The organism is Pseudonocardia humida, assembly GCF_023898865.1.
Taxonomy (GTDB): domain Bacteria; phylum Actinomycetota; class Actinomycetes; order Mycobacteriales; family Pseudonocardiaceae; genus Pseudonocardia; species Pseudonocardia humida.
Genome location: NZ_JAGSOV010000023.1, coordinates 56325 through 168969, shown reverse-complemented (window position 1 = coordinate 168969; position 112645 = coordinate 56325). Strand labels below are relative to the sequence as shown.

Here is a 112645-nt window from a genome sequence, read left to right as displayed (position 1 = left end):
GAGAAGGCGCCGTGGGGCGACTCCTTCGGCATGTGCACCGACCGGTTCGGGATCGACTGGATGGTGAACATCGCCGGCGGCGCCTCCTGACGGTGCCCGACCGGCAGCGGCGCCCGCCGCTACCGGCAGCTGTCCTCGTGGGCGGCGTGGTCGCGGTGCTCGACCTGCAGCGTGCTGTGCGCCAGGGCGAAGCGCCCGCGCAGGATCGCCGCGGCCCGGTCGAGCACCGACGCGTCCCCGCAGCCCGCTGCGGGCGGCCCGGCCACGACGAGGTGCGCCGAGGCGGCCGGGCTGCGGTCGTTGATGGTCCAGACGTGCAGGTCGTGCACGTCCACCACGTCCGGGACCGCGAGCAGCGCCCGCCGCACGTCGGAGACGTCGACGTCGCGCGGGGCGCCTTCGAGCAGCACGTGGCCGACCTCGCGGAGCAGCCCGACGGCGCGGGGCAGGACCAGCGCGACGATCAACAGCGACGCGACCGCGTCGGCGTGGGGCCAGCCGGTGGTCAGCAGCACCACCGCGGCGCCCAGCACGCCGACCGAGCCGAGGGCGTCGCCCGCGACGTGCAGGGCCGCGCCGCGCAGGTTCATGTTGCGCCGGTCGCCGCCGGCCAGCACCAGCAGGGCCGCGATGTTGCCCGCCAGGCCGAGCAGGCCGATCACCAGCAGCGGCAGACCCGGCACGGCGGCGGGCTCGGACAGCCGCCCCACGGCCTCGACGACGACCCACGCCACCACCGCGACCAGCGCGACGGCGTTCAGGCCCGCGACCAGCACCTCGACCCGGCCCAACCCGAAGGTGCGCCGCTCGGTCCGCGGCCGCGCCGCCAGCACCGACGCCACGAGCGCCGCGACCAGGGCACCGGCGTCGGTCAGCAGGTGAGCGAGGTCGGCCAGCAGCGCCAGCGAGCCGGTCAGCGCGGCACCCGCCGCGCCGAGCACGGCGGCCAGCAGTGTGATGCCCAGCGCGACGGCCAGCCGCGTCCGGTCGTCGCCGCCGGGGTGCCCGTGCCCGTGGCCCATCCGAGGTCCTCCCGGCGATCCCATCAACACATGCGCATTCTTGCATGAATCGGGGGGTCGGGCTAGGTACGGCGCCAGAAGCTCCTCCGTCGGTCCCGCCGCGGCGCGGATCCCGCCGCCGAGCCGGCCGCGACCGCGTCCAGGACCCGCAGGACGTCCGCCAACAGCTCGTCGAGCGGGCGGCCGCGGACCGCCTCGGGGCGCAGGGCTTCGGCGAGGTCGCGCAGGGGACCGTCGTCGGCGAGGGCGGCCAGCCGGCTGCCGAGGTCGTCGAGGGCCTCGCGCCGCTCGTGCGCGGGTCGTCCGGCGAGGTCGCGCAACCGCCGCGCCTCGCGTGCGGCCAGCGCGGCCGGCCCGTCGACCGCCCCCGCGGCGGCGGGCCCCGCCGCCGGTGGCGCGGGCGGGACGGGCGACGGGGCCGCGAGCGGCGTCGCGCCCCGCGCGGCGCGGACGGAGCCCTCGGACGCGCTCTGCCGCACGAACGCCGGGGCACCGGCCGCCGGGCTGAGCGGGGTCAACCGCCCCACGGCCAGGGGACCTGCGGGCGGCTCCCACCCCGAGACCGGCTCGACCGGTTGGACGATGCGGTGGTCCGGCCCGCCCTCGGCGACGACCCGGCTGTCCACGGCGAGGTGCGCGGTGAAGCGGCACAGCACGCCGAAACGCAGTGACGTCTCGACGATCGTGCGCTCCAGGGTCGCCGGGTCGTCCGTCGTCGACGAGGCGTAGCGGTCCTCCAGGTCGCGCAGGCGCGCCCGGGCCCAGATCGCGGTGAGCGCGGCGGTGCCACCGGGCCGCGCCCGGGCGGCCGCGGACCACGCGCGGTCGTCGCGGGTGGTCCCGCTCAGCGTGATACCGCCCGTGGGGGTGCCGCGGTAGCGCCCCGCCACCACGTACGGCACCCCGGGGAACAGGTCCGGCAGGCGCCCGGGCACCAGCGAACCCGCCACGACGTCCAGTCCCTCCGCGGCGGCCGCCAGCCCGGTGACGAGCGGCGCGCCGATTCGCCGGTGGATGGTGGCCATCGCCTCGTCCAGCCGGTCCTCGCTCTCCACCAGCTCGCAGCGTCCGGCACCGGCCGCGGCGAGCCGGCCCAGGAACCCGGCGTTGACCGCCCGGTCCACGCCGACGGTGTGCACCCGGACGTCGGTCAGGCCGGCGGCGGCCTCGCGCAGGATCTGGTCCTCGTTGCCGACCTGGCCGTCGGTGACCAGCACCAGCACCCGGTCGCGCCCGGGCTCGTCGGCGGCCAGCAGCCCCAGCCCGCGCTGCAGCGGCTCCAGCAGCTCCGTGCCCCCGCGCGCCCGCACCCCCGCCAGGTGCTCGACGGCCCGGAAGCGGTGCCGGTCGGTGGCCGCGACGAGGCCGGCGGGCAGGGTGTCGACGCCCTCGACGACGTGGTCGAACGCCAGCACCGCGAACCGGTCGGCGGCACCGAGGGTGTCGACGATGCGCGCCGCGGCCCGCCGCGCGGCGACCATCTTCCAGCCCTGCATGCTGCCCGAGCGGTCCAGCAGCAGGACGACGTCGCGGGGCCGGGGGCGGTCGGTCACGGCCGGTGGCAGCACCGTCAGCTGGAACGTGCCCTCGTCGCCCTCCGCGTCGGGGACCGTGACGAGCGACGCGGCCGGCGCGCCGTCCGGGTCGCCGTAGGCCAGGCGGAGCACGAAGTCGCGGTCGGCGCGCTCGCCGGGGCGCACGCGGAGCCTGCCGTCCTCCTCGACGACGGTGTGCAGGCTGGAGCGGACCGCGGCCAGCGGCAGGCCGGCGGGGTCGATGCCGACGTCGATGCTGAGCCGCAGCGGGTTCGGGAAGCCCGCCAGCAGCACCGGCGGGGAGATCCGGGAGGCGTCGGGCACCGCGTCCGTGTCGGGGGCGTGCCCGTCGCCGACGGCGGGCCCGGGCAGCGGCGCGCCCGGGACGTAGCGGGGCGCGACCACCAGCGGGAACCGGAACGTCGCCGCCCCGTCCTCCTGGGGCAGTGGGCCCGCCAGCGTGAGCGTCACGCTCACCCGCTCGCCCGCCACGATGTTGCCGACCCGCATGGTGAACACGTCCGGGCGCTCCTGCTCGGCGATCGAGGCGCGCCGCCCGGCCGCGATCGCCCGGTCGTACTCCTCCCGCGCGGCGCCGCGCTCGGCCAGCTTCGCCTCCACCACGCGGTCGGCCGCGACCATGCGCATGCCGGTGACGGCCGCCCGGTCCGGCAGCGGGAAGACGTAGGTCGCCTCGAGCGCCGCGTCGTGGACGTTCACGAAGTCCTGGGTCAGCTCGACCCGGCTGACCAGCCCGGTGATGTCGGCGCGCACGTGGAGGCGGTCCAGCGGCAGGTTGCCGCGATCGGTGCGCAGCGCGCCGAGCCCGCCGCTGTGGTCGGGCCCCCGGTCGGGGGCGATCGCGGGGTCGGTCGTCGGGCTGGTGGCGGTCATGGTGCGCTCCTCAGCAGGCCTCGGGCGGACAGCAGGTCGAGCAGCGGCCCGGCGGCCACCGCGATGGCGTCCAGGTCGTCGTGGTCCGGCGCGGCGGGCAGCAGCAGCACCGCGCCGCCTTCCAGCGGAACGCCGGTGAGCAGCGCGGGTGCGGGCGGGCCTGCCGCCGGAGGGGTGGCCGGGGGAGGGGCGGCCGGCGCCGGTCGCTCGGTCCAGAACCGGGCCGGCCGGGCCGGGGCGGCGACGGGCGCGGGCGGGGGCGGGGGCGGGAGCGCGTCCGGCGAGCCGGCGATCGCGCGCAGCGCGGCCTCGTCGGCGCCGGCCAGCTCCGCCTGGATCTGCACGAGGCTGCGGCCCTGCGCCTGCCGCCGCTTCACCGCGACGAGCTGCAGCAGGTGGCGGGGGCCGTAGAGGGCCGTCCGACCGCGCATCGCCGCCGGCCGGTCGACCAGCCCCTTCGTCGCGTACCACCGGATCGCCCTGGCGTTGGGGAGGTCGCGGACCCGGCCGTTGGGGGCTCCCGGGTACCCGTCGCCGAGCGCGGCGGCGACGCGCGCCGCCAACTCGTCGATCGTCCACCCGGATTCCGTCACGACCCAACCATGACACTGTCATATGACAGTGTCAAATAGCGGGACCGGATCGACGGGCCAGCACGCGATACTGGCCGCCGTGATCACCTGCGTCGTGCACTACGTCATCGACCCGGCGAAGATCGGCGACTTCGAGCGCTTCGCCGCCGCGTGGATGGACCTCGTGCAGCGCCACGGCGGCGTGCACCACGGCTACTTCCTGCCCGCCGAGGGCGCAAGCGACGCGGCCATGGCGCTGTTCAGCTTCCCGGGCCTGGCCGAGTACGAGGTGTACCGGTCGCGGTTCGGGTCCGACCCGGAGTTCGTCGAGGCCGACCGCATCCGCGACGAGAGCGGCTGCGTCCTGCGCTACGACCGGACCTTCATGCGCCCCCTGCTGCCGCCCGGCGGGTCCGGCCGATGATCGCCCGCCGTAACCGGCCGCCCGCGCCACGGGGTGACCGCGCCGGAGCCGGTGGGCGGATACCGCCCCGCGCCGCAGCGGAGGACGCCGTTCGGCTCAGCGGCCCCGCGCGCCGAGCGCGGGCAGCGCGGGTCGGTGCAGCCACGCGGTGAAGAACGCCGAGAGGTCCACGCCGGCGTGCCACCCGGCCAGCTCGACGAACCCCGCGGTGGTCACCGTCGCGTGCCGGTGGCGGGTCGTCCAGTCGCGCAGCAGCGCGAAGAAGCGCTCGTCGCCGATCCGGCCGCGCAGCGCGTGCAGCACGAGCGCGCCGCGCTTGTAGACCCGCTCGTCGAACATCCGCGCCGGGCCGGGGTCGGCGAGGACGAGGTCGGCGGGCTTCGCCGCCACCCGCGCGTGCCACTCCCGGGCGTGGGCGGTCGCGGTGCGCTCGCCGGAGGACTCGGACCACAGCCACTCGGCGTAGGTCGCGAAGCCCTCGTTGAGCCAGATGTGGCTCCAGTCGGCGATCGTGAGGCTGTTGCCGAACCACTGGTGGGCCAGCTCGTGCACGACGAGCCGCTCGTGGGTGCGACGCCCGTCGACGTGGTTCGCCCCGAAGATCGACATGCCCTGGGCCTCGATCGGGTCCTCCAGGTCGTCGTCGGTCACGACGAGCTGGTAGTTCGCGAACGGGTAGCGCCCGAAGAGGCCCTCCAGCGCGGTCATGATCGCGGGGTGCCGGGCGAGGTCGCGGGCGGCGGCGCGGCGCAGCCGGGCCGGCACGAACGCCACCTGCGGCACCGGGCCGGGGGCGAGCACGACCTCGTCGTAACGCCCGATCTGCACGCTGACCAGGTACGGCGCGGTGGGCTCCTGCCGCTCGTACACCCAGGTCCGCGTGCCGGCCGAGCGGCGACGCGAGGAGAGCACGCCGGTCGCGGCGACCGTGTAGGGCGCCGCGGTGGTCACGGCGATGCGGTAGGTCGCCTTGTCCGACGGGTGGTCGTTGCACGGGAACCAGGACGGCGCGCCGATCGGCTGGCTGGCCACGAGCGCGCCGTCGGTGAGCTCGTCCCAGCCGACGTCGCCCCAGCGGCTGGGGATCGGCGCGGGGTTGCCGGTGTAGCGCACCTCGACGGTGAACCGGCCCTCGACCGGTCGCGCCGGGGTGACGTGCAGCTTCGCCCCGCCCCGCGTCGACCGCGTTCGCGTGAACTTCGCCGCAGTGCCGTTCACGAGGACCCGCGGCACGCGGAACGACGAGAGGTCGAGGCTGAACCGGCTCAGCGGTGCGTCGGCGACGGCGGTGAGCACCGCCCGTCCGGTGAGCCGGTTGGCCGCCACCTTGTAGTCCAGGTCCAGCTCGTAGTGCTCGACCCGGTACCCGCCGTTGCCGTGCGCGGGCAGGTACGGGTCCTCCGACCGGGCCGCGCCTGCGGGTGGCGTGCGCCCTAGCGCCACGTCGTGATCGGGTTGCCCCGCCAGCGGGTCGCCGGCGGGACGGTGTCGCCGCGGGTGACCAGCGAACCCGGCCCGACCGTCGTCCCCGCGCCGATGCTCGCCCCCGGCAGGATGATCCCGTTCGGGCCCAGCGTGGCGCCCTCGTCGATGCGCACCCCGTCCATGCTCATGATCCGATCATGGAACAGGTGGGTCTGCACGACGCAGCCCCGGTTCACCGTGGCGCCGTCGCCGAGGTGCACGAGGTCGGACTCGGGCAGCCAGTAGGTCTCCAGCCACACGCCGCGCCCGATGCTCGCGCCCACCGTCTCCAGCCACGCCGTCAGCACCGGGGTGCCGCTGGCCGGGCCGATCAGCCAGGGCACCGCCAGCACCTCGACGAACGTGTCGGCCAGCTCGGTGCGCCACACGAACGAGCTCCACAGCGGGTGCTCCACCGGCCGGAACCGGCCCACGAGCAGCCACTTCGCCGCCGAGGTCAGGCCAGCGGCCAGGATGCCCGCGGCCAGCAGCAGCGGGCCGGCCAGGAGCGCGGCCACCGCGAGGCCGGCCGCGGAGTGCAGCGCCACCAGGGTGGCCAGCACGAGCACGCCGAGCGCCGCCGAGCACATCACCGGCACCACCCGGCACAGCTCGATCAGCCCGCGGGCCAGCTTGAGCCGGCGCGGCGGGTGGAACGTGCGGCTGGTGTCGCCCCGCTCGACGGCCCGGCGCAGCGGCATCGGCGGCAGGCCGAGCCACGACGAGCCCTTCTTCGCCTTGCGCGGGGCGGCCGAGAGCACGCCGACGAGCCCGCGGTTGGGCACCGAGCGCCCCGGCGCGGTCATCCCGGAGTTGCCCAGGAACGCCTGCTTGCCCACCCGCGAGGGCGCCACGTGCAGCCAGCCGCCGGACAGCTCGTAGGTGCCGACCATGGTGTCGTCGGCCAGGAACGCGCCGTCCGCGACCGTGGTCATCTTCGGCAGCGCGATCACCGTCGAGGCCTCGACGTCGCGGCCGACCCTCGCGCCCAGCAGCCGCAGCCACGCCGCCGTGAACAGGCTGGAGTACAGCGGGAACAGGCCGGTGCGGGCCATGCCCATCAGCCGCTCGGTGGTCCAGACCCGCCAGCCGGCCCGGCTGTGCACCGGGTGGAAGCCCTCCACCATGCCGATGCCGAGCAGCCGCACCACGGCCACGACGAGAGCCGCGTACGCCACCAGGTGGGCCAGCGTCGCGGGGGCGACCACGACCAGTGCCCCGACCAGCGCCTCGGTGGTGGACGCGGCCCCGGCGACCCCGAGCGCCAGTACCACCAGCGCCGGCAGCGCCGCCACCGCGGGCAGCAGCCCGAGCAGCGTCGAGGTGACGCCGTAGGCGAGCGCCCATGACCGGGAGTGCGCCGGGCGGGTCGCGGGCCACCGCACGCCGCCGCGGCCGGTGCGCGCGGCGGGTGAGCCCGCCCAGCGCTGGCCGGCCGGGACGGCACCGTGCACCGTCGAGCCGGCGGCGATCACGGCGCCCTTGCCGACGCGCGCGCCGGGCAGCAGCGTGCTGCGCGAGCCGACGGTGGCCCCGGCGCCGATCCGGATCCCGCCGATGTGCACGACGTCGCCGTCGACCCAGTAGCCCGCCAGGTCGACCTCCGGGGCCACGGCCGCGCCGCGGCCCACCTTGAGCAGGCCCGTCACCGGAGGGGCGGAGTGCAGGTCGACGTCCTTGCCGATCTTCGCGCCGAGCGCGCGGGCGTAGCGGGTGGTCCAGGACGCGGCGCCGACGCCGGTCGCGCCGGACATCTCGGCCAGCCGGGTGGCCGCCCACAGCCGCACGTGCACCGAGCCGCCGCGCGGGTAGGAGCCCGCGCGCACGCCGCGCAGCAGCAGCCGGGCGCCACCCGCGGCGATCCCGATCCGCCCGGCCGGGCTGAACAGCACCAGCCAGGCCACCGCGAGCCACCACCAGGGCACGGTCGGCGCCCAGGGCAGCGCGACGGCGGCGACGGTCGAGATCGCGGCGGCGACGCTCGCCCAGCGCAGGCCGACCAGCCCCAGCAGCGGCGCCATGAGCAGCGCCTGCCCGAGCGCCGCGCGCGGCGGGGTCGGGGCGATGTGGCGCCGCGTCGTCGTGGTCGCCTCCAGCGCGTCCAGCCGGGCCGCGAGCGCCCCGAGCTTCGGGTGCCGGTAGAGGTCGTTGACCGACACCTGCGGGTGCCGGGTCCTGATCCGCGCCACCAGCTGCGCTGCGGTGAGGCTGCCGCCGCCGTGGGTGAAGAAGTCGGCCTCGGGGTCGGTCACCGGCACGCCGAGGATCTCCGCCCAGCCCTCGGCCAGCCAGCCCTCGGTGGGGGTCAGCAGCCCCGCCGCCACCGGGTCGACACCGCCGGTCGCGGGCAGGGGCCAGGGCAGCGCGTCGCGGTCGACCTTGCCGGAGGTGCGCGTCGGGAGGTCGTCGACCGCCGCCAGCAGCGGCACCAGCGCGGCGGGCAGCCGCTCGCGCAGGGCGAGGGCCGCGGCGTCGGTGTCCAGCTCGCCGCCCGCCGCATCGGGGACCACGTACCCCACGAGCACCTGGTTGCCCGCCCGGGTGCGGCGCACGGCCGCGGCCGCTCCGCGGACGCCGGGCAGCGCGAGCAGCGCGGCGTCGACCTCGCCCAGCTCGATCCGCCGCCCGCCCAGCTTGACCTGCTCGTCGGCGCGCCCGAGGAACAGCAGCCCGGCCTCGTCGGCGCGGACGACGTCGCCGCTGCGGTAGGCGCGCTCCCAGCCCAGCGAGGGCAGCGGGGCGAACTTGGCGGCGTCCTTGCCGTGTCGAGGTAGCGGGCCAGCCCGATCCCGCCGATCACCAGCTCGCCGCTCTCGCCCATCGCGACCGGCTCGCCCGCGCCGTCGACGACGGCCAGCGCCCAGCCGTCCAGCGGCAGCCCGATCCGCACCGGGCCCTCGCCGGTGAGCTGCGCGGCGCAGGCGACCACGGTGGCCTCGGTCGGGCCGTAGGTGTTCCACACCTCGCGGCCCTCGACGGCGACGCGGGCGGCCAGCTCGGGCGGGCAGGCCTCCCCACCGAAGATCAGCAGGCGCACGTCCTCCAGCGCCTCGGCCGGCCACAGCGCGGCCAGCGTCGGGACGGTGGAGACGACGGTGATCCGCTGCGCCTGCAGCCACGGCCCGAGGTCGACCCCGGTGCGCACCAGCGCCCGGGGTGCCGGGACCAGGCAGGCGCCGTGCCGCCAGGCGAGCCACATCTCCTCGCAGGAGGCGTCGAACGCGACCGACAGCCCGGCCAGCACGCGGTCGCCGGGCCCGATCGGCTCGTCGGCGAGGAACAGCCGGGCCTCGGCGTCGACGAAGGCCGCCGCCGAGCCGTGGCTGACCGCGACGCCCTTGGGGGTGCCGGTCGAGCCGGAGGTGAAGATGATCCAGGCGTCGTCGCCGGGGCCGGGCACACCCGGTGCGCCGATCGGCGTCCCGACCACCGCCAGGGACCCGCCGTCGCCGAGCACCGCGCACACCCCGGCCTCGCCGAGCACGAGCGCGGCCCGATCCTCGGGGTCGTCGGCGTCGACGGGCACGTACGCGGCGCCCGCGGACAGCACGGCGAGGATCGCGACGTACAGCTCGGCGGTCCCGGAGGAGATCCGCACGCCGACCCGGTCGCCGACCCCGACACCGGCCCCGACGAGGCGCAGCCGGAGGGCGTCGACCTCCTCGGCCAGCCCGCGGTAGGTGAGCACCACGCCGCCGGCGTCGATCGCGGCCTCGCCGGGGTGCTCCGCGGCGGTCCGCGCGAGCACGTCGAGCAGCGTGCGGCGCGGCGGCGCGGGCGCGACGGGGTAGAGCGCGGGGGTGCGGGTGAGCGCGAGCGTCACCGGGCACCCGCCGTGGTCGGTGCGGTCGGGGTAGGACGACGGCAGCGTTCAGCGCGCGAGCGCATGTCTCACCTTCCGGGCGAACGTGCTGTGTCGTCAGCCGGATCGGGGCTGGGTGCGCGACGGAAGGCACCATCCGGGGCACAGCGATCTTGCCCATGAGGTTAACGGCAGGTGTCCGTGCGGTCCCGGGGACGTGCGGGAGTTCACCCCACCAGGAGCGTGGAGGGCTGCGCGCTGGGTCGGCCCGCTCCGGCGCCGATCAGGTGACGATGATCGGCGGTCCCTCAGCGGGGCCGTAGCCGGAATCGACCCCTGCGGTCACCTTTGAGGGGTGGCGCACACGTCGAGCACATCGCCCTCGTGCGCGACCCACCCGCCGTCGAACGGGATCGTGACGGTTTCGGTCGACGATGCGCGCCGCGGATCCATGGACCGCGATTCCCTGGCGTGCAGGAGGGTGCGGGACCGGCTGCGATTGCGCACGAAGACGAAGAGCTCGGAAACGTCCACGACCTCCATGACGTTCCCGCCGATCTCCACCACCACGACGGCGGTGAACGCCGCACCGCGGGGGAGCAGGCGCACCGGCGCGGTGGTGCCGACCTGCGCGGCGTGCACCAGGCGGATCTCGACGTCCCACGGGCCGGCGATTCCCGCCGCACCCCCCGCATCACGGCTGCGCCGCGCTCCGCGCGCGGCGGGCCGCGATCGTCGACCACAGCGCGGCGAGGGCGCAGGCGGCGGCGAACCCCGCCGCCGACCCCCACCGCGTCGCGGTCTCGGTGGCCGCCTCGGCCGCGGTCGCGGAGGTGATCACCCACGTGGTCGTCGCGCCGACCAGTCCCCAGCCGCCCCAGAGCAGCGCTCTGGCCCACCACCGGCGCCGGGCGATGATCCAGAGCATCAGCAGGGTGCTGAGCAGCGCGACCGCACCCAGCAGCGCCACCACGGCCGGTTGCACGAGTGGCGGCAGCGGGGGCTGGTAGCCGAAGGACTGGCTCGCGGCCAGCACCATCAGGACGGCGCCGATGGCGCCGGTGAAGGCCAGGTTGAACCGCTCGCGCTCGTCCTGGGCCCGGCGCTGCAGCAGCTGGTCGGTCAGCGCCGCCACCTGGCCCGCGCGCTCGCGCGCCGCGCCGACGTAGGCGGCGTCGTCGTCGAGCTGCTGGGCGAACCAGGTGCCGAGGTCGCGGTCGTCGGCGAAGGGGCCACCGGCGCCGGGGTCGCTCAGCGCGGCGAGGTTGGCCCCGGCGATCTGCACCGTGCGGCGCATCTCGACCAGCGAAGTGTGGGTGCGCACCAGGCCCGGCTCGCCGGCCTGCAGCGCGGTGATCCGCCGCGCGGCGTCGAGCAGCTGGGCCGAGGTCGGGCGGCCCGGGCGGGTCGCGAGCAGGTCGAGCAGCTCGTCGACCGCGGTGTCGGCGGCGCGTCGCGCGTCGCGGAGCGCGGCGTGCTCGTCGGACCACACGCGCAGCTGCGTGCGGAGGCGGGCCGCGTGCAGCAGGTAGCGGCCCAGCTCCGGCAGGTCGCGGCCCGCTCCGACGACCCAGGTCCAGCCGCTGAGCCGCTCGTCGGCGTCGTGCGGCGCCACGACGACGAGGCGGCGGGACGCTCGTTCGTCGGTGGCGCCGGACGCCTCCCAGACGGCGAAACCGTGCGACACGGTCACGCCGGGGGTCCACCGCACCACCGCAGCCGCGCTGCCCGACGGAGCGGGTGGGTCCGGGAGCCGGGGGCGGACCACCGGGGTCAGCGGTGCGGGATCGGGCCGGCCCCGGCGCACGACCGGGGAGAAGGGCCCGGTCCGGGGGAGGCGGGCCAGGAAGACGTGCGCGGAGCCGAGGAAGCCCGGCGGCGTGGTCAGCCCGCCGGTCACCGCGGCCCACTCCGCCTCCAGCCCGGCCCAGGTGGCGCCGGCCGGTTCGCGCATCACCGACAGGCAGTACGCGTCGTGCTCCCGGCGCAGCAGCGCCTCCTCGACGTGCGGCACCGTCGCGCCCGCTCGGCGCAGCCCGGCCAGGAGCCCGGCCGGGCCGTCGAGCGACGGCGTCGTCGGGAGCCCCGCGACCGGCTCGCCGAGTGCGCACCGGTCGCGCAGGCGCTGCCACACCTCGTGCAGGTAGGCGCGGTCCGCGCGCGGGTCCGCTCCCCTCGCGGCCACGAACAGGTGCACGACCAGCGCGCTGCCCCGCAGCTCCACGGTCATCCGCGGTCGTCGGCGGGTGGGTGCTCCGGGCGCGGCCCGACCAGCGACGTGATCAGCTCGTTGATCCGCTCCCGGACCCGCTCGCCCGCCGGTTCCCGCGGCGGGGACTCGGCGCTGGCCGCCCGCACCGGTCCGAGCAGCTCCAGGTCGGCCGTGGCGCGCCGGAAGGACCGCTCGTCGCCGTCGGCGAGGGCCCGCGCCATCGTCCGCACCAGCTGCTCGACCTCGATCCACCGGCCCGCCGACAGGTGCCAGTGCAGGGAGTCGGCGAGCACGTCGAGCGCGTCCCGCCGGTCGTCGTCGAGCACGGCGGAACTCTACGCGCGGCCCGGGACCAGCAGGCCCGCGCGCCGGTGGCCGATCACCACCGACGGCCCCGCGACGGGCGGGGCCCGGATCGGCCAGTATCACGGTGCGGTGAGCGGCCACGACCGCCGCCGAGGAAGGCGTCGATGAACCGGTCCCCGCTCGAGGCGGTGCGCGCGCGGCTGGAGCGGTTCGAGCTGTCCGGGGACGGCGACGTCGTCCTGCCCGATGAGGCCGTCGACGACGCCGTCGCGGTGCTGGTCGCGGTGCCCGACCCGGTCGCCGACCCCGGGACGCTGCTGGAGGCGCTGCACGTGGCGGGGCTGCTGCACTTCTGCCGCTTCCTCGCGCTCGGGTCGGGCGCGGGTCGCCCGGAGATCGTCGCCGCGGTCGAGTTGCTCGCTCCGGTGCACCGGGTGCGGCCCGACGCCGTGCCGGCCGTGGTCGGCGCCTTCCTCGACGACCACCCACCGGCCGCGAGCGACCTCCCGGCCGCCCTGGGCGCTCGGGCCCTGCACCTGTTCCGGCGCGCGTCGGCGGTCGCCGACCCCCACCTGCTCGACAGCGCGATCGGGGGCTGGTGGACCGCCCTGGACGTCACCGCCGCCGACCACCCCGAGCGGGTCCGATCGCTGGTGAACCTGGGCACCGCGCTGCGGACCCGGTACGAGTGGACGGGCCGTCCGGCCGACCTGGACGCGGCGGTGGAGGTGGGGGAGCGCGGCGTGGCCGACGCGGGCCCCGACCACCCGCTCCGGACGATGTGCGTCGCCAACCTCGGGCTCGCGCTCATGCGCCGCTACGAGTCCACCGGCCGGGAGGCCGACCTGCACCGGGCCGTCGAGCTGCTGCGCGCCGCCGCGGACGCGCTCGCCCCCGACCACCCGGAGCGCCCGAACTCCCTGTCCAACCTCGGGTTCGCCCTGCGGAGCCGGTACGCGCGCTTCGGGGTGCGGGCCGACCTGGACGAGGCGGTGCGCGTGGGGGAAGCGGCCGTGGCCGACGCGGGGGCCGAGCACCCGAACCGGGTGGTCCACGCGGTCAACCTCGGGCTGACGCTGCAGCTGCGGTCGGACCGGGCCGACGACCTGGACCGGGCGATCGAGTTGCTGCGGTCCGGCGTCGAGGCGACGCCGGAGGGGGACCCGCTCCGGGCGGGGTACCTGTCCAACCTGGGCGCGACGCTGCGGACCCGCTACGAGAGGTCCGGGGCGGCGGCGGACCTGGAGGGGGCGGTCCGGGCGGGGGAGGCGGCGGTGGCCGCCGACGTCGGCGTGGCGGACCGGCTGATGTTCGTCGGCAACCTCGGGCTGGCGCTGCACGCGCGGTACGGGAGCAGCGGGGACGCCGAGGACCTGCGCCGCGCCGTCGAGCTGCTGCGGGCCGCGGTGGACGCCACCCCCGAGGGGCATCCCGACCGCCCCCGGTACCTGGTCAACCTGGGTGACGCACTCCGCACGCGCGCGGCCGGCGACGGCACGCCCGCCGACCTGGACGCGGCGGTCGCGGTCGGGGAGGCGGCGGTGGCGGCCACCGCGCCGGGCCGGCCGATCCGGACCCGCGGCGCCGCCGGTCTGGTCCGGTCGCTGCGGCTGCGCCACGAGCTGACCGGAGCCGTCGACGACCTGGACCGGGCGCTGGTGCTGCAGCGGGAGGTGCTGGACGCGACCCCGGAGGACGACCCCCACCGCGCGACCCACGTGTCCGACCTCGCGGACGTGCTGCTGTCCCGGTTCGGGGTCACCGGCGAGCCCGCCGACCTCGACGACGCGGTGGCGGTCACCCGGGCCGCGCTCCGCGGCACACCGCACGACCACCCGGAGCGGGTCGAGCGGGTGTGCGGGCTCAGCAACGCGCTGAGGCTGCGCCACGAGTGGACCGGGTCGGCCGCGGACGCGGACGAGGCGCTGCACCTGCTGGGCACCGCGCTCGCCGCCACCCCGGCCGGGCACCCGGGCCGGCCCCACTACCTGTTCGCGACGGCCTCGGTCCTGCAGTCCCGGTTCAGCCGCGCGGCCCGACCGGCCGATCTGGACGCGGCCGTCGACGCCGGGCGCGCCGGCCTCGACGCGCTCCCCGCCGATCATCCCGACCGCGCCCGGTACTCGTCCGCGCTCAGCACGATCGTGCTGGCCCGTTACGAGGCGACCAGGGCGCCCGCGGACCTGGACGCGGCCGTGCAGCTCGCCGAGGCGGGGACGGCGGACGCCGGACCCGGGGGTCCGGATCCGCACCTGCGGGTGGGAGCGCTCGCGCAGGCCCTGCTGATCCGGTCCGAGCACACGGGGCGGGCCGACGACCTCGACCGGGCGATCGGGCTGCTGCGGGACCTGCTGGCCACGACCGCGACCCACCACCCCGACCGCCCCCAGGCCCTGTCCAACCTCGCCGTCGCCCTGCGCATCCGCGCCGAGCGCGGCGCCGGTCCCACCGACCTCGACGACGCGGTCGAGCTGGGGCGGGAGGCGGTGGCGACCACGCCGGCCGGCCACCCCGTCCGGCCGGACTTCCGGTCCCACCTCGGGCTCGCGCTGCACAAGCGGTTCGAGAGCAGCGGCGACCCGGCGGACCTGGACGCGGCGATCGAGCACGGACGGGCCGCCCTCGCCGCCGCCCCGAGCGGGACGGCCGAGAGTGCCCGATCCCTGTCCAACCTCGCGATGACGCTCCTGACCCGGTTCGACCGCGGCGGGGCCCCGGCGGACCTGGAGGAGTCGATCGCGTGCGGGCGGGCCGCGCTGGACGCCACGCCCGACGGGCACCCCGACCGGCGGGCCGTGCTGGGCAACCTCGCGAACGGCCTGCTGCGCCGCTTCGAGCACACCGGCGGGACCGCGGACCTCGACCGGGCGGTCGACCTGCAGCGCGACGCCCTGCGCGCGAGCCCCGACGGGCACCCCGACCGCGCCCTGCCGCTGTCCAACCTCGCGTTCGTGCTGCGCCGCCGCTACGAGCGCACGCGCGTGCCCGCCGACCTGGACGAGGCCGTCGAGCACGCGCGCGCCGCCGTGGACGCCCTGCCCGTCGGGCACGCCGCCCGGTCCGTCTGCCTCTCCAACCTCCTCAGTCCGCTGCTGCACCGGCACGCGCTCACCGGCGCCCGGGAGGACCTGGACGAGGCGGTCGAGCGCGGCCGGGCCGCGGTGGGCGCCACGCCGCCCGAGCACCCCAGGCGCGCCCTGCACCGGGGGAACTTCGCGCTCGCGCTGCGCACCCGGTTCGTGCACGCCGGCGCGCCCGCCGACCTGGACGAGTCCATCGAGATCGGTGCCTCGGCGGCGGCGGACCTGGCCGCCGACCACCCCGACCGCGCGACGGTCCTCTACCAGTTGGGGCTCGGGCTGGTAGTGCGGTTCCGCGGCGACGGACGGCGCCCGACCGACCGCGACCGGGCCCTCGACGCGTTCCGGACGGCGGCGACGGTGGAGAGCGCGCCCGTGAGCGTGCGCGTCGAGGCCGCCCGGGCCGGGGGCGAGTTCGCCGCGGAGCAGGGGGACTGGGCGGTCGCCGCGGACGGGTTCGCCGCCGCCATCGGGCTGCTGGCCCGGCTGGCCCCGCGCAGCCTGGGACGGTCGGACCAGGAGTACTGGCTCGGCGGGACGGCCGGGCTGGGCGCCCGGGCGGCGGCGTGCTGCCTGCAGGCGGGCGACCCGGAGCGGGCGGTCGAGCTGTGGGAGCAGGGCCGCGGGGTGCTGCTCGGCCAGGCCCTCGACACCCGCACCGACCTGACCGGGCTGGCCGAGCGGCATCCCGGCCTGGCCGCGGAGTTCGTGCGGCTGCGCGACGCCCTGGACACCGCTTCCGACCCGGGCCGCCCGGTGTCGGCCGACGAGCCAACGGCCGTCGTCGTCGGGCCGGACGGGGGAGCGGCCGCGACGGGCCGGGAGATCGACCGGCGGCGCGCGCTGGCCGGCGAGTTCGACCGGCTGCTCGTCCGGATCCGCGCCCGGCCGGGCTTCGAGCGGTTCCTGCTGCCGCTGCCGGCCGCCGAGCTGCGCGCCGCCGCGGCGGCCGGGCCGATCGTGCTGGTCACGATCACCGGCATCCGGTCCGACGCGCTCCTGCTGACCCCCGACGGGATCCGGGTGGTGCCGCTGCCCGCGGCGACGCCCGAGGCCGTGCTCCGGGCGACGATCGCGTTCCTGAGGGCGCTCGCGGTCGTGCACGACCCCGACGCCGACGCCCGGCGGCGGGAACGGGCCGATGCGCGCCTGGTCCGCGTCCTGAGCTGGCTGTGGGTGGCGATCACCGGTCCGGTGCTGCGGAGCCTGGGGCTCACCCGGGCGCCCGCCCCCGGCGAGCGCTGGCCGCGGTTGTGGTGGTGCCCGTCCGGGCAGCTGGCGTTCCTCCCGCTGCACGCCGCGGGCCACCACACCCGCCGCGCATCGAAGACCGTGCTGGACAGGGTGGTGTCCTCCTACACCCCGACCGTGCGGGCGCTGATCCACGCCCGCCGGCCGCTGCCTCCCGACCCGGCCCGCGGCGGGTCGATCCCGCCCGACCGCCTGCTCGTGGTGGCCGTGCCGGACGAGCCGGGCGCGGCGGCGCTGCCCGGCGCGGCGGCCGAGGCCCGCGCGCTCGGGACGCTGTTCCCCGGCCGGACGCGGACGCTGACCGGACCGGAGGCCACCCACGAGGGCGTGACGCGGGCCCTGCCCGCCGCCCGCTGGGTGCACTTCGCCTGCCACGCCACCACCGACCTCGCCGACCCCTCGGCCGGCCGCCTGCTGCTGACCGACCACCGGACCCGGCCGCTGACCGTGCTCGACCTGGCCCGGCTGCGCCTCGACGACGCCGAGCTGGCCTACCTCTCGGCCTGCGCCACCGCCCGCACCAGCCCCCGGCTGGCCGACGAGGCGATCCAGCTCGCCGCCGCCCTCCAGCTGGCCGGCTACCGCCACGTCGTCGCCACCCTCTGGCCCATCGTCGACCGCCCGGCCGCCCGCATCACCACGAGCGTCTACCGGGCCCTGGCCGCCGAGGGCGCCCCGGCCACCGCCCATGCCCTGCACCGGGCGACCCGGGCCCACCGCGACCGCCACCCGGCGCGGCCGTCCAGCTGGGCCGCGCACCTGCACAGCGGCGCCTGACGAGGTCACCGGCTCCGGGGCCGGGCCCCAACGCGCAACCGGGTGATGGACAACCCTTGGTGCGGTTCGTGATCTCCGCGGCGGGTGGCGCCGTCGCCGGAACGGGGTGCTGGACGTTCGACCCCGGGGGCCGCGGTGGCAGGATGCGGCCGTGGACGTGGCGACCAAGTACCGCGTGACCGTGCGCGGACCCGAGGACGGTCCGGTGCTCCTGCTCGCCCACGGGTTCGGCTGCGACCAGCACATGTGGCGCCTGGTCGAGCCGATCCTGTCGCGGACGTGCCGGGTGGTGCTGTTCGACTTCCCGGGGGCGGGGGGCGCGCAGGCGTTCGGGTGGAGCGAGGAGCGTTATTCCCGGCTCGACGGGTACGCCGAGGACGTGGCCGCGATCTGCCGGGAGCTGGACCTGCGCGACGTGGTCGTCGTGGGGCACTCGGTGAGCGCCATGATCGGGGTGCTGGCCGCGGAGCTGGAGCCCGACCGGGTCGCCGGCCTGGTGCTGGTGACGCCGTCGCCGCGCTACATCGACGACGGCGACTACCGCGGCGGCTTCAGCCGGGCCGACATCGACGAGCTGCTGGAGTCGTTGGACAGCAACTACCTCGGCTGGTCCGCGGCGATGGCCCCGGTCATCATGGGCAACCCGGACCGCCCCGAGCTGGGCCGGGAGCTGACCAACAGCTTCTGCCGGATGGACCCGCGCATCGCCCAGGTGTTCGCCCGGGCGACGTTCCTGTCCGACAGCCGCGCCGACCTGCCCGGGGTGGCGGTGCCGGCGCTGATCCTGCAGTGCGCCCAGGACGCCATCGCCCCGCCCGAGGTCGGCGCCTACGTCCACGAGCACATCGCCGGGAGCCGGCTGGTCACGCTGGACGCCACCGGGCACTGCCCACAGCTCAGCGCCCCGGACCAGACCGCGGCGGCCATCCTGTCCTTCGTGGGTGCCCAGCGGTGAGCGCCGGGCTGATCGGACCGTGACCCGGCCCGGTCCGACGTCGTCCCGGGCCGTGGACGGCCAGCGCGGCGCGGAGGTGGCCGCGGCCGTCCTCGACGAGGCCGCGGGGTCGGCCGAGCTGTACGACGCGGCGCCGTGCGGCCTGCTGTCCACGCTGCCCGACGGCACCATCCTGCGGGTCAACTCGACGCTGCTCGGCTGGGTCGGGCGGACCCGCGACGACCTCGTCGGGCGGGGACGGTTCAGCGACCTGCTCACGGTGGGCGGGCGCATCCACTACGAGACGCACATCGCGCCCCTGCTGACGATGCAGGGCTCGGTCGGCGGGTTCGCGCTGGAGCTGCGCACGGCCGACGGCGCCCGGCTGCCGGTCCTGGTGTCCGCCGTCGCGTCCCGGACGGAGGGCACCGGCTCGGCGCGGGTCCGGATCGCGGTCTTCGAGGCCCGCGACCGCCGCAGCTACGAGACCGAGCTGCTGCAGGCGCGCCGCGACGCCGACGGCGAGCGCGAGCGCATCCAGCGGCTGGCCACCGTCCTGCAGCGGACGCTGCTGCCGCCGCGGCTGCCCGAGGTGCCCGGCGTCGTGACCGCCGCCTACTACCACCCGGCCTCGGTCGACGAGGTCGGCGGCGACTTCTACGACCTGTTCCGGCTGCCCGGCGGCCAGTGGGGCTTCTTCCTGGGCGACGTCTGCGGCAAGGGCGCGACCGCGGCGGCGCTCACCTCGCTGACGCGCTACACGCTGCGGTCCGCGGCCGCGCACGACCCGGATCCGGTCAGCGTCCTGACCAACCTCGACGCGGTGCTGGCCCAGGAGCACGAGCAGGGGAACCCGAAGTTCTGCACCGTCGTCTACGGCGTCCTGCGGATGGCAGGCGACCAGCTCGCGGTGGCGCTGGCCGCGGGCGGGCACCCGCCGCCGCTGGTGCTGCGGGCCGAGGGCGCCGTCGACGTCGTGGACCTGGAGGGCGGCCAGCTCGTCGGCGCCGTCCCCGAGCCCCGCTTCACGCGGGCCGAGCTCCGGCTCGCCCGCGGCGACACGCTGCTGCTCTACACCGACGGGCTGATCGAGGCCCGGGTCGACGACCGGGGCACCCGCCACGACGAGGACGACCTCCTGCGGTTCACCCGCGCGCTCGCCCCGGCCGCGCCGGGCGCGATCGTCGCGGCGATCGCCGCGCTGATCGAGGGCTTCGGCGACGGCCTCGACGACGACGCGGCCCTGCTCGCCATCGGGCGCCAGGCAGCCCCCTAGGCTGCCGGGCGTGAGCGCGCCGACCCCGGGAGCCGTCCGGCGGCTGCGGTCGGCCGCGTTCGCCGTCTCCGCGGTCGGGCTGGCGGTGGGGGCGCACGTCACCGCGGGCGGGGCGCTGCCGGCGCTGCCGCTGGTGGTCGGGCTGGTCGCGCTCGTCGAGGCGTCGGCGACGGCCATGGCCCGCAGGCGCCGGGGCACTGCGGGCACCGCGGCCGGGCTCGTCGTCGCCCAGGCGCTGCTGCACTTCGCGTTCGCCGCCGACTCCCCGCACGCGGGCCACGGGCACATGGCGCACGGCGGGCAGTTCGGCGGCGCGAACGCGCCGACGATGCTGGCCGCGCACGCGCTCGCGGCGGTGGTGCTGGGGTTCCTGCTCAGCCACGGCGACCGGATGGCCGAATGGGCCGTCGGCCTGCTGGTGCCGATCGCGGTGGTCGCGCCGTTCCGGCCGCGGGCGAGCGTGCGGGTGCTGCTGGTCGCTCCGGTGACCGCGGCGCTGGGGCGCTGGGTGGTCGGCCTGCACGACGTGGGTCGGCGCGGCCCGCCGCGGGCGCCCGCCGCGGTGCGCGCCTGACCGATCCACGGTGGTGGGTGGGGCGCTGCCGCACGCCCCGACATCCCGACCGACCCCCGCTCGACGGGCGGTCCGACCGGGTCCCACCTGACACCCGAGGATCTGACATGTCCCCCTCTGTTCCTGCCGCGTCCGTCCGCGCACGCGGCGCGCTGCTCGTCGCGGCCCTGGGCGCGCTCGCGCTCGCCGGCTGCGGCGCCGCACCCACGACCGGCCCCGCCGCACCGACGATCGAACCCGCCGCGGCCGCGGCCCCGGCGCCGCAGACGGCCGTGGTCGTCTCCGACCCGTGGGTGAAGGCCGCCGAGGGCGGCATGACCGCCGTGTTCGGCACCGTCACCGCGACCGGCAGCGCCCCGGTCACCGTGGTGTCCGCGGCGACCAGCGCCTCGCCGCGCGCCGAGCTGCACGAGGTGCTGGGCAAGGCCGACGGCACCATGGCGATGCAGCCGAAGGAGAGCGGCTTCGTCGTCGACCCGGGCGCCCCGCACCGGCTGGCCCCGGGCGGCGACCACATCATGATCATGGATCTGGCCGCCCCGATCCGGCCCGGCGACCGCGTCGAGGTCACCCTGACCCTCGGCGACGGCTCCACCGCCGGGTTCTCGGCGCTGGCCAAGGAGACCACCGCCGGGGAGGAGAACTACGAGCACGGCGAGGCGGCGCCGGGCATGTCCGGCCCGGGCGGTGCACCGACCGGGCAGGGCGGCTGATGCCCGCCGGTCCCGCCGCGTCCCGGCGGGTGCTGGGTCGGCGGGGGCTGCTGCTCGGCGGCGCGGCGGCGCTGGGCGGGGGAGCGGTCGGAGCGCTCGGCGCCACGGCGTCGGCCGAGCCGCCGCCCGCCCCGGTCGCGGCGGCCCCGCAGGGGCCCGTCGGCGCCGACGCGGTCCCCTTCCACGGGCGGCACCAGAGCGGCATCACCACCGCGCCGGTGCAGGCGCACGCCGCGTTCGTGGCGCTCGACCTGCGCCCGGGTTCGGGGGCCGACGACGTCGCTCGGCTGCTGCGCCTGCTCAGCGATGACGCCGCGCGGCTCACCGCCGGTCGGTCGCCGCTCGGGGCCGACGACCCGGAGCTGGTGGCGCTGCCGTCGCGGCTGACGGTGACCTTCGGCTTCGGACCCGGCCTGTTCGACGCGATCGGCCGCCCCGAGCAGTGCCCGGCGGTCGTGCGCGCGCTGCCCGCGTTCGCCACCGACCGCATCGACCCCCGCTGGAGCGGGGGCGACCTGCTGCTGCAGGTCTGCTCGGACGACCGGCTGCCGCTCTCCTACGCGGTGCGCAGGCTCGTGCGGGACGCCCGCGGCGTCGCGACGGTGCGCTGGACCCAGCGCGGCTTCGGTCCGGCGCGGGGTTCCGAGCCGGCCGGCACCACGCCGCGCAACCTGTTCGGCCAGCGCGACGGGTCGAAGAACCCGGAGGTCGGCGGCGCGCTCGACGACGCGGTCTGGGTGCGCGACGGGCCCGACTGGTTCGTCGACGGCAGCATGCTCGTGCTGCGCCGGATCCGGATGGACCTCGACGTCTGGGACGACCTCGGCCGCGAGGCCAGGGAGCTGTCGGTGGGCCGCAGCGTGGGCAGCGGCGCTCCGGTCACCGGCGGCACCGAGTTCGACGAGGTCGACCCGACGGCCGTGGACGGCGACGGGTTCGCCGCGGTGCCGCCCGCGGCGCACGCGCTGCGGGCGAAGGCGCGGGGCCCGGCGGAGCGGATGCTGCGCCGGGGGTTCAGCTACGACGACGGACCGACCGCCGACGGCGCCCCGGAGGCGGGGCTGCTCTTCGCGGCCTACCAGGCCGACGCGGCCACCGCGTTCGTCCCGGTGCAGGCCCGGCTGGCCGAGTCCGATGTGCTGAACCTGTGGGTCACCCACACCGGCTCGGCGGCCTTCGCCGTGCCACCGGGCTGCGCGCCCGGTGAGTACGTCGGCGGGCGGTTGCTGGAGGGCTGATCGACCCGACGAGGACGCCCGGCCCCGCCGGGCGTCCTCGTCAGGTCCGGTCGAGCTGGTCGGCGAGGTCGTCGAGGTCCCGGGCGCGCAGGTCGAACCGGTCGCCCGGAGCCGGTGGGTCGCCCACCGGGCGGGCGACGTAGGCGGTGCGCAGGCCGACGGCCTGCGCACCGCGCAGGTCCCAGGCGTGGGCGGCGACCATGAGCAGGCGCTCGGGCGGACGGGCGGCGACGCGCACGGCGAGCTCGTAGACCGCGGGGGCGGGCTTGTAGGTCCGGGCGGACTCGGCGGACAGGGCCTGGTGCCACCGCAGCCCGGCGTGCGCGTTGAGCCGGAGCAGGGCCGAGCGGTCGGCGTTGGACAGCCCGATGAGGGGGAATCGCTCGGCCAGCCGGGCCAGGCCGGTCCGGGAGTCGGGCCAGGGCGAGAGGCGCTGTCCCGCGGCGGCCAGGGCCGCCACCGCGTCGGGGTCGGCGATCCCGGCGCGGCCCGCGACGAGCTCGGCGGCTTCGCCGTCGATGACCTCGCTGGGCGCGAACGGGCGCTCACCGCGGACGATGCGCTGCTGCTCGCGCTCGACGTGGGCCTGCCACAGGGCGAGCAGCTCCGATACCGAGCCCTCGTCGCGGTGCGGGGCCGCGGCGCGGACCGCGGCCCGGATGCCGGCGGGCTCGTCGACCAGGGTGCCCAGGACGTCGAACACGACGGCGTCGATGCGCAGGGGCGGCATGTGGGGCGGTTCCTCCTCGCCGGCCGGGGTCTCCAGCCGTCCTCGACGGTTCATCGCGGGTCGCCGTCCGGTAGGGGGCGCCTGGGTCAGCTGATCCCGAACTCCCGCATCTTGCGGTAGAGGGTGTTGCGCCCGATGCCGAGGGCCTGCGCCGCCCGGCTGCGGTTGCCGCCCGCGGCGCGCAGCGCCTCGGCCACCGCCGCCCGCTCGGCGGACTCCAGCAGTCCCGGTGAGCGCCGGGAGGTGCGCAGCTCGTCGGGCAGGTCGTCGACCCGCACGGTGCCGCCCGCCGCCCGGCGGGCCAGCGCGACGACGGTGGTGCGCAGCTCGGCCAGGTTGCCGGGCCAGTGCCAGGTGCTGAACCGCTCCCACACCGCGGGCGCGAACCGGGTCGCCGACTCGGGGGCGGGCAGCTCGGCCAGCACCGCCCGCACCAGGCCGGGCAGCTGCTCGCGGTGCTGCGCCAGCGCGGGCAGCCCGACGGTGGTGGCGACCTGGCGCACCATCGCGAGCACGGCGTCGTCGGCGGCGGCGAGGTCGGCGGTGAGGGCGAGCGGGCTGCCCGCCGCGGCCAGTGCCTGCACCTGCGCGACCGACGGCGCCGGGGTCTCGTGGACCCGGCGGATCACCAGCCCGCGGCCCTCGGCCACGGCGGCGCGCGCGGCGGCGAACCAGTCGGGGTCCAGGTGCGGCTCGACGACCAGCGGGTCGTCGGCGTCCCGCCTGCGCAGGGTGCGCAGCGCCGTGCGGAGCTTCCCGGCGCCGCCGGGCCCGGTCACCGCGACGAGCTCGCGGTGGCGCACGGCCGCCTCCAGGAGGCGGGCGACGTCGGGGTGGAAGTGCAGCGGTTCGCGGGTCGGGACCGGCGCGACGGGGCCGGCGTCCAGCGCCGGGGGACCCTCCGGCCGCGGACCCGGCCGCTGGGGCAGCAGCCGCACGCAGTAGGCCGTGGCACCGGCGTCGAGGACCGGCTCGACCAGGGCGTCGTGCGGGCCGTCCGGCAGCGGCACCCGCATCCGCCGCGCCCGGCCCGGCCCGTGCTCCTGCAGGAACCGCCACAGCAGCGGGTGCAGCTCCGGGCCGGTGTGGACGAGCCCCGGCCGGTTGGCGAGCACGGTGCGCTCGTCGACGACGAGCACGGCGCCGCCGCCCCGGTCGGCGAGGAGGTAGGCCTGCACCAGGTGGCGGTGGCGGGCCCCGGCCTCCTCCAGGATCCGCGCCTCGATCTGGCGACCGATGTCGCCGGCCATCACCGTCATCAGCGGGTGGACGTCGCGCAGCGAGCAGGCCAGCGAGAACGTGCCGACCATCCGCCCGGTGTGCGGCTCGAAGACCGGGGTGCCCGCGCAGGTCAGGCCCTCCAGCCGGGAGTTGTAGTGCTCCGGGCCACGGACCAGCACCGGTCCGCGCTCGACGAGCACGGTGCCGATGCCGTTCGTGCCGATCGAGGGCTCGGAGTAGTCGAACCCCTCCGCGGCGCTGGCCCGGTCCATGACGTCGCGCTGGCTGCGGACGGCGACGTACCGCATCACGATGCGCCCGGTCGCGTCGGACAGCACCATGGCCACCGGCACCTCGGCGAAGCTGTCGGCGAGCCGGTCGAGCACCGGCCCCGCGGCGCGGCGCAGCACCGGCAGGACGTCGTCCGGATCGCGGTAGGCGATGAGCTCGGGGTCGACGGGGACCTCATCGCCCACGCACCGCCGCCAGCTCCGCTCGATGTGGCGCGGGACGCCGCTGCGCCCCGGCGGCTCGGCCAGCAGGCCGCCGTCGACGAGCGCCTCCCGGCTGCGGCGGGTGCGCTCGCGCTGGGCCGACGTCATCGTCGGCAGGTGCCGGATCTGGTCTCGACGCATCGTTGCCCCGTGGTCCGTCGCGGGCGGCGCCGACCCGCGGGTTCGCCGGCAGCGCCGCAGGCGCCCGCCCAATGTGCCTGATGGGGCCACCCGGCCGCCAGTGCCCGCCGTTCCAAATCGGAACAGCCGCGGGGGCGGATCGCTCGCCACAGTGATCCGCAAGTTGATCCGCACACAGCGGGAACGTTCGAGGAGGAACCGGATGACGACGGCGCCATCGACCCGTCCAGCGGGCACCTCGGCCGAGTCGGACGCGCTGCGCGCGCTCTACGCCGACTGGTCCGACATCATCGCGACCACACCCGAGCTGACCACGCGGCTGTTCCGCAGCATCTTCGACGAGTGGCACCAGGCCGCCCGCGAGCCGGAGGACGTGACCTACCGCGAGGAGACCGTCGGCGGCGTCCCCGGGATCTGGGCGCTGCCGATCGGCGCGGACACCTCGAAGGTGCTGCTCTACACCCACGGCGGGGGGTTCGCCGTCGGCTCGGCGTCGAGCCACCGCAAGCTGGCCGCGCACGTGGCCAAGGCGCTGGGCGTCACCGCGTTCGTGCTCGACTACCGCCGCGCCCCCGAGCACCCGCACCCGGCGCAGGTCGAGGACGGCGTCTCGGCGTTCGTCGCGCTCACCGAGCGGGGGATCGCGCCCGCCGACATCACCACGGCGGGCGACTCGGCGGGCGGCAACCTGGCCATCGCCATCCCGCTGGCGCTGCGCGAGCAGGGCAGGCCGCTGCCCGGCGGGGTGATCGCGTTCTCGCCGTGGCTGGACATGGAGAACGCGGGCGAGTCGCTCAAGACCAACGCCGCGACCGACGCCCTGGTCACCGAGGCCCTGCTGGAAGGCATGATCGCCGGCGTCCTCGCCGGTGGCGAGATCGACCCGAGGACACCGCTGGCCAACCCGCTCTACGCCGACTTCACCGGCTTCCCGCGGCTCTACGTCAACGCGGGCTCCGCGGAGACGCTGGTCGACAACGCCACCCGGGTCGCCGAGAAGGCCGCGGCGGCCGGCGTCGACGTCACGCTGTCGATCGCCGAGGGCATGCAGCACGTCTTCCCGTGCCTGGCCGGCACCGCGCCGGAGGCCGACGTGGAGATCGCCGAGATCGCGAAGTGGTACCGCGGCTGACCGGCCGGTCGACCCCACCCCCCAACCCGTCCCGGACATCGCAGGAGGACCCATGAGCGAGCTCGCGAGCGGATCACCCGACGCGGCGCGCACCCGCACCGCCGACGTCGACGCCATCATCGTCGGCGCCGGGTTCGGCGGCATCTACATGCTGCACAAGCTGCGCAACGAGCTCGGCCTGACGGTGCGGGCGTTCGAGAAGGGCGGCGGGGTCGGCGGCACCTGGTACTTCAACCGGTACCCCGGCGCGAAGTCCGACACCGAGGGCTTCGTCTACCGCTACTCCTTCGACCAGGACCTGCTGCAGGAGTGGGACTGGAGCACCCGCTACCTGGACCAGCCCGACGTGCTCGCCTACCTGGAGCACGTCGTCGAGCGCTTCGACCTGGGCCGCGACATCGCGCTGAACACCGAGGTGACCGGGGCCGCCTTCGACGAGGACACCGACCTGTGGCGGGTCACCACCAGCACCGGTGAGACGCTCACCAGCCGGTACCTGGTCAACGCGCTCGGGCTGCTGGCCAAGAGCAACGTCCCCGACATCCCCGGGCTGGACGACTTCGCGGGCGACCTGGTGCACACCAACGCCTGGCCGCAGGACCTGGACATCACCGGAAAGCGGGTCGGGGTGATCGGCACCGGCTCCACCGGCTGCCAGTTCATCGTGGCCGCCGCGCGGATGGCGGGGCACCTGACGGTCTTCCAGCGCTCGCCGCAGTACAGCGTGCCGTCCGGCAACCGCCCGGTGGACAAGGCCGAGGTCGAGCGGACCAAGGCCGACTTCGACGCGATCTGGGAGCAGGTCCGCGGCTCGGTCGTCGCGTTCGGGTTCCAGGAGAGCGACGTGCACGCGATGAGCGTCTCCGAGGACGAGCGCCGCCGGGTGTTCCAGGAGAACTGGGACAAGGGCAACGGCTTCCGGTTCATGTTCGGCACCTTCTGCGACATCGCCACCGACCCGGAGGCGAACGCGGCCGCGGCGGCGTTCATCCGCTCGAAGATCGCCGAGATCGTCGAGGACCCGGAGACCGCCCGCAAGCTCACCCCGACCGACCTCTACGCCAAGCGCCCGCTGTGCAACGAGGGCTACTACGAGACCTACAACCGGGACGACGTCGAGCTGGTCTCGATCAAGGAGAACCCGATCCAGAGGATCACCCCGGCCGGTGTGCGCACCGCCGACGGCGTCGAGCACGAGCTCGACGTGCTGGTCCTGGCGACCGGGTTCGACGCCGTCGACGGCAACTACCGGAGCATGGACCTGCGCGGTCGCGGCGGCCGCCACATCGACGAGCACTGGACCGAGGGCCCCACCAGCTACCTGGGCGTGTCGAAGTCCGGCTTCCCGAACATGTTCATGATCCTGGGGCCGAACGGCCCGTTCACCAACCTGCCGCCGAGCATCGAGGCGCAGGTCGAGTGGATCTCCGGGCTGATCGGGGAGGCCGAGCGGACCGGGGTGCGCACGGTCGAGCCCACCGCGGAGGCGGAGGCCGGGTGGACCACCACCTGCGAGGAGATCGCGAACGCGACGCTGTTCCCGCAGGCCGACTCGTGGATCTTCGGGGCGAACATCCCGGGCAAGAAGAACGCCGTGATGTTCTACATGGCCGGGCACGGCGCCTACCGCCAGAAGCTCGGCGAGGTCGCCGCGGCCGGCTACGAGGGCTTCGAGATGCGCGAGAACGAGACCGCCGGGGTCTGACCGGCCGTGGCCCCCGACCGGACCGGTCGGGGGCCACGCGCGCCGGGGTCAGGGCGGTGGGCGGCGGGCGGCGAGCACCTCGCGCAGCCACCCGAACGACCGCTTCGGCGTGCGGGTGCCGGTGTCGAAGTCGACGTGCACGAGGCCGAAGCGCTGGGTGAACCCGGCGGCCCACTCCCAGTTGTCCAGCAGCGACCAGACGTAGTAGCCCAGCACCCGCACGCCGGGTGCGCCCTCGGCGGCGGCCGCGATGTGCTCGGCGAGGTAGTCGATGCGCTCCCGGTCGTCGACCTCACCCGGCGCACCGCGCTCGCCGGTGGCCGGCGCGTCGGGGAAGCTGGCCCCGCCCTCGGTGACGACCACCGGCGGCAGCGCCGCGCCGTAGCGCTCGCCCATCTGGCGCAGCAGCACGCCGAGCTGGTCGGGCGCGACCGGCCAGCCGAACCCGGTCCGCCGGTACTGCGGCCACGGCGCCAGGTGGAAGGGCAACTCGTCCATGGCGGCCGACTCGCCGTCGGGGTTGGTCGCGCCCGCGGGCGGGGTGCCCGCCGCGATGCGGGTGGGGAAGTAGTAGTTGAGCCCGTAGAAGTCCAGCGGCTCGGCCATGACGGCGAGGTCGGCCCGGCGCGGCCGGGACAGCGCCCGCACGGCCAGCCCCAGCACGCCGGCGCCGAGCGGTACGCCGGTGCGCGGCCGAGCAGCACGGGATCGGCGAAGAGCCGGTTGTGCAGCACGTCGAACAGCGCGGCGTAAGCCCGGTCGCGCCGGGCCGGGGTGGCCGCGGAGACCGGCGAGTGCACGTTCGTGATGCCGATCCGGCCGCGCACCCGGGCCGCGCGCAGCGCGCGGACGGCCAGGCCGTGGCCCAGCAGCAGGTGGTACGCCGCGGGCACGGCGCGGGCCATGGCCGCCCGCCCGGGCGCGTGCACGTCGAGGGCGTAGCCCTGCAGGACGACGGTGGCGGGCTCGTTGACCGTGACCCAGGAGTCGACGCGGTCGCCGAAGGCGGCCCCGGCGAGCGCCGCGTAGTCGGCGAAGCGCAACGCGGTGTCCCGGCGCAGCCAGCCGCCGGCCGCCTCGAGCTCGGCCGGGGTGTCCCAGTGGAACAGCGTGACCATCGGCCGGATGCCCTCGGCCAGCAGCGCGTCGATCACGCGGTCGTAGTGGGCGACGGCGCGGGCGTTGGCGGGCCCGCGGCCGCCGGGCTGCAGGCGCGGCCACGACAGCGAGAACCGGTAGCCGTCGACGCCGAGGTCGCGCAGCAGCGCGACGTCGTCGGCCCACCGGCGGTAGGAGTCGGTGGCCACCCGGGCGTTCGAGCCGTCGACGACGGTGCCGGGGCGCGCGGCGAAGTCGTCCCAGACCGAGCGCCCGCGGCCGTCGGCCTCGGGGGCGCCCTCGATCTGGAACGCCGAGGTCGCCGCGCCGATGACGAACCCGGCGGGCAGGCTCGCGGCGAGCGCGGCGGGGGAGTGCGGCGGCCCGTTCACAGGAAGGCCTCGCCCTCGCCCCGGTAGGTCGGCACCTCGTCGACCAGCTCGCCGTCGGCCACCACCGCGAAGGCGTCGAGGTGCTCGCTCAGCTCGCCGGCCTTGGTGTGGCGCAACCACACCCGGTCGCCCACCGCCAGGGTGCGCGCCGCGGCCCCGGTGACCGGGGTCTGCACCTCGCCCGCCGCCTCCCGGCCCAGCATCCGAAGCCCTTCGGGCCACACGGGCTGGGGGAGTCGGTCCGCGCCGGGCGGTCCGGAGGCGACCCAGCCGCCGCCGAGCAGCGTCGCGGTGCCGGCGTCGGGGCGCCGGACCACGCTCAGCGCGAAGGCGGCCGCGGGTGCCGGGGTGAACCGGACGTACCCGTCGAACAGGTGGGGTCCGAACAGCCCCGAGCCCGCGGCGATCTCGGTGACCGAGGCGTCGGCCCGGGTCGACTCGATCGAGCCGGTGCCCCCGCCGTTGACGAACTCCAGCGGCGCGACCTCGCGGACCGCGGCCACCGCGGCGGCGCGCCGGTGCGCCAGCTCGGCGGCCGACGCGCGCTGCATGGCCCGGACGGCGGCGCGGCGGGGGCCGCGGTTGACCACGCCGGCGATCTGCGCCTCGTAGGCCATGACGCCGACCAGCCGGAAGCCGGGCCGGCGCGCGATCGCGGCGGCGACGGCGCGGGCCTGCCCGACGTCGTGCAGCGGCGAACGGCGGACGCCGACGTGGCCGAGCATCCGGTGCCGGTAGGAGGCGTCGAGCTCGAGGCACACCCGCACGGGTGCGGCGCGGCCGGTCGTCGGCACGACCGCGTCGACCAGGTCGAGTTGTGCGGGGTCGTCGACCATCAGCGTCACCCGCGCGGCCAGCAGCTCGTCGCGGGCGAGCCGCGCGATCGCCGCCCGGTCGACGCTCGGGTAGCCGACGACGACGTCGGTGTGCCCGCCGTGCGTCCCGTCCGGCGCGGCCAGCCAGAGGGCCTCGGGCAGCGTGTAGGCCAGGCCAGGATCCCCCGGTAGCCGGGCAGCTCGAGCACGGCGTCGAGCACCGAGCGCACCCGCACCGACTTGCTGGCCACCCGGATCGGGGTGCCCCGCGCGCGGTCGAGCAGGTCGAAGGCGTTGGCCGCGAGCGCCTCGGCGGCGAGGACGCCGAACGGGGTGTCCAGGGCCGCGGTCGCCGCGCTGAGGGTGGGCCACCAGGTCGCGGCGTCGCGCCACGGCGCCCCGGACGGCCGGACGAGCTTCACCGCACCGCCCGCACGGGCAGGACGGCGAGCGCGCCGAGGACCGCGATGACCGCCGACAGCACGAACAGGCCGGTGAACCCGGCCAGCGCCGCCACGATCCAGGCGCCCAGCAGCGGGCCGAGCGCCTGCGGGACGGCGGTGGCGATGTTCATGATGCCGAGGTCCTTGCCGCGGCTGGCCGCGTCGGGCAGCACCTGGGTGGCCAGCGCCTGGTCGACCGAGAGGAAGCTGCCGTACCCCAGCCCGAGCAGCCCCGCCCCGATCATGGCCGCGGTGAAGTCCGGGACCAGAGCGAGCAGCAGCGCGGCCGTGGCCTGCAGCAGCGAGGCGACGACCACGAACGCCTTGCGCCTGCCCAGCCGGTCGGAGAGCGCGCCGAGCCCGATCGAGGCGATGATCACGAACACCATGTACAGGAGCGTGAGCAGGATCAGGTCGCCCTCGGCGTCCGCGCGCTCCAGCCCGAACATGAGGAAGTACAGCAGCTGCGTGGTCCCCAGGGCGTTGCCCAGGTTGACCAGGATGCGCCCGAGCAGCGTCCAGCCGAAGTCCGGGTGGCGCCGCGGGCTGATCCAGAAGCCCGCGACGAGCGCCCGCAGGGTGAGCGGCGGGCGCTCGGCGCGGGGGAGCACCGCGTCGGGGGCGACCGCGAGGAAGGGCACCACCAGCACGACGAGCAGCACCGCGACCGCGATGTAGCCCGCCGCGGTGCCGAGGAAGACGGTGGTCACGAGGACCAGTCCCAGGATCGTGCCGATCGCCTGCGGCGCCGACAGCCACCCCGACACCAGCCCGCGCTGCTCCACGGGGACCTGGTCGGAGATCGTCGCGGTGAGCGCGGCCGTGGTGACGCAGAAGCCGACGAGCGCCACGCACCACCACACGCCGATGCCCACCAGCGAGGTCTGGAACCCGAGCAGCACCAGGCCCGCGGCGAACACGAGCGCGCCACCGAGGATCCAGGGCCGGCGGCGGCCGTAGCGCGAGACGGTGCGGTCGGACGCCGCGCCCGCCAGCGGGTAGGCGACGAGCGCGCACAGGCCCGCGATGCCGGAGATGACGCCGAACGCGACGACGCTGCCGACCCAGTCCGTGTCCGGCAGCGCCGCCTCGACCTGCAGCGGGAGCAGCAGCTGCACCGGGGTGAGCTGCGCCATCCAGATGCCGAGCCACGCGGTGGCGAAGGTCGCGATCCAGCCCGGGGTCACCCGGCGCGCGGGCTCGGTGAGGGGCGCCGGTGCGGTGCTCGGCTCAACCGTCATCGCGGCCCTCCGCCCCGGCGCGGGCGACGACGAAGCCGGCGAGCGCGTCGGCGGCGAGGTCGACCGCGCGCTCGGCCGCGGCGTCGTCGCGGTCGGCCAGCCAGGCGAGCGTGAGCCCGTCGGTGACCATCACCAGCAGCCGGGCCAGGTCGGCGGGCGGCACCCGCCAGTCGAACCCCAGCCGGCGCGCCCCCGCGACCAGCACGTCGAGCGCCGTCTCGCGGTAGCGCGCGTACTGCTCGCGGGGCAGGCCGTCGAGCCCCTCGGTGCGCAGCGCGTGCTGGGTCAGCTCGAACATCGCCTGCTCGCGCCCCGGGTCGGCGCGGACCTGGTCGAGGTAGCCCAGCAGGGCCAGCCGGATCGCCTCGCGGGGGTCGCGGGCGTGCGAGACCAGCGCGGCCAGCGCCGCCGCACGCTCCTCGGCGACGACCAGCGCGACGACGTCGCCCAGCAGCTCGTCGCGGGAGGCGACGGCGTAGTGGAAGCTGGCCAGCGGCATCCCGGCCTCGGCGACGATCGCCCTGGTCGAGGCGGCCGCGAGCCCGTCGCGGGAGGCGACGGCGAGTGCGGCGCGCGCGAGCGCCGCCCGGCGCTGTGTGGCGGGTATGCGGGGCACGGCATCCTCCTCCGTGAGGTTGGACGATCGTCCCAGACAGATGACCGGTTCCCGAGTCGCCGTGACGGCATTGCAACCGTCCGCGCCGCGTGTGCGAGCTCGTCCTGGCTGTGCCGTGCCGATCGGGACGGCTGCCGATGACGAGCCTCCGGTGGGGTGGGGGATACGGCGGTGATCGACTTCATCCGAACGGGTGGCGCTCAGCTCAGGGCTCAACCGGGTGATCGGTGGGGTCGTGCGCCGTAGGGTCCTGGTGCCGTGGTCGTCCGAGGGACGGGGTCCTGGGTGCACGAGGTGCTCGATCCGCACGACATCGCCGCGGCGGCGGCGGCCCTCGTCGCGGACCATCCGCTGGCCACGCTGGTCACGCCGCACGCGGGCACCATCCACGTGTCGCACCTGCCGCTGGTGATGTCGGCGCGGGCGGGCGGGCCATGGTCGTCGGGTACCTCGCGCGAGCCAACCCGCAGGTGGCGGCCCTCGCGGCCGGGGCGCCGTCCGTCGCGGTGTTCTCCGGCCAGCAGGCCTACCTGTCGTCGTCCTGGTACGCCGTCCGCGACATGGCGCCGACCTGGTGCTACCTCGCGGTCCACCTGCACGGGACGCCGACGCTGTCCCCCGACGACGCGCACACGCTGCGCTGCGTCCAGGCGCTCGTCGAGCACGCCGAGCGCGGACGTCCCGGCCGGTGGCCACCGGGAGCTCGGCGGCGACGGCATCCGGCGGCGCGTGGGACGGATCGTCGGGTTCGAGATGCCGGTGGCCACCGCCGAGATGCGGGCGATGCTGGGCGAGGGGGAGCGCTCGACGGACCTCACCGCGGCGATGGAGCGGCTGCGCGCCGACCATCCCGCGCTCGTGGCGGCGATCGCGGCGGCGAACGGCCTGCCGCGCCCTGCCCCACTACCCCGCGCGGTAGCGCCGGGCCGATCGCACGCCCCAGGCGAGGACGGCGAGCAGGAAGCCCGCGGTGGGGCCCCAGAACAGCAGCGGTGACGGCGCGGCGCCCGACTCGACCGCGAGTGTGGTCCACAGCGGGAGCAGCGCGAGGAACACCAGCGTGGCCCCGATGACGACGGCGACGTCGGTGGCGAGCATCCGGCGCAGCCGGGGGAGGCGCTCGGCGGTGAGCCAGTGCGACCGGTTCGGGAAGTTGAACGCGGTCAGCGGCCCGCGGAGGGCGAGCAGTACCAACCCGGCGCCGAGCACGAGCATCACCGCGCCGAGGACGGTCAGCGAGGTCACGGCCTCGGTGCGGGAGCCGACGCGGTCCACGGCGCCGCTCGCGTCGAAGTGCAGCGGGACGGCGTCCTCGGGCCAGCGCGCGGCCCCCCACGCGGTGGCCGCCGCGTACACGGCGGCGCCGCCGGCCAGGACCAACCAGGGACGCATCGGCCTCATCCGCTGCCGTCGTCGCCGCGTCGGCGTCAGGTGCCGCAGTAGGTGACGTGCGGGGGGCAGCCCGCGGGGGCGGGCTCGGCGTAGCGCTGCAGGCCGGGCCGCTCCTCGTACGGGCGCGAGACCGCGTCGAGCAGGCGGTGGAACGAGGTCGGGTCGCCCGCGGTGGCCTCGGTGAGCGCCTCCTCGACGAGGTGGTTGCGCGGGATGTACACGGGGTTGACCCGGTCCATCGCCGCGGCCACCGCGGCCCGGTCGGCCGGCAGCAGGGCCTCCCGGCGCGCGGCCCACGCGTCGAAGGGCTCGGGCTCGGTGAACAGCGACCGCGCGGTGCCGGCCGAGAGGGCCCGGAAGAACGCGGTGAAGTCGACGCGCTGGGCGCGCATCAGCTCCAGCAGGTCGTCGACCAGCTCCGGGTTCGGCGCGGTCAGCCCGAGCTTCGCGGCGCTGCCCTGCGCCCAGTGCCGGTGGTAGGACTCGGCGAACCCGGTCAGGACCGCCGTCGCGGCCTCCACCGCGGCGTCGGCCCCGTCGCCGGCCTCCTCGTCGATCAGGGGCAGCAGCGCCTCCCCGAGCCGGGCCAGGTTCCACTGGGCGATGCCGGGCTGGTTGCCGTAGGCGTAGCGGCCGGCGTGGTCGATGGAGCTGAATGCGGTGGCCGGGTCGAAGGCGTCGAGGAACGCGCAGGGGCCGTAGTCGATGGTCTCGCCGGAGATCGTGGTGTTGTCGGTGTTCATCACGCCGTGCACGAAGCCGACCAGCATCCAGCGGGCGACGAGCTCGGCCTGGGTGTCGACGACGCCGCGGTAGAGCTGCAGGTAGCGGTCGGGCGCCGCGGCGGCCGCGGGGTGGTGGCGGGCGATGGCGTGGTCGGCGAGCGCGCGCAGGACGTCGAGGTCGCCCGAGGCGGCGGCGTACTGGAAGGTGCCGACGCGCAGGTGGCTGGCGGCGACGCGGCAGAGCACCGCGCCGGGCAGCGGCCCCCACTCCCGGGGCACCTGCTCGCCGGTGGCGACGACCGAGAGCGCCCGGGTCGTCGGGATCCCGAGGTGGTGGTTGGCCTCGCCCATCAGGTATTCGCGCAGCATGGGGCCCAGCGCGGCCTTGCCGTCGCCACCGCGGGCGAACGGGGTGCGCCCGGACCCCTTCAGGTGCAGGTCGCGGCGCCGGCCGGCGGTGTCGAGCACCTCGCCCAGCAGCAGCGCGCGACCGTCGCCCAGGCGCGGCACGTAGCCGCCGAACTGGTGCCCGGCGTAGGCCTGCGCCGTCGGCGTGACCCCGTCCGGGAGGCCGTGCCCGACCAGCAGCGACACCCCGGCGGGCGCGCGCAGCGCCGCGGGGTCGGCGCCCAGCTCCACGGCCAGCTCCTCGTTGAGCACCACCAGCCGGGGCTCCGGCACCGGTGCGGCCGACCACGGGACCGACAGGCCCGGCACGTCCCGCGCGTAGGAGTCGTCGAACTCGAACAGCGTCTGCGCGACGGTCATGTCCCCAGGTTACGGACTGAACCGGACCCCGGCTGGGTGTCGAGCCCGGCGACCGGCCAGCGCCGGTGTCCTAGCGTGGCGGTATGGCCGCCCGCCCTGACAAGCACCGCCCGTCGTCGCTCGCGTTCGCCTCGCAGGCCGTGCACGCCGGGAACCGCGTCGACGAGGGCAGCGGCGCGATCCGCACGCCGCTGGTGATGGCCAACTCCTACGCCCTGCCCGAGGACCCGTCGACGATGAGCTGGTCGGGCACGGACGTCCCGCTCTACACCCGCAACTCCGGCGCGACCCAGCTCGCCCTGCAGGAGAAGCTCGCCGCGCTCGACGGCGGCGCGGACGCGGTGGCGCTGGCCAGCGGGGTGGCCGCGCTGCACGCGGTGTTCTTCACCTTCGTCGGCACCGGCGACCACGTGGTCGTGTCCGACGTCACCTACGAGGCCACCTGGCGGCTGTTCGCCGAGCTGCTGCCGAAGAAGTACGGCGTCGAGGTGAGCTTCGTCGACGCCGCCGACCCCGCCGCGGTGGCCGCGGCGGTGCGGGAGAACACCCGGCTGGTGCACGTCGAGACGATCGCGAACCCCACCACGAAGGTCGCCGACATCGCGGCGCTCGCGCGCGTCGCGCACGCGGGCGGGGCGCTGCTGTCGGTGGACTCCACCTTCACCCCGCCCCCGCTGTACCGGCCGCTGGCCGACGGGGCGGACCTGGTCGTGCACTCGCTGACGAAGTACATCAACGGGCACGGCGACGCGATGGGCGGCGCGGTCGTCGGCAGCCGGGAGCTCATCGGGCGGATCAGGTCGGAGGCGATGGTCGACGTCGGCGGGGTCATCTCGCCGTTCAACGCCTGGCTGATCCTGCGCGGCTCGATCACCCTGCCGCTGCGGCTGCGCCAGCACCTGGCCACGGCGCGGGAGCTGGCCGAGCTGCTCGACCGCGACCGGAGGATCGCCTTCGTCGCGCACCCCGCCCTGCCCTCGCACCCCCAGCACGACCTGGCCGCCCGGCAGTTCGGCGGCCGCGGGTTCGGCGCGGTGATCTCCTTCGCCGTGGACGGCGACCCCGCCGCCCAGAACCGGTTCGTCGCCGGGCTGCGCCTCATCACCTCAGCGGTCTCGCTCGGCCACGACGAGTCGCTCATCGTCCACGTCGGCACCGACGGCCCCCGGGTCGCCGCCTACCCGCCCGGGTTCCGCCGCTACGGCCACCTCCGCCTCTCCGTCGGATTGGAGGACGCCGCCGACCTCGCCGCCGACATCCGCGCCGCGCTAGACCACACCTTCGACGGGTGACGCGGCGGTCACCCCGCCGACAGCGCCTCGGTCAGCAGCGCGACCAGCGCGTCGTGCTGCACGTCGGTCGAGGACCCGACCTCCTCCTCGGAGCCGTCGAGCGCCTGCGCGGCCAGGCCGGCCTTGCTGTCGATCAGCTCGGCGATCCGGGCGTCGATCGTCTGCGCGGCGATGATGCGCCACGCGGTGACGGGCTCGGTCTGGCCGATGCGGTGGCTGCGGTCGATGGCCTGGGTCTGCTCGGCCGCGGTCCAGGACAGCTCCGCGAGCACGATGTTGGAGGCGACCTGGAGGTTGAGGCCCACGCCCGCCGCGGTGAGCGAGCACACCGCGACGGCGACGTCGGGGTCCTCGACGAAGGCGTCGATGTTCTTCTGCCGCGCCGTGGACGTCTGGTCGCCGCGGATCGAGGAGAAGCGGACGCCCTGCTTCGCGAACGTCTCCTCGGCGGCGTCCATCACGTCGACGTGCTTGGCGAAGAAGACCACCTTGCCCGCGCTCCGCGCGAGCTGCGCGGCGTAGTCGGCGGCCAGACCGGCCTTGGCCCGGCCGATGCGGCGCATCATGCCGAAGACGTTCTCGCCGGACGTGGTCGAGGTGGCCGCCTCCTTCAGCTCGCGCCGCACGACGCGCGCCACGAGCTCGTGGTCGATGCCGTCGCCGACGGGCCCGGAGCTGCGGGCGGCGAGCGCGTCCTGGTAGCGCGACACCAGCCGGCGGGCGAGGTCGCGCTCGGCCGCCCGGATCGAGCGCCCGGTCGCGCCGTCCAGCTCGACGGGGAGGTCGGCGATGCGCCGGGCGGGGATGTCGGCGGCCACGTCGACCTTGCGCCTGCGCACGATGCCCTGGTCGACGACGCACTGCCGGGCCGCGGCGTAGAACCCCGGGTCGGCGGGGGTCAGGCCGGTCTCGTCCAGGGCGTGCATCAGCTCGGCGAGCGGCTTGGTCTCGTCGATCCAGCCCAGGAACTGCCAGATGGCCCGGAAGTCCTCGATGTCGTTGATCAGCGGGGTGCCGGTCAGGGCCATCAGCAGCGGGCGCGCGGTGAAGGACCGGATGCGCTCGGAGAGCTCCAGGACGTGCTGGGAGCGCTGGGAGCTCTTGTTCTTGATGAAGTGCGCCTCGTCGACGACCATGCCGCGGAACCCGAAGTCGCCCAGCCACCCGACGTGGCGGTCGAGCACCTCGTAGTTGACGACGACGATGTCGGCGAAGCCGTCGATCGAGTCGCCGTTGCCGTGGATGACGGTGGCGGCGCGGTTCGGCGTCCAGATCGCGGCCTCGCGGGCCCAGTTCGTCTTCACGACGTTCGGGACGACGACGAGCAGCGGGTAGGCGTTCGCCGCCCCGGCGGCGAGCAGCGCCTGGGCGGTCTTGCCCAGCCCCGGCTCGTCGGCGAGCAGGAAGGTGCGGTGCCCGGCCGCGGCCGCGGCGATGAGCTCGGCCTGGTGCGGCATCAGCTCCCGGCCGCCGGGCGCGCTGCGGGCGGACGGCGGGGGCAGGGCCATGGACGTCGAGGCGCCGGTGCCCGCCCGCTCGAACGAGCTCAGCAGCGGGCCGATCAGCTCCCACGTCGCCAGCCGCGTCGAACGGGGCGGCGCGCTCTGCCGGACGGCGGAGAAGTCGGGGGCGAGGAAGGGGTTGGCCAGCTTCCGGGAGATCACCGACTGCGGGACCACGCCGTTCTCGGCGGCCGCGGTCGGGCGCTCGACCGGCGGAGCCTCCTCGGGGGCCGTCTCGAGGCCGGCGTCGCGCAGCATCTCCCGCTTGAGCGCCTTCGCCTCGGGGGAGACGACGGCGTCCTCGGCCAGCAGCGCCATGAGGTCGGCGTCGCGGACCGCGGTCTTGGCCAGGATCGTCGCGATGCCGTCGAGGCGCTTGAGCTGCTCGTTGCGGTGGGCCTCGGTGCTGCCCTCCTCGGCCCGGATCCGGGCACGTTCGTCGCGCAGCAGCAGCGCGACGACCTGGAACTTCGCCCGCGTCGTCGACGTCGCCCTGCCGTTGCGGAGCGCCGCCTCGACCTCCCGCACCGCGCGGGCGGCCACCGAGATGACGTCCTCGGGGCCGCGGTCGCGCTCGCGGGCGCGGTCGCGGCCGCGCCGACGGTCGGTCGGGCCGCTACGGCGAGCCCTCGTCTGGGGCTGGCCTCGTCGAGCCACTAACTCCTCCTCCTGAGTGCCCGGTGCGCTGCCGTGGCAGGCGCACCGCACACCGTGCTGCGCTCGGCGGTCGGGCGCCGCGGGGAGGGCCGGATCGGCTCCTCCAGCGCGCGACCCCGCCGCCACTGGTCTGCGGGGGGACGACGCCGCGGGGCCGGACGGCCCGGGCCCGGGAAGGCACGGGGAACCAGTCGACAACCGCGGCACCCACCGCACGGGGCCGACCTTCGCCGGACGAGCTGGGCCGACCCCTGCACCGAGCTTAGCGCCTCCCGCCCGGCGGTGGCGCGCCGATCACGTGAACGCGCTGATACCGGTGATGGTCCGCCCGACGATGAGCGACTGGACCGAGTCGGTGCCCTCGTAGGTGTAGACGGCCTCGATGTCGGCGTGGTGGCGGGCGACGTGGTGGTCGAGCAGGATGCCGTTGCCGCCGAGGATGTCGCGGGCCATCGCGCACACCCGCCGGGCCGCCGACGCGGTGGCCAGCTTGGTCAGCGCCGCGTGCTCCAGCGCGGCCCGGCCCTCGGCCTGCAGCTGCGACATCCGCACGCACATCGTCTGCATGCCGGTGATGTCGGCGAGCATGTGCGAGAGCTTGTCCTGGACGAGCTGGAACCCGGCCAGCGAGCGGCCGAACTGCTCGCGCCGCAGGGCGTAGGTGACCGCGGCGTCGTAGGCGGCGACGGCGTGCCCGAGCGCCTCCCAGGCCACGGTCTGGCGCGACTTGGCCAGCACCCGGTTGGTGTCGGCGAAGCTGCGGGCCAGCTCGAGGCGGCAGTCGCCGTCGACGCGCACGCCGTCGAGCTCGATCTGCGCCTGCCACACCGCCCGGTTCGCCGTCTTGCCGACGATCCGGCGGGCCGCGTAGCCGGGCACCGGGTCGCCCGCGCCGTCGGGCTGGTCCACGACGAACGCCCCGACCCGTCCGTCGTCGTCGCGGGCCCACACCACGACGACGTCGGCCACGGTGCCGTTGCCGATCCAGCGCTTGCGCCCGTGCAGCGTCCACGAGCCGTCGGGCTCGCGGTGGGCGCGGGTGTCGAGGCGGACGACGTCGGAGCCGTGCTCGGGCTCGGTGAGCGCGAACGCCCCGATCCGGCGCACCGCGGCCATGTCGGGCAGCCAGCGCTGCTGCTGCTCGGGGGAGCCCAGCATGCCGATGGTGGTCATGGCCAGCCCGGAGTGCACGCCGTGGAAGGTCGAGACGCTGCCGTCGCCGCGGGCGAACTCCGCGGTGACCATGCCCTCGGCCAGCGGGGACAGGCCGGGGCAGCCGTTGCCCTTCAGCGCCCCGCCGGCCACCCCGAGCTCGGCGTAGGCGGGCAGCAGCGGCGCCGGGAACTCCGCGTTCTCCCAGTAGTCGTTGGCCACCGGGGCGACGACCTCGTCGCTGAACGCGCGGACCCGGTGCAGCACCGCCAGCTCGCGGGCGTCGAGGTGCTCCTCGACGTGGAAGAAGTCGGTGCCGCGGGCGCGGGCGAGGTCGTCGCCCGACACCGGGCTCACCTCGGCCTCGACGTGCTCGGCGCGCGGGTTCTCACCGGTGGGTGGGGCGACGGCTGCGGTCGGATCGGTCACTGCTGCCTCCGGTCGACAGGTGGTGCGCGGAGCAGACCACGGCGACGGCCGCGCTGCACGGTGACCCGCCCCGGTGCGCCTTCCTCCCCGGGCGAGTCCTACCGCGCACGGGCCCGACGCCCGACACTGGACCCGGGTGGCGGTGGCGGTCGGCCCGTCGAGGAGGGCAGCGGCGTGGACGCGGAGCGCAAGCGGTCGCTGGCTCCGTGGGCCGCCGCCGTGGCCGCGGCGGCGACCGTGGCCGCCGTGGTGCTCCCGGCCGGGTGGGGCAGCGGGAGCGGGCCGGGCCCGCCCGCCCCGTTCCGGCCCGCCCCGCAGGTGCTGGACCGCCAGGCCCAGAGCCTGGACCGGTGCGTCGGCGCGCTCGGGGCGGCCGGGCTGGCGGCCCACTACCCGGAGCGGGGCGACTGGCGCCCGCTCGCCGGGCACCGCGACGACGGCGTGCTGGTGACGCTGCTCGACGGCGAGGTGCCCTTCGTCTGCGCGACCGGCCCGTCGGTCGTCGAGGTCTCCGACCCGCGCGCGGCGGTCCCGGTCGACCGCGCGTTGCTGGTGCTGAGCACGCCGGGCGGGGTGCTCGCCGCGGTCGCGCAGGCGGGGGAGCGGGTCGAGGTGACCGCGGCGGGCGAGCGCCCGAAGGCATGGGCGGGCGACCGCTACTTCGTCCGGGTGGGCAGTGGCCCGATCACCGATCCCGGCCAGCTCGCCGTGGCGATCGGCGACGCAGGCGGGGTCCGCGCGGTCGGGGCGCCCGCGCGGCTCGCTCCGCCCGCCGTGCGGGTCGTCGACCGGCGCTCCGTGCCCCCCGACCGCTCCGCGGGGGCGGCCGACCTGCTGCGCCGCTGCCTGGCCGAGGCGGGCGCCGACCCGGCGTCGGGCGGCTGGGAGACGGCGCAGGTCGTGGCGTACCGCCGCGGCGACCAGCCGGCGTCGCTGCTGGTCGCGGCGGGCGGTTCGGGGGTCGGGGGGTGCTCGGTCGCCCCCGGCGAGGTCACCCCCTTCCGGCCGTGGGGGCCGGGGGTCGCCGACGGGGACGCGCGCCCCTTCAACTGGCTGGGCCCGCTGCCCGACCTGGGACCCGACCTCGTCGGGGGCCCGGTCCGGGCGGAGGTCGTGCGGATGGAGGTCGCCGCCCGCGACGGGCCGCTGTGGCAGGTCGTCGTGGCGGGCGGGACGTTCGCCGGTCAGGCCCCGCCCGGCGCCCCGGCGGATCCCCGGGCGCTGACGGTCAGGGCCTTCGACGCGGACGACGCGCTGCTCTGGGAGGGCCCGGCGGCCGGATGACCGCGCCGGGAAGCGCGTCCGGCCACCGACGGGCACCGGCACCGGCTCCCGAGCACCCGACTCCGTAGGGTGACCGGCATCGTCGCGACTCACCCGGTCGGCGACGCGGGGTTTCGGGGGGAGCACCGATCGTGACGACCGAGGACGCCGCACGCGGCAGGCCGCAGTGGGTCGACGCCGTCCGGTCGGGGCTGGTCCTGCTGGTGGCCGTCGTGGTGATCGCGGTGGTGGTCTCGGTGGGCGACGCGGCCGAGGCCGCCCGGCAGCGCGACGCCGCCGAGGCCCGGCTGCTGGCGACCCGGGCGGACGACGTGTTCGCCGTCGACCCGCAGCGGGCGGTGCTGCTGGCCCTGGCCGGGGCCGGGGTGGCCGAGACCGACGAGGGGCACGACGCGCTGGTCCGGGCGGCCGAGCACCAGCACCAGGTCCTGGGCTACCTCGACGCCCACGACGACCGGGTGCGGGACATCGCCTTCGCCCCGGCGGGCGACCTGCTGGCGACCGCGGGCGTCGACGGCGTCGTCCGGTTGTGGGCGATGCCCGGGCGCGCCCCGGTCGGGGAGCTGGCCGGGGCGGCGACCGGCGACATCGCGTTCAGCCCCGACGGCGGCACGCTCTACGCCGCGGGCGCGTCGGAGATCGCCGTCTGGGACGTGGCGACCCGCAGCAGGCGCTCCGGGCTCGCCTCCGGGCACAGCCCGCGCAGCCTGGCGGTGAGCCCGGACGGCAGCCTGGTCGCCCAGGGCGGCCTCGGCGGCGAGGTGCTGGTCTGGGAGGCCGCCGCCGGGCGCCAGCGCCACCTGCTCCCCGGGATCGGCGGCATGGTCTCCACCGTCGCGTTCAGCCCCGACGGGCGCCTCCTGCTGGCCGGGGCCGCGGACGGCTCGGTGACCCTGTGGGACTCGGCCACCGCGGCTGTGGTCGACGTCTGGGACGGGTTCGCGTCCGGCAGCGCGGCCCTCGCGTTCAGCCCGGACGGGACGGTGGCGGCCTACAGCGGCGCCGAGGCGGGCACCGTCGAGGTGCGCCAGGTCGTCGACGGCGTGGTCCTGGCCACGATCCCGGGGTACGGCACGGCGATCGAGCACCTGCGGTTCCTCGACCAGCAGGTGCTGCTGGCGGCCACCAGCGACGGCGCGCTCCTCACCGTGGACCTGGTCACCGGCGAGCAGCAGGAGTACGTCGGCCCGCTGGCCGACGTCACCGCCGTGGCCATCAGCCAGGACCTGCGCACCGTGGCGTCCGGCGCGCACGACGGCGCCGTCGCGGTCTGGGACGCCGGCCGCACCGGCGCCGCGCCGGTCGGCGCGGTCCTCGGTGAGCTGCTGGCGATGGCGGTGCACCCGAGCGGCGACGTGGTCGCCGCCGCCGACGCCGCCGGCACCACGGTGCTGCGCGATGTGCGCCCGGGTGCCGGGGTCGCGCAGCCCGACCAGGTCCTGACCGGCGACGGCCAGGCCAACGGGGTGGCGTTCGCCCGCGACGGGTCCGCGCTCGCGGTCGTGCACGGCTCGGGCACGACGCTGCTGTGGCGGCTCGGCGCGGGCAACCCCCAGCAGCAGGCGGCCCTGCGGGCGGACGCGGGCGCCGTGGCCGCCGCGTTCTCCCCGGACGGGGCGGTGCTCGCCGTCGGGCTGTTCGACGGCCGCGTCGAGCTGTGGGACACCGCCTCCGCGACCCGCGTCGGCACCCTGCAGGACCAGGCGCTGCCCGGGGGCATGGCCATCGCGTTCAGCCCCGACGGGCGCACCCTCGCCGCGGCGTCGGTCGACGGGGTGGGGCTGTGGGACGTCGCCGCCCGGACCCGCATCCGGACCCTGGACGGCTCCAGCCGGCTGGGCACGACCGGCCTCGCGTTCAGCCCGGACGGCACCCGGCTCGCCCAGGCGGGCATGGACGGGCGGGTCGTGCTGTGGACGCTGCGCGACGACGGCGAGGACGGGCTCGCGGTCCTGCCCGGGCACCGCGAGCGGGTCACCGCGGTGGCGTTCAGCCCCGACGGGCGCACCCTGGCCTCCGGTGACACGGCCGGGCTCGTCGTGCTGTCCGACACCGGGACGCTGGCCCAGCGGGCCGTCCTCAGCGGTGCCCTCATCACCGGGGTCGGGTTCCGCGCGAACGGGACCGGTCTCGTCGCGACCACCTACGGCGGCGAGGTCCTGCGGTGGGACCTGGACGCGGCCGCGCTGCGCGAGCGCCTGTGCGGGATCGTCGGCCGCGACCTCGACCCCGCCGAGTGGGCGCGGTACCTGCCCGACCGCCCGCAGCAGCCGGTCTGCCCGCGCTGAGCCGGCGGCGGCTCCCGCCTCACCGCGTGGCGAGCAGGTCGGCGGGGTCGGTGAAGGGCAGGTCGTGGGCCTCGGCGACCGGCTGCGTGACCAGCTTCCCGCCGAACGTGCTCAGGCCCAGGCGCAGGGCGGTCTCGGCCTCGGCGGCGCCGCGGACGCCGTGGCGCGCGACGCGGACGAGGTAGGGGAGCGTGGCCGCGGTGAGGGCCAGCGTCGAGGTGCGCGCGACCGCCCCCGGGATGTTGGCCACGCAGTAGTGGATGACCCCCTCCTCGACGTAGACGGGGTCGGAGTGGGTGGTCGGGCGGCTGGTCTCGAAGCACCCGCCCTGGTCGATGGCGATGTCGACGACCACGCTGCCCGCCCGCATCGCCGCCACCATCTCCCGGCTGACCAGCTTGGGCGCCTTGGCCCCGGGCACCAGGACCGCGCCGATCACGACGTCGGCCTCGGCGACGTAGGCCGCGGTGCGGGCCCGGTTGGGGGTGACCAGGTCCAGGCGCCCGCCGAAGATGTCGGACAGGTAGGCCAGCCGGCTGGGGTTGGTGTCCAGGACCCGGACGATGGCCCGCATCCCCAGCGCGATCTTGGCCGCTTCGGTGCCGGACACCCCGCCGCCGATGATCAGGACCTTCGCCGCGGGGGTGCCGGGGACCCCGCCGAGCAGGATGCCCGCGCCGCCGGCCGGGCTCTCCAGGTGGTGCGCGGCGGCCTGCACGGCCATCCGGCCGGCGACCTCGCTCATCGGGGTCAGCAGCGGGAGCTTGCCGTCGGCGGTCTGCACGGTCTCGTAGGCGATGGCGTCGATCCGCCGTTCCAGCAGGAACTCGGTGAGCCCGCGGTCCGCGGCCAGGTGCAGGTAGGTGAACAGCTGCTGGCCCTCGCGGAAGCGGTGGTACTCCGCAGGCACCGGCTCCTTGACCTTGACGATGAGGTCCGCGGCGGCGAACACCTCGTCCGCGCTCCCCACCACGTCCGCGCCCGCGGCGGCGAACTCCCCGTCGCTGAACCGCGACCCGGTGCCTGCACCGGACTGCACGACCACCCGGTGGTCGGCGTGTACCAGCTCGACGACGCCGTCGGGGGTGAGCGCCACCCGGTTCTCGTTGTCCTTGATCTCGCTGGGAACTCCGACGACGAGTCCGCTCACGGCGTGTCTCCTTCCGGTTCGGGGAGCCGGGGCCTCACATGCGCGCTGTCGTGTAGCCGAGGACGGCCGCCAGGCCCAGCGAGCTGCGCGGGGCGTACGGGGTGCGCCACAGTCCACCATGCACGGCGCCGTCGGCCTCGTCGCGCCACGGGTGCGGGTGGGTGACGGGGGTCGTGCTCAGGTCGTGCACGAGCAGCGCGGCCATGAGCGCGTTCGCGGTGGTCGGCTCGAAGATCTCGACGGCGAACCGGTGGGCGCCGGCGAAGGCCGCGGCGAGCGCCTTGTTCTTGACCACCGAGCTGGTGCGGCTGGACGGCGCGACGTGGAACGAGACGGTCGCGCCCGCGTCGCGCGCCACGGCGGCCCGCCAGCGCTGGATCCGCTTGGCCAGGGCGTAGTTCGGCCCCTGGGCCGGCACGAGCGCGTCGCAGACCCCGGGGTCGGCGCCGGGCTGGTACGCCCGGTGCAGCAGCCGGCCCCGGCTCGCCCAGCGCAGCGGCCTGCCCAGGAGCTTCGCGGTGCGGGAGCGCCGCGCGTACGCCCGCACCGAGTGCTCGACCGCCTCGCCCGGGACGGCGAACACGTCCGTCGGGGTGGCCAGGAACGCCAGGGCCAGGTCGGGGCGGGCGGCCTGCAGCCGCTGGGCGAGCACGTCCGCGGCGAGCGAGATGCGCGTGTGCACCCCGCCGTCGGCGTAGAGGTAGTTGCCCAGGACCAGCCGCTCGGGCCGGGTCAGCAGCCACTCGGCCACGGCGGGCACCTCGGCGAGCAGGTCGACGCCCGCGCTGTGCGGGAGCCCGCGCCCGGTGTCCGGCTCGCGGACCGGCACGAGCAGCCTGCCCGCGCCGTCGCGGGCCAGCCGCGCGATCCGCTCCCAGACCGCGGGCCGCGGCAGGTCGACGGCGGCGGCGGTCGCCCCCCAGCGCAGCAGCGCGGGCAGCGGCCCCATCTCCGCGCCCGCCCCGAGCACGGCGACGGTCCGGCCGGGCAGCGCCAGCCAGCCCGGGTTGTCGATGACGACCCCGACCGCGTCGCGGGCCGAGGGCTCCATGACCCCGGCCGCCACCCACCCGTCGAGCTGGGCGCGCAGGGCGTCGCCCGCGAGCTCGCGGCCCCGGTAGGGGATCGCCAACCGTTCGGCGGGCGGGCGGGTACCGCGCAGCTCGACGGTGCCCAGCTCCCGGTCCGGGCTGTCGGTCAGCAGCGTCCGCACCGGGGCGTCGGTGCCGTCGCGGACCACCGCCATCCGGTCGGCGATCGAGTCCAGCCCCGCCGCGGCCATGGCCAGCCAGTCCCGCGGTTCCCCGAGCCCGGCCTCCACCTGCCGGCGGAAGTGCACGAGGTAGCGGCCCCGCCAGGCCGTCTCCTGCTCGGCGGCCCGTGCCCCGGCCGGATCGACCGGGCGCAGGGCGTCGGCGATCACGCCCCGGCCGACGGCCGTGCTGCTGCGCCGGCCCGAGGCGTCGGCGGGGAAGGCGATCCCGTGCGGCTCGCTGCTCATCGGTCTCCTCGTCGTCCGGCGGGCACCGGAGTTCCGCGCCCATGATCTGCCGGATCGGCGGTTCGCACCACGCAAGGCGCACGGGCTTCGGGACCGGACCGGTCGCCGACGACGGGCGTCAGCGCCGTGGGCCGTCCGCGCCCGGCGAGCGGCGGTGCCGCCAGGAGCCCCGTCGTCCGAGGTCGTCGCCGAGCCCGGCCGGTCGCGGGGTGCTCCGCGCGCCGTCGGGGCGGACGACCGCGACCGCGCCGCGACTGTGCTGCAGGACGGCGCGGCTGACCGGGCCGAGCGTCGCCCGCACGCGTTCCCGGCCGCTCGACCCGACCACGACCAGGGCCGCGCCCCGGGAGGCGGCGAGCAGCGCGCGGGCGGGGTCCCCGCGGACGAGCAGGGTGTGCACCGCGACGTCGGGGAACTCGGCCGTCCAGCGCTCCAGCGCGCGGTCGACGGCCTTGCGCGCCATCGCCGCGGCGACGGTCGAGCAGCCGGCGACGGCTTCGAGGTCGGCGGGCGGGTCCGCGGCCCAGGCGTGCACGGCCACGAGCGGGACGCCGCGCTGCCGGGCGGCCCGGAAGGCCACCCCGACCGCGGGGGCGCACGAGGTCGTCGCGTCGATCCCGACGACGACCCGCGCCGGCGCGGGGCTCGGGTCGTCGTCGCGCCGCGCCGGGTGGACGACGACGACCGGGCAGGAGGCCCCCGCGCTCACGCGCGCGGACACCGACATGCCCAGCAGCCCGCGCAGGCCGGACCGGCCGCGGGTGCCCAGGACGAGCAGCTGCGCACCCGCGGACTCGGCGAGCAGGACCCCGGCCGGGGTGCCGTGGCGGGGCACCATCGACACCACGGTCTCCGAGGTGACCGCCCGGGCGCGGCTCGCGGCCTCCGCCAGCACGGCGCGGGCCGCGTCGCGGGCCTCCAGGGGGCCGTCGAACGCGGTCGCGACGCCGTACAGGTCGCCGGGCGGGGGCGGGTGGAAGGCGTGCACGAGGCGGAGGGGGCACCCGCGCGCGGCGGCCTCGGCGGCGGCCCAGTCCACGGCCGTCGCGGCCGAGCCGGCGCCGTCGACGCCGACGACGACCGGGGCGCGACCGTCCGACGGGCCGTCGTCGAGCCGCTCGTGGTCGCTGAGCACGACGCACCTCCGGGTGACGAGGTCTGCCGTCCGGGCGGACGACCGGAGGATTAGTATCGTACAGCGATACATCGTCCAGCGATACAGTTCCCGGGTGACCGAGCCGGACGACGTCGACGGAGCGCCCGGGGCCCTGACGAAGCCCGACTTCGAGGCGCTGGCCCGGTTCCGCTTCGGGATCCGCCGCTACCTGCGCTTCAGCGAGGAGACGGTGCGCAGCCACGGCGTCACACCGCAGCACTACCAGCTGCTGCTGGCGCTCAAGGGCTTCCCCGGGCGGGAGTGGGCCTCGGTGCGGGAGCTGGCCGACCGGCTCCAGCTGCGCCACCACAGCGTGGTCGAACTGGTCAACCGGGCCCAGGACCAGGGGCTCGTCGAGCGCGCCCCGCACCCGGACGACGCGCGCGCGGTTCGCGTGCAGCTCACCGCGGACGGGGAGCGGATCCTGGGCCGGCTCAGCGCGCTGCACCGCGACGAGCTCCGCCGGATGGGCGACGTCCTCGCCCTGCCGATCTGGCACGACGGCGCCGGGCCCGGCTGAGCGGTTCACCGCGGCGGCGGACCGTCCGGTCGAGGATGCCCGGCGTCCTTCCGGTCCTCGCTCATCGGAGCAGTGGTGGTTCCCACGGGCGAGCCCCGGCCTGCGCCAGCGCGGGTCCGGCGCTCAGTCGGGGATCCGGGCGTCGACGAACTCGGCCGCCTCGATGAGGGCCCAGCCCAGCGACCGGGCCTGCTCGGGGGTGAGCAGGGCCTTCGGCCAGGTGGTGGTCAGCAGCACGCCGGTGCTGGTGTCGGCCACCGCGACGTCGCGATCGATGTGGTGGACAGCGGGCTGGGGGAAGGGCCGCCGGACGGTCATGGGCGGGAACGCTGCTCCCGGTAGGTTGTCTGGTCAAGTACCGGATGGCGTGCGTTCGCTCTCTCTTCGTTCGCGGTGGGTGGCGGCGGGGTCACGCGGTGGTCGGGTCGGTTCTCGCTGCCGCGCCGCTTCCGTTCCTCGGCGATCAGCACCGAGCAGCCCGGATCACCGGACGACGGCGATACGACTCGCCCAGGTTCAGCGGTCGGACGTGGAATCGTCGGCGACGCGGCAGGCGTGGCGCGACGGGCGTCTCGACGCGACCACGGTTCGTGCGGTCCTCGACGCCACCGCCAACCTGCCCGCCGAGACCGCGACCGCCGTGCGGGATCGGGTGCTGCGCAGGCGCCGGGGCGGACCGCCGGGAAATCGCGGGCGGCACCGGCCCGGGGCGGGGTGGTCGGTGCGCCAGCAGACCGCGTCGACGACGGGCCCGGCCCGGCCACCCACATCCCGATGACCAGTCCGCAGCCGCAGGCGCCGGCACCACCGACCACCGGCACCGAGCCGCCGTTCTGAGAACGATCAGGCGCTGGTCCGATCAGGGCGCGGTGTTGATCGCGGCGGGTCGAGGCGGTAGACGTCGGACGAGGCCGCGTGGCCGACGACGACGAGGTGGTCGAGGCGTGGCAGTTCTCTCCGGGGTCCGGGTGCTCGATCTGGGGCGGTTCATCGCGGGTCCCTACTGCGCCGCGCTGCTCGCCGACCTGGGGGCCGACGTCATCCGGGTCGAGCGGGTCGGCGGTGGTGAGGACCGGTGGATGGCTCCGGTCACCGATGACGGTGTGGGGGCGACGTACCTGCAGTGCAACCGGGGCAAGCGGTGCCTGACCCTCGACGTGGTCGCGCCGCGGGGGCGGGCGGTCGTCGAGCGGTTGGTGGCGCAGGCGGACGTGGTGGTGGCGAACCTGCCGCCGGAGACGCTGGCGACGATGGGCCTGGACTACGCCACGCTCGCGGCGATCAAGCCCGACATCATCCTGACGACCGTGAACGCCTTCGGGTCCGGCGGGGACTGGAGCCGCCGGGTCGGCTTCGACGGGCTCGCCCAGGCGGCGTCGGGCAACGTGCACCTCACGGGTCCCGAGGGGCAGCCGTCGCGCTCGTGGGTGCCCTACGTCGACTTCTCGACCGCCGCGCTGGCCGCGCTGTCGACGCTGGCGGCGCTGATGCACCGCGAGCGGACGGGGCAGGGCCAGCTGATCGAGGCTGCGCTGCTGCGCACGGCGCTGACGTGGAACAGCAGCACGCTCATCGAGCAGGCGATGCTCGGCATCGACCGCACCGCCTCGCACAACCGGGGCCAGACGGCGGGCCCGGTGGACGTGCACCGCAGCCGCGACGGGTGGGTGATGTGCTTCGTCGTCGGCCGCGCCCAGTTCGCCCGCTGGGCGGCGATGATCGGGCGGCCCGACCTCGTCGACGACGAGCGCTTCACCGACGACCTCGCCCGCGGCGCGAACGGCGCGGCGCTGTCGGCCTACATGGGGGCGTGGTGCGCCGACCGCACCACCGAGCAGTGCCTGGCCGAGATGGACCGGCACAAGGTGCCCGGCGGGCCGGTCCTGTCCGCGCAGGAGGTCCTCGACCTGCCCCACGTCGAGCAGATCGGGGTGTTCGAGCCCGTCGAGTACCCGACCGCGGCGAAGCCCGTGCCGCTGGCCCGGTTCCCCACGGTCCTCTCGGCGTCGCCGGGGGTGATCCGGTCGCGGGCCCCTGAGCTGGGCGAGCACACCGACGAGGTCCTCGCGGAGCTGGGCTACACCGCGGACGAGGTCGCCGCCCTGCGGGCCGCCGGGGTCGTGTAGCGCGCGGCCCGACCCGTTCCCGCTCAGCGGGAGAGAGCGGTCGCCGCCTGTGCCGGCGCGTTCCCGCCCGGTTACGTGGGCGGCAGCCGACGTGGGAGACCGGATGAAGCCGTTCGTCATCAACCGGCACGGCAGGCTGGTGTTCCCGGCCACGGTGCTGGGTGCGCTGGACTTCTCGGTGCTGGACACCCTCGACCAGTTGGCCGCCGTGATCGGGCGGGACTTCGAGTCGAAGGCGCCGACCGGGGCCGACATCCTGTCCCGGGTCGAGTCGGGGGCGTACCCGCACCGCTTCGCGCTGCTGCGCGACCTGGGGCAGAACCTGTACTGGGTCAACCGGTACGCGCTGCCGATGTTCGACAAGCGGCCGACCCGGTGGCGGGACGTGCCGCGCCACCGCTCCGACGTCTTCCTGCCGCTGCTCACGCCGTGGGAGGACGGCGACCGGAAGGTCGCGGCGGTCGAGCGCGGCTACGCCGACCTGCCCGCCACCTGGGACGCCGAGAGCGAGGACCGCATCTTCGCGCTGCTCTTCGACGTCTTCGGGCACAAGCGCCACCACGCCACCGAGCTGCCGCCGATCCCGCCGACGGTGGGCGAGATGCTGGACCGCCCCGATGCGCTGACCCTCGTGCTGCCCCGCCACGACCCGGACTACCGCGTCTTCTCCCTCCCCGAGATCCTCGACGCCGACGACGGCGTGCCCGAGCTGGAGGCGCTGCAGCGCTGGTCGATGGTGCTGCACAACCAGCACCCGTGGGAGCGCGCGGAGGCGGCCCTGCGCCCGGTCGGGGAGATCGGCGACGACGACTTCGTGATCGCCTACCACCCGCGCGGACGGGAGGTGGCCGCGTTCATCGACCGCGTCCGCGACGCCGCCGACGACCCGGTGGTGCCGGCGCCGCGGCCGGTGGCCGAGGCCCGCCCGCCGGTGCGGCCCTACCCGCCGATGCGCGTGCGCGAGGTGTTCGACGTGACGGCGCGGCTGGAGGCGCTCTCGGTGGTGCGCGGCGAGCTGGTCTGCACCAACGACGACGTCATCCGCAACTCCAGCTTCTCCTGGTCGCCGATGACCGCCGCGGAGATCGCCGCGAAGACGGGCATCGAGCAGCGCCGCTACACCGCCCGCCCGATCGAGCAGCTCGCCCTCGACGCGGCGCGGGCGGCGCTCGGGCACAGCGGCCGGACCGCCGAGGAGATCGGCGCGGTGATCGTCGCGACCTGCACGAGCGACCGGCTGATCCCGTCGATCGCGTGCTGGCTCTCCGGGGAGCTGGGCATGCTGCAGACGCACGCGTCGGTCGACCTGGTGGCGGCGTGCGCCGGGCTGCCCTACGGGCTGTCCGAGGCGGTGCGGCTGCTGCAGGAGGTGCGCCGACCGGTGCTGCTGGTCTGCGTGGAGAAGTTCTCCGACAAGATCGGCAGCGTCCGCACCTCCCGGATGATCTTCGGGGACGGCGCCGCCGGGCTCGTCGTCGGACCGGCCGAGGCGGGCGAGCCGGGCGACGTGCACGTGCTGCAGACCTACGCGAGCGGGCCCGGCAGCGAGGTCAACTCGATCGTCTGGCCGAACCCGGAGTTCGACAACGACATCACCGTCTACGGGCCGGAGGTGAAGTCGCTGGTCCGCCGCTACCTGGACCAGATGATCGCCGAGCTGACCGAGCAGCGCGATCCCGACGAGCCCGGCCGGTCGCTGCTGGAGGGCGTCGAGCTGATCGTCCCGCACCAGGCCAACAAGACGATGATCGTCGACCTGGCCCGGCAGGCCGGGCTGGCCGAGGAGCAGCTCTACTTCGACATCGCCGAGATGGGCAACGTCTCGGCCGCGAGCATCCCGATCGCGCTGTACGACGCCGTCCGGGACGGGGTGATCGGCCGGCCGACCCGGGTCTTCGCGCCCGGCTTCGGCGCCGGCGCCGTCGGCGGCTACGCCGTGCTCACCATCGACCCCGCGGTCGTCGCGCCCGAGCGCACCGCCGGCGCCGAGGGACCGACGGCCTCGCGCGTGCCCATGGCCACGACCAGCGACGACGTCCGCACGGCCTTCGGCGAGTGACCGGCAGCAACTCCAGGAGAGGAGCCAGATGACCGAGCAGAAGGTGGCCGTCGTGACCGGCGGTGCCCGCGGGATCGGCGCCGCCATCACCACCGCGCTGGCGCGGTCGGGCGTGCACGTCGCGGCGGGCTACAGCAGCAACCGCGGGGCCGCCGAGGAGCTGGCCGGCAAGCTGGCCGCGGAGGGCGGCTCGGTGTCGGTGCACCAGGGCAACGTCGGGGTGCCCGAGGACTGCGAGCGGGTGGTCGGCGAGGTGCTCGCCCAGCGCGGCCGGATCGACCACCTGGTCAACAACGCCGGCGTCACGGTGGACAAGACCATGCGCCGGATGAGCGTCGACGACTGGCACGCGGTGCTGCGGATCAACCTCTCCGGCGCGTTCTACATGACCAAGGCGGTGCTGGAGCACATGCTCGAGCGCGGCTCCGGGCGGATCGTGAACATCAGCTCGGTCATCGGCCAGACCGGCAACATCGGGCAGGTCAACTACGCCGCGTCCAAGTCCGGGCTGTTCGGCCTGACCCAGAGCCTGGCCCGCGAGGTGGCCCGCAAGGGCATCACGGTCAACTGCGTGGCCCCGGGCTACATCGAGACCGAGATGGTCGCCGCGGTGCCGCAGCAGGTGCTGGAGAAGATCGTCGCCGGGATCCCGGTGGGACGCCTCGGGCAGGCCGGTGAGATCGCCAGGGCCGTGCAGTTCCTGGTCGACGACGACGCCGGCTACATCACCGGCTCGGTCGTCTCGGTCAACGGCGGGATGGACATGTAGTCAGGCCGCCGGGGCGACCAGCGCGACCCGGACCGCCTTCGTGGTGGCGTTGCGGGTGACGTGCCAGTGGGTGGCGAGCCGGTCGACGAGCAGCATGCCGAGCCCGCGGTGCGGGCCGAACCGCGACGATCCCACGGTGACCGGGGAGTCCGGGCTGCCGTCCACGACGGTGATGCGCAGGTTCTCGGCCCGGTCGAGGCGGATCTGCGTCGTGCGGGGCGCCGCCGCGTGGTCGATGGCGTTGGTGACCAGCTCCGTGCAGACGAGCTCCGCGTCGGCGACGTGGTCGGGATCCGCCCCGGCCAGCATCGTGCGCAGGATCTTGCGCAGCACCGGCAGGCAGGCGGGACTGTCGAAGGTCAGGGTGAACGATCGCGCCGGACGCCGGGTGCTGGACACGATGTGGGGGTACCCGGCATATCGCCCATCACCCGCGAATGAGCCCGCCGGTCCGGCCTCAGCCGGGGATGGTCCACCCCCGCGGCTCGAGCACCGCCGCCACCACCACGTCGTCGCGGTAGTGGCCGATCGAGCGGTCGAACGTGCCGCCGCAGGTCACCAGCCGCAGCTCCGGGGCGGGGGTGGGCGCGTAGACGGCGGCAGTCGGGAAGGCGGCCTCGGCGGTCTGCACCGTGCTGCGCACCACGAACGCGGCCGTCGTGCCGTCGGACCGGTCCACCTCGATCCGGGCGCCCTCCGGCAGCTCGCGCAGCCGGTAGAACACGGCCGGACCCGACCGGGAGTCGACGTGGCAGGCGAGCACGGCGGGCCCGACCGCACCCGGTACCGGGCCCCCGGCGAACCAGCCCGTGCTCTCGGTGTCCTCCGGCGGCTGGAGAGCGCCGCCCGCGTCGAGGCCGATGGGGGTGACCGCGCTGTCCACGCCGATCGCGGGGATGCGGACCCGCACCGGGGTGAGCGGGCAGGAGCAGGGGCAGCAGCCTGCTCATCGACCCCGCCGCGCCACCCGCCGGCGGGCGGTCAGCAGGCCCAGCACCCCGGCCAGGGCCAGCAGCGGTGCCACGACCAGTGCCGCTGCCGGCCCGCCCGGGGCGGCGCCGCCCCGGCCGGTCTCGATGCCCCCGACCGGTACGGCGCCGGTGCCGGTCGCGTCGGTGGCGACCTGGACGTCGAGCCCGCCGTCGCGCTGCACCACGACGATGCTGTAGACGCCGCCCTCGTCGAGCTCCACCGGCGCGGTGGCCCCCGCGCCGATCGTCGGCCTGATCGCGAACGTGCCCGCGCCCGCGGGGACCGTGACGTAGTCGGTCGCCGTCCCGAAGGCGACGCGGGCGAAGGCGGGCGCGCCGTTCCAGCCGACCGCCACCTCGCCCGCCTGCTCGGCGCCCTGCACGAGCCGGACGCGGGCCTGGCCGGCGCCGGGGATGCTGAGGTGATCGGGTGGCCGCCACGCCCGCCGGACCGGCCGCGTCACAGGTCGCGGCGCTGGAACACCACCCCCGCGAGCCCGAGCACGAGGACCACCCAGAGCGCGGCCCAGCCCAGGTAGACCGGCGTGAGCGGGGACGCGCTCACGAACGGCGACTGGCCCACCTCCGGGCCGAGCTGGGCCAGCAGGGTCGGGTCCTGGAACGCGTTCATCGCGCCCCGCCACAGGCCGTCGGTCGGCAGCAGCATCCGGGAGACGGTGCCGACCTGGGCCAGGCTCGCGTTGTCCAGGGCGGCGCCGACCGAGCCGACCACGCCGGCGACCCAGGTGGCGCCGAACAGGCCGACGGCCACCACGCCCGAGGCCATCGGCGAGACCACGGTGGACAGCAGCACGCCCAGCGTGAGCAGCACCGTGGCCTGCGCGGCGAGCAGCGCGAGACCGGTCGCCGGGCCCGGCGGCCAGTAGCCCACGGTGACCAGCACGACGAGGAGCTGCGCGAGTCCGGCCACGGCCACGAAGCCGCTGCCGAACGCCACCAACCCCAGCCACTTGCCCAGCAGCACCGCCGAGCGGCGGATCGGCCGGGCCAGCACCGCCAACGCGATCCCGGACTCGGTCTCGCCGGCCAGGGTGGGCCCGGCCAGGAAGGCCGTGCCGAGCGCGGCGATCAGGCTCAGCCCGAACATCACCAGGTTGAGCACCGTGGACGCGGCCAGCCGGGCCTCGCCGCTGGTGAGCCCGCCGAACTCGGAGCCGATCCGGGAGAACCCCCAGGCGCTGAGCGCGAGCAGCACGACGGTGAGCGCGGCGAGCGAGAGCAGCACCCGGCGGCGCGCGGCTTCGCGCAGGGTGAGGGCGGCGATGGTGCCCGCCGTGCGGGCCGCCCCCGCACCGGTCGGGGTCGCCGTCACCGCTGCTCACCCCCGTTCCCCGCGCGCAGGATGTCCAGCAACCGCTCCTCCAGGGTGATCCGCCCCGGTTCGACCGCGTGCACGCGCACCCCGAGACCGACCAGGTCGGCGACGAGGTCCGGCACGGCGGTGCTCCCGGCGTCGCCGGCGTCGTCGGACAGCTCGACGGTGAAGGCGTCGCCGCTGCGGGTGAGCCGCCCGGCGGCGGCCAGCCGCCGCTCCGCCGCCGCGGCCACCCCGCCCAGGCGCAGCCGCAGCTCGCGCCGCCCGAGCAGCTCGGCCAGGGTGCCCGAGGCGGCCACCCGGCCCCGGTCCAGGACGACGACCCGGTCGCAGACCCGCTCCACCTCCCCGATGAGGTGCGAGTTGAGCAGCACCGCGACCCGCCGCTGCTTGAGCGAGAGCAGCAGGTCGCGGACGTCGGCGCGGCCCAGCGGGTCCAGCGCGCTCGTCGGCTCGTCGAGCACGACGAGCTCCGGGCGGGCCACCAGGGCCACGGCCAGCCCGAGGCGCTGCTGCATGCCCTTGGAGAACCCGCCCACCCGGTCGCCCGCGCGGTCGGCCAGGCCGACCAGCGCGAGGCTCCCGCGCCGGTCGGCGTCCGTCACCGCGACCCCCGAGAGCCGGACGTGCAGGTCCAGCACCTCGGCCGCGGTGAGCCACGGCTGGTACCGGAACAGCTCGGGCAGGTAGCCGACGCGGGCCCGGGCGCGCGGGTCCCGCGCGGCCCGCCCGAGCAGCAGCACCTCCCCGGCGCTGGGCCGGACCAGCCCGAGCAGCATCTTGATGACGCTGGTCTTGCCCGCCCCGTTCGGCCCGAGCAGCCCGACGACCTCGCCGCGGGCGACGCTGAGGGACACCCCGTCGACGGCGGTCCGCCGCCCGTACCGCTTGCGCAGGCCCGAGCACCACACCGCGGGCGAGGGCGGCAGCTCGGCCAGCAACCGCGCGGCCGGAGCCGCGTCCGTGCCGGTGCCGGTGCCGGTGCCGGTGGCCACTAGCGCAGCCCCCGGGCGACCGCGAGCACCTCGTCGGCGCTCAGCGACCCGGCCACCGCGGTGACCAGGCCGCCGTCCAGCCAGACCACCGCGGCCATCGTCGCGTCCCGCGAGGTCAGCACCGTGGCCGGCGTGCCGTTGACGTCGGCGCTGGAACTGGTCATCCGCTCGCTGAGCACCCGCAGCGGCAGCGTCGTCCCGTCGGCGGACACGCTGCGCAGCTGCTCGGCGAGGTCGGCGGGCAGCCCGGGCAGGGTCAGCACGTAGTCGCGGGCGGTCTCGAACGGCGTGCCGGACGAGTCGACGGTCGGCGCGGCCGTGCGGGCCACCACCAGGGCGGGCACACCGCCGGTCGAGGACCAGACCGCGGCCACCCGCGGCCCGTTGGTCAGCCGGAACCGGCTGCCGTCGAGCCCCGGTGGCGGTGGGGGCAGCGTCCCCCCGGCCTCCGCGGCGGCCGCGGCCGCCTCCGCGGCCGAGAACGTGAAGAACGTCGTCACCCGGTCGCGGACCTGGTAGGTGGGTTCCCCGGTCACGCCGCGGGGCAGCTCGCCCACCCGCGGCACGGCGATGCCGGTGGCCCGCTCGGCCGCGGCGGCGTCGGCGACGTCGCGGACGTCGGTGTTCCCCTCCCGGTCGACCCGGCCGTAGGCGGTCAGCTCGGGCAGCGCGAGCAGGTCGTCGCGGGTGACGGTGATCGGGGCGACCCGCTCGGGCCGGAAGATCTGCAGCCAGTCCGCGGCGGCCGCGGCGCCCGCCCCGGTCAGCAGGGCGACGACCCCGACGGCGGCGATCGCGGGACTGCGCAGCAGCGACCGCCACCGGCGGCGGGTGGGCGCGCCCACCCCGGGCGCGTCGTCGGCGGCGAGGGAGCGCGAGAGGCGTCGCCACCCCGCCTCGACGTCCACGGCCACCTCGACGTCCAGCGCCGCGGCGGCCGCCGCGGCCTCCCGCTGGGCGGTGACCAGCTCGGACAGGCACACCGGGCAGTCGGCGACGTGCTCGCGGTCGGTGTCGGCGACGCCGGCGGGCTCGTCAACGAGCCGGCGCAGCGTGCCGTCAGTCGGATGACGCATGGCGGTTCAGCTCCTCGCGCAGGGCGGATTCGGCGCGTCGCACGGTGGTGCCGACGCTGCCGGGGGACAGGTCGAGAGCGGCGGCGACCTCGGCGTAGCTGAGGCCGCTGTGGCGCAGGACGAGGGCGACGGCCTGCCGGCGCGGCAGCCGGGCCAGCGCCGCGCGCACGCGGCGGCGCTCGTCGAGGGTCACGACGGTGTCGGCGACGTCGGGGGAGACGGGGCGGCTCGCGCCCGCCGCCTCCTCGCGGGAGGCGCGACGGCGGCCGGACCGCAGGTGGTTCAGGGCGGTGTGCGCGGCGGCGACGCACAGCCAGCCCACCGCCTCGCCCGCGGGCACCGCGGAGCGCCCGAAGGCCAGGAACACCTCCTGGGCCACGTCCTCGGCCTCGTCCCGGGACCCCAGCACCCGGGCCGCGACCGCGACCACCCGGGGGTAGGCGGTCCGGAAGACCTGCTCCAGGTCGTCGCGGACCGCGTCCGGACCGGGTGGAGTCGACACGGCCACCCCACCCTCCCGCTCGGCTCTTCCGGCTGTCCCGCCGCGGCGGGCGCGGGACCCGACCGCGCCCGGCACGCGCCCCATGAGGTCGACATCTTCCACATCCATCGAGCACCGCCGCCGCCCCGTTTGTGACACGGGCCCGTCGGGGCGCGCCACGCTCACCGGATCGGGGGGTGGCCTGCCCCGCCGACCGGCTCCGGGAGGATGACCGCATGAGCGAGCCCGTCGTGTGCCCGTGCGGATCGGGCGAGCGGTACGGGGCGTGCTGCGGTCCCGCCCACGCCGGGACCCCGGCGCCGACCGCGGAGGCGCTGATGCGCTCGCGCTACTCGGCGTTCGCGCTCGGTCTCGGGTCGTACCTGTTGGCGAGCTGGCACCCGTCGACCCGGCCCGCGGACCTCGACCTGGACGACGCCGTGACCTGGCGGCGCCTGCAGATCGTCGACACGGTCGCCGGTGGGGCCGACGACGCCGAGGGCGAGGTCGAGTTCCGGGCGGCGTTCCGCACGCCCACCGGCGCGGGGCTGCTGCACGAGCGCAGCCGGTTCGTCCGCGAGGACGGCCGCTGGCGCTACCTCACCGGCGACGTCCTGGGTGGCTGAGCAGTGGTGATCGGTCCGGCCTGAGCGTCGGCGGCGTCCTCAACCGCCGTCGGGGAACCCGGTCGTGTAGCACTGCGCCGCGAGCCAGGGCAGCAGCTGCTCCAGCGCCTCGACGGTCTGGCCGCGGTCGCCGCCGCCGTCGTGCATCAGCACCACCGCTCCGGGGTGGAGGTGGCGCTGCACGCCGGCCACGATCGCCCCGGCGCCGGGCCGGGTCCAGTCGCGGGAGTCGACGCTCCAGCCCAGCGGTCGCATCCCCTCGGCGCCCGCCGCCACCTGCAGGGACTCCGACCACTCGCCCCGGGGGGCCCGGAACCAGTCCACCTCGGCGCCCGACAGGTCGACGAGCTCGTCGTGGGCCAGTCCGTCCCGCGGCGCGGCCGGGTCGACGTCGTGGGTGCGGCTGTGGTCGCAGAGCCGCATGCCGGCCTCGACGATCTCGGTGAGCAGCTCCGGGTGCCGTTCTGCGTTCTCGCCGAGCACGCAGAACGTGGCGACGGCGCCGTGCCGGGCGAGCAGGTCGAGCACCTGCGGCGTCCAGCGCGGGTCGGGGCCGTCGTCGAAGGTGAGCGCGACCGTCCGGACCAGGGGCGGGGCGCCGACGACCTCGTCGAGGACCTGCGGCACCGCGACCGCCGGTGCGACGAGGTCGGGGAGCGCGAGCACCGGACCGGGGCCGGCCACCTCGGCGACCGGGTGCTCCGGCGCGGCCGCCGGCACCAGCGGCACGACCAGGCCGTAGGCCAGCAGCGCCAGCGCGCAGGCCCGGATCTCGAAGTGCGTCAGTCCGCGCATCCGCTCCTCCGAACCCGTCGGCACCGCGTCGAGGTCTACCCGATCGGGGCCGGCGGGTCGGGGCGACGCGCCGGGCGTACGGGTTCGGCCTCTCCGCCCACGGTCGCACGACCGCACGGCGGCGCGGCGCTGGTTCATCCGACCGGTACGGGTGCGGGGCCCGTGCTCAGCCGGCGCGGGTCCCGGCGGCCAGGACGATCGGGAGGGCGACGAACAGCCGGTCGTCGCGCGCCCTGGCGGCCTGCTCCTCGAGCCAGTCGCCCTCGCCGATGCCGGCGAGCACCGGCAGGCACATGGCGTCGGTCCAGACGATCGCGCGGACCTCGACGGTGACGTCGACGAACCCGTTGTCCAGCAGCAGGTTCCGGTACCGGCGGGCGACCCGCGGGTCGGGCAGCCGGTCGGCCCGGGCGTGGACCACCGCCCGGGTGCGCCCCGGATCGTCGGAGTCGATCATGAACGAGTCCCAGTCCTGGCCGACGAGCACCGCGCGACCGTTCCCGGCCAGGACCCGGCGGGCCTCGGCGACGGCCCGCTCGGGCTCGGCGAGGGCGTGCAGGACCTTGTCGGCGCGGTAGCCGCTGACCGAGCCGTCGTCGAGGGGCAGCGCGGTGGCGTCGGCGACGTGGAACTCGCCTGCGGGCCAGCGCCCGGCGGCGACCTCGACCATGGCGGGGTCCACGTCGACGCCGATGGCCCGCACGCCGCGGGCGGCCAGCTCGCCGACGGCGCGCCCACCCCCGCAGCCGACGTCGACGACGGTGTCGCCGAGCCCTTCGTAGGTGCGTTCTCGCAGGTCACGAGCTTGGGGGAGGTCATCGTGGGCATCGAGGAGGGTGAGCAGGTCGGACATGGTCGTCATCGTGCGACTTCATGTCGACCTGAAGTCAACCGGGAGCCGGCGGTCCCGCGGGCGGCGGGAGATCCAAGGCCCGCCCGGTCGCCACCGACCGGTAGGCGTGCGCGGGGAGTCCGGTCAGCGGGGGAGGGCGAAGCCGTCGTCCGGGACGTCGGGGGGCGCGCCGGCGTCCGCCACCCGCCACCGGTCGGGGCCCGGCTCGGCCGGCACCGGCTCGGCGGCCACCGGCTCGGCGGGCCGCGCCCGGAGCTCGGCCGCGGTCCGCTGCGTGGCCAACCGGTCGGCCTCGCGGCGGCGGCGCTCGGCGAGCACGGCGGACAGGTAGGGCTCGGCCGCCGTGCCGGGCGGTGCGGCGGGGGCGGTGCGGCCGGCGACCTCCGCGGCCAGGGACTCGCCCAGCGTCCCGCGCACCCGCGGGTCGAGGTCCGGGGCCCGCTGCAGGAACTGGCGGACCTGCAGGGCCAGCGGGTCGGGCAGCTGCGACAGCGACAGCGTCCGCGCCCACCCCGCCAGCGCCGGCGGCATCCGGATCTCCGCGGCCACCGACCGGGGCACCCGCTCCCGGACGACCACCGTGCCGGCCAGCGCGTCGCCGACCCGCCTGCCCCGGGCCGAGACCAGCGAGGAGATCAGCCCGATCGTCCCGCTGAAGGCGCTCAGCACCCCGAAGTCGACGACGTACCCGACGAGGCCGCGCACGAGCGCGTGCCGGAACCGGATGGGGCCGCCGTCCTCGCGGACCACCCGCAGCCCGAGTGCGGCCTTGCCGAGCGACCGGCCGCGGGTGAGGGTCTCGACGGTCACCGGGTAGACGATGAAGACCGAGACCGTGACGACCAGGCCGATGGCGGCGGCCAGCGCGGTGTCGAACTCGCCCAGCGCGCCGGACGTGGCGAAGGCCAGCAGGAGCAGCGCGAGCGCCGCGAGCATGACCGCCAGGTCGACGGCGAAGGCGAGCGCGCGGCTGGCCAGCCGGGCGACGCGCAGCTCCACCACGACCGCGTCCCCGGTGATGACCTCGCTCACCGGGGCTATTGTGCCGGTGACCGGGGGAGGCGCACAGCGGTGGACGTCGACGCCTACGCCGCCGCCCACGACGCGGAGTGGCGGCGGCTGGCCGAGCTGCTGCGCCGCCGCCGGCTGTCCGGCCCCGAGGCCGACGAGCTGGTGACGCTCTACCAGCGCACGGCCGTGCACCTGTCGACGATCAGGTCGGCCTCGCCGGACCCCGCGCTGGTCGGCAGGCTGTCCTCGCTGGTGGCGCGGGCCCGCTCGGCGGTGACCGGGGCGCCCGCCCCGGCGTGGCGCGACGCGGCCCGGTTCGTGGTGGCCGGCTTCCCCGCGGCGCTGTACCTGAGCCGGCGCTGGTGGGTCGCGACCGCGGCCCTCTCGCTGGCCGTGGCATGGCTGGTCGGGGCCTGGGTGGCGGGCAGCCCGCGGGTGCAGGCGAGCATCGCCACGCCGGCGGAGGTCCGGCAGCTGGTCGAGGTCGACTTCGCCGAGTACTACTCCGCGAGCCCGGCCGGGTCGTTCGCCGCCCAGGTCTGGACCAACAACGCCTACGTCGCGGCGCTGTGCCTGGTCGCCGGGGTGCTGCTGGTGCCGGTCGTGCTGGTGCTGGCGGTGAACGTCGTCAACATCGGGGTGACGGCCGGGCTGATGGCCGCCGCCGGCCGCCTGGACCTCTTCTTCGGGCTGATCACCCCGCACGGGCTGCTGGAGCTCACCGCGGTGTTCGTGGCCGCCGGGGCCGGGCTGAAGCTGGGCTGGACGGTCGTCGACCCGGGCGGGCTGCCCCGCCGGACCGCCGTCGCGGCGCAGGCCAGGACGACGGTCGCGATGGCGCTCGGTGTCGCGGCGGTGCTGGCCGTCTCCGGCGTCATCGAGGCGTTCGTGACGCCGTCGGGGCTGCCGACCTGGGCCCGGATCGGGATCGGCGCCCTGGCCGAGGCCCTGTTCCTGGCCTACGTCTGGACGCTCGGCCGGCGCGCCGCGCGGGCGGGCGAGACCGGCGACGTGACCACGGCCGACGCCGGCGACGTCCTGCCCAGCTCCGGTTGACCGGCGCCGCTACCGCGCGCCGGCCTCCGCGCGAGGCGGCCTCCGGTGGTGCCCGACGACGGTCACAGCAGGCCGGCGGCCTTGAGGTCCAGGTAGGTGTCGGCGACCCGGGGGGCGAGGTCGGCGGGGGCGGCGTCGACGACGACGACGCCGCGGCGGTCCAGCAGGCGCGCCGCGGCGCGGCGCTCGGCGCGGACCCGCTCGGCGGCCGCGGCCTCGTAGACCTCGGCCGAGCCGCCCCGACCGGCGGCCATCTCGGCCACCCGCGGGTCGGCCACGGCGGCGACCAGCACCCGGTGGCGCCGGGTCAGCGCGGCCAGCCCGGGCAACAGGCCCTCCTCGACCGCCGCCGCGTCCAGCCCGGTGAACAGCACGACCAGCGAGCGCCGCCGGGACCGGGCGAGCAGCGTGGACACCAGTCCCGGCACGTCGGTCTCGGTGAGCTCCGGCTCCAGCGGTGCCATCGCCCGCACCAGCGCGGGCAGCAGCTCGGCCCGGTCCGCGCCGACGACCCGGGCCCGCACCGCCCGGTCGTAGGCGAGCAGGTCGACCCGGTCGCCCGCGCGCGCGGCCAGTGCGCCCAGCAGCAGCGCGGCGTCCATCGCCACGTCGAGCCGCGGGGCGTCGCCGATCCGGCCGGCCGACGTGCGGCCGGTGTCGAGCACCAGCAGCAGGTGCCGATCGCGTTCGGGGCGCCACGTGCGCACGACCACCTCCGGGGCGCGGGCGCTGGCCCGCCAGTCGATCGAGCGCACGTCGTCGCCCGCGACGTACTCGCGCAGCGAGTCGAACTCGGTCCCCTGCCCGCGCACCATCACCGCGGCCCGCCCGTCCAGCTCGCGCAGCCGGGCGAGCCGGGCGGGCAGGTGCCGGCGCGAGGTGAACGGCGGCAGCGCGCGCACCGACCACGCCACCTCGTGCGCGCCCTGGCGGGCGGCCAGCCCGAGCGGGCCGACCGAGCGCACGGTGACCCGCGCGGGCCGCCGGTCGCCGCGCCGGGTCGGGCGCAGCACGACCGTGCACCGGCGCCGCTCCCCGGGTGGGATCGACAGGGCGTGCCGCTGCGGGTCGGCGCCCGCGCTGGGCGGCCAGGCGTCGCGCAGCACACCGCGCAGGGGACGGCGACCCGGGTTGTGCACCACCAGGTGCACCTCGGCCCGCTCGCCGAGGCGCACGGCGGTGTCCCCGGAGCGGGTCAGCCGCAGCTCGCGGACACCGGCGGCCAGCGCCAGGTCGACCAGCACCCCGGCGAGCAGCGCGCCCTGCACGACCAGCAGCCCCGACCAGCCCGGCAGCAGGAACCCGACGACGAGCACCCCGAGCGCGGCGACCAGCGCCGCGCGGCCGGTGAGGGCCATCCCTCAGCGGGGCACCGGCACGGCGGCCAGCACCCCGTCGACGACGCCGTCGGCGGTGACGCCGTCGAGCTCGGCCTCGGGCCGCAGCCGCAGCCGGTGGCGCAGCACGGCAGGGGCGAGCGCCTTGACGTCGTCGGGGGTCACGTAGTCGCGCCCGGACAGCCAGGCCCAGGCCCGGGCGGCGGCCAGCAGGGCGGTGGCGCCGCGCGGCGAGACGCCGAGCGAGGTGGCCGGCGCCGACCGGGTGCCCCGGCAGACGTCGACGATGTAGCCGAGCACGTCCGGGTGCACCGACACCGCGGCGACCGCGGCCCGGGCCGCGGCGAGGTCGTCCCGCCCGGCGACGGGCTCGATCGCGGTCAGGTCGCCCGGGTCGAAGCCGTCGGCGTGCCTGGTCAGGATGGCCACCTCGTCGTCTCGCCCGGGCAGCGGCACGGTCAGCTTCAGCTGGAACCGGTCGAGCTGGGCCTCGGGCAGCGGGTAGGTGCCCTCGTACTCGACGGGGTTCTGGGTGGCGATCACCACGAACGGCTCGGGCAGCGCCCTGGCCACCCCGTCCACCGAGACCTGCCGCTCCTGCATCGCCTCCAGCAGCGAGGCCTGGGTCTTCGGCGGGGTGCGGTTGATCTCGTCGGCGAGCAGCAGGTTGGTGAACACCGGGCCCTCCCGGAACGAGAACTCCGCGCGCCCGGCGTCGTAGACCAGCGATCCGGTGACGTCGCCGGGCATCAGGTCGGGGGTGAACTGCACCCGCTTGCTGTCCAGCGCCAGCGCCCGGGCCAGCGCCCGGACCAGCAGCGTCTTGGCGACCCCCGGCACCCCCTCGAGCAGGACGTGGCTCCGGCACAGCAGGGCCACGACCAGCCCGGTGACCGCGGCGTCCTGGCCGACGACGGCCTTGGCGACCTCGCGGCGCAGCGCCCGCAGCGCCTCGCGGGCCGCCTCCCCGCGCACCGCGGGGTCCTCCACCTGCCGGGTCACGACCGGCGCACCTCCGCCTCGTAGCGGTCCAGGGTCTCGGCGAGCGCGACCAGTCCGGCGTCGTCCACCGGCGCCGGACCGTACAGCAGGTGCGAGACCTCGGTGATCGAGTGGTCGCTGCGCCCGGCGACGGCGCGCACGACCGCGGCGGGCTCGGCGTCGTCGGGCAGCCCCAGCAGCGCCACCAGCCGAGCGCGGGCGGCGCCGCGCAGCACCTCGGCGGCGTGCCCGCGGTCGCCCGCCCGCCGGTAGAGCCGGGCCCGGCCCTCGGCGGCCTCCGCGGAGCGGACCACCACCGGCAGGGGCTCGGTCACCACCGGGCCGAGCCGGCGCGCCCGCCACGCGGCCAGCAGCGCCACGGCGATCGCGAGCTGCGCGGCGCCCCACCACCACCCCGCCGGGACGAGCTCGAGGACGGACCGGTCCGCCCCGGGCGGCGGGCCTTCGGGCACCGGCCGGAACCAGGCCAGCCGCGGGTGCTCCCCGAGCAGCGACAGCGCGAGAGCGGCGTTGCCCTCCTCGGCCAGCGCCCGGTTGAGCAGCACGTCCGCCGAGCCGAGCGCGGTGACCGTCCGCCCGTCCCGCTCGACCTGCACCAGTGGCGAACCGTGGTCGGTCGCGTAGCAGGTCGTCGCCCGTCCGGCGTCCGGTCCGGCGCGGAAGTGGTACCCACCCAGCGAGACCGCCCCGGCTCGGACGGCCGCGGGCAGCGCGCACACCGGTTCGCGCACCTCCACCGGTTCCTCGCGGGCCACGAGCTCGATCCCGGGGGCCAGCGCGGCCAGCACCTCGGCCTCCGGGGCGACCAGCACGACGTCCGCCGCGGAGGTCCGCACCGCGTCCAGCTGGGTCGGGGAGAGCCGCTCCGGGAACGGCACCAGCACGGTCGCGCCGGCGCCGGCCGGCACCTCGGCGGCCCGCCCGACCTCGTGCACGGCGACGCCCCGCTCGCCCAGCAGCACGGCCACCGCCCGGCTGCCCTCCTCCTCGGGCGCGGCCGGGTCCAGGTGGGAGGCCGGCGCGCGGTCGGTGAGCAGCGCGATCAGCACCGCGACGGCCAGCACGACCGCGCCGATGGCGACCGGCGCGCGGGCGGCCCGCCAGGCCGCCCCGAGGTCGCGGACCCCGGCCGTGCCGGGGGCGGTCACGCGCCCACCGCGGGCGCCGCGGGCCGGCTGCGCCGCACGGCGTCGTCGACCTCGCGCAGCCGGGCGTCGGCGTCGGGCCCGGCGGGCCGGTCGCCGTAGCAGACCTCGTCGAACAACCGGGCCGCCGCGCGCAGGTCGGCGGCGCGGTCGGGCAGGACCCGCGCCGCCTGCGCGGCGGCCTCGTCGGCGGTCCGCCCCGGGCTCGGTTCGAGCAGGTCGCGCTCCTCGAGCCCGCGCACGATGCCGCGCACCCGCTCGCGCACGGCCCCCACCCACTCGCCGCGGGCGGCGTGCGCGTCCGCGGCCCGGCGGTGGTCGTCGGCGGAGCGCTCCCCGGGCTCCAGCAGGGCAGGCCGGGCCGGGCCGGAACGACCGATCCGGCCCAGCCCGAGCCGGACCGCGACCACGGCCAGCACCACCAGCGCGCCCAGCACCAGCAACCCGCCGTACCCGCCGGGCGCGGCGGACGCCGCCGCGCTCAGCAGGTCGTCCAGCCGCTCGACCAGCCACCGCGCCACGCGCCCCGGCCATGCCGGGTCGTCGGCGGCGTAGACCGGGTCGGACAGCTCGCGGGCCGCGGCCTCGCGCGCCTCGTCCCGGCCGAGCGGTGGCGGGACGGCGCTCACGCCCGGATCATCCCGCGCTCATCCCGTGCTCATCCCGCGACCACCCGGCCATCATCCCGGGGGGTTCGGGGCACCGGGGGTACCGGGCAACGGCGCCTGCGGCGACTGCGCGGCCCGCAGCAGCTCCATGTCGAAGGCCTCCCGGCGCATCCGCTGGTCGATGTAGAGCAGCCCGCTGATCCCCGCGCTCAGCGGCGCGGTGACCGTGCCCGCGACGATCGTGCCCACCGCGGTCACCACCGAGCCGAGCACCCCGGCCGAGGTGACCGCGCCGGTCACCGGGTCGATCCCGGCCCCGAGCAGGTTGGTCACCAGGCTGAACGGCAGCGACAGCACGAACGCCACGATCGCGGCGATGATCGCCCCGAGCAGCAGGATCCCGAAGATCCGCCACCACGCCGGGCGCACCAGCCGGAAGGAGCGCCCGAAGGCGCTCATCACGGGGACGCCCTCGAGCACGTACGCGGGGGTGGCCATCGACCAGGACACCCCGAGGAAGATCGCCGCGCAGATCCCGACGAGCACGCCGACCACGGTCACCGCGACGGCGCCGGAGCCGCCGGAGACCGCGATGAGCACCCCGGGTGCGGTCGCGACGACGACCACGGCGACGAGCACCAGCGTGGTCAGCAGCGAGAGCCCCAGCAGGCCCGGCACCCGCCCGCGGGCGGCCGCCCAGGCCGCCCCCAGCGACGTCCTCCTCCCGAGCACGGCCTGCCCGAGCACCACGATGAGCAGGCCGGCGAGGATCGTGGTGGCCACGAACGTGATCACCCCGCTCACCGCGGCCCCCAGCAGGGTGGCGCCCAGTGCCGCGAACACGGCCTGTGGCGACCGCGGGTTCGCGACGGCCTGGCCGAGCTCCCCGAGCAGGTAGGTCCCGATCGGCAGCTGGACCAGCTGGACGATCGTGATGACCACGGCCGACAGCCCCAGCGTCGCCACCGGGTTGGCGCGGATGTAGGTGATCGCCCCGTCCAGGATCTCGGTGACGTTCAGCGGGCGCAGCGGCACGATCCCGGGCTTGGGCCGGACCGGCGGACCTGGCGGCATCCCCGGGGGCGGCGGCAGCGGCGGTGGCCGGTCGGTGGGCGGACGCCCCGGGTCGGGCGCGGCCCACTCGGACGGTTCAGCCATGGTCGTTCCCCCCGGTTGTGATGCGGGCCATCCTGACAGCGTCGGTGGGGGCCGCACGAGGTGCGCGTGGCGGCATCCGGTGCCGCCGGGCGGCCCGCACCGTTTCGCGCCCACCCACCGCGGGGTAGGCCGTGCGGCAACCCGTCGACCCCGGAGGTCCCATGACCGTCGTCCTGGCCCTGAAGTGCGCGGACGGGATCGTCCTCGCCGCCGACTCGCAGATCACCGACTCCGCGCGCGGGCTCAGCTACCCCGCCCAGAAGCTGCACCCGCTCGGGGGCACCGCGGCGTGGGGCGGCAGCGGGGCCCGGTCGGTGCTGGTGGACGTGAAGGAGCTGTTCGAGGCGAACCCCGGTGCGGTCCTGGGCGCGCCCAACCTGGGGCGCGCCCTGCAGCAGCAGGTGGTGCCGGTGCTGCGCCACCACTACGCGCACTTCGTGAAGGAGGTCCCGGGGGAGACCGGGCCCGGCGGCACCCCCGCCACGTACGTGCTGGTCGCCGGGTACAACGAGGACGGCGTGCCGTTCCTGGCCGACATCGACCCGCACGGCCTGGTCGGCCGCTACGAGGAGGCGGGCTTCCACGCGATCGGCAGCGGCGCGGCGATGGCCCAGCAGGCCGGCGCGCTGCTCGCGCACTTCCGGATGACCGAGCGCGACGTCGACCACGGGGTGCTGGCCGCGGTGCGCGTGCTGGACGCGCTGCGGATCACCTCGCCCAGCGTCGGCGGCCCGGTGGACGTGTACCGGATGACCGCGGACGGGGCCCGCGGCCTGGACCCCGAGGAGATCGAGCGGGTGCGCGAGCGGGTCCGGCGCTGGGAGGAGCTGGAGGAGAAGCTGCTGGACGGGCTGTTCGACGAGCCGGTCTAGCAGAGCCAGGTCGGAGGCGGGGCCGAGCACGGGTCGCGGCCGGCGCACGTGAGTGGCCGACCGCGACGTCGAGCGGACCCTGCGGTCCGGCTCGGCCCGTGCCGGTGCTCAGCCCTTGAAGGCGTCCTTGACCTTCTCGCCGGCCTGCTTCAGGTTGCCCTTGGTCTCGTCGGCCTGGCCCTCGGCCTGGAGCTGGTCGTCGTCGGTGGCCTCGCCCACGGTCTGCTTGGCCTTGCCCTTGAGCTCGTCGGTCTTGTTCTCGATCTTGTCGTCGGTTGCCATGGACGAGGGCTACCCGGCGGCGCGCGTGCCGAATCCCCACCGACCCCTCGCGCCCGGACGGGTGCGCGGGGAATGGTGGGGCGGTGCCCACCGACGTGCCGCCCCCCGATCCCGACGTCCTGACCCTCTACGCCACCGCGACGCCCGACAAGCCCGCGGTGATCGACCCCGGGGAGTCGCCCGGGACCCCCGCGTCGTCGCTCACGTTCGCCGAACTGGAGGCCAGGGCCAACCGGCTGGCCAACGGGCTGCTCGGCCTCGGGCTCGGCACCGGCGACCGGGTCGTCTGGTGCGGGCCCAACGGCGTCGAGGTGCTGGTGCTGGTGCACGCGGCCCGCAAGGCCGGGCTGGTGGCGGTGCCGCTCGCCTACCGCTTCACCGCCGAGGAGATGCGCTTCGTCATCGCCGACAGCGGCGCGGCGGTGGTGCTCGTCGACGCCGAGCAGGCCGACCGCGTCGCCGCCGTGCGCGCCGACCTGCCCGCCGTCCGGGAGGTCGTCGTGTTCCGCGGCGAGCCCTTCGACGGGGCGCTGGCCTGGGACGACGTGCTGGCCGGCGGCTCCGACCAGCCACCGCCACCGCCCGGCGACGGCGGCGGCTCGATGATCTACACCTCGGGTACGACGGGCAAGCCGAAGGGGGCGCTGCGCACCAAGGCCGACCCGACCATGATGGCCACCCTGGTCGCGACCCTGCGCCTGCAGGTCGGCACCGAGGTGCACCTGACCACGGGCCCGCTCTACCACTCCGGCCCGCTGGCCTGGGCCACGCTGACCCACGCGCTCGGCGGGACGGTCGTGCTCATGCGCAGGTTCGACGCCGCGCGCTGGCTGCGGCTGGTGCGCGAGTACCGCGTCACCAACACCTTCACCGCGCCCACGCCGCTCAAGCGCGTCGTCGCGCTGCCGGACGACGAGCTGGCCCGGGCCGACCTGTCGTCGATGCGCTCGCTGGTGGCCAACGCCGCGCCGGTGCCGTACGCGCTGAAGCAGGAGATCGCCCGGAAGCTGGGCGAGGGGTTCCTCTTCGAGGTCTACGGCTCCACCGAGCTGGGCGTCGACGCGGTGCTGCCGCCCGAGGAGCAGCTGCAGCGGCCCGGGTCGTGCGGGCGCGCTCTCCCGGGCGTCGAGCTGCGGGTGGTGGGCCCGGACGGCACCCCGCAGCCGACCGGCGAGCCCGGCGAGCTGCAGGTGCGCTCGACCAGCACCTTCGACGGCTACCACGGCCGGGAACCGGTCGGCGAGGGCTGGAAGTCCGTGGGCGACGTGGCGCACCTCGACGCCGACGGCTACCTCTACATCCGCGACCGCGGCGGCGACCTGATCATCAGCGCCGGCGTGAACATCTACCCCGCCGAGGTCGAGGCGGTGCTGCACGCGCACCCGGACGTCCTGGACGCCGCGGTGTTCGGGGTGCCGTCCGAGGAGTGGGGCGAGACCGTGCACGCGGTGGTCGTCCCGCGCGCCGGCCGGGAGCTCGACCTCGCCGCGCTCGACGCGCACGTCGCCGAGCACCTCGCCGGGTTCAAGCGCCCGCGCAGCTGGCAGGTCCGCGACGAGCTGCCGCGCACCGAGGCCGGGAAGCTGCTCAAGCGGGTGCTGCGGGCCGAGCACGTGGCCTGATCGCGACGTCGACCACCCCGCCGACGTCGTCCCCGGCCTGCCAGTCCCAGCAGGCGAGTTCGACGGCCACGTCGGCGCGGACCAGCTGCCAGGCGATCCACTCCGCCCAGCCCTGGTCGCGACCCGCGTGGCTGACGGACACTCTTGACGGGCTCGATATCGATGTGCAGAGCGAAAGCGCGGAACGCCGGGAAAGGCAGGTGTGGGTCAGCCCTTCGCTTCGCGGACGTCCGTTCCCTGCTCGGCGAACGCCTTGAAGTCCTGCATGTGCTGGTGCAACTGCTTGCGGAAGGCGCCGCGCATGAGGGGCGCCACCAGTCGCATCGGCAAGGCGCTGAACCGGTATTCGTTCTCGCTCTCCCAGAGCGTCGTCTCCGGACCGGCTTCGGTCAGCCGTTCGCGCGCGGCGTTCCACATGCCCTTGGCGACGAGCTCGCGTTCGAAGTGCACGACGCTGTCTCTCGGGATCCCGTGCAGGTCCGCCGGTTCCCGGCGCGTGATGATCTCGGTGCCCTCCATCCTCTGCTGCCCCATCTGGAGCACGACGCGCGACTCGGTACCGACCTGCCCGTGCATCCCGTTCAGCGGCTCGTGCAGCACCAGGCCGCGCAGCCAGTTCGGCAGGTGTGCGGGGTCGGCGAGCAGTTGGGCCACCCTCTCCCGCGGCAGGGCGATCTCGATCGAGACGGTGAGCTTCATGGCGGAGTGCTCCAGGTCGTCCTCGTTGTCCTGGTAAACGAATGCACATTAGCAGGCCGACTCATATTAGCCCAGCCTTATATCCGCACTTCTGGTGGATGGCGGCCTGAGCGCGGCCAGTCGCCAGGCATTTGGTCGGATACCGGGAACCGGCGACACTGCCCTGCGAGGTGGATTCGGCGCGAACCGCGGTCGGGATCCGCCGGCCCGCGGTCCGGTCGGCGTCCTCGCAGAGGCGGCGTGGTCCTCGCAGGGGCCGCAGCACCTGCGGGGAGCACGGAGAGGCTGCGAGGACGACCCGAACCCGCTTCGGGGTGATCACGCCGCCGGGGTGGGCACGCCTATGCCGAGCCGCGGGCCGTCTCGGCGCGCTCGGTGAACAGGGCCCGCTCCGCCTCGTTGCGGGTCAGCGCCGCGGCCTCGGCGAACCGGTCGGCGGCCTCCCGGTGCCGCCCGGCCATCGCCAGCAGCTCGCCGCGCACGCCCGGCAGCTGCGGGTAGTCGGCCAGCGCCGCGGTGTCGACCGCGTCGAGCAGGGCGAGCCCGGCGCCGGGACCGAACGCGTGCCCGTGCGCCATGGCGCGGTTGAGCGCCACGACCGGGGTCGGCCAGGCGGTGGCCAGGACGTCGTAGAGACCGGCGATCCGCGCCCAGTCGGTCTCCTCGGCCGACGGCGCGGTGGCGTGGCAGGCCGCGATGGCCGCCTGCAGCGTGTACGGGCCGATCGGACCGCCCGCGTCGTGGGCGCGGGCGAGCGCGGTCAGGCCGCGCCGGACCAGCAGCCGGTCCCAGCGGCGCCGGTCCTGGTGCTGCAGCAGCACCGGGCGGCCGTCGGGGTCGTGGCGGGCCGCGGCGCGCGACTGGGTCAGCTCCAGCAGCGCGGCGAGCCCGTGCGCCTCGGGCTCGGTCGGCAGCGACTGCGCGGCCAGCGCCGCGGTGAGCCGGGCCAGCCGCAGGGCCTCGGTGCTGAGCGCGGGGCGCATCCAGTCGTCGCCCGCGGTGGCGCTGTAGCCCTCGTTGAACACCAGGTAGATCACCTCGAGGACCCCGGCGAGCCGGGAGCGGACCTCGGCGGGGCCCGGCATCTCGAAGCGGACGCCCCGGTCGCGCAGCGCCTTCTTCGCCCGCGAGATCCGCTGCCCGGCCACCGACTCGGGGACGAGGAAGGCGCGGGCGATCTCGTCTGTGCGCAGCCCGGTCAGGCAGCGCAGCGTGAGCGCCACGCGGTACTCGCGCTTCAGGGCGGGGTGGCACGCGGTGAACAGCAGTCGCAGCACGTCGTCGCCGACCGGGTCGTCCAGCGCGTCGTCCAGCGCCTCCGACTCGTCGACGACGGGCGGGGTGTCGCGCCCGATCCGCTCCACCGCGCGGCGGTGCACGGCGTCGCGGCGGAAGCCGTCGACGGCCCGGTTCTTGGCGGTGGTCATGAGCCAGGCGCCCGGGTTCGGGGGGACGCCGGTGCTCGGCCACTGCTCCAGCGCCGCGACGAGCGCGTCCTGGGCGAGTTCCTCCGCGGTGCCGACGTCGCCGGTGAGGCGGGCCAGACCGGCCACCAGCCGGGCCGACTCGATCCGCCACACCGCCTCGACCGCCGCCACCCCGCCCGGTGCCGTCCCCGTCGGTGTCGATCCCGTCATCGACCCATCATGCCGACGCGCCGGTGGCGGGCGCCCGCGGGGCGGGGCGGGGGCCCCCGGGGGGGGGGGCGGCCCCCCGGCGCGGCCCCCCCCGGGGTCGGCGCGCGCCCCCCCCGCCGGCCTCGGGTCAGGCCCCGGGCGCGGCGTCCGGGCCGAAGTCCTCCGGACCGAACACCTTCAGCACCCGGGCCTCGCCCTCCCAGCCCGGCCACAGCTGGTGGTGCAGCCGCATGAACCGGCTGGTCCACTCGACCGCCTCGGCCTTGGTGGCGGTCTCGTAGAGCGCGTAGCTGATCATCTCCTTGGACTCGGCGAACGGCCCGTCGGTGACCCGCAGGTCGCCGTCGCCGGTGAGGGCGACGAGGGCGCCCGCGGCGCTCGGGGCCAGCCCGGCGTTGTCGACCATGGCGCCGGCGCGGGTGGCCTCCTCCCCGAGCGCCATGATCCCGGCCATCAGCTCGGCGGGCGGGGGAGTGGGGGGCTGGGTGGCTTCGAGGACGACGAGGTAGCGCATGGGGTGATCCTTCCGGGACGGTGGTGCGGTGGGGTGGGGGGTCAGCGGCCGTCGGTGTTCGGCATCTGCCGGTAGCGGTGCACGAACGCCACGCTCAGCACGGCGAACACGGCGAGCACGGCGACGACGAACGTCGGGATGCCCGCGGGTCCGAGCAGACCGGAGGCCATGGCGACGAACGCGAGGAGGAACAGGGGGCCGACGGTGCGGCAGGTGGCGGCCAGGCGGCCGAACCCCTCGCCGGACAACCGGCGCGCCAGCAGGACCAGTGCGACGGCGAGGCAGGAGAAGCCGACCGCGCCGGCCAGCATGTGCACCGCGGCGGTGGCGCTGATCGTGGTGGCCTGCTCCGCGCCCACCGGGAAGCCGCCTGCCGGGTCGACCGGGAAGGCCCCCGCGGCGATCATGCTCAGCCCGAAGGCCGCGAGCAGCCGCGGTGACCACGTGGCGGCGGGCCCGGTGCGCAGCGCGCGGCGCAGACCCACCGCGGCCGCGATCAGCATGAGGCCGGTGACCACGAAGTTGGTGACCTGCACCCAGCCGGCGTCGCCGAGGGCGAGCTGGCTCCAGGCGTGCCGGGAGAGGTCGAAGCCCTCCCGCAGCAGGGCCTGGGTCAGCGAGGCGACCACGTAGATCGGGCCGGCGATGACGCCGTAGCCCAGCAGCGACTTGGTGACGCGGTCGGCGGTGAGCTCCTCGGGCGAGGAGGTGGTGCCGGCGCGGGTGGGGATGGTGGGGGTGTTCACGGTGTCGGTCTCCCGGTTCCGGCCCCCGTCGTCGGGGGCGTTCACCGACTCCACGATCGGCCGACCTGGATTTTGCAGTCGGTCGGGAAGAATCTTCGCGCGCCGGCCCGGCGCCTCAGAACCGGCCTCGACGGCGGTCCCGGTCTACCATGACGGCCCTCGGACGCCCGGAGGGTGGAGGTCGCGCGGTGTCGGCTGATCCTGTGATGGCGGTGCTGCGGGTGCGGGTCCCCGCCGACGTCGACCCCGGTGTCGTGGAGGCGGAGCTGACCAGGGCGTTCTGGAAGCGCTCGGTGACCGCGGAGCTGGCGCTGCTGCCCTCGCTGGAGCCCGCGGCGCGGGTCGGGGAGGGCGGGCTGCGCCAGCACGGCTTCGTCGCGGTGCTCCGCGCCGCGCGGCCGCGGGGGGAGCGCAAGCTCACCGGCGTCGCGGAGAAGGCCGCCCGCAAGCGGCTGCGGCGGGCCTTCGGGCCGGAGTCGAACGCCCGGGTCAGGCTCGTCCGTTCCGGGGGCGAGACGGCGGCCGGCTGGCGGAGCATGCGGGGGACTCCGCACCGCATCTGAGCCCCGCGGGCTGCCCGCCATGGCCGGCATGGCGGTCGACGCCGTGCCGGCCGTGCTGGGCTTCGGCTCCTACCCCGCGTCGACCAGGCGCTGCGCCACCGCGGGCGCGCTCGCCGTCCTGCCCGTCACGTCGGTGCGGTGACCCGAGGACTCAGTAGACCAGGACCTCGCTGCGCAGCGGCATCAGGTCGCGCGCCCACACCATGTCCATGGCCTCGCCGCTCACCCGGGCGCAACCGTGTGAGGCGGGGTAGGCGGGCACGCTCGGGTAGCCGTGCACGGCGATGCCGTCGGGGTGGAAGTAGCGGGGCCGGTAGAGGCGCCCGAGCGCGCCCTCCCGCCAGCCGTCGTGGGCCCAGGTGACGGTGAAGCGGCCCTCCGGGGTGTCGGCGAGCAGGCGCCTGCCGTCGTGGCGGTAGGTCTCGAACGTCCCGGTCGAGGTGTGCAGGACGAGCTGCACCTGCCCGTCGCGGACGAAGCTGATCAGCCCGGCGTCGCGGTCGATCTCGGTGACCGCGCCGCGGTCGCTGCGGGCCCGCGGGCGGGTCCCGGCATCCAGCGCCGCGCGGGTGGCCGGGCCGACGACGCCGTCGCGCTGCAGCCCGGCCGCGCCCTGCAGGGCGTAGACCGCCTGCTGGGTGAGCGAGCCGAACGAGCCGTCGGGGGTCCCGAGCCAGTACCCGAGTGCGCTCAGCCGCTCCTGCAGGGCGAGGACCTCGGGCCCGCCGTCCCCGCGCTCCAGCGGCGCGGGTGCCGGCGCCGGCGCCGCCGCGGTGGCCGACCCTCCGGTCGTGATCGCCGGTGTGGGCGCGATCGCGGTGCTGGACGGTGCGGTGCTGGACGGTGCGGTGCTGGTCGCCGGGGCGCCGGTCGGGGGCGGGGCGGCGGTCACCGGAGCGGGGGTCGGCATCGCCGCGGGGGCGGCCGGACCGCGCTCGGCGGGTCCCGTCGCGCAGGCGCCCGCGAGCAGGAGCGTCAGCCCCCACACCGCGGTCGCCCGCAGGGCGCGCCCCGTGGTCGTGGCGTTCATGGCATCCCCTCCACCGGCAATCTCGCACACCGCCGGTGGCCCCGGCGTGTGACGTGACCCGGACGGGCGGGTTCCCGTCACCGCGAGCCGGCCGGGTCGGCGGGGACAGCCGGTCGGGAGTACGTCGTACGCGCGGCTTGATCGGGACGGCCGCGGCTGGCCATCCTCACCGGGTGGCGGCTGAACCCGGGGAACCGGACCTCGAGGACCGCGGTGAACCGCCCGAGCTGCTGACGCCGCGCGAGCTGGCGCTGTGGGTGCGAGCCGAGGCACTGCGCGGCATCCGGTGGGCCCAGCCGCGCAAGCGTCGGTTCCGCTCCGCCGCGTCGGTCACGCGAATGGTCACGCTCGTGCTGTCCGCGGCCTCGACGGTGATCCTCGGGCTGCAGGACCTGGACTTCTGGGCGAGCCTCGGGTTCGCCCTCGTGGCGCTCTCGACCGTGGTGACCTCGGTCGAGCCGTTCTTCAACTGGCGCTCCCGGTGGGTCCTCATGGAGGAGGCGCAGTAGGGAACGGCACCTCGATGCGCTCGACGACGCCGTCGAGTTTCAGCGCGTCGGCGAAGTCGATGAACTCGGCGAGGTCGGCGTGGCCCCAGACCGAGAGCACGTGCTCCCAGTAGTGGGGGACCGGGCGCTCGCCCTCGCGTTCGAGGCGGCGGCGCTGCACGGCGCCCCAGTCGTGGTTGGCGCCCCAGGCCACGACCAGGGCCAGCCGCTTCTCGAACGCCGCTGCCCGGGGGGCGTAGTAGCCGCCCAGCGACCAGCCGACCAGCCCGACGCGGCTGCGGCTGACGACCAACACCCCGGACGCCGTCGAGCGCGCCGACCAGGTCCTGCTCACCACCGACCTGCTGCTGCTGCTGCCGCACGGCTTCATCACCGACCTGTCCCACGCCGACCTCTACCGCGACGAGTGGGGGTGCGTGGTGGCCGCGGAGAACCCCGCCGCCGACACCGGCCTGACCGCCGAGCACCTGCGGACCCTGCCCTGGGTCGCGACCTACCACGGCCAGACCGCCTCGACGCTGGCCGCGCGGCAGCTGCGCGTGCTGGGCATCGAGCCGACCGTCCAGGTCGTCACCGAGAGCTTCCTGACCGTGCCCGCCCTGGTCGCCGGCAGCGACCGGATCGCGCTGCTGCAGCGCAGGCTGGTCGACCTGCTGCCGCTCGACAGCGGCGTGCGCGCGCTGCCGGTGCCGTTCGAGGTCGGGCCGCTGATCGAGGCCATGTGGTGGCACCCCGTCTTCGACGACGACCCCGAGCACACCTACCTGCGGGGGCTGGTGCGGCGCGCGGCGGATCTCGCCGTCGGGCCCCGCGACGGCCGTACGACCACCGGTATAGACCGGGTTGATGGCTCCGCCGTCGCCTACCTCGGCTCCGCGGTGAGCGTGCGGGCCTGGTCGGTCACCGCGGCCAGGAACGCGGTCAGCGCGGGCGTCGCGGGTCCGTCGCGGGTGACGACGACCAGGCGGCGCCGGACCTCGGCCTCGGCCACCCGCCGGATCGCCAGGGCGGGGTCGGCGGCCGGCAGCGTCAGCGCGGGCAGCAGGGCCACGGCGCCCGTGCTGCGGACGAGCTCGAGCAGCACGTCGGCGTCGTTGGAGCGGTGGCGCACGTCGGGTTCGTAGCCGCCCAGCGACCGGCAGGTCCCGATCACCATCTGGTGGTGGCCGGTGCCCTCGTCGGAGCAGGCCCAGGCCTCCTCGCGCAGGGCGCCGACCGCGACCGGACCACCCGGGGCGGCCAACGGGTGGGCCGCGGGCAGCGCCAGCGCCAGCGGCTCCTCGTGCAGGAGCGCGTAGCCCAGGCCGGCGGGCCGCGGGCGGGGGTGGCCGTCGTACTCGTCGCTGATGACCACGTCGAGCGCGCCCAGGCGCAGCTCCGGCAGCGCCTGTTCGAGCTCGAGCTCGGACACCTCCACCCGCACCCCGGGGTGTTCGTGCACCATCCGGGCCACGGCGGGCACCAGCACGCGGCGGGTCGCCGACTGCATGCCGCTGGCCCGGACCGCGCCCCGGACCCCGCCCGTCGAGGTGGCCAGGTCGGCGGCGGCGGCCTCGGCCGCGGACAGCAGGATCCGCGCGTGCCGGGCGAGCAGGCGCCCGGCGTCGGTCAGCCGCACGCCGCGGCCGGCCTTCTCCAGCAGCCGGGCGCCGACCTCCCGCTCCAGCACCGCCAGCTGCTGGGAGACCGCGGACGGGCTGTACCCCAGGGCGGTGGCGACCGCGCCCAGGGTGCGGCGTTCCTCCAGTTCGCGCAGCAGGCGCAGGCGGCGGAGGTCGAAGCTGACCATCCATGAATCCTAATGATTCAGCTCCACTTATCGTCACTGGACGTGGAGTTTCCCTCGACCGATGCTCGACCTCATGGGTGCTGTGCTGTGCCTGGTCTCCGCGGCCTGCTTCGGAGCCATGGCGATCTTCGGGAAGCTCGCCTACGAGGCGGGCGTGCCCACCGGGACGCTGCTGCTGGTGCGGTTCGCTCTGGCGGCCGTGCTGCTGGTGGCGCTGCTGGTCCTGCGACCGGGACTGCGCTCGGGCGCGGCGACGGGCGCCCGTTCGGCCCGGCCCACCACGGGACTGCTGGTCACGGCGCTCGGCATGGGCGCCGTCGGCTACGCCACCCAGTCCAGCCTGTACTTCTCGGCGCTGGAGGTGATGGACGCCTCGCTGCTGGCGCTGATCTTCTACACCTACCCGCTGCTGGTCACGCTGGGCGCGGTGGCCCTCGGCCGCGACCGGCTGACGGCGCGGCGGGCCGCCGCGCTGGTGGCCGCGTCCGGCGGCACGCTGCTGGTGCTCGCGGGCGCGGGTGCCCAGCAGATCGACCCGATCGGCGCGCTCATGGCCTTCGGCACGGCCCTGGCCTACACCGTCTACATCCTGGTGGCCGACACGGTCGTGGGTCGGCTCGCGCCCGTTCCGCTCGCCGCGCTGGTGATGTCGGGCGCCGCGCTCACCCTCACCGCCCGCGCCCTGGCCACCGGCGGGGTCGAGCTGGGCTTCGGGCTGCGGGGGTGGTTCTGGCTGGTGTGCATCGCCGTCGTGTCCACGGTGGTGGCGATGCTGACCTTCTTCGCCGGCCTGCGCCGGATCGGCCCGTCGTCCGCGGCGATCCTGTCGACCTTCGAGCCGGTCGTGACGACGGCGCTGGCCGCGCTGGCGCTGGGGGAGTTCCTGACCCCGGTGCAGCTCGCCGGTGGCCTGCTCGTGCTGTCCTGCGTCGTCGTCGTGCAGGGCGTGCGGCGGCACCCGGCCGGGTCAGGCCGCCACCAGCGCGGCGAGGATGTCGCCGGAGCGGGTCCACAGCAGCGACCCGCCCTCGTCGGGCAGCAGGTGCAGGCGTCCGCGCGGGAAGCGCCCGGCGAGGGTGCGGCCGTGGTCGGGTGAGTGGACCGCGCTGGCGTCCCGGCCGCCGTACCAGAGGTCGACCGGCACGTCGATCCGCTCGGGCGGGGTCGGCCACTCCCCGAGCGCGAGGACCAGGTCCCGCGCGTACCCGGCGGGTCCCTGGGCGAAGCCCTCGGCCAGGGCCGCCCGGTACACCGGCGCGAAGTCCGCGGCGGTGTACCGGGCGGCGTCGAGCGGGCTGCTGGAGGTGACGGTCAGGTCCCACAGCAGGTCCGGTCCCGCCCACCCCGGCACCGACTCCTCGAACCCCGACGGGTCGTCGGCGACCGCGTCGACCATGGCGCCGACCTCCACGGTGAGGTGTGCGCGCATCGCGCGCAGGTCGTCCTGCCCGGACACCAGGGCCGCGGCGCGCACGACGCCTGCCCCGGCCAGCGCGGCGGCGAACACCGCGCCCTGGGAGAACCCGACCGCGCGCACGTCGTCGTGCCCGTCGACGAGCCGCGCGACGTCCTCGCACCAGTCGGCGAGGGTCCGCCCGGGCCGGGGCGAGGACCGGCCCAGCCCCGGCCGGTCGATGCCGATCAGCCGGACCCCGAGCTCGTGGAGGTGCTCGGCGCCGAAGCCGAGCGACCCGGCCGTGCCCGCCCCGGGGCAGAACAGGACCGCCCGCCCGCCCGCCGGGCCCCACGAGGTCCAGGCCAGCTGCCGCCCGTCCGGCAGCGGCGTCGCGCCCGGATCGCCGGGCACCACGCCGAGCACCGGGGGAGTGCCGCGCTCCATCGAGTCCTCCTCCACGAGATCGTCCGCGCGCCATTCTCGCGGGCCGGGACCGGTCGGGCCCGACCGGCTCGTCCCGTGGTAGGAGTGGGTCCGACGGAGGGGGAGCGGTGTGGGTGAGGCGGAGCTGGGGTACCGCAGCGCGACGGAGCTGCTCGGCGACATGGCCGCGGGCCGGGTGTCGGCGGTCGAGCTCGCGCAGGCGGCGATCGCCCGGATCGAGCGGTACGACGGCGCGCTGAACGCCGTCTGCGCGCGGGACTTCGACCGGGCGCTGGACGCCGCGCGCGCCGCCGACGCGGCCAGGGCCCGCGGGGAGGTCGGCCCGCTCACCGGGGTCCCGATGACGGTCAAGGAGTCGTTCCACGTGGCCGGGCTGCCCTCGACGTGGGGCTTCCCGGAGTTCGCCGGGGCCGTCCCGGACACCGACGCGCTGGCCGTGGCCCGGGTGAAGGCGGCCGGTGCGGTCGTCCTTGGCGTGACCAACGTGCCGCTCGCCCTGGGCGACCTGCAGACCTACAACGACATCCACGGCACCACCGCCAACCCCTGGGACGTCGGGCGCACGCCCGGCGGCTCCTCCGGCGGCTCGGCCGCGGCGCTGGCGGCGGGCTACGGGGCGCTGTCGCTGGGCTCGGACATCGGCGGTTCGCTGCGCAACCCGGCCCACTTCTGCGGCGTGCACGCGCACAAGCCGACGATCGGGCTGCTCCCGGCGCGCGGGCACACCCCGCCCGGGCTGCCCGCGCTGCCCGTCGAGCACGAGCTGGCCGTGATCGGGCCGATGGCGCGCAGCGCCGCCGACCTGGCGCTGCTGCTCGACCTCCTCGCCGAGCCCGACGAGCTCGCCCTCGGCGCCGCCTACCGCCTCGCCCTGCCCGGGCCGCGGCACGACGCGCTGGAGCGGTTCCGCGTGCTGGTCGTCGACACGCACCCGTCCGTGCCGACGTCCTCGGCCGTGCGCGCCGCGATCGACCGGTTCGCCGGCGACCTGGCCGGGGCCGGCGTGGCCGTGGCCCACGGGAGCCCGCTGCTGCCGGACCTCGACGCGGCGGCCCGGGTGTACCTGCGGATGCTGTTCTCCGAGCTCGGCGCGACCTTCCCGCCGCGGGCCTACGCGAACGCCCGGGCGGCGGTCGAGCGCCTCGACGCCGACGACCGGAGCCTGGACGCCGAGCGGACCCGGGGCACCGTGCTCAGCCACCGCGAGTGGATGCACGCCGCCGACGGGCGCGCGGTGCTGCGCGGGCGGTGGCGGGAGCTGTTCGCCGAGTTCGACGTGGTGCTGCTGCCCGTGACGCCGACACCGGCGTTCCCCCACGACCACAGCCCGTTCCCGGCCCGCCGGATCGACATCGACGGCACCGGCCACGGCTACTTCGACCAGCTCGCCCTGGCCGGGGTGGCCACGCTGCCCGGTCTCCCGGCCACGGTCCTGCCGCTGGGCACCTCGCCGGACGGGCTGCCGATCGGGGTGCAGGCGATCGGCCCGGCCTACGGCGACCGGACCACGATCCGGTTCGCCGAGCTCGTCGAGCGGGAGTTCGGCGGCTTCACGCCACCCCCGCTCTGAGGGCCGGTCGGACGGCGTCCGACCACGCCCCGGTCTGGTTGGGTGACCGACGGTGCCGATCGAACCGTGAGGGGTGTGCCGTGACCCGACCCGCCACCGCCAGGCCGTCCCCCGCCCGCCGGTGGTGGCCGGTCGCGGCGGCGCTGCTCGCGGTCGCGCTGTGCGGCGGGCTGGTCGCCTGCTCCGGTGCGGCGTCGGCGCAGACCGGCGACTGCGTGGAGTCGACGGGGGAGACCTCGTACGCGCCCGTGGACTGCGCCGATGCCCCGTTGCGGGTGCTCGAACGCATCGACGGCGCCGACGCCGACTGCGCCCGCGTCGCGGGGGTGACCGAGAGCTTCACCGACTACGACGGCGACTTCAGCCTGTGCCTCGGCCCGCCCGACACCGATCCGGCCACGGCGGTGAACGTCGCGGCCGTGGGCGACTGCCTGAGCGGTGTCGATCCGGGATCGGGCACGGGCGAGGCGCGCCGGGTCGACTGCGCCGATCCGGGCGCGGAGGCGCAGGTGATCACTCGGGAGGAGGACGTGTTCCCGGTCGGGTTCGAGTGCGACGACGTGCCGGGCAGCACCGGGAGCTACTCGTGGGCGCTGGACCAGACCAGCAGCAGCGGCGTGATCACCTCGAACATCGGCGTCACCGACGTCCTGCTCTGCGTGGGCCCGGCCGGGGTCGACCCGCAGACCTCGCCGGACGCCGCCCGGGCGGGCGACTGCCTGCGCGAGACCGGCGACGAGGTCGGCTACGCGAAGGTCGACTGCGGCGCCCCGGACGCCGGCTACCGGGTCGTCGAGCGCGTCGACGGCGGCTTCCTGCCCGCCGAGGTCGCCTGCCGCTCGGTGGCCGGGGCGGAGTCCGGGATCGGGCGCAGCGGGCTGGAGGGCTACGTCCTCTGCCTCGCCCCGAACTGACCACGACGGGCCCGAGAGCCTCAGCGCCCGCAGCGCGCGCACGCCGTCCTGGACCGCAGGTGGTAGCTCCACGCCGCCGCGCCGAGCCCGGCGCCCCAGACCCAGTAGGCCGCCATCGCCACCCAGAGGAAGGCGCCGCCGCCGGTCCCCCCGTCGTCGGTGCCCCCGCCGCCGAGCGTCTGCACCGCCAGCTGCCCGAGCCCGACGCCGAAGTAGCACACGAGCCCGACGGCCAGCGCGAACGCCGGCCAGAGCAGCAGCCGGCGCGGAACCGTGCGCCCCCGCAGTCCCGGCACCCAGCGCGGCCAGACCCGTCCCCAGCCGTGCACCAGTGCGAGCGGCAGCAGCACCCCCGCCATCAGGAACCCGACCTCGAAGCCGACCGTCACCGCCACCGGCAGCGGCGACACGGTGTCGAGGCCCACGACCACCTGGGCGCCCAGCCGGGTCAGGCACCCGGCGACCGCTGCCCAGCCCGCCGCGACGGCCCATCGCGGCGGCGCGGTCCACCCGGTGGCGGGCCCGCCCCGGCGGGCGCAGGCCGGGCAGTCGCCCCGGTACCGGCGCTGGTAGCGCACGGTGAGCACGGCCAGGAGCGCGGCGCCGGCCAGGCAGCCCGACCGGGAGGCGAGCGCACCGGCGTCGTAGCGGGGGCCGAACTGCAGGAACAGCGTCGCCACGAGCTGGGGCAGCAGCACCGCGCAGGCCAGCACGATGGCGCCCGCGACCGCCCACCCGGTCGCGGCCAGAGCGGGCCGCCACGTCCGGGCCCGGCGCAGTGCCACGGCGGTCGCCGCGGCGGCGGCGCACAGGCCCACCGACCACCAGCCGGTGAACACCAGCAGGTCGGTGCCCAGCGGCGGGAACCACGGGGACCCGGCCACCGCCCAGTACAGCCGCAGGGCGCCGTACCCGGCCGCCCAGGCGAGCACCGACCACGTCACCAGGTCGCGGTCCCCGCTGCGGTTCCCGCGGTGGCCCGGCGCCGCCTCGTCGGTGGATGTCACGGCGCCGATGCTCGCGGCCCCGGCCATCGCGCGGATCCCGCGCGGGAGGGGCGCTGCTCCCCCCACCGGGGGAGGGGCCTACCGGCGCACCGCCAGCCCGAGCAGGCCCGCGGCGTTCTCCCACCGGATCGCCCGGGTCGCCGCCCGGTCCAGCCCCAGTGCCGCCACCGTCTCCAACGGCGCCCGGTCGCCGAGCTCGAACGGGTGGTCCGTGCCCAGCAGCACGTGCTCCGCGCCCACGTCCTCCACCAGCCGCCGCAGCAGGGTCGTGGAGAACACCGCGGTGTCGTAGTAGAGCCGATCGGTGAGCTCGCTGGGCCGGACCGCCGTGGTCCGGGCGAGGTCCTCGCGGTCCCAGCCCGCGTCCAGCCGCCCGCGCAGCGCCGGGAGGCAGCCGCCGCCGTGGGCCAGGCACAGCGTCAGCGGGTGGCGTTCCAGCACCCGCCCGAACACCAGCCGGGCCACGGCCAGCGCGGTCTCCATCGGGTAGCCGACCAGCTGGGGCAGCCAGAAGTCGGCTTGGCGGTGCGGGTCGGGCACCCCGCTGGGGTGCAGGAACACGAACGCCCCGCGCTCGGCGAGCAGCGCCCACAGCTCGTCGTTGACGGGGTCGTCCAGGTCGCGGCCCCCGCCCCGGCTGCCGATCGCGATCCCGGCCAGGCCCAGCTCGTCCAGGGCGCGGTCGGCCTCCTCGGCGGCGCCCGGCCAGCCCAGCGCCACCGAGCCCAGCCCGAGCAGCCGGTCCGGGGCGTCGGCGACGTAGGTGGCCAGCTCGTCGTTGCCGGCGGCCACGATCCCGCGGGCGAACCCCCCGTCGTCGGCGGTGGAGCAGAACAGGGACGGCGGCAGCGACACCGCGTGCCGGTCGACGCCGAGGTCGTCCATCTCGCACAGCCGCACGTCGACGTCGTACTGGGAGCGGGCCAGCGGCAGCGGGACCCGCGGCCCGACGCCGCTCACCCGCGGGTCCAGGCGCACCACCCCCTCCGCAGCTCCGCCCAGGTCGGCCAGGCCGCGGTCGGCCAGCCGCTGCAGCAGCGGCAGCGGCATGGCGTGCGCGTGCACGTCGAGCGCGCTGCCCTCGGGCGCCGCGGCCGCGCCCGTGGGGGCGTGCGAGCCGTTGACGCCCATCGCGTCGCCTCCGGTCCCGGTGGTCGCTGTCGGGTGACTGCGCGCCCACTCTCGTGGCGCCCGGGCGGCGGCCACCACCGGCTCTCACTGGTCGGAAGCCGGTCCGCGCCCGGCTGAGCGGGAGCGGGTGCCCGTTCCACGGCGCGCGGTCGTCGACCGGTGCGGCTACGGTCGCGGCGGCCCCGGCCCGTCCTTCCGGCCAGCGGGAGGCGTTTCGACCGGGCCCGCCGGGCACCGACCATGGAGGGATGGCGGACATGCGGCTCCCGTTCGACACCCAGGACACGAGCGACACCGTCGCCGAGCGGGCGGCGGGCGTGCTCGGGCCCGAGTCGGACCTGTTCGAGGACCTGGACGCGGCCGGCTTCGGCGAGGCGCTGCGGCTCGCGCTGCGGGCCAACCTGACCCACCCCGCGGCCGCGCTGTCGGCGTCGGTGCAGCTGGCCGCCGACCTGACCCGGATCCCGATCGTCTCCGCGGCACGGTGGGTGGGCCGCGAGGTCGAGCCGCCGGTCGCGCTCGACCCGAAGGACCGGCGCTTCGCCGACCCCGCGTGGACGGCGAACCCGCTGTACTACGCCGCGCGGCTCACCTACGCGGCGGCGTCGAGGTTCGCCCGCGACGTCGTCGGGTCGGCGCAGCTGGAGCCCGACGTGGCGCGCAAGGCCGCGATGGCCACCGACCTCCTGATCGACGCCGCGGCGCCGACCAACCTGCTGCCGCTCAACCCGGCCGCGCTGAAGCGGGCCTTCGACACCGGCGGCGCGAGCCTGGTCAAGGGCGCCCGCAACTTCGTCGACGACCTGGTCAACAACGGGGGCCGGCCGCGCCAGGTGGACGCCAGCGGCTTCGAGGTCGGGGGCAACCTGGCCGTCACCCCGGCCAAGGTGGTCTACCGCAACGAGCTGATGGAGCTGCTGCAGTACGAGCCGCAGACCGAGCAGGTGCACGCGGTGCCGGTGCTGTGCAGCCCGCCGTGGATCAACAAGTACTACATCATGGACCTCGCGCCGGGGCGCAGCTTCATCGAGTGGGCGGTGCGCCAGGGCCGGACGGTGTTCGCGATCAGCTACCTGAACCCGTCCAAGGAGATGGCCGGCACCACCATGGACGACTACCTGGTGCACGGCCCGCGGACCGCCCTCGACGTGATCACCGACATCACCGGCGCGGAGACCGTCGACATCGTCGGGCTGTGCCTGGGCGGCGCGCTCACCGCGATCACCGCCGCCTACCTGACGCAGGCCGGCGACGACCGGGTGGGCGCCGTGACGCTGATCAACACCATGCTCGACTACGCCGAGCCCGGCGCGCTGGGCACCTTCACCGACACCCGGACGGTGGAGCGGCTCGAGCGCAAGATGGCCAAGGAGGGCACGCTGGCCGGGGCCTCCATGGCCGGCACGTTCGACGTGCTGCGGGCCAACGACCTGATCTTCAACTACGTGGTGTCCAACTGGCTGATGGGCCAGGACCCGCCGGCGTTCGACATCCTGGCCTGGAACGCCGACAGCACCCGGATGCCGGCCGCGATGCACGCGTTCTACCTGCGCAACTTCTACATCGACAACAAGCTGGCCGCGGGCACCCTGGAGATCGGGGGCGCCACCATCGACCTGAGCGCGATCAAGGTGCCGGTGTACGTGGTCAGCGCGATCAACGACCACATCGTGCCGTGGGAGTCGGCCTACCGGTCGGTGGGCCTGGTCAGCGGCCCGACGCGGTTCGTGCTCGGCAACGGCGGGCACATCGCCGGGATCGTCAGCCCGCCCGGCCCGAAGGCCTGGCACATGGTCGTCGCCGGCAGCGGGGAAGGCGACGGCGCCGTCGGCCCGGCCACCGCGAAGGCCTGGCGGGAGGTGGCCGAGCGCCGGTCGGGCTCGTGGTGGGAGGACTGGACGAGCTGGTCGCAGGCCCACGCCGGGCCGAAGCGCAAGCCGCCGCGCACGGGCAGCGCCGAGTACCCGGTCCTGGGCGATGGCCCCGGCCGCTACGTGCACAGCTGAGCGCGGGGGTCAGCGGACCGGGCGCAGCCGCTCGTCCGGCTGCGGGCGGCGCGGGGCGGGGACGGTCGCGGCGGGCTCCCCGCCGCCCCCGGCCAGCTCTCGGGACAGGCTGCGGGAGGCGATGGACAGCGCCGCCATCACCGGTTGCAGCTCGCGGCCCAGGTCGCGCACGGTCAGCTCGATCGCGGCCAGCACCTCCCCGCCCGCCCCGAACACCGGCATGGCCACCCCGCAGGCCCCCTGCTCGAGCTCCCAGCGGGTGACCGCCACCCGGGTCAGGCGGGTGACCGCCAGCGCCCGGCGGAAGCGGTCCGGCGAGGTCACGGTGTGCGGGGTGTAGGGCCGCAGCCCGCGCAGGATCGTCATCTCGACCACCCCGGTCGGGGCGAACGCCAGCAATGCGCGGCCCAGCGCGGTCGGGTGCGCCGGCAGCGTCGCGGCCGGGCTGAACGCCGTGACCGGCCCCGGTCCGGGCTGCTTCTCGATGTAGGAGACCTCCAGCTCCCGCAGCAGGCCGAGCCGGGTCCGGCTGCGGGTGGCGGCGCTGAGGTCCTCCAGCACGCACGGGGCCCGCTCGGCGATGCTGGCCGGGCAGGCGTCGCCGGTGCCGATCATCCGCAGCGGCAGGCCTGCCCGGTAGTGGCCGCACGGCGTGCGCTCCAGCAGCCGCCACGAGGTCAGCTCCGAGGCCAACCGGTGCGCGGTGGAGATCGGCAGCCCGGCCAGCCGGGCGATCTCGGTCAGCGAGTGCTCGCTGCCCTCGGTGAACGTGAGCAGGATGGCGGTGATCTTGCTCGTGACCGATCGCCCGGATTCGGCGGAGTTGCCGGCCATCATCGCTCTCCTCCCCGTCTGCGCGGTCGTGGCGGCGCCGGACACGGTCGAGTGTTCGGCGTCACAGCGAGCGAAGCACGAGGGGTCGTGATCCGGCCAGCGGAGGCGGGCGGGGGAACGATGCGCAACTCACACTAAGCACAGGGTTACGACCGGTGGGCCGCGCACACCGTGCGGCACCGCGCGCACCAAGCCGCCACCGCGCGCACGTCAGGACGTGTGCGCGGTGACCACACGGTGCGCGCGGTGCCCCGGGAACCCCGCAGGGCCCTGCTCAGGAGAGGGCGCGCACCGCGGAGAGCAGGGCGGGCCAGTCGGTGCGCAGCGCGTCGTGGCCCATGAAGAGCCCGAGGTGCCCGCCGCGGGCGGTGCGCAGGGTGATCCGCTCCGCCGGCGTGCCGACCACGTCGGCCAGCGCGAACAGCTGGGGCGCCGGGGTGATGTGGTCGGTCTCGCCGGCCAGCAGGAACAGCGGGCAGGTGATCGCGGCGGGGTCGGCGCGCCTGCCGTCGACCACCAGCTCGCCGCTGATCAGCTCGTTGCGCCGGAACAGGTGCTCGACCAGCCACAGGTAGAACGCCCCCGGCAGGTCCTGGGTGTGGGTGAACCAGTCGTCGAAGGCGCGGTAGCGCCGGACGTGGGCGTCGTCGGTGAGGTGGGCCAGCAGCTCCCACTGCCGCGAGAGCTCGGCCTGCGGGCGGATCGCGATGAAGTTGGCCAGCGCCGCCCGGCCGGGCATCACCCCGCCGTTGGCCGCGACCAGCGCCCGGTAGGGGGCCAGGCCGAACGCGCTGGTGAGCGCCCGGGTGGTGGAGGCGATCACCGAGTCGCCCGCGTGGAAGTCGATGGGCGCCCCGGCCAGGGTGAGGGTGTGCACGCGGTGCGGGTGCAGGGCCGCGTAGATGGCGGCCAGCCAGCCGCCCTGGCAGTCGCCCACCAGGTTGACCCGCCCGCCCAGCAGCCGGATCGAGCGCTCGATCACGTCCAGGTAGTCGGTGATGCTCACGTGCCGGGTGGCGGCGGTGGCCGAGCGCCACTCCAGCACGTGCAGGCGGGTGAGCCCGGCCTCGGTGATCGCGCCGACCTGGCTCTGGTCGGCGGAGTAGTCGACGATGTGGCTGGAGTGCCCGGCCTGCGGGGGCAGCAGGAGGGTGGGCACGACGTCGTCGTCGCGGTGGTCGGGCCGGGTCATGTCGCGCAGGTGCGCGAACGGCGTGCTGAAGACGATCTGGTTGGGCGTGTGCCAGTCGGGCGTCCGGCGGTCGGCCAGGACGGTCCACCAGGTCAGGGCGCGGGTGGCCGCGTCGAGCGGGCCGCGCCGCCCGGCCGCGGTCTCCGCCAGCGCGTCGGTCATGGACCGGCTGGTGACGCGGGCGATCTCCCGGGTGGTGGCGCTGAGGGTCGCCGCGGTGTAGTCGGCGAGGTGGCGCAGCGCGCCGGGGAGGGTGGTGCCAGTTCCGGTGGTCGTCATCGTCCGGCTCCGTCCTACCGCTGAGTATTACCGAACGGTAGGCATGGTTTGGTCAACCACGCAACTCCCCGTCGGCGCTGGGGATAGCAAGCACGGCGGTGCGCGGTGGATCTCCGATTACGCGGCGTGCATCACATCTGCCGCCGGAGTGACGGACGCCGCACCCGTTTTGATTGACATACTTAACGCGGCTGCGCAGTATCGGTAGCAGGCGTTCCGCGCCGCAGACGTAGCACGAACCATCCACGATCCGCAGAGGGACATCGCATGAGCACCGCCACCGACCAGTTCACCGACCTGACCACCCGCACCCAGGAGGCCGTCGGCACGGCCGTGCGGACCTGGGCCGAGACCGTCCAGTCGCTGACCGGCAACCTCGCCGAGGGCCGCGTCGCGCTGCCGGACGCGCAGGGCATCGTCTCGCGCTACTTCGACGTGGCCCAGCAGGTCCTCGACACCCAGCGCCGCTTCGCCGAGACCTTCGTCGCCGCAGGCACCCAGGCCACCGAGGCCGTCACCGAGCAGGCCGCCCGGGCCGCCCAGTCGGTCGTCACGCACACCGCGAACGCCACCGAGACCGTCACCGACAAGGCCGCCGAGGCGACCAAGGACGCCGGTGAGAAGCTCGCCAACGGCGCGCGCACGACCCGCAACGCCGCCAAGGCCTGACCGACCGCTGCGCTGCTCGAAGCCCATCCGGAGCACCCGGGTGGGCTTCTCGCGCGTCCGGGGGCGACCTCCCCGGAGGGTCAGCGTCCGCTGCCCGCCCCGATGACGCGCAGGTGGTAGTCGCTGTCGCCGAACAGGGCGTCGATGGCGAGCAACCGCTTCAGGTAGTGGCCGATAGCCAGCTCGTCGGTGGTGCCCACGCCGCCGTGGGTCTGCACGGCCGCCTCGCCGACGGCCCGCCCGAGCCGGCCGACCTGGGCCTTGAGCACCGAGATGTCGCGCGGTGCCGCGGCGCCCGCCTCGGCCAGCGCGGCGGTGCGCAGCAGGGTGGCGCGGGCCTTGGAGCAGGCGATCTTCATGTCGGCCGGCCGGTGGGCCACGGCCTGGAAGCTCGCGATGGGCACGCCGAACTGCCTGCGGGTGGCGGCGTGCTCGGCGGTCCGGCGGAGCAGGGTGCCCATCGCGCCGACCGCCTCGGTGGCCAGGGCGATGACGGCGCCGTCGAGCACGCCCGTGACGGCCGCGTGCGCGTCGGTCGTCAGGCAGTGCTCCGCGGGGACCTCGACGGAGTCGAAGCCGATGTGCGCGGCGGCGCGGCCGTCGATCGTGCGGAACGGGGTGATCCGCACGCCCGCCGCCCCCGGCTCGACGACCAGCAGGGCCAGCCCGCCCGGCTCGCCGGGCTCCCCGTCGGCGGGGCCGGTGCTCCGGTTCACCCCGGGTGAACTGGCCGCGTGGCTCGACGGCGTTCGCCTGGGCGAGTTCGACCACCTGATCCGAGCGACGAGCGCCACCCGGGTGGGGGTCCTCGCAGCGTGGAGGCGGTGTCGCAGCTCTGGGTGGGTCGTCGCAGCGCGCCGGCGGGCTGCGAGAACACACCTGACGCTGCGCGGACGCCACCACCTCTGCGAGGCACCGACGTCCGCGCGCGAGCGTGATCGTCGAGCGGCGTAGCGTCGGGCGGATGACGCTGCTCGACACCCCGATCGCCGCCCTCGACGGCGGCCCGCTCCCGGCCTTGGACGGTCGGGCCGTCCTCGTCGTCAACGTCGCGTCGAAGTGCGGGCTGACCCCGCAGTACTCCGGGCTGGAGCGGCTGCAGGAGCGCTTCGCCGACCGCGGGTTCACCGTCCTCGGCGTGCCGTGCAACCAGTTCGCCGGCCAGGAGCCCGGGACGGCGGAGGAGATCGCGGCGTTCTGCTCGGCGACCTACGGCGTGAGCTTCCCGCTGACCGAGAAGGTCGAGGTCAACGGGTCGGGGCGGCACCCGCTGTTCGCCGCGCTGACCGCCACCGAGGACGCCGCGGGCGAGGCGGGCGACGTCCAGTGGAACTTCGAGAAGTTCCTGGTGGCCCCGGACGGGACGGTCGTGGGCCGGTTCCGCCCGCGCACCGGGCCCGAGTCGGACGAGGTCGTCTCGGCGATCACGGCGGTGCTGCCGTCCGGGCGTCCCTGACCCGGGCCAGCGCCTCCCGCGCCGACGGCCAGCCGGCCAGCGCGGCGCGGACGTCGGGGTGCGGCTCGGTGCGCAGCGCCTCGGCGTGGGCCCCGTCGAGCACGTCGTCGATCAGCACGCGGCGCCCGGTGCGCGCCGACCGGACCGCGGCCTCCACCATCGCCAGGCTCGGCACGTTCTCGTGCACCTCGCCCATCGGCGTCGCCCCGGTGCGCACGGCGTCGGTGAAGGCGCGCAGCGCCGCGGCGATCCCGGACGGCGCCGCGGCGACGGGCGGCGCGGGGCCGGTGTCCGGGACCGGCTCGTGGTCGCCGTCCCAGCGGACCGCGCCCCGCTGCGCGCTCAGCCGCCACTCGCCGTTCCAGGACGTCTGCGCGCCGGGGGCGCACCAGCTGCCGGTGTAGGTGTAGCGGGCCCCGCTGTCCATCGCGAAGACCGCGGTGGCCGAGGCGTCACCGGCGTACCAGCTCCACGGCGGGTTGTGGGTCTCGCAGTACGCCGACACCGGCTCGGCGTCGAGCAGGAACCGGGCGGCGTCGAAGGCGTGGATCGCCATGTCGACCAGCAGGGGGTGGGCCATCTCCTCGCGGAACCCGCCGAAGCGCGGGGCTCGGAAGAAGCCGGTGGTCAGGGTGCCCGCGGCGCCGAGGTCCGCGGCCATCGCGCGCAGCGCGAACAGCTGGGGGTTCCACCGCCGCGACTGGCTCACCATGAACAGCCGCCCGCTGACCTGGGCCGCGGCGGCCAGCGAGAGCGCCTGGGCCACCGTCTCGGCCACCGGCTTCTCGCCCAGCACGTCCAGGCCGGCGAACAGCGCGGCCGTGGTCACGGGGTGGTGGGCCGCCGGGACGGTCGCGTCGACGACGGCGCGCGCGCCGGTCGCCGCGGCCAGCTCGACCGCGTCGGTCCCCACGGCGACGTCGCGGCCGGTCGCGGTGGCCGCGGCGCGTGCGCTGGTCCGGTCGATGTCGGCGATCCCGGTCAGCTCGACGCCCGGGTCGTCCTCGATCGCGGCGCACCAGGCCCGCCCCATGTTCCCCGCGCCGGCCAGCACCACCGGCAGCGGACCGGCCGGCCGCGGATCGGCACCGCTCATCCCAGCGGCCCCGCGTAGACCGTGCCGGTGAAGAACTCCCCGGTCTCGTGGTGCAGCAGCACGGGGGCGGCGCGCTCGGGCCGGTCGGTCCGCGCCCACCGCACGCCGTTGGCGATGACCCGGCGCACGTCCCGGTGGTGGTAGGTCGGGTAGTCCTGGTCGCCGGGGCGGAAGTAGAAGATCCGGCCGTAGCCGCGGCGGAACGTGCAGCCGCTGCGGAAGGCCTCCCCGCCGGAGAACGTGCTGATGAAGACGAGCTCGTCGGGGGCGGGGATGTCGAAGAACTCCCCGTACATCTCGTCGGAGTCGATCACCAGCGGGTGCGGCACCCCCTCGGCGATCGGGTGGGTGGGGTCGACGGTCCAGATCAGCTCGCGGTCGTGCTCGCTGCGCCAGCGCAGCGTGCAGCTGGTGCCCATGAGCCTGATGAAGATCTTCGACCAGTGCCCGGAGTGCAGCACGACCAGGCCCATGCCCGACAGCACGTGCCGGTGCACGCGCTCGACCACCTCGTCGGCGACCTCGTCGTGGGCCGCGTGGCCCCACCAGACCAGCACGTCGGTGGCCCGCAGCGCCTCCTCGGTGAGGCCGTGCTCGGGGTCGTCGAGGGTCGCGGTGGTGACGACGGCGCCGTCGCGCAGGTTCTCCCGGACGCCGTCGGCGATCGTCTCGTGCATCCCGTCGGGGTAGATGGCGCGGACGTGCTCCTCGATCTTCTCGTGGCGGTTCTCGCCCCAGACGGTCACGCGGACGGGAGTCACAGATCGGTCCTCTCGGTCATGTCAGGGCCACGGTCGTTCAGGGCCACGGTCATTTCAGGGCGCCGCCGGCGACGCCCGCGGCGACGAACCGCTGGGCCACCAGCAGCAGCACGACCGCCGGGACGGAGGCGAGCACGGCGGTGGCCATCACCGAGCTCCAGTCGTTCACGTACGTGCCGATGTACTGGTAGATCCCCAGCGTCACCGGGCGCACCTGCTCGGTCGTGGTCAGCGTGAGCGCGAACAGGAAGTCGCTCCAGCTGAACAGGAACGTGAACAGCCCGGCGGTGACCAGCGCGTTGCGGCTCATCGGCAGCACGATCGCGACGAACGCCCGGATCGGGCCCGCGCCGTCCACCCGCGCGGCCTCGACGACCTCCACCGGGATGGCGAGCATGAACGCGCGCATGATGATGATCGCGAACGGGATGCCGTGCGAGGCGTCGGCGAGGATCAGTCCCGGGATCGAGTTGAGCAGCCCGAGGTCGCTGTAGACGTTGTAGAGCGCGTTGGCCACGACGATGCCGGGGATCATCTGGCTGAGCAGGATCCCGAACAGCACCACCCCGGCGCCGCGCACCCGGAACCGGGCCAGCGCGTAGGCCGCCGGCGTGGCGATGGCCAGGCTGAGCACCACGCACCCGAGCGAGACCACCAGGCTGGTGACCAGGTTGCGGCCCTGCTCGCGCAGCGCGGTGGCGTAGCCGTCGAAGGACAGGTCCAGCGGGATCCACGGCGTGCGCACCGCTCCGCCGCTGGGCTGCAGGGACACGTTGAGCATCCAGTACAGCGGGAACAGCATCACCGCCAGGATCGCCACCCCGGCCACGGTGTCGCCCCAGCCGCGCCGGCGCGTGCGCGCGATGGTGGTCATCGACCCTCACCGGCCAGCGCGCGCCGGTTGGCGCGCAGGTAGAGCAGGGCGAAGACCAGCGAGATGACGATCAGCACGTTGCCCATCGCCGCGCCCTCCCCGAACCGGAACTCCTGGAACGACAGGTGGTAGGCCTGCGTGGCGATGGTCTGGGTCGCGTTCGCCGGCCCGCCGTCGGTGAGCCCGAGGATGATGTCCAGCACCTTGATCGTGTAGACCACCCCGAGCACCAGCACCACGTTCACCACCGGGCGCAGCAGCGGCCAGGTCACGTGCCGGAACGCCCGCCAGCCGGTGGCCCCGTCCAGCGCCGCGGCCTCGTAGAGCTCGCGGGGCACGTCCTGCAGCCCGCCGTAGAGGATCGTGGTGTTGAACGGGATGCCGATCCAGATGTTCACCGCGATCACCGCGACCAGGGCCAGCGACGTGCTGGTCAGCCAGCCCGGGCGGTCGGCGACGCCGAGCACGCCGAGGAACTGGTTGAGCGCGCCGTTGTCCTGGTCGAGGATCCATCGCCAGACCGCCCCGGAGACGATCAGCGGGATCAGCCACGGCAGCAGCAGCAGCGAGCGCAGCGTGCCGCTGAGCGGGAACCGCCGCTGGAAGAACACCGCGATCGCCAGCCCGATCACGAACTGGCCCGCGATCGAGCCCGCGGTGAACAGCGCCGTGTTGAGCAGGGCGGTGCCGAACAGGTTCGACGAGATCACCGCCGCGTAGTTGTCGAAGCCGACCCAGGGCGCCTCGCCGGTGTAGAAGGTGCGGGTCGTGTACTCCTGGAACCCCATCACGGCGTTCTGCACGACGGGGTAGCCGAAGAACAGCAGCAGGTAGGCCACCGCCGGCACGAGGAAGCCCAGCTGCAGCAGCCGCTCGCGCCCGCGCGGCGAGCGCCACCCGCCGGCCGGGCCCCGCGGGGGCACCGGCGCGGCGACGCTCACCAGCGGCCGGTCGGGGGCCGCCACCCCGCCCGCCCGGTCAGCCATCCTGGGCCTGTTGCAGGGCCTGCTCCGGGGTGGCCCCGCCGGTCAGCGCGGTCTGGACCGCGGTGTAGATGCGGGTGGCCGCGGCCGGCCACTCGGCGCCGAGCTTGCCGGTGCGCGAGCGGGCCGTCTGCACGATGTCGGTGAAGGCGGCCATCCGCGGCACCTCGGCGACGAACCGGTCGCGCAGCGCGGTCTTGGTGGGCACGGTGGTGCGGTCGGTGGCCAGCGCGATCTGGTTGTCGTCGGTGTTCAGGCAGGCGACGATCTCGGCGGCCTTGGCCTGGCGGGCGGGGTCGCCGGTCCGCGGGATGGTCCAGGTCTCCCCGCCCAGCGGCGCCACCACGTCCTGGCCGGCCCGCGGCACCGGGATCGGCACGACCTCGTACTCCAGGCCCGCCACCTCGTCCAGCGCCGGGAACTGCCACGGCCCGTTGACCATCATCGCCGCGTTGCCGGCAGCGAACTGGTCCTTGACGTCGGCCTGGCCCCAGTTCAGCACCGACTTCGACGCCGACCCGGAGTTCACCAGGTCCACCCACAGCTGCAGCGCCTGCGCGGTCTGCGGCGTGGCGATGTCGGTCTCGTCGCCGCCGTTGGTCCACATGAACGGCAGGAACTGCCAGGCGCCCTCGTAGTCGGCCACGGCGGAGAAGGCCACGCCGTAGCGCTCGCCCTGGGTGAGCGTGGCCGCGGCGGTCTTGAGCTCGTCCCAGGTGGTCGGGGGCGTGATGCCGGCCTGGGCCAGGATGTCGACGTTGTAGAACAGGCCGATCGAGTTCGTCACCGGCTGCAGGCCGTATACCTGGCCCTCGAAGGTCGAGGCGCTGGCTACGCCCTCCTGGAAGCCGTCGGCCGACAGGCCGAAGTCGGTGACCGGGGCGAGCGCGCCGGTGGAGGCGATCTGCTGCAGGTCGGGGTTGTCGAGCATGAGGACGTCGGGCAGGGTCCGCGAGGACGCCTGCTGCAGCACCTTGGCCACGAGCTGGGCGCCGGGCACCACCTCGCGCTCGATCGCCACGCCGGCCTGCCGCCCGCACTCGTCGAGCTTCTGCGCGTAGACGGTCTTGTCGGGTTCGTTGTTGTAGTAGTCGAGCACGCGCAGCGAGGTGACCTCGCCGCCACCGGCGCCCCCACCCCCGCCGCCGCAGGCGCTGAGCCCGAGTGCGGCGGCCGCGACCAGCGCGGGAACGGCGGTCCGTAGGGGTGCTCCTCGTCGAGCCATGTCGGTCCTCTCGTGTCGATGCGTATCGATAGCGGGCGTGCGGCGATCGCCGGCGGCGGGTGCCGCGGTCAGGGGGCGCGGACGGTGGTCTCGCGGCGGGTGAGCCGCGGCGCGATCAGCTCGACCAGCTCGGCGGGGTGCTCCCCGTCGCGATCGAGCAGCCGGAAGAGGATGTCCATGGCGCGCCGCGAGACGTCCCGCGGCTCCTGCGACACGTTCGTCACCGCGGGGATGCTCGCCTCGGCGGCGGCGTCGGTGCACAGCCCGATCAGCGAGATGTCCCGACCCGGCACCACCCCGCGCTCGACCAGGGCCTGCAGCACCGGCCCGATGGCCTGGGCGCTCGGGACGACCACCCCCGGTCGGCCGCCGCCCTCGAGCGCGCGCTCGACGGCCTCGCGGGCCCCCGCCGGGCCCGGCGGGGCCCGGGCCCCGACCCAGTAGTCGAGCCCCTGCCTGCCGACCGCCGCGGCGGCCCCCCCCCCCGCGCGCGCGCGGGCCGGCCGCGCGGGCCCCCGCCGGGCCCGGCGGGACCGGGGCCACGACCGAGTAGTCGAGCCCGTGCCTGCCGACCGCCGCGGCGGCCCCCCGCTGGAAGCGGCGCACGTAGTTGAGGTCGCGGTCGATGATCTCGGCCGGGTGCTCGATGAGCACGACCCGGTCGTGCCCGAGCGCGGCCAGCTCGTCGACGGCGAGCTCGCCGGCGCGGGAGAAGTCCAGGTCGACGCAGTGCAGCCCGGCGCTGTCGTCCGGGACGCCGATCAGGATCACCGGCACCCCGAGCGCCGCGGCCACCGGGATGCGCGCGTCGACGGCCTCGATGCCCATCATCACGATCGCGTCGCAGAGCGCGCGCCCGGCCAGTCGGGTGAGCCCGGCGGCGCCCTCGTCGGCCGTGACCAGCAGCACGTCGTGGTCCTCGGCGCGGGCGCAGCCGGCGATCGTCTCCAGGAACGGGAGGATGCCGGCGGTGTCGGCGCCGGGGCCGAACGGCACGACCAGGCCGATCACCTGGGTGCGCTGGCTGGCCAGCGCGCGGGCGCCGGCGTTGGGCTGGTAGGTGAGCTGGTCGATGGCGTCCAAGACGCGCTTGCGGGTCTGCGGGGAGATCGACCGGCGCCCGCTCATCACGTAGGAGACCGTGCTCTGCGAGACCCCGGCGATGCGGGCCACGTCCCGGCTGGTGACCACGGCACCTCGCTCTCGAGGGAGGGTTATCGATACGCATCGACGACGACGGGTGTGACGGTAGCCACCCGACCGGGTGATGACAAGGACCGATCGGCCGCGGACCCCGCCGCCCCGACGTGGTCGGCTGGCGCGCCGCGGTGGGCGGATAGGGTGATCGGGCCAAGCCGGGGGTGGGGCGGTACTCCGCGCCCGGGACGGGACGAGAGGGCGAGCATGGCGGAGAACGACGGGCAGCAGCTGCTGGAGCTGCTGCTGGCGGACGAGCAGGCGCTGCTCGACCAGTGGTTGCGCGCCGCCTCGGCGCACCTGCAGGGGCGCACGGCGGCGGCCGAGCTCGAACGCGCCTTCCGCGACCTGCTCTCGGCGCTGTCCAAGGCCGTGACCTCGGGCGGGCTCGACCTCGACCACGAGGCCTACGGCGAGGTGCGGGCGCTGCTGTCGGAGCTGTCGCGCGACCGCGCGCGGCGCGGGTTCACCCCGAGCGAGACCGCGGTGAGCGTCTTCTGCCTCAAGGACGCGCTGTTCGAGCTGGCCACCCGGACCGGGCGCTCCGCCGAGGTGCTGATCGTCTCCTCCCGCTGGGTGGACGCGCTGGGCCTGCTGACCTTCGACAGCTACGTCCGGGCCCGCGAAGAGGTGATCGCCGAGCAGTCCGAGCAGCTCATGGAGCTCTCCACGCCGGTGGTCAAGCTCTGGGAGGGGGTCGTGGCCGTCCCGCTGATCGGCACGCTGGACTCCGCGCGCACCCAGATCGTGATGGAGAAGCTGCTGCAGACCCTGGTCGACACCGGCTCCGAGCACGCGATCATCGACATCACCGGGGTGCCCGCGGTCGACACCGAGGTGGCCCAGCACCTGCTCAAGACCGTGGTCGCGGCCCGGCTGATGGGCGCGCAGTGCACCATCTCCGGGATCCGCCCGCAGATCGCCCAGACCATCGTGGCGCTGGGCATCGAGTTCGGCGACATCCCCACCAAGGCGAACCTGGCCGACGCCCTGCTGCACGCGCTGCGCGGCAGCGGTGTCGAGGTGGTGCGCAGGCGCGGCGAGGGCCGTCGGTGACCCAGCAGGTTCCGGTCCTGCGCCTGGGCGACGCGCTGCTGGTGTCCATCCAGGTCGACCTGCAGGACGACGACGTGCTGGCGCTGCAGGAGGAGCTGGCCGAGCGGATCGTCTCGACCGGCGCCCGCGGCGTCATCATCGACATCTCCGCGGTCGACATCGTCGACTCGTTCATCGGGCGGATGTTCAGCTCGATCGCGGCGCTGTCGCGGGTGCTCGACGCCGAGACGGTCGTGGTCGGGATGCGCCCGGCGGTGGCCATCACGCTGGTCGAGCTGGGGTTGTCCCTCGAAGGCGTGCGCACCGCGCTGGACCTGGAGAAGGGCCGGGCGATCCTCGACCGGCTGATCGCCGAGCGGCGCCCCGCCCACGACCTCGACTACCTCGACGACGACGCCGACTACGTCCCGCTCGACGACCCGGCGGGGGAGCGGGCCCGGCCGGATCCGAGCCGGCGTTGAGCACGTCGGCGACCGGGGTGGACGAGCTGCCCGTGACCAGCGGCGACGACGTGGTGCGGGTGCGCCAGCTGGTCCGGTCCAAGGCGCAGTCCATCCGGCTGTCCCTGGTCGACCAGACCAAGCTGGTCACCGCGGCCAGCGAGCTGGCCCGCAACACCCTGGTGCACGGCGGTTCGGGCTCCGCGCGCATCGAGGTCGTGCAGCGCGGGGGCCGCTCCGGGATCCGCGCGGTGTTCAGCGACACCGGCCCCGGCATCGCCGACCTCGACCTGGCGCTGACCCCGGGCTGGACGTCCGGTGGCGGGCTGGGGCTCGGGCTGAGCGGGGCGAAGCGCCTGGTCGACGAGTTCGACATCGACACCGAGGTCGGGCGCGGCACCAGCGTCGCGATCACCAAGTGGTCGCGGTGACCGCCCCGGCGGCCCCCGCGGTCGCCGAGGACATGCAGTGGCTGCGGGTCGACGACCCGAGCGCGGCCGGTTCCGTGCGGCGCGCGGCCGAGCGGCTGGCCACCACGCTGGGCTTCCCGGCGCCGCGGGTGGCCGAGCTGGGCCTGGCCGCCACCGAGATCGCCACGAACGTCGTCCGCCACGCCGGGGGCGGGGCGGTCCTGCTGCGCAGCCTGCGCGGCGCGTCGTCGACCGCGGTCGAGCTGGTGGCCGTCGACCGCGGACCCGGCATGGCCGACGTCCGGGCGGCCAGTCGCGACGGGCACTCCACGGCCGGGACGCTGGGCATCGGCCTGGGCGCGATCGACCGGCTGGCCGACGGGCTGGCAGTCTTCTCCCCGGCCGGGCTGGGCACGGTGCTGGTGGCCCGGTTCGACGCCGACCGGCGCGACCCGGTCCCCGACGACCCCACCGCCGCCGGCCTGACCCGGCCGATCACCGGCGAGACCGCCTGCGGCGACGCCTACCTGATCCGCCACGAGGGCGACCGCACGATGCTGCTGATGTGCGACGGGCTCGGGCACGGCCCGGTCGCGGCGGCGGCCGCGCAGCGGGCGGTCGCGGCGATGCGCGGCCGGCCGTGGCCGGTCTCGCCGGAGCAGGCGGTGGCCTCGATCCACAGCGCGCTCGCGGGCACCCGCGGCGCCGCGGTGGCCGTGGCCGAGCTCGACCCGGCCGCGGGGGTGGTGCGCTTCTGCGGGGTCGGCAACATCGCCGGGGTCGTGGTCAGCGGCGACGCCAAGCGCAGCGCGGTGTCGATGCCGGGCGTGGCCGGCGTGCGGGCCCGCACGGTGCGCGCGTTCGAGTACCCGCTCGCCGCCGACGCGCTGGTGGTGCTGCACTCCGACGGCCTGACCGGTCGGTGGGGCCCGGCGCGCACCGACGGCCTGTTCACCCGCCCGCCGCTCGTGGTGGCCGCTGCGCTGCTGGCCGAGGCCGGGATCCGGCACGACGACGCCGGGATCGTCGTGGCCCGACCGCTGCCGTGACCGGGTCGCCGCCGTGACCGGGCCGGCCGAGCACGAGGTGCTGCGGTTGCAGCTGGTGGAGGAGCGCGACGTGTTCGTCGCCCGCCAGCGCGGCCGGGAGGTGGCCGCGGCGGTGGGCCTGGAGAACCAGGACCAGGTCCGGGTGGCGACCGCGGTGTCGGAGCTGGGCCGCGAGCTGGTGCTGCGGGGCAGGCGCACCGAGATCGTGCTGTCGCTGGCCGGGGGGATCGTGCCCGCGCTGCTGGTCACCGCCCGGTGGGCGGGCGAGCTGCCGGGCCTGGAGCTCACCGAGGGGGTCCGCTCGGCCGGGCGCCTCGCCGACCGCTGCGAGGTGACCCAGTCCGCGGGCGGTGGCACGGCCGTGCTCGGCAAGCGGCTGCCCGCCGGCACCGATCCGGGCCGCCCGGGGGTGATCGAGGGCCTGCGCGAGCGGTTCCGGGGCACCACGACCAGCTCCGCGCTCGAGGAGCTGCGCGTCCAGAACCAGGAGCTGCTGTCCACCCTGGAGGTGCTGCAGGCCCGCCAGGAGGCGCTGGAGGAGGCCAACGCCGAGCTGGAGGAGACCAACCGCGGGGTGCTGGCCCTGCACGCGGAGCTGTCCGGCGAGCTGGACGAGACCAACCGCGGGGTGGTGGCGCTCTACGCCGAGCTGGACGAGAAGTCCGATCAGCTGCGCGAGGCCAGCGAGAGCAAGACGCGGTTCTGGGCGAACGTCAGCCACGAGCTGCGGACCCCGATCAACTCGGTGGTCGGGCTGGCCAAGCTGCTGCTCGACCCGCGTTCCGAGCCGCTCACCGGCGAGCAGCGGACCCAGGTCGAGATGATCCGCGACTCGGGGGCGGTGCTGCTCGCGCTGGTCAACGAGCTGCTCGACGTGGCGAAGGCGGAGTCGGGTCGGATGGAGCCGCAGTGGGCCCCGGTCGACGTCGGCGGGCAGCTGCAGCACCTGCGGGCGACCCTGCTCCCGCTGACGCCGCCCGGCGTCGCGCTCGAGGTGGCCGTGCCGGAGCGGACCCCGCCGGTGTCCACCGACCCGGGCATGCTCACCGCCATCGTGCGCAACCTGGCGACCAACGCGCTCAAGTTCACGACCAGCGGCGAGGTGCGCATCACCGCCGCCTTCGACCCGGGGGCCGGGCTGCTGCGGGTCGCAGTGTCCGACACCGGGATCGGCATCCCCGCCGACCAGCTCGGCCGGGTGTTCGAGGAGTTCCACCAGGTGCCCGGGCCGCTCCAGGTCGGGGCGGCGGGTACCGGGCTCGGGCTGCCGTTGGCCCGCAGGCTCGCCGAGATCCTCGGCGGCAGCTTGGCGCTGAGCAGCGAGGTCGGCGTCGGGACCACCGCCACGCTGCAGTTGCCGGTGTCCGGCCCGGCCACCGCGGTCGCCCGGCTCGGGCGGGTCCTGGTCGTCGACGACGACCCGGCGTTCCGGGCGCTGGTGCGCCGGGCGCTGCACGGCGTGGCCGAGCGCGTCGACGAGGCGGGCGACGGCGCCACCACCGTGCGGCTGCTGCACGCCGAGCCGCCCGACCTGCTCGTGCTCGACCTGCACATCCCACCCCCGGACGGCCGCGCCGTGCTCGCCGGGATGCGCGCCGACCCCGTCCTGGCCGCGCTGCCGGTGGTCGTGGTCACCTCGGCCGACCTGGACCCCGCCTGGACCGCCGAGATGGCCGCCAGCGCGGTCGTGCTGTCGAAGGCGAACCTGACCGCGGCGGTGCTGCTCACCGCGGCCGCCGACGCCGCGCGGCTGGTGGGAGGGACCGATGGCTGATCCGCACCCGACGGGGGAGGGCGCCGTGACGGTCCTGGTCGTCGACGACGCCCCGGCGACGCGCTACATCGTGGGCAGCTGGCTGCGCCGCGACGGGTTCCAGGTGGTCGAGGCGGCCACCGGCGGCGAGGCGTTGGCGCTGGTGCGCAGCCTGCCGATCGACCTCGTCGTGCTCGACGTGGGCCTGCCCGACATGACCGGGTTCGAGGTGTGCGAGCAGATCAAGACCGATCCGGCGCTGGGGATGCCGGTGGTGCACCTGTCGGCCACGTCGGTGGAGGGCCGCGACCGCGCCCACGGCCTCGACCGCGGTGCCGACGCCTACCTCACCGACCCGGTCGAGCCCGCCGAGCTCGTCGCCACGGTCAACTCGGTGCTGCGCTACTACCGGGCGCGCACCCACGCCGAGGAGCTCGCCCGCCAGCAGACGGCCCTGACCACCGCGACCATCACGATGAACCGCGCCGAGGACGCCGACATGCTGGTGGCCGCGGTGGCCGTGGGCGCGGCCGACATGGCCGCCGGGTTCGCCACCGCCCTCATCGCCGCCCCGGACCAGCGCCTGCGCCAGGCCACCGTCGCGGCGCCGGGAGCCGCGCCGGTGATCACCTCGCTCGATCCCGCCGTGCTGGCGCTGCTGCTGGCCCACTTCGACGCCGCTCCCCAGGACGGGCCGCTGCGCCCGGTGCCCGCCGCGGTCGCCGAGGTGCTGGACGCCGCGGCCGAGACCAGCTGGGCGCTGCTGTCCCGGTCGCGCCCCGGGCAGTCGCCGGTGTGCGTGGTCGTGCACGGCCGGTTGGCCCCGCCCACGCGGCTCGTCGACGGCCTGCAGCAGCTGGCCGGGGCGGCGGCGATGGCCGCCGACGCGCAGCGCGTCCACATCGAGGAGCACGACCTCGCGCTGACCCTGCAGCGCAGCTTCCTGCCCGAGCGGTTCGGCACGCTGCCCGGCCTGCGGGCGGCCGTGCGCTACCTGCCCGCCGTCCAGCACGCCGAGATCGGCGGCGACTTCTACGAGATCGTCCAGCTCCCCGACGGCCGCGTGCTGGTGGCGATCGGCGACGTCGCGGGGCACTCGATCCACGCCGCCACGATCATGTTGGAGCTGCGGCACGCCCTGCGCGCCTACGCGATCGACGGCCACGGCCCCGCGCAGATCCTGCGGCGGCTGGAGCGGGTGCTGCGCCACTACCACCGCCGCGAGTACGCCACGCTGTGCCTGCTGCTGATCGACGCGGCGGCGGGCGCGCTGTCCGTCGCCGTGGCCGGGCACCCGCCCCCGCTGCTGGTCGGCGCCGGTGAGGCGCGGTACGCGCCGGTGACCGGGCCGATGCTGGGGGTCGGCCTGGAGCACCCGGCCGAGACGGTCCTGGCGCTGGCCGACGTGCGCACCGTCGTCCTGGTCACCGACGGGATGCTGGAGGACCGGCCGACCGACATCGACGCCGCGATGGAGCGCCTGCGCACCTGGCCGACCCTGCGCGCGGACCCCGAGGACGTGTGCGACGACCTGCTGGCGAACTTCGGGCGCAACCGCGCCGACGACATCGCGCTGCTGGTGCTGCGGCTGGAACCACCGGTCTGACCGCCCGCCTCCCGGTCAGTGGAAGCGACCACTTGTGAGCTCCCGGTCCGATCATTAGCGTCCGGGCCCCGCTGCTCGGCCGGAACGGGTGCCCACCGATGGACTTCGACGTCATCCTGCCCGGGACCAACCGCATCCCCGGCGCCCACGGGTGGGCGCACGCGCTCGACGCCGACGGGTTCCGCCGGATCCTCGCCGTGGTCGACCGGCTCGGCTACCGGAGCGTGTCGGTGTCGGAGCACCTCGCGATGCCGCACGCCGAGGTGCCCCGGCTGGGGCCCTACTGGCAGGACGCCCTCACGGTCATGGCCTTCGCCGCCGCGGCGACCCGCCGCGTCCGCATCGACGCGGCGGTGCTCGTGCTGCCCTACCACCACCCGCTGCGGCTGGCCAAGCAGCTGGCCACCATCGACGTGCTCTCCGGCGGCCGGCTGAACATCTCGGTCGGGGTGGGGCACGCCGTGGCGGAGTTCGAGGCGCTCGGCGTCCCGTTCGCCCGCCGCGGCGCGATCGCCGACGAGATCCTCGACGCGCTGCGCGCGCTGTGGGGCCAGGAGCGGCCGCGACACCGCGGGGAGCGCTTCGCGATAAGCGGTCTGGCCGTCGAGCCGACGCCGCTGCAGCGCCCCCGGCCGCCGATCTTCGTCGGCGGCAACTCCAAGCCCGCGCTGCGTCGCGCCGCCCGCCACGACGGCTGGCAGCCCAACCCGGTGCGCTTCACCGTCGGGGAGATCCCCCCGCTGCTGGACTACCTGCGCTCCCAGCCCGAGTTCGAGGGCAAGGCCGCGACCTTCGACCTGAACTGGTTGAAGTCGCCGACCGGGGCGCGCCTGCCCGGCGGCTTCGCCGGGGCGGGCCCCGCCGTCCTGGCCGAGCACCGGGACCGGCTGGTCGAGGCCTACCGCGGCGAGTACCGCTCGATCGGCATCACGCGCACGGTCGTCGAACCGCCCCGCTCGCTCGCGTCGGAGGGGGAGTACCTGGACTACCTGGCGTGGTTCACCGAGGAGGTGGTGCCCGCCGTGCCGACGGGGCGACCGCCGTCCTGGTGAGTGGGAGCGGGCCTGCACGGGGTCGGGGTCGGGGTGGTGGAGTCGCGGGGGAGGAGGCCCCCGACGATGACCGCCGCGACACCAGCACCGCCGCCACCGCCCGACGTGTTCTCCCCGGGCCGGATCGGGCCGACGACGCTGCGCAACCGGACGATCAAGTCCGCCACCTACGAGAACATGGCGCGCCGCGGCCTGGTCACCGACGCCCTGATCGACTTCCACGTGGCGCACGCCGCGGGCGGCGTCGGCATGACCACGCTCGCCTACTGCGCCGTCGCCCCGGAGGGCCGCACCGACGGCCACCAGATCGTCTGGCGCCCCGAGGCGCTGCCGGGCCTGCGCCGGTTGACCGACGCCGTGCACGCCGAGGGCGCCGCGGTGTCCGCGCAGATCGGGCACTCCGGACCGGTGGGCGACGCCACCCGGACCGGGCTGCCCGCGCTCGGCCCCAGCCGCAGGCTCAACCCGGTCTCGATGCGCGCGGTGCGCGCCGCCACCCGCGAGGACCTGGACCGGATCGTCACCGCGCACGGCGCCGCCGTGCGCATGGCGATCGAGACCGGGTTCGACGCGGTCAAGGTGCACCTCGGGCACAACTACCTGGCCAGCGCGTTCCTCTCGCCCCGGCTGAACCGCCGCACCGACGAGTTCGGCGGCGACCTGCAGAACCGGGCCCGCCTCGCCCGCCGGATCATGCACGCGGTGCGCGACGCGGCGGGCGACCGCATCGCCGTGCTGGCCAAGCTCAACATGGACGACGGCGTGCCGGGCGGGTTCTGGCTGGACGAGGCGGTCGTGCTGGCCCGGTGGCTCGAGCACGACGGCACCGTCGACGCGCTGGAGATGACGGTGGGCAGTTCCCTGCTCAACCCGATGTACCTGTTCCGGGGCGGCGCGCCGGTGCGCGAGTTCGCCGCGGTGATGCCGCGCCCGATCCGCACCGGCGTGCGGCTGGTCGGCGCGCGCTTCCTGCGCGAGTACCCCTACCGCGACGCCTACCTCCTCGACGACGCCCGCCAGATCCGGGCCGCCGTCGACCTGCCGATGGTCCTGCTCGGCGGCATCACCGACCGCGCGGGCATGGACACGGCGATGCGCGAGGGGTTCGGGTTCGTGGCCATGGCCCGCGCCCTGCTGCGCCAGCCCGACCTGGTCAACCGGATCGCCGCGGACGCGGGCACGCGCTCGTTGTGCAACCACAGCAACAAGTGCATGGTGACGATCTTCCGCGGGAGCCGGTGCGTGCTGGTGCCGCAGCCGGAGGTCTGAGGGCTTCGGGCCGTCTACGGCAGGGCAGGGCGCTCCGACGCCGGGTCCTCAGTCGGGTGCGCGGGTGAAGCGGGCCAGCAGGAGCGCCAGCCTGTCGTCGTGGGCGTGGCGGGGGAGTCGGCGGCCCCGGGTCAGCGTGGCCAGGCCGTGCAGGGCGGCCCAGAAGGTCTCGGTCACCAGGGCCGGGTGGGCGGCGCCGGCGTGCGGGCGGACCGCTTCGACGATCTCGTTGAACGCCGTGTGCAGTGGTTCCGGGGCATCGGCGGTCGCGAACGGCAGGTCGACCGCCTGGCTGAACATCGCGTCGTACAGGGCCGGGCGGCGCTCGGCGAACGACGTGTAGGTCTCGGCCACCGCCGCGAGCGCCTCCGGCGCCGCCACGCGGGCACGGGCGGCGGCCAGCGCCTCGCCCAGGTCGGCGAAGCCCTCCACCGCGACGGCCGCCATGATCGCGTCCTTGCCGGCGAAGTGGCTGTACAGCACGGGCTGGCTGTACTCGACCTGCTCGGCCAGGCGGCGCGTGGTCACCGCGTCCCAGCCCTCGGCCTCGGCCAGCTCCCGGGCCGCCGTGACGATCAGCTTCTCGCGCTCCGCGCGTTCGCGCTCCCGGCGCGATTGGATGGACATGCTTGTGATCCTAGCAACGCTAGGGCTGCTGTCGCCGATCTGCTAGCGTTGTACGCATACCTAGCAACGCTAGAACGGAGTCGGAGATGCTCACCGCCATCGCCTACGGGCTCGCCATCCTGCTGAACCTCATGATCCTGTTCATCGGCCTGCGGTTCCTGTTCGCGCCGTGGGCCGCGGCCGCCGGGTACGGGGTGCCCGCCACGAAGGACATCGCCTACCTGACGATCAAGGGAGTGCGCGACAGCAGCTACGGCCTGGTGGGCCTGGCCCTGCTGGCGTTCGCCGGCGCGCAGGCCGAGGCCTGGTTCATGCTGGTCGTCGCGCTCGTGCCCCTCGGTGACACGGTCGTCGTGCTGCGCAACGGCGGCACGAAGGCCGTCGCGTTCGGCGTCCACTTCGCGACCGCCGTGGCCGTCCTGGTCAGCGCGGCGCTGCTCTTCGCGGTCTGAGGGATCGGCACGGCGAGATCGACAGTGTCGTGCGCGAGGAGCCCGCTCCCGGCTCAGATCGCGAGCCGCATCCGCTTGACGCCGTCGGTGAAGTTGGACAGCAGCGTCTCGGGCTCGCCCACCGCGCGGATCCCGGGCAGCCGGGTGAACAGCTCGCGCAGCATCGTGGTGGCTTCCAGGCGGGCCAGGTCGGCGCCCAGGCAGTAGTGCGGGCCCGGGCCGCCGAAGCCCAGGTGCGGGTTGGGGGAGCGGGTGACGTCGACGCGGTCCGGGTCGGCGAACACGTCCTCGTCGCGGTTGGCCGAGCAGCAGAACAGCAGCACCTTCTGCCCGGCGCGGACCGGGTGCCCGGCCAGGCGAGGTGCGCCGGGTCGGCCTGCGGTCCGGACGTCGTCGTCACGGGCCCAGCGTGCCACGGCGGTCGCGCCGCCCACGGGTGCCGCGGTCGGGCCGGTCGATCGAGCTGGTCGGTCGACCTCGCGCGGGCCCTCCGACGCCCGGCGTCACCGCCGGGTGCGCCGCCACAGCACCACGAGCCCGACGACTCCCAGCAGGCTGAGCCCGCCGAACACCCCGTGCAGCACCAGGCTCCCGGTGTCGGCGAAGGAGATGAACGCGTTGCCGACCAGGCCGATCGCCAGCACCACCCCCAGCAGCGCCCGCAGGGCGACCGATCCGGGGGCGGGGCGGGGGTTGGCCTCGGGGACGACGGTGGGGGGCTCGTAGCTGGTCATGGTGGGCTCCTCGGGTGGTCGGTGCGGTGTCGTGCTGATGTCGTGAACGCTACGGAGCGGCGACCCGCCCGACGATCCCGTCAGCTGCCCGATCCGGGGTACAGCAGGCTGTACCGGCGTGCCCCGGCGCGGGCCGGCCGCTCCCGGCGCCATAGGGTCGGCGTCGAGGAGGTGCGGATGCCGGCGCCCGGTCGTGCCACGGCGGAGCCCGCGACGACCCCCGCCCACCGGGGCGGCGTTCGGCGGGCCACCCGACGGCTCAGTCGCAGCACCCTGGTGGCGCTCGACCAGCTCGGCGCCGGGCTCGGCACCGCGCTACTGGCGCTGGTCGCCCTGCTCGGGGTGGTGCTGGTCGGGCTGGCCTGCCTGCTCTGGGTCGGGCGGCTGCTGGTGCCGGTGGCGCTGCAGGTGCTGCGACTGGCCGCCGACCGGGAACGCGCCCGGCTGGGCCGCTACGGCCCGGAGATCGTCGGTCCGGGACCGGTGCCGACCGGGCTGCGGGCCGCGGCCGCCGACCCCACCACCCGGCGCGAGCTGGGGTGGCTGGCCCTGCACGGGACGGCGGGGCTGCTGCTCAGCGTGGTGGGCCTGACGCTGCCGCTGTCGGTGATCACCGACGTGACGTTCCCGCTGTGGTGGTACCTGCTGCCGCCCGACGATGCCACCCCGAGCCTGGTCCCGTGGACCGTGCAGGACTGGCCCACCGCGCTCGCGGTCGTCCCGTTCAGCCTGGTGTGGCTGGTCCTCACGGTCGGGCTGTCCCCGGTCATGGCCCGGCTGCAGTCACGGCCCGGGTGGCGACTGCTGCCGCCGGACCCGGAGACCGACCTGTCGGTGCGGGTCGCCGAGCTGACCGCCACCCGGGCCGCGGCGCTGGACGCGCACGCCGTCGAGCTGCGCCGGATCGAGCGGTCGCTGCACGACGGGGCGCAGAACCGGCTGGTCGCCGTCACCGTCCTGGTCGGCGCGGCGCGGCGGGCGCTGGCCCGCGACCCGGCCGCCGCCGCGGACGTCCTGGGCCGCGCCCAGGACGCCGCGGAGCAGGCGCTGGCCGAGCTGCGCACGGTGGTGCGCAGCATCCTGCCGCCGGTGCTGGCCGACCGCGGGCTGGAGGGATCGCTGGCCGGGCTGGCCGCGGCCTGCCCGGTGCCCTGCCGGCTGGAGGTCGACCTCGACACCGGCGCCGGCCGGTGCGCCGCCTCCGTCGAGGCGACCGCCTACTTCGTGGTCGCCGAGGCGCTGACCAACATCGCCAAGCACAGCGGGGCCCGCGCCGCGGCGGTCGCGGTCTCCCGCCGTGCCGACCGGCTGCTCGTGCGGGTCGACGACGACGGGAAGGGCGGCGCGGACGGCGCCGCCGGCTCCGGGCTGGCCGGCATCCGCCGCCGCGCCGAGGCGTTCGACGGCCGGTTCGCCCTGACCAGCCCGCCCGGCGGGCCGACGACCATCGAGGTGGAGCTGCCGTGCGGATCGTGATCGCCGAGGACGACCCCCTGCTGCGCGAGGGGCTCGCGCTGCTGCTGCGCGCCGAGGGGCTCGACGTGGTGGCCGCCGTCGACGGCCCGGACGCGCTGCTGGCCGCGGTCGACGAGCACCACCCCGACGTGGCCATCGTGGACGTGCGGATGCCGCCGACGCACACCGACGAGGGGATCGTGGCGGCCGTCGAGGCCCGGCGCCGCCGGCCCGACCTGGCGGTCCTGGTGCTGTCCGCCTACGTCGAGCAGGCGTTCGCCACCGACCTGCTGACCCGCGGCGCGACCCGGCTGGGCTACCTGCTCAAGGAGCGGGTCGGCCGGGTCGAGCAGTTCCTCGACGCCCTGCACCGGGTGGCCGACGGCGGCACGGCCATCGACCCGGACGTCGTCGCCCAGCTGCTCACCCGCAACCACCCCGACAGCCGGCTCGACCGGCTCAGCCCCCGCGAGCGCGACGTGCTCGCGGTGATGGCCGAGGGGCTGGGCAACGCGGCCATCGCCGAGCGGCTGGTGGTCTCCGAGGGCGCGGTGCACAAGCACATCCGCAGCATCTTCGGCAAGCTCGACCTGGCCCCCACCGACCGGACCGACCGCCGGGTGGCCGCGGTGCTGCACTACCTGGAGGACGCCCGGCGACGGGTCTGACCCCGGCCGCGGTGCGGCCGGGGTCGGGGCGGTGGGGACGATCGGGAGCGGTCGGGTCAGCCGCAGAGCGCGGTGTCCAGCGCGGCGTCGACGTGCCGCGCCGCGTCCAGCGAACCCGGCAGGGCGGTGACGGTCAGCGCGGCCGCGCGGCCCTCGGCGGTGACGGCGTTGGCGGTCTGGTAGCCCAGCGCCGTGCCGCCGTGGGTCCACGCGGTCCCACCGCAGCTCAGCGAGAAGGTCGCCAGGCCGAGCCCGTACCGCGCGTCGCCGGAGGCGTCGAACTCGGGGGCGTCGACGGTGCGCTGCATCTGCTCCAGCTCGGCGGGCTCCAGCAGCTCACCCCCGACCAGCGCGGTCATGAACCGGTTGACGTCGGACGGGGTGCTGATCAGCGCGCCGGCCGCCCAGGCCGCCGTGACGTCCTGCTCGGTGAAGTCGACCGGCGGGGCGCTCGGGTCGAGCGCGACGTAGCCGTGCGGGTGCGGGCCGCGGATGGTGCGGTCGTCGGCGGCGGGCCAGTAGGTGTGCTCCAGCCCGATGCGGTCGATCACCCGCTCGGTGATCTCGTCGCCGACCGGGTTGCCGGTGACCTCCTCGACGAGCAGGCCGGCCAGCACGTAGTTGGTGTTGCCGTAGGCCCAGCCGGTGCCCGGGGCGAACAGCGCCGGGGTGGACAGGCCCAGCTCGACCAGCTCCCGCGGCTCGTGGTGGCCGTCGCGCAGCGCGAGCAGGCCGTCGGCGGCCAGCTTGTCGTCGTAGTCGGCCAGGCCGCTGGTGTGCTGCAGCAGCTGGCGCACGGTGATCACGCGGCCGTCGATCCCCTCGCCGCGGACCAGGCCGGGCAGGTAGGTCTCGATCGGCGCGTCCAGGTCGACCAGCCCCTCCTGCACGAGCTGCAGGACGACGACCGCGGTGAACATCTTGGTGTTGCTGGCGATGCGCACCCGCCCGTCGACGGGCACCTCCTCGCCGGTGGCCAGGTCACCGACCCCGGCCGTGTAGTGCCGGGTGTGCCCGTCGGCGTCCCGCACGGCGGCGAGCGCGCCGGGGAACCCGTCGTCGCGGACCAGGCCGTCCAGGCCCCGCTGGACCGCGTCCGGGGTGGCCTGGACGGCGGCGGCGGCGTTCGCGGGCGGGGCGCCGAACTCCGCGGACGCGGCCAGCGCGGTGCCGCCGCCGAGGACCGCGAGCGCCGCCAGCACCGACACCACCCGGCGCGGGGTGAACGAGGACGGGCCGGCGGTGCCGGGGGAGTGGTCGGTGCGGTCGGACATGGGAGCTGCTCCTGCGGGTCGGCGTTCTCGGACCCGCAAAGCCTCTCCGGGACCGGGGTGAAGATCGATCCCTCCAGCTGCCCACCCCGGGTACAGCAGGCGCTACCCGCCGGCTCGGGTCAGCCGGTCTCCACCGGGAGCGCGGGGTCCGCTGTCCACTCCGAGAGCGACCCGTCGTAGACCGCGACCTCCGCCCCGCTGACCAGGAACGCCGCGAACGCCGGCACGGTGGCGGCGATGCCGCCGCCGCAGTAGGCCACCGCGCGCTGCCCGTCGAGGATCCCGGCCGCCTGCAGCTTCTCCGCCAGCGCGGGCAGGTCCAGGAACCGGCCGGTCGCCGGGTCGAGCAGCGTGTCGCGGGGCAGGTTGCGGCTGCCGGGGATGCGCCCGCGGCGGGAGTAGGGCGACGTCTCGGACTCGCCGCGGAAGGTGGCCGGGTCCAGCGCGTTGACCAGGACGCCGGTCCCGGAGCCGAGCCGGCGGACCTCGTCGGTGGTGGCGACGAGGTCCGAGCGCAGGCGCGGGGTGAACGTCGCGGCCGGGACGGCCACCTCCCCGGACTCGACCGGGTGGCCCGCGGCCTTCCACGCCCCCAGGCCGCCGTCGAGCACGGAGACCCCGTCGTGGCCGAAGGTCCGCAGCAGCCACCACAGGCGGGTGGCCCAGGCGCTGCCGCCGGTGTCGTAGGCGACGACGTGGGTGCGGTCGCCGATGCCCAGCTCCGCGGCGGCCGCGGCGAACCGCGACGGGGAGGGCAGGGTGAAGGCGAACCGGGCGTCGGGGTCGGAGAACGCGCCGGGGATGTCGGCGAACACCGCGCCGGGCACGTGCTCGGCCAGGTAGCCGTCGCGGGCGGGTGTCGCGGTGTACGGCTCGCCCTCCCCGGCCAGGGCGAGGCGGGTGGAGGCGTCGACGACCCGGACGTCGTCGGGCGCGCCGTCGAGCAGCGCGGCGAGCTCGTCGGCCGTGACCAGCGGGGGCGGGGTGGGGGACATGGGCCGGACGCTAGGCCGGTCCCCTCGTCGTCGACAAGGGACGAGGGGCGACGGGGACGGCGTGAGTGCGCTCACCGGTGGTGGTGCCCGCGGGCCGCGCCGGGCCTACGGTGCTCCGGTGATCACCTCGCAGCCGACCGACGGCCGTGCCACGCCGGTGCGCTTCGGCGCGGTCGAGGCGGGCGGCACCAAGTTCGTGTGCCTGCTCGGCTCGTCGCCGGCCGACATCACCGCCTCGACGCGGATCCCGACGCGCGACCCGGCCTCGACCCTGGCCGAGGTGATCGCGTTCTTCGCCGCCGAGCCGGCGCCCGCCGCGATCGGCGTCGGGTCGTTCGGGCCCGTGGAGCTGCGCCGCGACCACCCGCAGTACGGCTTCATCACCGCCAGCCCGAAGCCGGGATGGCGCGACGTCGACGTGGTCGGCGCGCTGCGCGGGGCGCTGGGCGTGCCGGTCGGCCTGCACACCGACGTGGCGGGCGCGGCGCTGGGGGAGGGCCGCTGGGGGGCGGCGCGCGGGCTGGACACCTACGTCTACATGACCGTCGGCACCGGCGTCGGCGCCGCCGCGGTGGTCGACGGGCGCCTGCCCACGGGTCTCGGGCACCCCGAGATGGGCCACATGAGCGTGCCCCGCCAGCCCGGCGACGACTTCCCCGGGCGGTGCCCCTTCCACGGCGACTGCCTGGAGGGGATGGCGGCCGGCCCGGCCGTCGCCGCCCGGTTCGGCCGCCCCGGCGAGCAGCTCGACGGCGACGACCTGCGGCGCGCGGTGGAGTGGGAGGCCGGCTACCTGGCCGAGGCCGTCCGCACCGTCGTCTACGCGCTGGCCCCGCAGCGGGTGGTGATCGGCGGCAGCGTGCCGCAGCTGCCCGGGTTGTTCCCGCGGCTGCGCTCGCGGCTGGGCGAGGTCATGGCGGGCTACGGGGCGCTGCCCGAGCACGGCGCCGACGACTTCGTCGTCCCGGCGGGCCTGGGCGGGATGGCCGGACCGGCCGGTGCGCTGCTGCTGGCCGAGCTCGCGCTCGCGGAGGCGCCCACGGCCTGAGCCCCGGCGGTGGCGGGTGCGGAGTTCGGGTGCCTCTTCGCAGACTCTCCGTGCTCCTCGCACGTGCTGTGGCCGCTGCGAGGAGCGCGCTGCCTCTGCGAAGACGCTCGCGGGCTCGCCGCAGCCACCGCACTAGGC

At 76.0% G+C, this 112645-nt stretch carries 101 protein-coding genes and 8 pseudogenes (1 of these 109 running past the window's edge); 45 read left to right on the top strand and 64 right to left on the bottom strand.

The window, feature by feature from the left end:
- Positions 1 to 90: the final stretch of a VOC family protein gene (locus tag KDL28_RS11450; protein ID WP_252437570.1), read on the top strand. The gene continues 324 nt to the left of window position 1, outside the view; 90 of the gene's 414 nt are visible here — the last part of the coding sequence; its start codon lies off the left edge, out of view; its stop codon occupies positions 88 to 90.
- 29 nt (positions 91 to 119) lie between these two features.
- On the opposite strand, the gene KDL28_RS11445 is transcribed toward KDL28_RS11450, so the two are convergent.
- From KDL28_RS11445 to KDL28_RS11435, 3 genes are all read right to left on the bottom strand, one after another.
- Complete coding sequence (locus KDL28_RS11445) at positions 120 to 1022, bottom strand: cation diffusion facilitator family transporter (RefSeq protein ID WP_252437567.1); 903 nt, start codon at positions 1020 to 1022, stop codon at positions 120 to 122.
- Positions 1023 to 1084: 62 nt separating this feature from the next.
- On the bottom strand, positions 1085 to 3451 hold the full coding sequence (locus KDL28_RS11440) for a VIT domain-containing protein (protein ID WP_252437564.1): 2367 nt from the start codon (positions 3449 to 3451) through the stop codon (positions 1085 to 1087).
- The gene (locus KDL28_RS11435) at positions 3448 to 4044 is read right to left on the bottom strand and encodes a MerR family transcriptional regulator (RefSeq protein WP_252437561.1); all 597 of its coding nucleotides are present in this window, start codon (positions 4042 to 4044) and stop codon (positions 3448 to 3450) included. The genes KDL28_RS11440 and KDL28_RS11435 overlap by 4 nt, the downstream gene beginning before the upstream one ends.
- 79 nt (positions 4045 to 4123) lie before the next feature.
- On the opposite strand from KDL28_RS11435, the gene KDL28_RS11430 reads away from it, so the two are divergent.
- Positions 4124 to 4447 (top strand): NIPSNAP family protein, encoded by a 324-nt coding sequence (locus tag KDL28_RS11430; RefSeq protein WP_252437559.1) that lies wholly within the window; start codon positions 4124 to 4126, stop codon positions 4445 to 4447.
- Between the two features lie 96 nt (positions 4448 to 4543).
- Here KDL28_RS11430 and KDL28_RS11425 read toward each other — a convergent pair whose 3' ends face one another.
- The 5 genes and pseudogenes from KDL28_RS11425 to KDL28_RS11405 form a co-directional block, all read right to left on the bottom strand.
- On the bottom strand, positions 4544 to 5890 hold the full coding sequence (locus KDL28_RS11425; RefSeq protein ID WP_252437556.1) for a M1 family metallopeptidase: 1347 nt from the start codon (positions 5888 to 5890) through the stop codon (positions 4544 to 4546).
- Positions 5881 to 9734: pseudogene (locus tag KDL28_RS11420) on the bottom strand (Pls/PosA family non-ribosomal peptide synthetase). The gene KDL28_RS11425 and the pseudogene KDL28_RS11420 overlap by 10 nt, the downstream one beginning before the upstream one ends.
- A gap of 321 nt (positions 9735 to 10055) precedes the next feature.
- Positions 10056 to 10355, bottom strand: a complete 300-nt coding sequence (locus KDL28_RS11415) for a hypothetical protein (protein WP_252437554.1) — start codon at positions 10353 to 10355, stop codon at positions 10056 to 10058.
- A 52-nt stretch (positions 10356 to 10407) separates the two neighbouring features.
- Positions 10408 to 11943, bottom strand: coding sequence for a CATRA conflict system CASPASE/TPR repeat-associated protein (locus tag KDL28_RS11410; RefSeq protein WP_252437552.1), 1536 nt, complete (start codon positions 11941 to 11943; stop codon positions 10408 to 10410).
- A complete protein-coding gene (locus KDL28_RS11405) occupies positions 11940 to 12251 on the bottom strand; it encodes a CATRA system-associated protein (protein WP_252437550.1) in 312 nt (103 codons plus the stop codon). Before KDL28_RS11405 ends, KDL28_RS11410 begins: the two co-directional genes overlap by 4 nt.
- A gap of 144 nt (positions 12252 to 12395) precedes the next feature.
- On the opposite strand from KDL28_RS11405, the gene KDL28_RS11400 reads away from it, so the two are divergent.
- The 6 genes from KDL28_RS11400 to KDL28_RS11375 all read left to right on the top strand — a co-directional run bounded on the left by KDL28_RS11400 (position 12396) and on the right by KDL28_RS11375 (position 22074).
- On the top strand, positions 12396 to 17339 hold the full coding sequence (locus tag KDL28_RS11400) for a CHAT domain-containing protein (RefSeq protein ID WP_252437548.1): 4944 nt from the start codon (positions 12396 to 12398) through the stop codon (positions 17337 to 17339).
- 151 nt (positions 17340 to 17490) lie between these two features.
- Complete coding sequence (locus KDL28_RS11395) at positions 17491 to 18294, top strand: alpha/beta fold hydrolase (protein WP_252437546.1); 804 nt, start codon at positions 17491 to 17493, stop codon at positions 18292 to 18294.
- Between the two features lie 19 nt (positions 18295 to 18313).
- Positions 18314 to 19549 carry a PP2C family protein-serine/threonine phosphatase gene (locus KDL28_RS11390; protein ID WP_252437544.1) on the top strand — a complete coding sequence of 412 codons (1236 nt, stop codon included), beginning with the start codon at positions 18314 to 18316 and terminating at the stop codon, positions 19547 to 19549.
- Between the two features lie 10 nt (positions 19550 to 19559).
- Positions 19560 to 20123: a hypothetical protein gene (locus tag KDL28_RS11385; protein WP_252437542.1), complete on the top strand. Its 564-nt coding sequence runs from the start codon at positions 19560 to 19562 to the stop codon at positions 20121 to 20123.
- Positions 20124 to 20230: 107 nt separating this feature from the next.
- Positions 20231 to 20836, top strand: a complete 606-nt coding sequence (locus tag KDL28_RS11380; protein WP_252437540.1) for a copper chaperone PCu(A)C — start codon at positions 20231 to 20233, stop codon at positions 20834 to 20836.
- Positions 20836 to 22074, top strand: a complete 1239-nt coding sequence (locus KDL28_RS11375) for a Dyp-type peroxidase (RefSeq protein ID WP_252437538.1) — start codon at positions 20836 to 20838, stop codon at positions 22072 to 22074. The genes KDL28_RS11380 and KDL28_RS11375 overlap by 1 nt, the downstream gene beginning before the upstream one ends.
- Positions 22075 to 22114: 40 nt before the next feature.
- Here KDL28_RS11375 and KDL28_RS11370 read toward each other — a convergent pair whose 3' ends face one another.
- Positions 22115 to 22804 carry a haloacid dehalogenase type II gene (locus tag KDL28_RS11370; RefSeq protein ID WP_252437748.1) on the bottom strand — a complete coding sequence of 230 codons (690 nt, stop codon included), beginning with the start codon at positions 22802 to 22804 and terminating at the stop codon, positions 22115 to 22117.
- Positions 22805 to 22890: 86 nt separating this feature from the next.
- On the bottom strand, positions 22891 to 24660 hold the full coding sequence (locus KDL28_RS11365) for a sigma-54-dependent Fis family transcriptional regulator (protein WP_252437536.1): 1770 nt from the start codon (positions 24658 to 24660) through the stop codon (positions 22891 to 22893).
- A gap of 202 nt (positions 24661 to 24862) precedes the next feature.
- On the opposite strand from KDL28_RS11365, the gene KDL28_RS11360 reads away from it, so the two are divergent.
- Positions 24863 to 25792 (top strand): alpha/beta hydrolase, encoded by a 930-nt coding sequence (locus tag KDL28_RS11360; RefSeq protein WP_252437533.1) that lies wholly within the window; start codon positions 24863 to 24865, stop codon positions 25790 to 25792.
- Between the two features lie 52 nt (positions 25793 to 25844).
- Positions 25845 to 27497, top strand: coding sequence for a flavin-containing monooxygenase (locus tag KDL28_RS11355; protein ID WP_252437530.1), 1653 nt, complete (start codon positions 25845 to 25847; stop codon positions 27495 to 27497).
- A 48-nt stretch (positions 27498 to 27545) separates the two neighbouring features.
- On the opposite strand, the gene KDL28_RS11350 is transcribed toward KDL28_RS11355, so the two are convergent.
- The 5 genes and pseudogenes from KDL28_RS11350 to KDL28_RS41455 form a co-directional block, all read right to left on the bottom strand.
- On the bottom strand, positions 27546 to 28160 hold the full coding sequence (locus tag KDL28_RS11350) for a family 1 glycosylhydrolase (RefSeq protein WP_252437528.1): 615 nt from the start codon (positions 28158 to 28160) through the stop codon (positions 27546 to 27548).
- Positions 28161 to 28234: 74 nt separating this feature from the next.
- A pseudogene (locus KDL28_RS11345) lies at positions 28235 to 28987 on the bottom strand (glycoside hydrolase family 1 protein); the annotation flags it as partial.
- Positions 28984 to 30143: pseudogene (locus tag KDL28_RS11340) on the bottom strand (alanine racemase). The pseudogenes KDL28_RS11345 and KDL28_RS11340, both read right to left, overlap by 4 nt.
- Before the next feature lie 77 nt (positions 30144 to 30220).
- Positions 30221 to 31486: an MFS transporter gene (locus KDL28_RS11335; RefSeq protein ID WP_252437525.1), complete on the bottom strand. Its 1266-nt coding sequence runs from the start codon at positions 31484 to 31486 to the stop codon at positions 30221 to 30223.
- A complete protein-coding gene (locus KDL28_RS41455; protein ID WP_252437522.1) occupies positions 31476 to 32102 on the bottom strand; it encodes a TetR/AcrR family transcriptional regulator in 627 nt (208 codons plus the stop codon). The genes KDL28_RS11335 and KDL28_RS41455 overlap by 11 nt, the downstream gene beginning before the upstream one ends.
- Before the next feature lie 227 nt (positions 32103 to 32329).
- Between KDL28_RS41455 and KDL28_RS42100 the strand changes: the two are divergent.
- Positions 32330 to 32782, top strand: a pseudogene (locus KDL28_RS42100) (FMN-binding negative transcriptional regulator); the annotation flags it as partial.
- A 223-nt stretch (positions 32783 to 33005) separates the two neighbouring features.
- On the opposite strand, the gene KDL28_RS11325 reads toward KDL28_RS42100, so the two are convergent.
- Both KDL28_RS11325 and KDL28_RS11320 read right to left on the bottom strand, forming a co-directional pair.
- Entirely contained in the window at positions 33006 to 33494 is a 489-nt protein-coding gene (locus KDL28_RS11325) for a hypothetical protein (RefSeq protein ID WP_252437519.1), read from the bottom strand.
- Between the two features lie 35 nt (positions 33495 to 33529).
- Positions 33530 to 34987, bottom strand: a complete 1458-nt coding sequence (locus tag KDL28_RS11320; protein WP_252437516.1) for a protein adenylyltransferase SelO — start codon at positions 34985 to 34987, stop codon at positions 33530 to 33532.
- A gap of 83 nt (positions 34988 to 35070) precedes the next feature.
- On the opposite strand from KDL28_RS11320, the gene KDL28_RS11315 reads away from it, so the two are divergent.
- Positions 35071 to 36279, top strand: coding sequence for a trans-sulfuration enzyme family protein (locus tag KDL28_RS11315; protein WP_252437514.1), 1209 nt, complete (start codon positions 35071 to 35073; stop codon positions 36277 to 36279).
- An 8-nt stretch (positions 36280 to 36287) separates the two neighbouring features.
- On the opposite strand, the gene KDL28_RS11310 is transcribed toward KDL28_RS11315, so the two are convergent.
- Together KDL28_RS11310 and KDL28_RS11305 are read right to left on the bottom strand one after the other, a co-directional pair.
- On the bottom strand, positions 36288 to 38438 hold the full coding sequence (locus tag KDL28_RS11310) for a DEAD/DEAH box helicase (protein WP_252437510.1): 2151 nt from the start codon (positions 38436 to 38438) through the stop codon (positions 36288 to 36290).
- Positions 38439 to 38732: 294 nt separating this feature from the next.
- Complete coding sequence (locus tag KDL28_RS11305) at positions 38733 to 40019, bottom strand: acyl-CoA dehydrogenase family protein (RefSeq protein WP_252437507.1); 1287 nt, start codon at positions 40017 to 40019, stop codon at positions 38733 to 38735.
- Positions 40020 to 40193: 174 nt separating this feature from the next.
- Here KDL28_RS11305 and KDL28_RS11300 point away from each other — a divergent pair, with 174 nt between their 5' ends.
- Positions 40194 to 41303 (top strand): hypothetical protein, encoded by a 1110-nt coding sequence (locus tag KDL28_RS11300; RefSeq protein WP_252437505.1) that lies wholly within the window; start codon positions 40194 to 40196, stop codon positions 41301 to 41303.
- A gap of 131 nt (positions 41304 to 41434) precedes the next feature.
- Complete coding sequence (locus KDL28_RS11295; RefSeq protein ID WP_252437503.1) at positions 41435 to 43591, top strand: WD40 repeat domain-containing protein; 2157 nt, start codon at positions 41435 to 41437, stop codon at positions 43589 to 43591.
- Positions 43592 to 43610: 19 nt separating this feature from the next.
- Here the strand turns inward: KDL28_RS11295 and ald are convergent, their stop codons facing one another.
- From ald to KDL28_RS11280, 3 genes are all read right to left on the bottom strand, one after another.
- The gene (ald, locus tag KDL28_RS11290) at positions 43611 to 44741 is read right to left on the bottom strand and encodes an alanine dehydrogenase (RefSeq protein ID WP_252437501.1); all 1131 of its coding nucleotides are present in this window, start codon (positions 44739 to 44741) and stop codon (positions 43611 to 43613) included.
- A gap of 34 nt (positions 44742 to 44775) precedes the next feature.
- Positions 44776 to 46242, bottom strand: a complete 1467-nt coding sequence (locus KDL28_RS11285; protein WP_252437499.1) for a hypothetical protein — start codon at positions 46240 to 46242, stop codon at positions 44776 to 44778.
- 118 nt (positions 46243 to 46360) lie between these two features.
- Complete coding sequence (locus tag KDL28_RS11280; protein WP_252437497.1) at positions 46361 to 47377, bottom strand: universal stress protein; 1017 nt, start codon at positions 47375 to 47377, stop codon at positions 46361 to 46363.
- Between the two features lie 94 nt (positions 47378 to 47471).
- On the opposite strand from KDL28_RS11280, the gene KDL28_RS11275 reads away from it, so the two are divergent.
- Positions 47472 to 47918 carry a MarR family winged helix-turn-helix transcriptional regulator gene (locus KDL28_RS11275; RefSeq protein ID WP_252437495.1) on the top strand — a complete coding sequence of 149 codons (447 nt, stop codon included), beginning with the start codon at positions 47472 to 47474 and terminating at the stop codon, positions 47916 to 47918.
- A gap of 123 nt (positions 47919 to 48041) precedes the next feature.
- Here KDL28_RS11275 and KDL28_RS11270 read toward each other — a convergent pair whose 3' ends face one another.
- On the bottom strand, positions 48042 to 48236 hold the full coding sequence (locus tag KDL28_RS11270) for a hypothetical protein (RefSeq protein WP_252437493.1): 195 nt from the start codon (positions 48234 to 48236) through the stop codon (positions 48042 to 48044).
- Positions 48237 to 48862: 626 nt separating this feature from the next.
- Between KDL28_RS11270 and KDL28_RS11265 the strand changes: the two genes are divergently transcribed.
- The 3 genes from KDL28_RS11265 (at position 48863) to KDL28_RS11255 (ending at position 52872) form a co-directional block, all read left to right on the top strand.
- Positions 48863 to 50044, top strand: coding sequence for a CaiB/BaiF CoA transferase family protein (locus tag KDL28_RS11265; RefSeq protein ID WP_252437491.1), 1182 nt, complete (start codon positions 48863 to 48865; stop codon positions 50042 to 50044).
- Positions 50045 to 50147: 103 nt separating this feature from the next.
- The gene (locus KDL28_RS11260; RefSeq protein WP_252437489.1) at positions 50148 to 52103 is read left to right on the top strand and encodes a 3-oxoacyl-[acyl-carrier-protein] synthase III C-terminal domain-containing protein; all 1956 of its coding nucleotides are present in this window, start codon (positions 50148 to 50150) and stop codon (positions 52101 to 52103) included.
- Positions 52104 to 52131: 28 nt separating this feature from the next.
- Complete coding sequence (locus tag KDL28_RS11255) at positions 52132 to 52872, top strand: beta-ketoacyl-ACP reductase (protein ID WP_252437487.1); 741 nt, start codon at positions 52132 to 52134, stop codon at positions 52870 to 52872.
- Here the strand turns inward: KDL28_RS11255 and KDL28_RS11250 are convergent, their stop codons facing one another.
- Genes KDL28_RS11250 through KDL28_RS11220 form a run of 7 tightly spaced genes read right to left on the bottom strand, consistent with a single transcriptional unit; the run spans position 52873 to position 57752 of the window.
- Positions 52873 to 53271, bottom strand: a complete 399-nt coding sequence (locus KDL28_RS11250; protein ID WP_252437485.1) for an ATP-binding protein — start codon at positions 53269 to 53271, stop codon at positions 52873 to 52875.
- A gap of 58 nt (positions 53272 to 53329) precedes the next feature.
- Complete coding sequence (locus KDL28_RS11245; RefSeq protein WP_252437484.1) at positions 53330 to 53782, bottom strand: class F sortase; 453 nt, start codon at positions 53780 to 53782, stop codon at positions 53330 to 53332.
- A gap of 36 nt (positions 53783 to 53818) precedes the next feature.
- Positions 53819 to 54307: a DUF4397 domain-containing protein gene (locus KDL28_RS11240; RefSeq protein WP_252437483.1), complete on the bottom strand. Its 489-nt coding sequence runs from the start codon at positions 54305 to 54307 to the stop codon at positions 53819 to 53821.
- Positions 54304 to 55176 (bottom strand): ABC transporter permease, encoded by an 873-nt coding sequence (locus tag KDL28_RS11235; protein WP_252437482.1) that lies wholly within the window; start codon positions 55174 to 55176, stop codon positions 54304 to 54306. The genes KDL28_RS11240 and KDL28_RS11235 overlap by 4 nt, the downstream gene beginning before the upstream one ends.
- Positions 55173 to 56174 carry an ABC transporter ATP-binding protein gene (locus KDL28_RS11230; protein ID WP_252437481.1) on the bottom strand — a complete coding sequence of 334 codons (1002 nt, stop codon included), beginning with the start codon at positions 56172 to 56174 and terminating at the stop codon, positions 55173 to 55175. Before KDL28_RS11230 ends, KDL28_RS11235 begins: the two co-directional genes overlap by 4 nt.
- Complete coding sequence (locus KDL28_RS11225; RefSeq protein WP_252437480.1) at positions 56174 to 57250, bottom strand: hypothetical protein; 1077 nt, start codon at positions 57248 to 57250, stop codon at positions 56174 to 56176. Before KDL28_RS11225 ends, KDL28_RS11230 begins: the two co-directional genes overlap by 1 nt.
- Positions 57234 to 57752, bottom strand: coding sequence for a sigma-70 family RNA polymerase sigma factor (locus KDL28_RS11220; protein ID WP_252437479.1), 519 nt, complete (start codon positions 57750 to 57752; stop codon positions 57234 to 57236). The genes KDL28_RS11225 and KDL28_RS11220 overlap by 17 nt, the downstream gene beginning before the upstream one ends.
- Before the next feature lie 215 nt (positions 57753 to 57967).
- Between KDL28_RS11220 and KDL28_RS11215 the strand changes: the two genes are divergently transcribed.
- Positions 57968 to 58357, top strand: a complete 390-nt coding sequence (locus KDL28_RS11215; protein ID WP_252437478.1) for a YchJ family protein — start codon at positions 57968 to 57970, stop codon at positions 58355 to 58357.
- A gap of 39 nt (positions 58358 to 58396) precedes the next feature.
- Here KDL28_RS11215 and KDL28_RS11210 read toward each other — a convergent pair whose 3' ends face one another.
- The 3 genes from KDL28_RS11210 to KDL28_RS11200 form a co-directional block, all read right to left on the bottom strand.
- A complete protein-coding gene (locus KDL28_RS11210; RefSeq protein ID WP_252437477.1) occupies positions 58397 to 59152 on the bottom strand; it encodes a polysaccharide deacetylase family protein in 756 nt (251 codons plus the stop codon).
- A 166-nt stretch (positions 59153 to 59318) separates the two neighbouring features.
- The gene (locus tag KDL28_RS11205) at positions 59319 to 60005 is read right to left on the bottom strand and encodes a methyltransferase domain-containing protein (RefSeq protein WP_252437746.1); all 687 of its coding nucleotides are present in this window, start codon (positions 60003 to 60005) and stop codon (positions 59319 to 59321) included.
- A 123-nt stretch (positions 60006 to 60128) separates the two neighbouring features.
- The gene (locus KDL28_RS11200) at positions 60129 to 61037 is read right to left on the bottom strand and encodes an RDD family protein (protein ID WP_252437476.1); all 909 of its coding nucleotides are present in this window, start codon (positions 61035 to 61037) and stop codon (positions 60129 to 60131) included.
- A gap of 39 nt (positions 61038 to 61076) precedes the next feature.
- Between KDL28_RS11200 and KDL28_RS11195 the strand changes: the two genes are divergently transcribed.
- A complete protein-coding gene (locus KDL28_RS11195; protein ID WP_252437474.1) occupies positions 61077 to 62072 on the top strand; it encodes a stage II sporulation protein M in 996 nt (331 codons plus the stop codon).
- A gap of 62 nt (positions 62073 to 62134) precedes the next feature.
- Here KDL28_RS11195 and KDL28_RS11190 read toward each other — a convergent pair whose 3' ends face one another.
- Genes KDL28_RS11190 through KDL28_RS11170 form a run of 5 tightly spaced genes read right to left on the bottom strand, consistent with a single transcriptional unit; the run spans position 62135 to position 67322 of the window.
- Positions 62135 to 63430 carry a DUF58 domain-containing protein gene (locus KDL28_RS11190; RefSeq protein ID WP_252437472.1) on the bottom strand — a complete coding sequence of 432 codons (1296 nt, stop codon included), beginning with the start codon at positions 63428 to 63430 and terminating at the stop codon, positions 62135 to 62137.
- 3 nt (positions 63431 to 63433) lie between these two features.
- On the bottom strand, positions 63434 to 64384 hold the full coding sequence (locus KDL28_RS11185; RefSeq protein WP_252437744.1) for an AAA family ATPase: 951 nt from the start codon (positions 64382 to 64384) through the stop codon (positions 63434 to 63436).
- 23 nt (positions 64385 to 64407) lie between these two features.
- A complete protein-coding gene (locus KDL28_RS11180) occupies positions 64408 to 65559 on the bottom strand; it encodes a DUF4350 domain-containing protein (RefSeq protein ID WP_252437471.1) in 1152 nt (383 codons plus the stop codon).
- Positions 65556 to 66185: a DUF4129 domain-containing protein gene (locus KDL28_RS11175; RefSeq protein WP_252437470.1), complete on the bottom strand. Its 630-nt coding sequence runs from the start codon at positions 66183 to 66185 to the stop codon at positions 65556 to 65558. The genes KDL28_RS11180 and KDL28_RS11175 overlap by 4 nt, the downstream gene beginning before the upstream one ends.
- 51 nt (positions 66186 to 66236) lie before the next feature.
- Complete coding sequence (locus KDL28_RS11170; protein WP_252437469.1) at positions 66237 to 67322, bottom strand: DUF7847 domain-containing protein; 1086 nt, start codon at positions 67320 to 67322, stop codon at positions 66237 to 66239.
- A 161-nt stretch (positions 67323 to 67483) separates the two neighbouring features.
- Between KDL28_RS11170 and KDL28_RS11165 the strand changes: the two genes are divergently transcribed.
- Positions 67484 to 68194: an Ntn hydrolase family protein gene (locus KDL28_RS11165; RefSeq protein ID WP_252437468.1), complete on the top strand. Its 711-nt coding sequence runs from the start codon at positions 67484 to 67486 to the stop codon at positions 68192 to 68194.
- A gap of 108 nt (positions 68195 to 68302) precedes the next feature.
- Here the strand turns inward: KDL28_RS11165 and KDL28_RS11160 are convergent, their stop codons facing one another.
- Positions 68303 to 68476, bottom strand: a complete 174-nt coding sequence (locus tag KDL28_RS11160; protein ID WP_252437467.1) for a CsbD family protein — start codon at positions 68474 to 68476, stop codon at positions 68303 to 68305.
- Positions 68477 to 68559: 83 nt separating this feature from the next.
- On the opposite strand from KDL28_RS11160, the gene KDL28_RS11155 reads away from it, so the two are divergent.
- Positions 68560 to 70098 carry a class I adenylate-forming enzyme family protein gene (locus KDL28_RS11155; RefSeq protein WP_252437466.1) on the top strand — a complete coding sequence of 513 codons (1539 nt, stop codon included), beginning with the start codon at positions 68560 to 68562 and terminating at the stop codon, positions 70096 to 70098.
- Here KDL28_RS11155 and KDL28_RS11150 read toward each other — a convergent pair.
- The 5 genes from KDL28_RS11150 to KDL28_RS11130 form a co-directional block, all read right to left on the bottom strand.
- A complete protein-coding gene (locus KDL28_RS11150) occupies positions 70064 to 70240 on the bottom strand; it encodes a TIR domain-containing protein (RefSeq protein WP_252437465.1) in 177 nt (58 codons plus the stop codon). The genes KDL28_RS11155 and KDL28_RS11150 overlap by 35 nt on opposite strands.
- 65 nt (positions 70241 to 70305) lie before the next feature.
- Positions 70306 to 70797: an SRPBCC family protein gene (locus KDL28_RS11145; RefSeq protein WP_252437464.1), complete on the bottom strand. Its 492-nt coding sequence runs from the start codon at positions 70795 to 70797 to the stop codon at positions 70306 to 70308.
- A 341-nt stretch (positions 70798 to 71138) separates the two neighbouring features.
- Positions 71139 to 72434 (bottom strand): RNA polymerase sigma factor, encoded by a 1296-nt coding sequence (locus KDL28_RS11140; RefSeq protein WP_252437463.1) that lies wholly within the window; start codon positions 72432 to 72434, stop codon positions 71139 to 71141.
- Positions 72435 to 72561: 127 nt separating this feature from the next.
- Complete coding sequence (locus tag KDL28_RS11135; protein WP_252437461.1) at positions 72562 to 72948, bottom strand: YciI family protein; 387 nt, start codon at positions 72946 to 72948, stop codon at positions 72562 to 72564.
- A 41-nt stretch (positions 72949 to 72989) separates the two neighbouring features.
- Positions 72990 to 73739, bottom strand: a complete 750-nt coding sequence (locus KDL28_RS11130) for a DUF998 domain-containing protein (protein WP_252437459.1) — start codon at positions 73737 to 73739, stop codon at positions 72990 to 72992.
- A gap of 143 nt (positions 73740 to 73882) precedes the next feature.
- Here KDL28_RS11130 and KDL28_RS11125 point away from each other — a divergent pair, with 143 nt between their 5' ends.
- Positions 73883 to 74257: a hypothetical protein gene (locus KDL28_RS11125; protein ID WP_252437457.1), complete on the top strand. Its 375-nt coding sequence runs from the start codon at positions 73883 to 73885 to the stop codon at positions 74255 to 74257.
- A 19-nt stretch (positions 74258 to 74276) separates the two neighbouring features.
- Complete coding sequence (locus KDL28_RS40360) at positions 74277 to 74399, top strand: hypothetical protein (RefSeq protein ID WP_256501240.1); 123 nt, start codon at positions 74277 to 74279, stop codon at positions 74397 to 74399.
- A 9-nt stretch (positions 74400 to 74408) separates the two neighbouring features.
- Here the strand turns inward: KDL28_RS40360 and KDL28_RS11120 are convergent, their stop codons facing one another.
- The gene (locus tag KDL28_RS11120; protein ID WP_252437455.1) at positions 74409 to 75287 is read right to left on the bottom strand and encodes a L,D-transpeptidase family protein; all 879 of its coding nucleotides are present in this window, start codon (positions 75285 to 75287) and stop codon (positions 74409 to 74411) included.
- Between the two features lie 173 nt (positions 75288 to 75460).
- On the opposite strand from KDL28_RS11120, the gene KDL28_RS11115 reads away from it, so the two are divergent.
- A complete protein-coding gene (locus tag KDL28_RS11115) occupies positions 75461 to 75796 on the top strand; it encodes a DUF4231 domain-containing protein (protein ID WP_252437453.1) in 336 nt (111 codons plus the stop codon).
- Here the strand turns inward: KDL28_RS11115 and KDL28_RS11110 are convergent.
- The gene (locus tag KDL28_RS11110; protein ID WP_252437451.1) at positions 75777 to 76130 is read right to left on the bottom strand and encodes an alpha/beta hydrolase family protein; all 354 of its coding nucleotides are present in this window, start codon (positions 76128 to 76130) and stop codon (positions 75777 to 75779) included. The genes KDL28_RS11115 and KDL28_RS11110 overlap by 20 nt on opposite strands.
- On the opposite strand from KDL28_RS11110, the pseudogene KDL28_RS11105 reads away from it, so the two are divergent.
- Positions 76072 to 76437 (top strand): annotated as a pseudogene (locus KDL28_RS11105) (LysR substrate-binding domain-containing protein); the annotation flags it as partial. The gene KDL28_RS11110 and the pseudogene KDL28_RS11105 overlap by 59 nt on opposite strands.
- A gap of 221 nt (positions 76438 to 76658) precedes the next feature.
- Here the strand turns inward: KDL28_RS11105 and KDL28_RS11100 are convergent.
- Positions 76659 to 77585: a LysR family transcriptional regulator gene (locus KDL28_RS11100; protein WP_252437449.1), complete on the bottom strand. Its 927-nt coding sequence runs from the start codon at positions 77583 to 77585 to the stop codon at positions 76659 to 76661.
- Positions 77586 to 77646: 61 nt separating this feature from the next.
- Between KDL28_RS11100 and KDL28_RS11095 the strand changes: the two are divergent.
- Positions 77647 to 78510 (top strand): annotated as a pseudogene (locus KDL28_RS11095) (DMT family transporter); the annotation flags it as partial.
- A 42-nt stretch (positions 78511 to 78552) separates the two neighbouring features.
- Here KDL28_RS11095 and KDL28_RS11090 read toward each other — a convergent pair.
- The gene (locus KDL28_RS11090) at positions 78553 to 79425 is read right to left on the bottom strand and encodes an alpha/beta fold hydrolase (protein WP_252437447.1); all 873 of its coding nucleotides are present in this window, start codon (positions 79423 to 79425) and stop codon (positions 78553 to 78555) included.
- 109 nt (positions 79426 to 79534) lie between these two features.
- On the opposite strand from KDL28_RS11090, the gene KDL28_RS11085 reads away from it, so the two are divergent.
- Both KDL28_RS11085 and KDL28_RS11080 read left to right on the top strand, forming a co-directional pair.
- The gene (locus KDL28_RS11085; RefSeq protein WP_308215988.1) at positions 79535 to 80995 is read left to right on the top strand and encodes an amidase; all 1461 of its coding nucleotides are present in this window, start codon (positions 79535 to 79537) and stop codon (positions 80993 to 80995) included.
- Between the two features lie 80 nt (positions 80996 to 81075).
- A complete protein-coding gene (locus KDL28_RS11080; RefSeq protein WP_252437446.1) occupies positions 81076 to 81909 on the top strand; it encodes an LppU/SCO3897 family protein in 834 nt (277 codons plus the stop codon).
- A gap of 20 nt (positions 81910 to 81929) precedes the next feature.
- Here KDL28_RS11080 and KDL28_RS11075 read toward each other — a convergent pair whose 3' ends face one another.
- Both KDL28_RS11075 and KDL28_RS11070 read right to left on the bottom strand, forming a co-directional pair.
- On the bottom strand, positions 81930 to 82916 hold the full coding sequence (locus tag KDL28_RS11075) for a hypothetical protein (protein ID WP_252437445.1): 987 nt from the start codon (positions 82914 to 82916) through the stop codon (positions 81930 to 81932).
- 78 nt (positions 82917 to 82994) lie between these two features.
- Positions 82995 to 84047: an amidohydrolase family protein gene (locus tag KDL28_RS11070; protein WP_252437444.1), complete on the bottom strand. Its 1053-nt coding sequence runs from the start codon at positions 84045 to 84047 to the stop codon at positions 82995 to 82997.
- Positions 84048 to 84295: 248 nt separating this feature from the next.
- Between KDL28_RS11070 and KDL28_RS11065 the strand changes: the two genes are divergently transcribed.
- Positions 84296 to 86053 (top strand): PHA/PHB synthase family protein, encoded by a 1758-nt coding sequence (locus KDL28_RS11065; protein ID WP_252437443.1) that lies wholly within the window; start codon positions 84296 to 84298, stop codon positions 86051 to 86053.
- Positions 86054 to 86062: 9 nt separating this feature from the next.
- Here KDL28_RS11065 and KDL28_RS11060 read toward each other — a convergent pair whose 3' ends face one another.
- Positions 86063 to 86887 (bottom strand): IclR family transcriptional regulator, encoded by an 825-nt coding sequence (locus KDL28_RS11060; RefSeq protein WP_252437442.1) that lies wholly within the window; start codon positions 86885 to 86887, stop codon positions 86063 to 86065.
- Between the two features lie 274 nt (positions 86888 to 87161).
- Positions 87162 to 88358, bottom strand: a complete 1197-nt coding sequence (locus KDL28_RS11055; RefSeq protein WP_252437441.1) for an alpha/beta fold hydrolase — start codon at positions 88356 to 88358, stop codon at positions 87162 to 87164.
- Between the two features lie 267 nt (positions 88359 to 88625).
- On the opposite strand from KDL28_RS11055, the gene KDL28_RS11050 reads away from it, so the two are divergent.
- Positions 88626 to 89027 (top strand): hypothetical protein, encoded by a 402-nt coding sequence (locus KDL28_RS11050; RefSeq protein ID WP_252437440.1) that lies wholly within the window; start codon positions 88626 to 88628, stop codon positions 89025 to 89027.
- Between the two features lie 80 nt (positions 89028 to 89107).
- On the opposite strand, the gene KDL28_RS11045 is transcribed toward KDL28_RS11050, so the two are convergent.
- Positions 89108 to 89743, bottom strand: coding sequence for an acyl-CoA dehydrogenase family protein (locus KDL28_RS11045; RefSeq protein ID WP_252437439.1), 636 nt, complete (start codon positions 89741 to 89743; stop codon positions 89108 to 89110).
- Between the two features lie 248 nt (positions 89744 to 89991).
- Between KDL28_RS11045 and KDL28_RS11040 the strand changes: the two genes are divergently transcribed.
- Complete coding sequence (locus KDL28_RS11040) at positions 89992 to 90483, top strand: glutathione peroxidase (RefSeq protein WP_252437438.1); 492 nt, start codon at positions 89992 to 89994, stop codon at positions 90481 to 90483.
- Here the strand turns inward: KDL28_RS11040 and KDL28_RS11035 are convergent.
- From KDL28_RS11035 to KDL28_RS11010, 6 genes and pseudogenes are all read right to left on the bottom strand, one after another.
- Positions 90452 to 91579 carry a Gfo/Idh/MocA family protein gene (locus KDL28_RS11035; RefSeq protein WP_252437437.1) on the bottom strand — a complete coding sequence of 376 codons (1128 nt, stop codon included), beginning with the start codon at positions 91577 to 91579 and terminating at the stop codon, positions 90452 to 90454. The genes KDL28_RS11040 and KDL28_RS11035 overlap by 32 nt on opposite strands.
- On the bottom strand, positions 91576 to 92340 hold the full coding sequence (locus KDL28_RS11030; RefSeq protein WP_252437435.1) for a ThuA domain-containing protein: 765 nt from the start codon (positions 92338 to 92340) through the stop codon (positions 91576 to 91578). The genes KDL28_RS11035 and KDL28_RS11030 overlap by 4 nt, the downstream gene beginning before the upstream one ends.
- A 49-nt stretch (positions 92341 to 92389) precedes the next feature.
- The gene (locus tag KDL28_RS11025; RefSeq protein WP_252437433.1) at positions 92390 to 93214 is read right to left on the bottom strand and encodes a carbohydrate ABC transporter permease; all 825 of its coding nucleotides are present in this window, start codon (positions 93212 to 93214) and stop codon (positions 92390 to 92392) included.
- On the bottom strand, positions 93211 to 94200 hold the full coding sequence (locus KDL28_RS11020) for a carbohydrate ABC transporter permease (RefSeq protein ID WP_252437432.1): 990 nt from the start codon (positions 94198 to 94200) through the stop codon (positions 93211 to 93213). The genes KDL28_RS11025 and KDL28_RS11020 overlap by 4 nt, the downstream gene beginning before the upstream one ends.
- Positions 94193 to 95230, bottom strand: a pseudogene (locus KDL28_RS11015) (sugar ABC transporter substrate-binding protein); the annotation flags it as partial. The gene KDL28_RS11020 and the pseudogene KDL28_RS11015, both read right to left, overlap by 8 nt.
- A 260-nt stretch (positions 95231 to 95490) precedes the next feature.
- Positions 95491 to 95907 (bottom strand): annotated as a pseudogene (locus tag KDL28_RS11010) (substrate-binding domain-containing protein); the annotation flags it as partial.
- Positions 95908 to 96068: 161 nt separating this feature from the next.
- Between KDL28_RS11010 and KDL28_RS11005 the strand changes: the two are divergent.
- From KDL28_RS11005 to KDL28_RS10965, 9 genes are all read left to right on the top strand, one after another.
- A complete protein-coding gene (locus KDL28_RS11005) occupies positions 96069 to 96482 on the top strand; it encodes a hypothetical protein (protein ID WP_252437430.1) in 414 nt (137 codons plus the stop codon).
- Positions 96483 to 96826: 344 nt separating this feature from the next.
- Positions 96827 to 97675: an STAS domain-containing protein gene (locus KDL28_RS11000; protein WP_252437429.1), complete on the top strand. Its 849-nt coding sequence runs from the start codon at positions 96827 to 96829 to the stop codon at positions 97673 to 97675.
- Entirely contained in the window at positions 97672 to 98136 is a 465-nt protein-coding gene (locus KDL28_RS10995; protein ID WP_308215987.1) for an STAS domain-containing protein, read from the top strand. Before KDL28_RS11000 ends, KDL28_RS10995 begins: the two co-directional genes overlap by 4 nt.
- Complete coding sequence (locus tag KDL28_RS10990; RefSeq protein ID WP_252437428.1) at positions 98133 to 98546, top strand: anti-sigma regulatory factor; 414 nt, start codon at positions 98133 to 98135, stop codon at positions 98544 to 98546. The genes KDL28_RS10995 and KDL28_RS10990 overlap by 4 nt, the downstream gene beginning before the upstream one ends.
- Positions 98543 to 99574: an ATP-binding SpoIIE family protein phosphatase gene (locus KDL28_RS10985; protein ID WP_252437427.1), complete on the top strand. Its 1032-nt coding sequence runs from the start codon at positions 98543 to 98545 to the stop codon at positions 99572 to 99574. Before KDL28_RS10990 ends, KDL28_RS10985 begins: the two co-directional genes overlap by 4 nt.
- A gap of 13 nt (positions 99575 to 99587) precedes the next feature.
- Complete coding sequence (locus KDL28_RS10980) at positions 99588 to 101348, top strand: ATP-binding response regulator (protein ID WP_252437426.1); 1761 nt, start codon at positions 99588 to 99590, stop codon at positions 101346 to 101348.
- Positions 101341 to 102933, top strand: a complete 1593-nt coding sequence (locus KDL28_RS10975) for a fused response regulator/phosphatase (protein WP_252437423.1) — start codon at positions 101341 to 101343, stop codon at positions 102931 to 102933. The genes KDL28_RS10980 and KDL28_RS10975 overlap by 8 nt, the downstream gene beginning before the upstream one ends.
- A 98-nt stretch (positions 102934 to 103031) precedes the next feature.
- Entirely contained in the window at positions 103032 to 103985 is a 954-nt protein-coding gene (locus KDL28_RS10970) for a TIGR03619 family F420-dependent LLM class oxidoreductase (protein WP_252437421.1), read from the top strand.
- A 66-nt stretch (positions 103986 to 104051) separates the two neighbouring features.
- Positions 104052 to 105254: an NADH:flavin oxidoreductase gene (locus KDL28_RS10965; protein WP_252437420.1), complete on the top strand. Its 1203-nt coding sequence runs from the start codon at positions 104052 to 104054 to the stop codon at positions 105252 to 105254.
- Between the two features lie 48 nt (positions 105255 to 105302).
- On the opposite strand, the gene KDL28_RS10960 is transcribed toward KDL28_RS10965, so the two are convergent.
- Positions 105303 to 105881, bottom strand: coding sequence for a TetR/AcrR family transcriptional regulator (locus KDL28_RS10960; RefSeq protein ID WP_252437419.1), 579 nt, complete (start codon positions 105879 to 105881; stop codon positions 105303 to 105305).
- Positions 105882 to 105967: 86 nt separating this feature from the next.
- Between KDL28_RS10960 and KDL28_RS10955 the strand changes: the two genes are divergently transcribed.
- Positions 105968 to 106333 (top strand): DUF4267 domain-containing protein, encoded by a 366-nt coding sequence (locus tag KDL28_RS10955; RefSeq protein ID WP_252437418.1) that lies wholly within the window; start codon positions 105968 to 105970, stop codon positions 106331 to 106333.
- Between the two features lie 53 nt (positions 106334 to 106386).
- Here KDL28_RS10955 and KDL28_RS10950 read toward each other — a convergent pair whose 3' ends face one another.
- The gene (locus KDL28_RS10950) at positions 106387 to 106767 is read right to left on the bottom strand and encodes a cytochrome P450 (protein WP_252437416.1); all 381 of its coding nucleotides are present in this window, start codon (positions 106765 to 106767) and stop codon (positions 106387 to 106389) included.
- Positions 106768 to 106836: 69 nt separating this feature from the next.
- Positions 106837 to 107067: a hypothetical protein gene (locus KDL28_RS10945; RefSeq protein WP_252437414.1), complete on the bottom strand. Its 231-nt coding sequence runs from the start codon at positions 107065 to 107067 to the stop codon at positions 106837 to 106839.
- Between the two features lie 177 nt (positions 107068 to 107244).
- Between KDL28_RS10945 and KDL28_RS10940 the strand changes: the two genes are divergently transcribed.
- Together KDL28_RS10940 and KDL28_RS10935 are read left to right on the top strand one after the other, a co-directional pair.
- Positions 107245 to 108543, top strand: a complete 1299-nt coding sequence (locus KDL28_RS10940; RefSeq protein ID WP_252437413.1) for a sensor histidine kinase — start codon at positions 107245 to 107247, stop codon at positions 108541 to 108543.
- Positions 108531 to 109190, top strand: coding sequence for a response regulator (locus KDL28_RS10935; RefSeq protein WP_252437411.1), 660 nt, complete (start codon positions 108531 to 108533; stop codon positions 109188 to 109190). Before KDL28_RS10940 ends, KDL28_RS10935 begins: the two co-directional genes overlap by 13 nt.
- 56 nt (positions 109191 to 109246) lie before the next feature.
- Here the strand turns inward: KDL28_RS10935 and KDL28_RS10930 are convergent, their stop codons facing one another.
- Both KDL28_RS10930 and KDL28_RS10925 read right to left on the bottom strand, forming a co-directional pair.
- Positions 109247 to 110464, bottom strand: coding sequence for a serine hydrolase domain-containing protein (locus KDL28_RS10930; RefSeq protein WP_252437409.1), 1218 nt, complete (start codon positions 110462 to 110464; stop codon positions 109247 to 109249).
- 119 nt (positions 110465 to 110583) lie between these two features.
- On the bottom strand, positions 110584 to 111459 hold the full coding sequence (locus tag KDL28_RS10925) for a sulfurtransferase (protein ID WP_252437408.1): 876 nt from the start codon (positions 111457 to 111459) through the stop codon (positions 110584 to 110586).
- A gap of 118 nt (positions 111460 to 111577) precedes the next feature.
- Between KDL28_RS10925 and KDL28_RS10920 the strand changes: the two genes are divergently transcribed.
- Positions 111578 to 112507, top strand: coding sequence for an ROK family protein (locus KDL28_RS10920; protein WP_252437407.1), 930 nt, complete (start codon positions 111578 to 111580; stop codon positions 112505 to 112507).
- The last annotated feature ends 138 nt before the right edge of the window (positions 112508 to 112645 follow it).

What these genes read in the sequence shown, in the direction of transcription:
- KDL28_RS10940 (WP_252437413.1), top strand. Translation starts at nt 107,245, where the DNA reads ATGCCGGCGCCCGGTCGTGCCACGGCGGAGCCCGCGACGACCCCCGCC.
- KDL28_RS11355 (WP_252437530.1), top strand. Translation starts at nt 25,845, where the DNA reads ATGAGCGAGCTCGCGAGCGGATCACCCGACGCGGCGCGCACCCGCACC.
- KDL28_RS10975 (WP_252437423.1), top strand. Translation starts at nt 101,341, where the DNA reads ATGGCTGATCCGCACCCGACGGGGGAGGGCGCCGTGACGGTCCTGGTC.
- KDL28_RS11035 (WP_252437437.1), bottom strand. Translation starts at nt 91,579, where the DNA reads ATGAGCGGTGCCGATCCGCGGCCGGCCGGTCCGCTGCCGGTGGTGCTG.
- KDL28_RS11370 (WP_252437748.1), bottom strand. Translation starts at nt 22,804, where the DNA reads ATGCCGCCCCTGCGCATCGACGCCGTCGTGTTCGACGTCCTGGGCACC.
- KDL28_RS11225 (WP_252437480.1), bottom strand. Translation starts at nt 57,250, where the DNA reads ATGCGTCATCCGACTGACGGCACGCTGCGCCGGCTCGTTGACGAGCCC.
- KDL28_RS11025 (WP_252437433.1), bottom strand. Translation starts at nt 93,214, where the DNA reads ATGACCACCATCGCGCGCACGCGCCGGCGCGGCTGGGGCGACACCGTG.
- KDL28_RS11210 (WP_252437477.1), bottom strand. Translation starts at nt 59,152, where the DNA reads ATGCGCGGACTGACGCACTTCGAGATCCGGGCCTGCGCGCTGGCGCTG.
- KDL28_RS10925 (WP_252437408.1), bottom strand. Translation starts at nt 111,459, where the DNA reads ATGTCCCCCACCCCGCCCCCGCTGGTCACGGCCGACGAGCTCGCCGCG.
- KDL28_RS11445 (WP_252437567.1), bottom strand. Translation starts at nt 1,022, where the DNA reads ATGGGCCACGGGCACGGGCACCCCGGCGGCGACGACCGGACGCGGCTG.
- KDL28_RS11020 (WP_252437432.1), bottom strand. Translation starts at nt 94,200, where the DNA reads ATGGCTGACCGGGCGGGCGGGGTGGCGGCCCCCGACCGGCCGCTGGTG.
- KDL28_RS11060 (WP_252437442.1), bottom strand. Translation starts at nt 86,887, where the DNA reads ATGGCCGGCAACTCCGCCGAATCCGGGCGATCGGTCACGAGCAAGATC.
- KDL28_RS10965 (WP_252437420.1), top strand. Translation starts at nt 104,052, where the DNA reads ATGACCGCCGCGACACCAGCACCGCCGCCACCGCCCGACGTGTTCTCC.
- KDL28_RS11320 (WP_252437516.1), bottom strand. Translation starts at nt 34,987, where the DNA reads ATGACCGTCGCGCAGACGCTGTTCGAGTTCGACGACTCCTACGCGCGG.
- KDL28_RS11070 (WP_252437444.1), bottom strand. Translation starts at nt 84,047, where the DNA reads ATGGGCGTCAACGGCTCGCACGCCCCCACGGGCGCGGCCGCGGCGCCC.
- KDL28_RS11065 (WP_252437443.1), top strand. Translation starts at nt 84,296, where the DNA reads ATGGCGGACATGCGGCTCCCGTTCGACACCCAGGACACGAGCGACACC.
- KDL28_RS11100 (WP_252437449.1), bottom strand. Translation starts at nt 77,585, where the DNA reads ATGGTCAGCTTCGACCTCCGCCGCCTGCGCCTGCTGCGCGAACTGGAG.
- KDL28_RS11410 (WP_252437552.1), bottom strand. Translation starts at nt 11,943, where the DNA reads ATGACCGTGGAGCTGCGGGGCAGCGCGCTGGTCGTGCACCTGTTCGTG.
- KDL28_RS11255 (WP_252437487.1), top strand. Translation starts at nt 52,132, where the DNA reads ATGACCGAGCAGAAGGTGGCCGTCGTGACCGGCGGTGCCCGCGGGATC.
- KDL28_RS11260 (WP_252437489.1), top strand. Translation starts at nt 50,148, where the DNA reads ATGAAGCCGTTCGTCATCAACCGGCACGGCAGGCTGGTGTTCCCGGCC.
- KDL28_RS11440 (WP_252437564.1), bottom strand. Translation starts at nt 3,451, where the DNA reads ATGACCGCCACCAGCCCGACGACCGACCCCGCGATCGCCCCCGACCGG.
- KDL28_RS11215 (WP_252437478.1), top strand. Translation starts at nt 57,968, where the DNA reads ATGAGCGAGCCCGTCGTGTGCCCGTGCGGATCGGGCGAGCGGTACGGG.
- KDL28_RS11315 (WP_252437514.1), top strand. Translation starts at nt 35,071, where the DNA reads ATGGCCGCCCGCCCTGACAAGCACCGCCCGTCGTCGCTCGCGTTCGCC.
- KDL28_RS11365 (WP_252437536.1), bottom strand. Translation starts at nt 24,660, where the DNA reads ATGCGTCGAGACCAGATCCGGCACCTGCCGACGATGACGTCGGCCCAG.
- KDL28_RS11165 (WP_252437468.1), top strand. Translation starts at nt 67,484, where the DNA reads ATGACCGTCGTCCTGGCCCTGAAGTGCGCGGACGGGATCGTCCTCGCC.
- KDL28_RS11120 (WP_252437455.1), bottom strand. Translation starts at nt 75,287, where the DNA reads ATGAACGCCACGACCACGGGGCGCGCCCTGCGGGCGACCGCGGTGTGG.
- KDL28_RS10930 (WP_252437409.1), bottom strand. Translation starts at nt 110,464, where the DNA reads ATGTCCGACCGCACCGACCACTCCCCCGGCACCGCCGGCCCGTCCTCG.
- KDL28_RS11135 (WP_252437461.1), bottom strand. Translation starts at nt 72,948, where the DNA reads ATGCGCTACCTCGTCGTCCTCGAAGCCACCCAGCCCCCCACTCCCCCG.
- KDL28_RS11205 (WP_252437746.1), bottom strand. Translation starts at nt 60,005, where the DNA reads ATGTCCGACCTGCTCACCCTCCTCGATGCCCACGATGACCTCCCCCAA.
- KDL28_RS11270 (WP_252437493.1), bottom strand. Translation starts at nt 48,236, where the DNA reads ATGACCGTCCGGCGGCCCTTCCCCCAGCCCGCTGTCCACCACATCGAT.
- KDL28_RS11040 (WP_252437438.1), top strand. Translation starts at nt 89,992, where the DNA reads ATGACGCTGCTCGACACCCCGATCGCCGCCCTCGACGGCGGCCCGCTC.
- KDL28_RS40360 (WP_256501240.1), top strand. Translation starts at nt 74,277, where the DNA reads ATGGCCGGCATGGCGGTCGACGCCGTGCCGGCCGTGCTGGGCTTCGGC.
- KDL28_RS11145 (WP_252437464.1), bottom strand. Translation starts at nt 70,797, where the DNA reads ATGAAGCTCACCGTCTCGATCGAGATCGCCCTGCCGCGGGAGAGGGTG.
- KDL28_RS10960 (WP_252437419.1), bottom strand. Translation starts at nt 105,881, where the DNA reads ATGTCCATCCAATCGCGCCGGGAGCGCGAACGCGCGGAGCGCGAGAAG.
- KDL28_RS11055 (WP_252437441.1), bottom strand. Translation starts at nt 88,358, where the DNA reads ATGACGACCACCGGAACTGGCACCACCCTCCCCGGCGCGCTGCGCCAC.
- KDL28_RS10970 (WP_252437421.1), top strand. Translation starts at nt 103,032, where the DNA reads ATGGACTTCGACGTCATCCTGCCCGGGACCAACCGCATCCCCGGCGCC.
- KDL28_RS11360 (WP_252437533.1), top strand. Translation starts at nt 24,863, where the DNA reads ATGACGACGGCGCCATCGACCCGTCCAGCGGGCACCTCGGCCGAGTCG.
- KDL28_RS11090 (WP_252437447.1), bottom strand. Translation starts at nt 79,425, where the DNA reads ATGGAGCGCGGCACTCCCCCGGTGCTCGGCGTGGTGCCCGGCGATCCG.
- KDL28_RS11160 (WP_252437467.1), bottom strand. Translation starts at nt 68,476, where the DNA reads ATGGCAACCGACGACAAGATCGAGAACAAGACCGACGAGCTCAAGGGC.
- KDL28_RS11140 (WP_252437463.1), bottom strand. Translation starts at nt 72,434, where the DNA reads ATGACGGGATCGACACCGACGGGGACGGCACCGGGCGGGGTGGCGGCG.
- KDL28_RS11170 (WP_252437469.1), bottom strand. Translation starts at nt 67,322, where the DNA reads ATGGCTGAACCGTCCGAGTGGGCCGCGCCCGACCCGGGGCGTCCGCCC.
- KDL28_RS11335 (WP_252437525.1), bottom strand. Translation starts at nt 31,486, where the DNA reads ATGACGGTTGAGCCGAGCACCGCACCGGCGCCCCTCACCGAGCCCGCG.
- KDL28_RS11000 (WP_252437429.1), top strand. Translation starts at nt 96,827, where the DNA reads ATGGCGGAGAACGACGGGCAGCAGCTGCTGGAGCTGCTGCTGGCGGAC.
- KDL28_RS11005 (WP_252437430.1), top strand. Translation starts at nt 96,069, where the DNA reads ATGAGCACGACCCGGTCGTGCCCGAGCGCGGCCAGCTCGTCGACGGCG.
- KDL28_RS11325 (WP_252437519.1), bottom strand. Translation starts at nt 33,494, where the DNA reads ATGCGTCCCTGGTTGGTCCTGGCCGGCGGCGCCGCCGTGTACGCGGCG.
- KDL28_RS11380 (WP_252437540.1), top strand. Translation starts at nt 20,231, where the DNA reads ATGTCCCCCTCTGTTCCTGCCGCGTCCGTCCGCGCACGCGGCGCGCTG.
- KDL28_RS11400 (WP_252437548.1), top strand. Translation starts at nt 12,396, where the DNA reads ATGAACCGGTCCCCGCTCGAGGCGGTGCGCGCGCGGCTGGAGCGGTTC.
- KDL28_RS10955 (WP_252437418.1), top strand. Translation starts at nt 105,968, where the DNA reads ATGCTCACCGCCATCGCCTACGGGCTCGCCATCCTGCTGAACCTCATG.
- KDL28_RS11190 (WP_252437472.1), bottom strand. Translation starts at nt 63,430, where the DNA reads ATGGCCCTCACCGGCCGCGCGGCGCTGGTCGCCGCGCTCGGGGTGCTC.
- KDL28_RS11375 (WP_252437538.1), top strand. Translation starts at nt 20,836, where the DNA reads ATGCCCGCCGGTCCCGCCGCGTCCCGGCGGGTGCTGGGTCGGCGGGGG.
- KDL28_RS10945 (WP_252437414.1), bottom strand. Translation starts at nt 107,067, where the DNA reads ATGACCAGCTACGAGCCCCCCACCGTCGTCCCCGAGGCCAACCCCCGC.
- KDL28_RS11050 (WP_252437440.1), top strand. Translation starts at nt 88,626, where the DNA reads ATGAGCACCGCCACCGACCAGTTCACCGACCTGACCACCCGCACCCAG.
- KDL28_RS11285 (WP_252437499.1), bottom strand. Translation starts at nt 46,242, where the DNA reads ATGAGCAGCGAGCCGCACGGGATCGCCTTCCCCGCCGACGCCTCGGGC.